Below are 114,219 nucleotides of genomic sequence, written 5' to 3'. Positions count from 1 at the left end.
AAAGATTATTGAGCAACTAAAACGTTACGGCTTATCCGAACGCTTAGTTAATTTAATTTTTGATCATTTTGGCGTCCAAACCTTAACCAAAATTACGACCAATCCCTATGTTTTAACTGACCTTGAAGATTATGAGTTGTCTTTTCAACGAGTTGATGAATTGGCCCGCCAATTTTTCCAGATTTCAGTTGATGATTCTCGTCGCCTTCAAGCGGCCATTATCGTAGCAAGTCACAATCTAACTAACCAAAGTGGTGACAGTTGGGTTCCTAAAAATCAGCTTTTAAATGCGGCCTATCGGCTTCTTAAAGGTGGCAATCCAGATCGTTTAGAAGCAGAGTTTACCAACTTAGTTGCCAATGAACGCCTAGTAACTGAGGGTGACCAGGTTTATCCAGCGGCTTTATCCCAAGCTGAATGGCAAATTGCGGATTGCCTCCGGACAATTTTAAAAGATTCAAAGGTTAAAATTCCGACTGATAAACGCCTACAAGCAAAGTTAGCGGAAGTTGAGGCGGAGCAAGATTTTGATTATGACGAAGTCCAACAAAAAGCGATTACGATGGCCCTCAAACAACCATTACTGCTATTAACCGGGGGACCCGGAACCGGGAAAACGACAATTGTTAAGGGAATTGTGAATACCTTTTTAAAACTTGATCCATCTGTTTCACCAAGTGATGTTTTACTTGTTGCACCAACTGGACGGGCAGCTAAACAAATTAGCGCGGTCACCGGGATTGAAGCTTCAACGATTCATCGTCTTTTAGGTTTAACCGCCGACATTACGGATGATGACTTAGTAAGTGCTGATTTTGAAGAACTTGATGGTAAGTTGTTGATCGTTGATGAAATGTCAATGGCGAGCTTAACCTTGTTTTCAGCCTTGATTAGTGCTGTCGGGCCAGCAACCCGGGTAGTTTTAGTTGGGGACTTTGACCAATTGCCATCAGTCGGGCCGGGCCAAGTCTTCCGGGATCTTTTAGCGGTTGAAGCCCTGCCGCAAATTCGTTTAACTCATATTCACCGTCAAGCCGCTGACTCTTCAATCATTCCCTTGGCGCAAAAGATCAATGCCGGGGAGGTCACCCCAAGTTTGTTTGCCCCAGGTGATCCCGAAAAATATGCCCACCGGCGCTTTTTTCCGGCTAAGCTAGCAGCCGTTCCGGAAATGATCACGCAAGCGATAAAACTCTATCATGAACGCCATGGCCTGTCTTTGATGGACATCCAATTATTAGCGCCAATTCATGCGGGCCTTGCGGGAACCCAGTACCTCAATGCCCACTTACAAAGAGCTTTAAACCCACCAGCAGCTACCAAACCTGAAGTGGAATTAAATCCCAACCGGATTTTTCGGGTCGGGGATAAGGTGATGCAGACCGTAAATGATCCAGACAAAAATGTCTTTAATGGCGACCTGGGGCTAATCACTTCGATTGAAGGAGTGCGGGCCAAAAACACGAGTGCGGACACCAAAATTAACCTTAAATTAGTGGTTGATTTTGATGGCACCGAGGTTGAATACACCCGGCCCCAAGACGTTGGAGCGTTACAACTAGCTTATTGTATGACGATCCATAAGGCCCAGGGGAGTCAGGCACCAGTCGTAATTTTGCCAATGGTAATGGATTATTTTCCGAACAGTTTAAAAGCCCCAACGATTATGCGGCGGAATTTACTGTATACGGCCGTAACTCGAGCGGCCCAAGCCTTGATGATGATTGGCGATCCTCGGGCCTTTGTTCGTTGTGCGGAAACGGCAACCAATTATCGGCATACCACCCTTAGTCAACGGATCACCGGGCTATTGGTTGGGGAAAAGCAACCGGTGGCTAAGTCACAAGCAAAGCCAACTGAAAAAGCGGTGATTAAAACTGAAGCACCGATCACCGCTCCTGCTGATCCAAACTTAACGACGGGAAGTGATGGTTTGCCTTTTGATAAGCAAGCAACGGCCCCGCTTAAATCCGCTGAGAAACCATTGCCAACGGAATTAACACCGGCAATGGTGCTGGAAAATCAGGTTGACCCAATGATTGGCATGGATGGGATTGTGCCCGCTGATTGTTAAGCGTCTATCAATTTTGCTCTCGACTAGATTCTGCTTGCAATTCTGGTCTGAACTTGTGATAATTAGCATGAATTGGTGTTTCAATTAATCAGAAGGATGGAAAAATGACTGAAATGAAGAATGCGGAACAAGTCCGTTTATTTGCTTTGAATTCAAATCAGCCCCTGGCCAAAAAGGTGGCTGAATTGTTAGGGATACCGCTTAGCGATTGTACGGTGAGTCACTTTGCGGATGGTGAAATCGCGGTTACGATTGATGAAAGTGTCCGTGGTTGTGAAGTCTACGTTATTCAAGCGGGCTCAGATCCAGTAAACACAAACTTAATGGAACTGCTCATCATGGTGGATGCTTTACGGCGGGCGAGTGCCAAGCAAGTTAATGTGGTGATGCCATACTATGGGTATGCACGGCAAGATCGGAAGGCCCGTTCCCGGGAACCAATTACGGCGAAGTTAGTGGCTAACCTCTTAGAAATGGATCAAATCAACCGGCTAATTACGATTGATTTGCATGCACCGCAGGTTCAGGGCTTTTTCGATATTCCAGTCGACCACTTGATGGCCGCACCAACTTTGATAAACTACTTTATTGACCATCAATTAACGAATGATATTGTGGTCGTTGCTCCTGATCATGCCGGAGTTAACATGGTGCGTCGCTTTGCTGAATTAATCGGTGGGGCCCCGATTGCGATCGTTGACAAACGGACGGAATCCCACCGTGGCCTTGAAGAAGATGAACATATACCTGATATGATTATTGGGGATGTTAAGGGCAAAACGGCAATTATTGTTGACGATATTGTCGACACTGGTAACCGCATGACATCTTCTGCCAAATTATTAAAGAAGTTTGGGGCGAAGGATATTTATGGGGTTGCCACCCATGCAGTTCTCTCAGGAAATGCGGCTCAAGAGCTCCAAGCTTGTAATGAATTAAAACAAGTAATTGTAACTAATACGATTGCGGTGCCCGAAGAAAAACGATTTGAAAAGCTTGTGCGTTTATCGGTAGCTCCCTTGATTAAGGATGCCTTAGTCCGGATTCATAACCATGAATCCATTCATGACTCGTATAAGCTGCGTAATGAACAAGATAAGTAAATCGGGTAAATTTTAAGCGCCAATTGGAGGTTGGGGAAAAAGCTCCTTGACGGCCTGGTTGGGATAAGAAGGACGAAGGTTGATTCATTAGAATCGACCTTTCGTTCACACTTATCCGCTAAGGCCGTGATTTGGAGCGAACCAGCCAACTGGTTTGGCGTTTGTGAGCCCATGCAAGGCTGAATCGGTTGGTGCGACCGTTAGGGAAGCAACTGCCATTCAGCTACTGCTTTGACCTTAGTTACTGAGTAATCTTCGGAGATGAAAGAGGGGCTGGGAAGAAACATGAGTTTCTTCCCAGCCCCTTTATTTTCTATAAGAAATTGTTAAATAAGCAGGTTTTGATAAATAAATAATTTTGAGCCATTTTTATGGAGTAACCTTTAATTAATTAAGAATTTGCCAACGCTTTGTGATGAATTTCTTTAAAAAGTTATTTAAAAAATTAAGTATCAGTAATTATAAAAAAATCTACTATAACTTTTGCAAAGAAAATGTGAATTTTTTATTGACGAAACATGTTGGGGGGTAAACTTACCGTTGAAAACAATAAATTATGTTTTTTTAAGGGAGGATTCTTTATGTACTCTAAGAACAATGTAAAGATGAATGCAGAAAAGAAAGCCGTTAAGGCACCTAAGTATGGCTTAGCTAAGCTTAGTGTTGGTGTGGCTTCTGTTCTGCTTGGTACTACTTTAGTATATGGTGGGGCAAATGCAAAGGCTGCTACTACGCCAGCTAATGCAGGAGAATTACCAACTGCTCAAACTTCATCAGCATCAACTTCCTCAGCTACGGCTTCTTCTGAAGCAGCCAAGGTAACTTCTGCTGATGTTCAATCCGCTTCTGCTACTGCTTCTGCAGCTGCTTCAAACGCTGATGCTAACAAGGCAAACGTTCAATCTGCTTCTGACGCATTGAGCGCTGCTAAGTCAGCTAACCAAGGTGTTGCTAACGTTAAGGATGCTTTAGCATCTGCTAACGCCGCAATTTCTGCTGAAAACGAAGCATTAAACTCTTCATACAAGGCTGCTGATGCTGAATCAGCTGCTGCCTTACAACTCTGCTTCTGACTACTTAGCTAGTCACGCAAACTGGCAATCAGCTTACAACAACTTCCGTGCTGAAGCTGAAACTAATGCTAAGACATTAGCATCTGCCCAAGCTAAGCAAGCTGCTGCGCAAAAGCAAGTTGATGAATTATCAGCCGCTGTTAAGGTTCAAGACAGTGTTATTGCTTCTGAAACTGCTGCTGAAAAGGCTGCTAATGACGAACTTTGGGACTACAAGCAAGCTGGTATCACTTCCGGTGCTGACTATGAAGCTGCTCAACAAGCATACGCTACTGCTCAACAAGCTGTGGCTGAAGCAACTGCTTTGAAGCAACAATACGCTGGTAAGTTAGCTGACTGGCAAAGTAAGTTAGCTGCTGCTAAGGCTGCTACGAAGGAAGCCCAAAAGGCCGTTGATTACGACAATGGGGTAACTCCTTTGAATGATGCTGACCAAGCAATCATGGATGCTAAGAAGCTCAATGATGAACTTCCTGCATTAAAGGCTAAGTACGAAGCTGCTAAGGCTAACCACGAAGCTCTTTACTTAGCTGCTCAAAAGGCGGTTGACGCTGCTAAGGCTGCTTACCAACAAGCTAAGTTGGACAACAACTTACCTTCATCTGATCAATTAGCTAACCTTGAACAAAAGGCTGCTACTACTTCTGCTAACACGGCTGCTGCTAAGACGGCACTTGACAACGCTGCTGCCGAAACTGGTGTTACCTCAGCATCCGCTGCTGTTAAGAACTTAGAAAATGGTACGGTTAATGACGACAAGACGATTGCCGCTGACCAAGCCAAGGTTGATGCTTTACAAGCTCAACTTAATGATGCCCAAAAGGATCTTGATGCTGCCAATGCAGCTCTTGCTAAGGAACCAACTAGTGAAAAGTTAGGTATTGATCAAGCTAATGCTAAGATGAAGCGTGATGCTCTTCAAAAGCAATTGACTGATGCTCAAAATACTTTGAAGGTTGCTCAACTTGTTAAGGTACGTCACAACAGCCAATTGGCTGCTAAGAAGGCTGACTTGGCGAATGCTGAAGCAAAGCCTGCTTACGTAAAGGCATTGAACAATTACAAGACTGCTAAGGCTGCTTCTGATGCCGCCGCTGCTAAGGTTGCATTAGCTAAGAAGACTTTGGCTGACTCCAAGAACGCTATGGGTGCTGTATCCAAGGCTCAAGCTAATTACGACGCTGCGGTAGCACAACAAAAGGCCCTTGAACAAAAGGCTGCTGACGCTAAGGCCGCTTACGAAGCATTGTTGGCTGAATTCAACAAGCAAAATGGCAACACTAACTCATCAGCAAACTCAAGTGCAAACAGCTCTGCTAACTCATCAGCAAACTCAAGCGCAAACAGTTCTGCTAACTCATCAGCAAACTCAAGTGCAAACAGTTCAGACGCTGCTAAGGGTGAAAATGACTCCGCAGCTACTTCAACTGCTAACACGGTAGCTGTTAAGGGTGCTAATGGTAACACGGCACAAGTTAAGTTAGCTTCTGCTAAGGCTGCAGCTTCTGCTTCAACTAAGCAAGCTACCTTGCCACAAACTGGTAACGAATCATCCGTTGCCGCTGCTGGCCTTGGTGTAGCCGCCTTGGTTGGTATGCTTGGCCTTGCCGGTGTTAACAAGCGTCGTGCCTAATTAATTGAGGTTACTTGATTAATTAGTAACGATCTTAAATAGGAAAAGGGGCTGAGAATATCCTCAGCCTCTTTCCTTATTATATAGGTAAAATTAGATTAGTTTTGTTAATCCTTACCTATATTTCGCGAGAGGACGATCAATTTTCATCCTCTCAACTACATATCAAAATTTGACTAGTGATGATTGCAGAGTAAGCGGTGAATAACGACACGTCTATTAATCATATGGCTAACCCCCTATACTGAAGACATCAAATCTCAGTTAGGGGGTTATCTTTGTATGGAAGAAAAACAAGACATTGTAGAAACAATTTTCAAAAGTAAGGCCACACCGGCTACTAAACCGCTGAAACGATCTCATCGATCGATAGAATTAAACGTTAAACATATCCGCTTGACTCTTTTTCAAGGAGTCGACTCCGAATTAGCGGCAAAAATCATTACTACGGTGCTGGACCATGTTAGTTAATTGGACTGCCCCTGATCATGTTTACCTCGTTTGTGGTAAAACTGACCTTCGGAAAGGTATCGATGGTTTAGCAATGATCGTTGCAGAAAATTATGGGCTGGATATTTACGATAATTCACTATTTTTGTTCTGTGGAACACGGAGTGATCGCTTTAAGGGATTGTACTGGGATGGTGAAGGCTTCATTTTACTCTATAAAAGGTATGAAAATGGCCACCTTCTTTGGCCGCGTCATGGTCAAGAAGCTAAGTTACTGACAAGGAGACAAATTAAGGAATTACTAGTCGGGATAAACCCGATTCCACCACGGAGCGTGAGCCCCGCTAAGACGGGAATTTTCTATTAAATCAGGGCTTTTCTTACACCAAATTTTTGATATAATGCTGGAAGATCATATTAAGGAGGTGACGCACGATGACTCCAGCAGAAAAAGAAAATCAGGAATTGAAAGCTCGGTTAAAGAAGGCTTTGGAACGAAACGAAGAACTTGAAGAAATGGTCCGTCAACTGCAACGGATGATTTTTGGAAAAAAAACTGAAAAATTCGAGACCGTTGTAAAAGGACAAGGGTCTCTATTTGATGATGAACAGTTAGCTGCCTTAGTTGATAGTGATATCGACTTGACGGAGACTGAAGTAACTGAAATTGAAGTTATTGAAAAGAAAAAGGTAGTGCGTCACCAGGAACGAAAGAATTCTCAGGGACGGGCTGCTTTTTTGGACTCTTTACCACAAGTTGAGGAGCTCACCCCGCTCGAAGATACCCAATGTCCAACTTGTCAGCACGAAATGAACAAGATTGGTAAGCGAGTAAATAGTCGTGAAGTCGAACTTATTCCACCACAACTTCGTTGTATTAACCATTGTCAGGAAACTTATAAGTGTCAAGAATGCGAGAAGAAGACTGGCGAAACGGTAATTAAAAGTAGTAAAACACCACAATTATTACTCCCCCATAGCTTAGTATCTGGTAGTATTCTGGCTGAAGTAGCTAATTATAAGTTTAATTTGGCAGTACCAATTCATCGCCAAAAGAAGATTTGGGAACGGCTGGGATTGCCAGTAAATAAATCATCACTTGTCAGAAGTGTTATTTCAGTATCAGAGACGTACCTTGAACCACTGGTTAACCTAATGACAAAGGGAATTCGTAAAGAACCGGTGGTTCATATGGATGAGACACCGATAAAAGTACTTGATGAACCAAGTCAGAGGGGCTACCTCTGGGTGATTAGAACTACCAAAGAGTTCAGTAAATATCCAATTATCCAGTTTAACTATCGTCACGGCCGGAAAGGAAAGACGGTTGAGGAGTTAGTCGGTGATGATTACCGTGGAATTATCGAATGTGACGACTATGTCGCTTATAACGAAGATAAACACGAGCAGATAAAATTTGGAGCTTGTCTCGTCCACATTCGGCGGTGGTTTATTAACATCATCAAGGACAGTAGGAAAATACTGAAAAAGTCATTAGCAATTCAAATAGTAAAGAGGATTGGTAAGATCTTTGAAATTGAACAGCAGCTGGAGTACGAAACCAAGGAGGAGAAGTTAAAGCAACGGATATTACGCTTAAAACCTGCGGTTGATGAATTCTTTGAATTCCTCAAACAGGTAGTTCACAAGACAAATAATAAGTTGCGGACCCACATTGAAAGTACCTTAAAATTGGAGCAGCGAGTATATCGGATTTTTGAAGATGGTCAAGTGCCATTAAGTAATAACGACATTGAACAATCAATTCGTTTTTCAACAATAATCCGCAAGAATAGTTTATTCGCTCAGTCAGTAGCTGGAGCTAAAGCTTGTGCGGTCTATTATTCCTTAGTTGAAACAGCTAAAGAGAATAACCTAGATGTGGTGGAGTATTTTAGATATCTATTCAAGTATCTCCCTAACCGTATTGATGAGGATCTTACGGCTTATTTGCCTTGGGCAAAACAGGTTCAAGTAGCATGCCATAAATAGCAATAAAGAACGGGCTAAGAAATTGCTTAGTCCGTTCTTTATTTTGTCAATACGTGCAGTTGTTCACCGCTTACATTGCAGATATTAGTTACAATTAGAACAGTTAAATTAAAAATTTTTCATAAGGAGTTTGACATGCTTAACCTCTTCTTTGTTTTGGCGATTGCCTCGTTTGTGTTATTCATTTTGATTTTAGTTGCCCGGGTACAATTAATTAAGCACTATCGACGAGTTACTAATGCAAGCCGGTTTACGGTCTTTCTCTCATGGCTTTTAATCATTATCTTCTTTGGTAGCCTTGGGGGAATTGTTTATGGGGTTGGTCATCCAAATGCGCTACCACATTTCTACTATAATCGCCATAAGCAAGAAACCTTGCAAACAAAACTACAACAAAAGGAGGCAAAGCAAAAGGCGAAGCAAAAAGTAGCAAAGTTGGAGAAAAAGGTCAAGTTTGCTTACACGCCGGTTAATCCAAAACTAGATGGTAATGGCGAAGCTAAGGTCAAGTTTATTCTTCCACGTCAAACTACCGTACGGGTAATTGGTGCTCACTCGGGAGTAATTTATGCTACTTTCTCCTCATCAAATAAGGTAAAAGAAATTTCTAAGGCCTTTAATAATTCTGGTGATTATTTAGTAAAGGTAACAACTAACGGAAAAACAACTAACTATAAGATGACAATTGCTGACCAATAGAATCGGGGTAAAATTAGGAAAAATGAGTTACCGGTTAATTAGGTTTAAATGCTTAATTAACCCGTTTTTTGTTGAAAGCGACTAATTTAACTTGATTAGTTTGTTATTATTAAAACGATTAATTTGTAAGGGAAAGGAATACCAATGCTTTATTTTTTAAACGATAATTTTCAAGAAAATAAGTCAGGGATCGAGCATGCTGAAATTAAGCGCTTAAATCTGTTTAAGCACTTTAACCAACCGGCTAAAATTATTACGCGTCAATATTCCAATGAGTTTCACCAAGTGATGAACAACGCTGGGGTTGATGACCATGATTTTGTAAACCTCTTTGACTACTTTCAAGAGGCAGTCCTGGTTAAACGGAAAGCAGTGACCATGAAGGATCTCCATTTAAATCCCAAGTGGAAACGAAAGGCTGATGGGATTAACTACAACTTCTATGACGGTAACCAACGGGTGATGTATGTCCGGCGCCGTGATAATGCCCAAAAGACGATTATTAACCAACAAATCTTTGATCGCTTTGGTAAGCTGGTGAAGGTGGTTTGGTATGATGTGCGGGGCTTTAAATCGGTTGAACAGTTGTATGATTGGAATAACCGGATTTCAGCCGAAAACTATTACACGCCAAGTGGCCGCTTAGCCATCGTTAAAACTAACTTTAAGAATCAACGAGATAAGGATTTAGTTAGCTATCAACTTAATTATCAAGGTCAAGATTACCATTTTAACGGCTTAGAGGAATTAACGTCATTCTTCTATGATCAAATTGTTGATGATCCAAAGATTAATAACGGTGAAAAAGTTGGTTTGATTGTTGACCGGGTCTTTGAAATCGGTTGGGCCGTTTTGCATATGCAAAAGCGAGTCTTCCGGGTTATGCAACTCCATAGTGACCAGTTAGTTGATAATGATGATATCTTGCATTCAGCATTAAACTTTAATTATGACTGGGGCCTTAATAACGCTGAAGCTTGGGACGACATTGGGGTTCTTACCCCTCATCAACAGGCTGATGTTGAAGCCCGGTGGACGAAGTCGAAGGTTTACATGGTGCCAAGTGCGATTGTGCCGGATGAAGTTTTGAATGCACCACATGTTCCATTTGAAAACCGGAAGCTTCACCAAGTAGTTGTGGTTGCCCGGCTTTCACCGGAGAAGCAACAGGATCACTTATTAAAGGTTTGGCCAAGGATTCTCAAGGCCGTTCCGGATGCTCAATTGGATCTTTGGGGTTACGCTAACGATAACTTTGATCAGACTTTGAAGCAAATCGTGAAGGATGAAGGCATTGAGAGCTCGGTCCACTTCCGCGGTTACGCTGAAAAAGTCCCTGAAATTGATAAGCAAGCGCAATTGATGGTTCTCCCAACCCGGGGAGAAGGGTTGGCGATGGCCTTAGTTGAAGCCCTTTCTTACGGCTTACCAGTGATTGCCAATGACATCAAGTACGGACCAAGTGATATCGTCGTTGATGGTCATTCTGGTTATTTGACTGAAAATGAAAATCTGGATCAATTAGCTGACCGGATTATTGATCTCTTAACGGATCAAGCAAAGCTAAAACGGTTTAGCGCTGGCGCCTATGAAGACGCTGAGCGTTATTCTGAAGCAAACATTATGAAGTGTTACCAAGCAATTATTGATGATATGGAGGCAAAATAAAAAAGATGGTTTACTTTGTCAATGAATACCTTTTTGATCGTAATTCCAGTGTGGAACATACTGAAATTAAGCGCCTCCGGTTGTTTAAAAACCATGGGATAAATGCGAAGCTTGCCCTTACAAAAGAAATGCCGAATTTAAGTTTAACTTTACCAAGGCTTGGGGTTAAACGAGAACAAGTCGTGACCCTGCATGATTTCTTTGGCAACCTTGAATCCGCAACCGAACGTCAATTACACGTTGAAGACTTACATTTACCAGCTAAATATATGGTGAGTGGGGGGAACAACTACCGGAAGGTGACCTTTGGGGACCAACTAATTTGTGAAGTCCATTTCATTGGAGGGACTTTTGGTCAAGTCGAACATGTAGATTGGTACGATGTAAGTGGCCAGTTAACGATGGTTCAACGTTATGATTCCCGGGGTTTTAAATGGCGCGAAGAATTTTACGGAACCAAGCAAAAGGAAAAGTACTACGAACGCTACTATCGACCTGACGGGACGGTTTATCTGGAATCCTACTACGTTGAATCAACAACGGGAACCCCAATTAACTCCCTTTTAGTGCTCCGTAATTACCAAGGTCAAGACTATTACTTTGATGACTATGACCAATTAACGGCTTTCTTCTTGGATGAATTAAACCGCCAAGCCGATGGTCAGGAGGCCTTTATTGCTGATCGACCAGGTTCGACGGTACATCCATTGTTCTTAATGAAGTCTAAGGCTAAGCTCTTCTTGTGGATGGCTACGGATCACGTTGCTCATGGTCAAAATCCAATCAGTGCACCATTCCTCGGAATCTACAGTGAAGCCTTAGCGAAGCAAAACCTTAGTCGGTGGACGGGGATTATCGTGCCAACGGCTACCCAAACGGCAATGTTGCGGGAACGCTTAGGTAAAAAGGTTCATCTTTATACCATCAATCCGGCGGTCGAAGCCCAAGTGTCTGAGAATGAAATTCACCGCGAACCAGGTTTGATCGTTTCCGTTGGGCGGACCGATGATGATAAGGGGACCCCAACTCTAATTCAAGCCTTCCAGAAGGTTCATCAAGCATTACCGTTGGTTCGACTCCGGATTTACGGTTATGGTGGTGACCATGATGCCTATCAAAAGCAAATTAATGACCTCGGTTTAACGGGAATTGTTAGCCTCGAAGACTATACTTTAGACGTTAATCAAGTCTATGACCGGGCGGAGCTAATGTTAGATGCCAGCGACAATGATAATTATCCATTGGCAATGGCCGAAGCTTTGGCTCACGGAGTTCCAGTCCTAACCTATGACTACCCGTATGGCCCCCACGAATTAATCCAAGATGGGGTTAACGGCCGCCTGGTTGCTAACGGTGATCAAAATGCCCTTACTGATGCGATCATCGCTTTGATGAAAGATGACGATCAGCGGGCAAAATTAAGTGCAGGTGCTCGGGCAACGACTGGAATTGATGGGGAAGCTGCTTGGAAAGAATGGCAAACGGCCTTAGATTAAAATAATAAAGATTTATTAAGTTGCTTCCAAAAAACTGTCACACACGAAAGAAATTGCTACAATAAACTTAAATTTAAAGTGAGGTGGCAGGATGGTTAACTTATATTTTCATACTAATGATCCGTCAAAGCGGAAGGCTGTTAATTGGTTAACGAGTCGCGGAATTAAAGTTGAACAGCGGAATTTAGAAAAACAGCCGCTGACTAAAACCGAAGTTCGTCAGTTGCTGGCCCTGTCGCTTAATGGTACCGATGATCTCATTTCAATGCGGTCACGGGATACTAAGGCGCTAAAGCTCGATACGCAAAACATCACAATTGATGAGTTAGCAGCCGCAATTGAAGTTTCACCACGAATTCTAAAGAATCCGGTTATTTTTGATTCAACCAAGTTGGTGACTGGCTTTGACCGGGAGAAAATGGGTATTTTTATTCCGAAAAAGCAACGACGTTTGGAGTTATCAAGGCTTTTAGCTAAACTAACCCCTAGTCCGCAACCAAATGGCCAGGTGGTCTTATAGCGTTAAGTAATTTGTAAAAGTATAACAAAGGCGGGAAGAAATTGATTTCTTCCCGCCTTTGTTGCATTAATTTTCTTTTTTCGTTAACGGCACTTCCCAAATTGGATAAGCAATTGTGTCAAAGGTTAAATCGACAAACCGATTTCCCATTTCTTCACCATCCATTTGGCCAAATTCTAGGGAGGTAGTGGAGTAACGTAGTTGTTTGGCATGATAACGGTGAGCAAACCGCGAATGAGCTAATTTTCCGCGGGCAAATCGCCAGAGTTGAATTAAGGTCAGCACCCAGTTCTTCCGTTCAGCCACGACTAGCTCAAGGTTTGGATCGTATAAACTCGTGTCCGGAGCAATCTTAAAGCCACCTCCGATGAAGGGATGGTTGCTAACGATCACGATATAGGACTTCCGGTAAAAATCCCGGTGATGCTGATTCTCGACCATTAACTCAAAGGGTTCTTGATTGTATAAAGCCCCAATGGCATTCGCAAGGTATGAAAGATGTCCCAAGTGGAAATGATTCAGCTTTTTCTTTTGCTTGGAATTATTGGTGCGGCTAACAATCGAGGCATCAAAGCCAATTCCAATGTTATTAAAGAAAAAGCCTTCTTCGTTCTTAATGGCTTCAAAATAATGCCCAATACTAATTAAAGTGGCTTGTTTAGCCGCTAAAATTTGATCAAGCGCAGCTAATGGATCGAGATTAATTCCATAACCTCGGGCAAAATCATTGCCAGTCCCACAAGCAATATAGGCGATTGGTAGGGGATGCTTGCGATTAGCTTCACTCTTCATCAAACCATTTAAGACCTGGTGAAGGGTCCCGTCTCCGCCGATTACCAAGACAATCTCGTCTGAACTACCAGCAAAGCGGTCAGCAAGTTTTCGTCCTAGATAAGTTGCATGATCAGCCGCTTTGGTAATCTGAAAGGTATAATTAATTTTCAATTGATCGAGCCGAGCTTTAACTTTTTGCCAAGCAACTTTGGCATTTCCACCGCCTGCTATTTCATTGATGATAATTGAAAAATGCATTCAGCAATTCCTCCATAATAATAAACGGGACTAGGGTCCGCCCCCAGCCCCGCTTTTTATCAACCACAAAATTAGAACGTGGTTAACTTAAAGTCTGGACTTTGCTTTTCGTAATCGAGTGCTTTTTCGTCCAGTAGTTCAACATATTCGATATTATACTCAGTGTGTTGTTCAACCATTTGCCGAGCAGCGGCTTCGGAATCAGCTTCGACGTAGATAGATTTCGTATTTTCCCGCCGGGGGGTCATTGTTTGATCTGGTTGGAAGTAGATTTTAAAAGTCATTTCAACGCTCCTCATTATTTTATTTTGCCAAATACTAATCTATTCTAGCACACTTCGGCAGGGAAGTCGTCCCAAATCCGAATAACTATGTTATCCTAAAGATAAAGAAACGAAAGGGGCGAGATAAATGTCCTTAATTATAACGGTAATTATTGCTTTTCTCTTAGTAGCATTCGGATACCAAATTTTCCACCGGATGCTCGTAAAACGAGCCACCCTGATGTTACAAAAAGAAGCCAAACAAGCAACGGATGCCATGGTAATTCCAATTTTAGAATCGTTAGTGGGTAATCAGGCGCCAACCGATTCGCAAATTATTGCTGATGTTTGGGGGAAAGGAGTCTTGGTATTTGAATATATTATTGATTTAAATCAGCTCACTGCTCAGCAAAAGGAAGGGCTTACCAAAGAAGCAGTTGCCAAACAATTAATTGATTCAACCGTTGAGTACCAAATTACCGACTGGTGGACCTATGAACAGGATTTACACATTGAAGTTGCTCAATTATCAAATGAAGCCACTAAAGAGTACGTTAAGGATATCGAAAAAGTGGACCGGCATTAAGCCTAAAAAGCGAGAAATTTCAGCGTTATTTGGGGCGAAGCATAAGTTTTCTACATTCGATTAAAAAGAGCAGGAAGTAAGCGAAAAGCTTCCTGCTTTTTTTATTTCAAAACTAAATTAGTGAGCTAGTTAAGCAGTTGTTTCAATTAGAATTTAATGTAGATAAACAATATACAATGATAGGCGAACTCGGTATAATAAAAAAGATTGACTAATTAATAAACATTTTTGAAAAAATGGGACAAATGGAGGAAGAAAGTGTGAAACGACAGAAGCAATTTGGGGTCTATTTGGCAGTCATTGCTCTCCTAATCTTCCCGCTGGGGATGGAAATGTGGGTGCAACGTTACCCGATTAATATTCAAGTCGTGTTGGGACTCCAAATCTTATTAGGGGCATTAGTGGGACTATTCGTTCCCGGGTTAATGCTTTCTTGGCTCTTGATTGGGTTGACATCAATTGGGATTGCAATTCTTTTATTTGGTTATTTGTTAATTCCCATCCCGGCTAAGTTATTATTGCTAGTTGCTTTTCCATTAATAGCATCGTTAACGACCGTTTTACGTTCAAAACTTATTGAATATCGGTAAATTGCGGCCGCGAAAAAAGAAATTAATCAATATTTAACGGAGCGGGATCCGATCGTTGATCTCCGAACTCAGAATGCGGCCCAAAGAACTTATCACATTTCCCAATCCCTGTTAGAAGAGGGAAAATTTGTGACTAGTCTAGATGTAACGGCCATTCACTGGGAACACCATCGGCAATATGAGCAATTTCACCTTCGTGAACACAATGATTTTTTAAAAACCATTTCCCAAGACTTAAAACAACATCGCCTGCCAAGTGAACAGTTCTTCTATTTAGATGATGCCACCTTTCTAATCTTTTCCTATAATTTAACACCATCACAGATTGAAACGCTCTCATCTTTGACGCGGCAACGCCTTGATAAACTCGCCCCCGAAAACCCAAAGGGGATTAAAATTGGCCGGACGCGGCTAACCCCAGTAACTGCCACTAAATATAACTTTGGACGGTTACTAAATCATCTGGTGCGGAAGTTGGAAACGGATATTTTGATTGAATATTTAGTGGAGGAAAACGATGATTAACGGATTTATGTGGCTTGCCATTGCAATCACAGTGATCTTCTTTCTTGCTTTTTTAGTCCTCTTTGTTTGTGACTGGATTATCTACTTTTTAGTTGAGCATACCGTGATTGAATCAAAGGAGGACGGTACAAGTGATCGTTAAAATTGTCTTAATGTTTACTTTGATCACGATCTGGATTGGCCTCTTAGTGGCATTAATTAATTTGTTTGGGGCAACTAAATTTTGGCTTGGTCACGCCACAAAGCGGACCCAGATGAAGCCCCTTAAACGCTATCCAACAGTCACGATCGTGGTGCCAGCACATAATGAAGCGTTGGTAATTGGCCAAACGGTGCAGGCAATTTTGGATATGGCATATCCAAGTGACAAGTTGGAATTATTACTATATGCAGATAACTGTACGGATAATACGGCAAAAGAAATGTTAAAGGTCGTTTCCAAACCGGAATACGCAAAACAAACCATTAAGGTTATTCAGCGAAAGGGGACTGGTGGCAAAGCCGGAGTCTTAAACGATGCTTTAAAGATTGCAAAAGGTGAGTACATTGCGGTTTATGATGCTGATGCGATGCCGGAAGAACACGCCTTGTATTTCTTAATGCGGAAAATTCAAGAGGATCCTAAGAATTATGTGGCAGCGTATGGACGGAATAAAACGCGAAATGCGCAACAGAATTTCTTAACCCGGTGTATTAATCAAGAAATTATGGTAACCCAGCGGATCCGCCATATTGCTTTATGGAACCTATTTGGCATTGGCTACATTCCGGGGACTAACTTTGTGATTTTGACTAGTGCGATGAAAGCAATGGGTGGTTGGCAAAACGGGGCCTTAACTGAAGATACGGACCTTTCTTTTAAATTAATGATCCAAGGCAAACAAATCGCCCTTGCTTATCAGTCTGAGGCCTTCCAACAAGAACCAGAACATTTGAAGGATTACTATTATCAACGGTTGCGGTGGGCGAAGGGAAATTATCAAGTTGTCTTTATGAACTTTAAGCATCTCTTTGATCGCTCACACTGGCGGGTTAAGCTGGAAGAAGTATACTTTATTAGTAACTTTTTTTGGTTTAATTTAGCAGTTATCCTTTCTGACATCCTGTTTTTGATTAACGTTGGGGTTGGGGTATTAAGCATGATTGTTCCGGGTCAAGGGCTAGTAGTTCCCTTCACCTTTGGGACCAATGCCTTATTGCTATATCAAGTGTTATTGATTAATTGGGTCTTAATGATCCTTTTGTCGATCTTACAGGTTAACCTCAGTTTGGCAACTCAATTTGGCCAAACTAATCCGCAACAATTGTGGCTGGCCTTGGCTGCGTACTTTACGTATGGTCAAATTTTCATCGCTGTTTCGGTGCATGCCTTTTGTTCACTAATGGTTGACCGCATAACAGGACGAAAAGCCCATTGGGTGAAGACAAAACGGTTTGCAGATTGACGGAGGAAAATTATGAAGTTAAACCGATTTTTTTGGCTATTGATCGGCGTAATAACGGTGGCCTATGTTGCCATTCTTTCTTACGTCCGATTAGATAATAATCACCAGCTACAAAATAATGTTTACCAATAATGGCATCGTCACTATGTGGTTGAATTACCTCATCAACAAATTATCGTAAACTCAAAAGCTGGGAATGGCCGGACCATGGTTGCTCTTTCTGAAGGGCAAGGGTATGGGATGTTACTTACTTTAATGGCTGCTGAACACGGTTGGGCCAACCGAACAGAGTTTCAAAAGTATGTTAACTATTACCTTGCCAATCGGGATGTTCACCACGGCCAAAAGACTGCTTTGATGGCTTGGCGGCAATTTTATAATTCCAAGGGGAAACTCATAAAAAGTAATCATAATTCCGCAACTGATGGGGATTTACTCATTGCCCAAGCGCTTTTTCGGGCTGATCAGCGATGGCCGGGTCATCACTATGGCCAGTTAGGAAAAGAAATTTTAACGGCGGTTCTCCGGGATGAGTATAATCCCCAGACGAAGGTGCTAACTGTCGGTAATTGGGTGACCAAGAAGAGTCGTGATTGGAATTTGTTACGGACTTCAGACGTCATGCCAGAAGCCTTTGATGAGTTTTACCGGGCTACAGGAAATCATCAGTGGTTAGAAATTAAGCAAGTGATGTTAAAACGCTTAAATCAATTAAGTCATCAAAACAAGACCGGACTAGTTCCGGATTTTGCTTATATTACAGGCAATAGTGCTGTCCCAGCACAGCCAAATACGGTTGAAGGACCAAATGATGGTAACTATGCTGGAAATGCTTGTCGGGTACCGATGTTATTAGCGCATAGTCATGATTCCCTTGCCAGGGATACAGAGAAACGGCTCTTAAAGTTTTTCGAAAAGCAGCCCCGGGTTACGGCAGGATACCGACTTAATGGACAAGCGTTAAATCACTATCAAAGTAACAGTATCAGCGCCCCAGTATTTGCGGCTGTATCGGCTAATCGAAATGCTGGTTATGATTCTCTTTTCGTCCGGGAACGGGCAATCATTGAGCGTCCGCTACCAACGAATAGTTACTATGCAGCTACTTTAACAGCCCTTGTCGTTTTAGATCAATAGAGCGATATACAGCATGGGGATGGGAAAAGCTCCCGGATCATGGTTTGGGGTAAACTGGAGATAAAAAAAGCGGGTGAGCAGAAACGCGTTTCTGCTCACCCGCTTTGTCATCTCCGAATGTTACTCAGTAACTAAGGTCAAAAAGCACGGCCTTAGTGGATAAGTGCGAACGAAAGGCCGATTCTAATGAATCAACCTTCGTTCTTCTTATCCCAACTAGGCCGTCAAGGAGCTTTTTTCCCAACCTCGCTTTAGGTTTTAATCGCGACTAACTAAACATTACCGTTCCCTCAGGAGCTTCAAATGGATCATCTTTATTAATATGATCGTAAAATAGCACGCCCTTGAGGTGATCAATTTCGTGTTGGCAGACAATTGCTGGATAATGCTTTAGCCGAACCTTATGTTCATTACCATCAACATCCGTATATTTGAGAGTAATCCGGTCATGACGCGGAACGTAGCCAGGAATATCTTCGTCAACGGAAAGGCAACCTTCCCCCTCGGTCAGGGCTCCATATTGGACGGATTCACTGACAATTACGGGGTTAATGATAACGTCTTTAAATAATGGCTTGCCACCTTCTTCTTCCGGTGGGACGAGGACAGAAGCCATCTGCTTTGAAACCCCAACTTGCGGGGCGGCTAAACCTACCCCAGCTCGCAAACCATACTTCTTGCAAAGCTCAGGATCTTGACTAACTTCAAGATATTCCATTAATTTCCGCGCTAATTCCCGATCTTCGTCTGAAAGGGGAAATTCAACCTTAGCAGCCCGCTTACGAAGGACCGGGTTGCCATCACGCGTAATATCCTTCATTAAAAACAAAAAAATCCCTCCAATTTAAACGCTAATCTTACTTATGCTAGTGTAACACACCTTAATTAACTTCGGAAAGGGATCTCATCGTTTGGAAAAGTCAATCATTTAAGTCACCAAATTAGAAGCATCTCAGAAATGATGGTAAAATGTTCCCAATAATTTATTTTAAGAGGAATATAGATGATGAACGCAAATTACAGTTACCCCCTTGATCCAAGTTGGTCAGTTAAAGAAGTTGAAACCGTAATGTCAATGTTTCGGGTTGTTGAAGATGCTTACGAGGTTGGGATTCCTGCACCTAAAATTTTGGAAGTTTATCAAGCCTTTAAAAAAGTTATCCCGGCTAAAAGTGAAGAAAAACGTCTTAGCAAGGCTTTTGCGCGGGTGAGTGGTTATGAACTTTATGAAGTTGTGAAAGTGGCAACTCAAAAGCAAAGCGGTCAGGTTAAATTAGGGGTAGAATGATGGAAAAATTAGACAAAAATTTACAGGACTTGATGTGGCAAGCACGCGAGCGAACCCTCCGGCAGATGCAGACCTCATTTGAGGTGGATCAAAAAACCCAATTTAATGATTTGGTAACTACAGTCGATAAGGACAATGAACGTTTTATTGATCAAGCTTTGAAAAAAATTGATCCAACATCGCAAATTATTAGCGAAGAGGGTTTTGGGGACCAAGTAAGTTCGCTCAAAGGCCGGGTTTACATAGTTGACCCAATTGATGGAACCCTTAATTTTGTTAAGCAAAAGACTAATTTTGCGATTATGTTGGCTTGCTATGAAGATGGTCAGCCGAAACTTGGTTACATTATGGACGTCATGAATAAGCGCCTTTATCATGGGGGACCCGAACTTGGTGTTTGGTGTAATGATACGCAATTAACGGCACCCCAAAATTTGAGCTTACGGGATTCTTTAATCGACATTAACCATGGGATCTTATTGTCAAGTAAGTATAATTTGCAAACGGTTCTTAAACATGCCAGCGGCTTACGCTTATACGGGAGTGCGGGCATTGAAATGATTAATGTTTTGGAAGGGCGGCTTGGAATGTATCTTTCCTACTTAAAGCCTTGGGACTTAGCTGCCGGACGAGTTTTGGCGGAAACTCTCGGTCTGGTTGTCAAATCAATTGACAAACCGTCCTTAGATGTGCTATCATCCAACTTTGTATTAGTAGCGACGAAGCAAGTGGCGACTGACGTTTTCACCCTTGTTAATTAGCCGGCTTACTGTGACAATTTCCGTCACAGTTTTTTTATGAAAAATTTTGATTCCATAAGAAGAAAGGAAGATTAGAATTGACATCGCGCGACGATATTCGAAACATTGCGATCATTGCCCACGTTGACCACGGTAAGACGACCTTAGTTAACGAAATGTTAAAGCAATCTGATACTTTGCCAGAACACTTTGATATCCAAGATCGGGCTATGGATACCAACGCTATTGAACGTGAACGGGGGATTACGATTCTCTCAAAGAACACGGCGGTTAAGTACGGTAAGTACCAAATTAATATTCTAGATACCCCAGGTCACGCCGATTTCGGTGGTGAAGTTGAACGGGTTATGAAGATGGTTGACGGGGTGCTTTTGGTTGTCGATGCCTTTGAAGGAACGATGCCACAAACCCGGTTTGTTTTGAAAAAAGCATTGGAACAACACCTTGTGCCAATTGTTGTGATTAACAAAGTTGACCGGAAGGGCGCTCGTCCAGAAGAAGTTGTGGATGAAGTCTTAGACCTTTTCATTGAGTTAGGGGCTGACGAAGACCAACTTGATTTCCCAGTGGTATATGCTTCAGCAATGAACGGAACTTCAAGTTACGACTCCGATATTGCAAGCCAAGAACACACGATGAAGCCACTCTTTGATACCATTATCAAGACGATTCCTGCACCGATTGACAACTCAGATGAACCACTCCAATTCCAAGTTGCAATTCTTGATTACAACGATTTCGTTGGCCGGATCGGGATTGGTCGGGTCTTCCGTGGCCGGATCAAGGTTGGGGATCAAGTTACCTTAATGAAGCTTGATGGCTCCCAAAAGAGCTTCCGGGTTACAAAGCTCTTCGGGTTCTTCGGTTTAAAGCGGGAAGAAATCCAAGAAGCCCAAGCTGGTGATTTAATTGCCGTTTCTGGGATGGAAGATATCAACGTTGGGGAAACCGTTACCGATCCTAACCATCCAGAAGCCTTAACCCCGCTGCGGATTGATCCACCGACGTTGCAAATGACTTTCCGGACTAATGACTCACCATTTGCTGGTCGAGAAGGTGAATTCGTTACATCACGGCAGCTTGAAAACCGGTTACGTTCCGAATTGCATACTGACGTTTCACTCCGGGTGGATGACACGGATGATCCAGGTGCATGGACGGTTTCTGGTCGTGGTGAATTACACCTTTCCATCTTGATTGAAACTTTACGGCGGGAAGGTTATGAATTAGCGGTTTCTCGGCCACAAGTTATCTACCGGGAAATTGACGGGGTTGAATGTGAACCATTTGAAGAAGTTCAAGTTGATACTCCTGACGAATACACTGGTTCCGTAATTGACTCCCTTAACAAGCGGAAGGGTGAAATGCAAAACATGGAACAAACGGATAATGGTCAAACTCGTTTGACTTACCTTGTTCCATCACGGGGCTTAATTGGTTACTCAACGGAATTTATGTCCTTAACCCGTGGTTATGGGATTTTGAACCACACCTTTGAAAAGTATGCTCCAGTTATTCGAAACTGGAACCCAGGTCGGCAAAAGGGGACCTTGGTTTCCATGAATGCTGGGAAGGCAACGACTTACGCCATGATGGGAATCGAATCCCGGGGGACCTTGTTAATTGATCCAGGGACGGAAGTTTATGAAGGAATGATCGTTGGTGAAAACAGCCGGGAAAACGATATTACGGTTAACATCACCAAGGGTAAGAACTTGACGAACGTCCGGGCTGCTGGTTCTGATGAAATGGCGCGGATTAAGACGCCAACCCACTTGTCATTGGAAGAATCACTTGAATTCTTGAACGATGATGAATACTGTGAAATTACACCGCAAAATATTCGGTTACGGAAGCAGATTCTGAATACCAATGCCCGGGAAAAGGCTGCTAAGCGGCGTAAGCAAGCACAAAACAAGTAAGTGTGCGTTGAAAAGAGGTTGGGAAAAAAGCTCCTTGACGGCCTGGTTGGGATAAGAAGAACGAAGGTTGATTCATTAGAATCAGCCTTTCGTTCGCACTTATCCGCTAAGGCCGTGCTTTTGGACCTTAGTTACTGAGTAACATTCGGAGATGCAAAGGAGGCCTGGAAGAAACGTGCGTTTCTTCCAGGCCTTTTTTTATCATTATCGTTTAAAATTTAGCTAATTAATCTTGCTTAGTATCAGAAGAATAAGGCTTGCGTTATAATGTTAAACAGATAATTTTATCAAGGGCTAACAAATTAGTTAACGGGAATTCGAGGAAGTTATGTGGAAAATTCGGAAGAAAATTAGAATGCTTGATCTGTGGCTTTTTTTGCCATACATCATTTTATGTGGAATTGGAATCGTAATGGTTTATTCCGCCAGTGCCGCAATTCGCATGCAAACTGGGGGATCGCCAACTGCTTATTTAATTAAACAGGCAATTTACGTAATCATGGGGCTCATCATTACCCTTTTTATTTACAATATGAATATTGAAAAATTACGCTACCCCAAGCTGGTGAAGTACGGCTGTTGGGGGGTAATTGGGCTATTAGTTTTGGTCCGACTAATCGGGCAAGCGGTTAATGGTGCTCGGGGTTGGTTAGATTTAGGTTTTTTTAGTATTCAACCTGCCGAAGTTGCCAAGTTTTACTTGATTATTTATTTGGCGCATCATTTTGCATCGATGGAAAATTATCCTAATCCAGATTATAAAATTAAGTATGTGCGCCCGGCATTAGTTGTTGTTGGAATTTTGGGTTTGATTTTGATTCAGCCAGATACTGGGGGGATGGCAATTAACGGAGTCATCGCCCTCGTAATGTTTTTGGCTAGTGGTTCAACTTGGAAACGCAGTTCCTTAATTTTAACTTCAATTGTGATTTTGGTAATGCTTGGCTTGCCCCTTGGCTCAAGTTGGCTTGTTGACCATGCGGGAAATAGTTATCGGGTTGCTAGGTTTGTGGCTTACTTAAATCCATTTGGAACGAAAAATGGGGCCGGTAGCCAACTGGTTAATTCCTATTATGCGATTAGTAACGGCGGGTTAACCGGGGTTGGTCTAGGAAATAGTATTCAAAAGATGGGGTATTTACCAGAACCGAATACCGACTTTATCCTAGCAGTAATTGCCGAAGAACTTGGTTTTGTGATGGTTGTGATTATTTTAGGCTTAATCGCCGTCATTGTTTGTCGTGCAATTTATCTGGGAGCGAAAACTAATCACGTTTATGAAGGACTCCTTTGTTATGGGGTTGCCACTTTCTTTTGTATTGAAACGGTCTTTAATATCGGTGGGGTATCAGGCTTATTACCAATTACTGGGGTGACCTTACCATTCATCTCTTATGGTGGTTCAAGTATGGTCGTCTTAAGTGCTTCGCTAGGTTTAGTTTTAAACGTTGCTCGTCGAATTCACGAACGAGAAATTCAAGGGGAAGGGGCGACGATGAATGTTTAAAATTAAAGAACGGCAGAGTTTAGTTGTTTCGATTGCGAGTCGGCGAGTTATTCGCGTGCTGAGGCACTATGGCCGTATTCAATATGTTTCAAAAAAAATGCGGTATGTTATCATGTACGTCGATGCAGACCGTGTAGCAAGTGTTTTACCAGAAATTAAAAAGTTACGTAATGTAACCAAAGTCGTGTTTTCTCACTGGCGCGAACTTGATCCCGAAGTGGTGGATCTAAAGTCGACCGGATTATATAAAACACAAGATGAGGATGATTAAAGAATGCGAGTAGTTTCAGGTGAGTTTCGGGGGCGAAAGTTAAGTGCCGTTCCGGGGATGGCAACGCGACCAACCACCGATAAAGTTAAGGAAGCTTTGTTTAATATTATTGGTCCCTACTTTGATGGGGGCGTGAGCTTAGATTTATTTGCGGGTAGCGGTGGTCTGAGTATTGAAGGGGTTAGCCGGGGCATTGACCGGGCGGTCCTGATTGACCGGCAATATGCGGCAATCAAGACAATTAAAAAGAACGTTGCAGCCACCAAACGGCCGGAAAAGTTTCAAATTTTTAAGCAGGATGCTACCAAGGCGCTGCACCTTTTACAAAATCAAAATGAACATTTTGACTTGGTTTACCTCGATCCCCCGTATGCAAAACAAAAAATTGTTGAAAACCTGTCTTTGATGGTCGAACTTGGTTTATTAAACCCAGGGGCGGTGATTGTCGCCGAAACAAATCAAGAAGCAAACCTACCAGTTGATTTACCTGGCTTTGAAATGGTGCGCCGGCAAGATTATGGCATCACGGTTTTGAACATTTATCACTTTACAGGAAGGAAGAACGATTAATGAAAGTAGCAATTTTTCCAGGAACTTTTGATCCTTTGACCCTTGGCCACCTCGATCTAATTAAGCGGGGGAGTGCTTTATTTGATCAGTTAGCTGTTGCGGTGATGACTAATACGGCCAAGGATCCGCTCTTCAGTGTTGAAGAACGGGTAGCCCAAGTTAAGAAGGCAACAAGTGGTTTTGATAATGTTTCGGTGATTACAGCAACCGGTCTGACAGTTAATCTGATGAACAAAATTGGCGCTGATTACTTGTTACGGGGGTTACGGAATACTAATGACTTCCAGTACGAACGCGATATTGCGGCGATGAACCAATTTTTGGATGATCAAGTTGAAACGGTATTTTTGTTAGCCGATCCTAAGTATCAACACCTTTCAAGTAGTCTCTTGAAAGAAGTGGCCCGTTTTGGTGGTGATATTGATCCTTACTTACCATCAAATATTTCGGCCGACTTAGCTAAGCGGATGCAAAAACGGGAAGAAGAACGGATTAGCCTGCGTAACCAAAACCAAAAATAGGATGGCGATTGAATGAGTAAAAAACAGGATCAACGGATTTTGCGCCGGATTTTCGGAGTAATTGTGGCAATCCTATTTATTGGCTGGGCGCTGTTCTGGCCATTAAATAGCTACATCGAGAGTCCGGGATCAGCTGATGATCTCAAAGCCTATGTAAAGGTCCAAGGACATCCTGATAAACAAAAGGGTAGTTTTATGATTACTTCGGTTTATCTTCAACAAGCGCGACCGGCAACGTGGGTGTGGGCAAAGTTTAATCCGCATGCAACGATCGAATCAGCTGCGGAAGTGACTGGTGGACAATCAAATAAGACCTACAACAAAGTTCAAGATTTTTATATGCAAAGCGCAATTAATGAAGCAATTGCGGTTGCTTATAAAGCAGCCCACCAGGAATACACGAAAAAATATTTAGGAATCTATGTTCTTTCAGTGCAAAAGAATTCTAAATTCCGCCATCAGATTAAAGTGGGTGATACGATTACGGCTGTCAATGGTCATCACTTTAACAATGCTAGTGGGTATCAACAATACATTGCACACCAGAAGGTTGGGAGTCAACTTACAGTCACTTACCTTCACAATGGAAAAGTGGCCCAAGCAAAACAAAGGTTAGTGAAACTTGCAACTGGCAAAACTGGGATTGGCATCATCTTGACTGATAATGTTAAGGTTGATACCAAGATCAAGGCTTCAATCACCCCTGGGCAAATCGGTGGACCCTCTGGTGGTTTGATGTTTGCCCTCCAGGTATACAATCAACTAATCCAGACAAATTTACGGCACGGGTTAAAGATTGCGGGGACGGGAACGATCAATGCCAAGGGCCAAGTTGGTGAAATCGGTGGAATTGATAAAAAGGTGATCGCTGCTCATAAAGCCGGAGCAAAGATTTTCTTTGCCCCGTACGTTAAACCAACTAAAGAACTTCTTAAGTATGAAGAAGGTCATCAAACAAATTATCAAATGGCCAAAGCAACCGCTAAAAAATATGCGCCAGGGATGAAAGTTGTCCCGGTTCAAACCTTTAATGATGCGGTTAAGTATTTAAAAAATTATCATGAATAAAGAACTTAACAGTGAGGCTGGGGAAAAAGCTCCTTGACGGCCTCACTGTTTTTGTATTTCCAACCTCTGATTTAAGATATTGGCAGTACTTTTATCAAATACCTAGAAATTTTGATGTCAGCCCTTTAGCTTACTGCAAGCAAAAAAATTAAAAAATTGCGAATGCTACTAATTTTGCGGCATTTTTTACGTATATATATATTAGGGGGTGAAAAAAATGGAACAGTTACTTGCTAAGTTACGTGAGCTTTGGGAAATGCATCGAAAGGAAGTGATCATTGGGATCATAAGTATCATCTTTGGGGGCTATTATTGGTACCAGCATCAGGGGATGAATACAAATTTGGCAACTAATAATGCCGTTAACCAAACTAGTCAGGTTAAGTCGACAGCTAGTTCAGCAACGCCCGCTGGAAAGGTTACGGTTGACATAAAAGGAGCGGTTAACAAACCCGGAGTTTATACTTTACCTAAAACGTCGCGGGTTCAAGAAGCCGTTACGGCGGCTGGTGGTCAGACTAGTCAAGCGGATATGCGTCAGGTGAACTTGGCTAAAGAATTGATGGATCAACAGGTAGTTTATATTCCGGTCCAGGGAGAACAACTGTCGGGAGTGACAACGGCTTCTGCGACTGGTTTGGATGGTTCAACTGATAGTTCGGGGAGTCAGCCAAAAATTAATTTAAATCAAGCCACCAAAGATGATTTGCTGAAGATAAGTGGGATTGGCGATAAAAAAGCCGATAAAATCATTGAATATCGCCAAAGCCATGGACAGTTTAAAACGATTGATGAGTTAAAAAATGTCGATGGGTTTGGCGAAAAAACCGTCGCAAAATTAAAAGAGCAACTTGCGGTTTAATCTGGTGTCCCCTTCAAACTTTGCTATACTAGAACTATTATTGAAAATTGAATGGGGGTATTATTGTGCAGAAAAGAATTGATTGGGATCAGTACTTTATGATTCAGGCAGCTTTGTTGGCTTCGCGGTCAACGTGTAAGCGTCTATCTGTCGGGGCCGTCTTGGTCCGTGATAAGCGGATTATCGGTAGTGGTTATAATGGCTCTGTATCTGGCGACGTCCATTGTATTGATGAAGATTGTTGCCTGCGGGATGGCCATTGTGTGCGGACGATCCATGCGGAAATGAATGCCATTTTACAATGTGCTCGATTTGGGACATCAACGGATGGGGCAGTGGTTTATGTAACTGATTTTCCGTGCTTACAATGTACTAAGAGCTTACTTCAAGCGGGAATTACCCAAATTAATTATTTGCGAAATTATCATAATGATGAATACGCAATGCGTTTAATTACCATGAAGGGGGTTAAACTCCACCAGATTAAACTTGATCCAGATATTTTGGATGAGGTCAATTTAGACCAATATATTCATCCAAAGGATTAGCTTACGGTTCAAATTTGGACTTTTTTTGCGGCGGTAGGGGTTTCGTTACTAGCGGCAGTTAGCCTTGCTCATCAATGGTGGGCAATTTTTGCCCTCGGCTACTTTCTGTGGCGCTTACTAACTTGGCGTTCGAAAAGCGGTCGGTGGCTAGTGGTGGTTTGTTGCATTCTAATGGGTGGACGGTGCTGGTTACAGATTCAGCATCAGCAAAAACAAACTCTAGCAACTGAGAAAACCGGGACCTACCAAGTCACTGTCTTACCTGATCAGTGGCGAGTTAATGGTAATTTTGCCCAGGCAACGGGAAAGTATCAAAATCAAAAAGTCCTGGTTCAGTTATTCCTAACCAGTCAGCAACAGCAACGTGAATTAATGGCAGTTACCCAACCGGTTTGCTTGCAAATTCATGGTAAAATTAGTCCCTTACTACCAGCGACTAATCAAAATCAATTTGATTATCGTTTTTACAAACAACAATTAGGGATTTATAACCAAATTAAGGGTCAGGGAAGTTTGCGCCTATTGCCAGGGCAGACTTTACTTGACCAGCTCCATTGCTTGCGAGCTCGGATAAGTCACCGTTTTACTAATTTCCCGCAACCCCTGGCAAGTTATTGTCAACGTCTCCTTTTAGGACAAAGTGATCCAGAGTTAGCAACCACAATTGGGGCAGCGCGTGAACTCGGGGTGATCCATCTTTTCTGTTTATCAGGTTTACACGCCTTCGTTTTTGTCGGATTACTTGAATTTGTTCTGCGTCAACTTCACTTGACCCAAGAAACAATTACGTTGGTTGCTATTTTGGCCTTACCGTTTCTTTGGATCCTGGGAGGTGGGGCGGTAAGTTTAACCCGGGCGATTCTGATGCTAGAACTCCAATTAATTGCGAAAGCTTTGGGAAAGAATCAACAGGTAGCATGGAATGCCAGCTTAATTATTCATTCTTTGATTATGCCTGGAGTGCTCCTATCGTTGGGGGGTCAGCTATCTTATTTATTAGCCTTAGCAATCGGGCGCTGTCGGATCACCCATCCGGGTTTACGGGCAATTGCCATTCAGTTGGTAGGCTTACCAGCATTACTCGTTTCCGCATACCAATTTCATTTTTTAACGGTCCTTTTAAATTGGCTATTAATCCCACTATTTGGTAGTTTTATTTTACCGGCTGTTATCGTGACCGCTGGATTTGGTCAGAGCCTGCCAATCTTAATTTCAATTACTAACCAACTCTTGTTAATCTTTCAAAATACTTTAATTCAAATTGCGACTTGGCCGGGAAATGTTTACTTTGGTAAAATTAGCCCGCTAATTGCAGTCGGCTTAACTGTGATGGCGTTAGTTTTGATTGAAAAGGAGTCTCATTTTAGACGGTATTGGTCACTATTAGGATCGGTGTACCTCATTTGTTTTTGTTTTATCCATTTCCCCCTTAGTGGTGAGGTAACCTTTGTCGATATTGGGCAAGGAGATTGTGCAATTATTCGTACACCGTTTAATCGCCAGGTAATTATGATTGATACTGGTGGCCAATTGACTTTTCGCCAACCAGCTTGGGCAAAGCGAATAAATATGAATGACCGGGCGACCAGTACCAGCATTAATTACTTAAAAAGTAAAGGAATTCACCGGATTGATTATCTATGCTTAAGCCATAGTGATGCTGATCACATTGGTTTTACTAGTACGGTTATGAAAAATTTACAAGTTAAAACAATCTTAGTGCCAGCGGGAATGGAGAAAATGCCAAAATTTACCAAACGGTTACCAAAGAAAGTAGCGGTAGTCCCGGTAACAGACCAGCAACATTTGGAAGGGTTCCCGCTATTGATTTTGCATCCATTTAAAACAGGACAGGGTAAAAATGAAGACTCGATGGTTTTATGGGGAGAACTGGGGGGTAAAAAATTTATCTTTAGCGGTGATCTTGATCGAGCTGGTGAACGTGCTGTTATCAAAAAATATCCACCAGTCCAAGCGGATATCGTAAAATTAGGTCACCATGGGAGTAAAACAGCAAGTGATCCTCAATATTTAAGTCACCTTCACCCCCAACTGGCAATCATTTCAGCGGGTCGCCAAAATCGGTATGGCCACCCAAATCAAGAAACGATTCAAACTTTAAAGCGAATTGGATGTCCCTTTATGTCGACGCAGAATCGGGGGATGATTACTTACCAATATTGGGGAAAACGAGGAAGCATAATCACAAAATTAAAGGGAAGTGAATTAAAATGGATGTTGCCACTCTACGCACGCAATTAAAAACAGTTCCACCAGCTCCAGTCTATTTAGTTTTAGGGACCCAACAGGTCTTAATTGATCAAGCAAGAGAAGCTTTTTTAAAGCTGATTCCAGCCGAAGAACAAGTCATGAATGTTGGCTCCTATGATTTAGAAGAAACCAGCCTAGCCGATGCGATTGACGATGCGGAATCAAGTCCTTTTTTTGGAGAACGGCGCTTGGTAATTTTAAATAAGCCAACTTTTTTAACCGGTGGAAATAGTCGTGGGAAAATTAAACAGAATCCAGATTTACTTCAAGATTATTTAAAGACTCCTCAGCCATCAACGGTTTTAGTCATTTTAGCCCCATATGAGAAACTAGACGGTCGCAAGGGAGTAGTTAAGGCATTAAAGAAGCAAGCGGTTGAAGTCAGCGCTGCACCACTAACTGAAAAAGAGGCCCGGCAATTAATTCAAAGTCAAGTCCAAACGGCTGGGTACCGATTCGAAGATGAAGCCTTAGATGAACTGATTCGCCGGACAAATGCCGATTATGGGCGTATGATGGCTTGGTTACCACAATTAAAATTACTTGATATTGATACTAAAACCATTAAGTTAACCAGCGTTAAAGGTCTGGTTACTCAATCTTTAGATGAGAATGTTTTTGACCTAGTAACTGCGGTTTTAAAACGTCAACAAGAACATTCGCTGGATTTGTACCGGCAATTGATTGCTGCCCAACAACAACCACTTCAAATTAATGCGGTTTTAGTTAGTCAATTTCGGTTGCTCTTGCAAGTTAAAATTTTAGCGGCCCGGGGGTTGAGTCAAGCAACTTTAGCTAAGCAACTGCGAGTTCACCCCTACCGGGTAAAATTAGCGCTGCAAACGGTTCGAAACTTTAGCCTTGCGCGCCTCGCGCAAGCATTTTTAGGGTTAATTCAAATTGAAAAAGCTCTGAAGACCACTAGTCGGTCACCAGAGCTACTATTTCAATTATTTTTACTTAAGTATCAAGCTAATTGATTATTTGTCTTGAAAACTTTGAGGAAGATAAGGTTGGGAAAAAAGCTTCTTCCTAGCCTCATCCTCTTCTTTTTTATGTACAAAAAAACTGGTGTTTGTCACTTGACTAACACCAGTTTTATTTTAATTACTTAGCAAGACGTGCAGCGAGGCGTGACTTGTCACGAGCTGCCTTATTAGCCTTGATTAAGCCCTTAGAGTGGGCCCGGTCGATAGCGGAGACTGCTTGCTTGTAAAGATCTTCTACGTTGTCGGCCCCGGCTAACTTAGCCTTGTCGAACTTCTTAATAGCAGTCCGCATAGCGCTCATTTGAGAAGCATTCCGTGCAGCTGCCTTTTCGTTAACGCGGACGCGTTCGATTGCTGACTTGATAATTGGCATTTTAATTTCACCTCCGGACCTTTTGGTATCGGTTGACCAGAATTTTTCAACATTTGTCATTATACAGAATCATTAGCTTCATTGCAATAGTTGATCCATAATGAAAAAAAGAAAACTTGCAATTAATGCCAGAATTTAGTATATTATCAACGGTCGCTAATGACCAGCCTATTTCTCAGTTTAACGATCCTCACCGGCGTTTTACTTAGAATTAGGGGTTTAAAAATGAAAGGTGGGAAAATAGTTATGGCTATTTCAAAGGAAAAGAAGAACGAAATCATCAAGCAATACGCTACGCACGAAGGAGACACTGGTTCTACTCAAGTTCAAGTTGCTGTTTTAACTGCTGATATTAACGAACTTAACGAACACATCCGGACGCACAAGCATGATTACCACTCACAACGTGGTTTGATGAAGAAGATTGGTCACCGGCGTAACCTTCTGGCTTACCTTCGGCGGACTGACTTACCTGCTTACCGTGAATTGATCAAGAGCCTTGGTCTTCGTCGGTAATTTCCTTAAGAGGTCGAGAGTAAACCTTCTCAACAGTTTAAAAAGGATAAGGAGAGAGGGGTGAGATTCATAAGAATCGTGCTTGGAGCGATTAGCGGCAGTTGCCATTCAGCTACTGTTTCGTTTGAACTTATGCTCTAAGTCCATGGCTTTCGACCGTAACTTCTGAGTAATATTCAGAGATATGAGAAAGACTAGGAAGAATTCATGTTTCTTCCTAGTCTTTTTTCTTTTTTCAAGGTGAAAACTAAGATTATTGACAAACCTTTGAATTGCTAAGCGTGGGTGTGGTAAGATGTTACTAATTAATATTCTGTATGAAATATCGGTTAGCTTACCCAACCATTATCAGTTAACCAAGACAGTTGAATCAATTTAAAGGAGACTTTTTAGCGTGAGTAAAATTAATGTAATTCCCTTTGGGGGCGTGCGCGAAAACGGTAAGAATATGTATGCCGTTGAAATTAATGAGCAAATATTTATTTTAGATTGTGGTCTAAAATATCCTGAAAACGAATTGATGGGGATTGATGTTGTTATTCCCGATTGGTCATATCTTAAGGAACATGCGGATCGTATCGCGGGAGTTTTCTTAACCCATGGCCACGCTGATGCAATTGGAGCCTTGCCTTACTTCTTAATGGATTTCAAAGTTCCGGTTTTTGGAAGTAAGTTAACAATTGAATTGGCTAAGTTAGCAGTTAAGCAACATAAACAAGTTAAGAAGTTTAATGATTTTCATGAAGTTGATCCGGCAACGGAAATAGACTTCCAAGACGTAACGGTTAGCTTCTTTAGTACCACGCATACCTTACCAAATACCTTAGGGGTTGTTTTGCATACCGATGAGGGTGAAATTGTTTACACGGGTGATTTTAAGTTTGATCAAACTGCTCGTGATGGTTACCGGACGGACCTTGCAAGATTAGCTCAAATTGGTCAAAATGGCGTTTTACTGTTATTGAGTGATTCGGCAGGGGCAGCATTAACCGATGCTTCGACCCGAGAAAAGGATATTGCTGCCTACATTAAAGATGTTTTTGAAAACCATAATGGTCGGATCGTTGTTGGAAGTGTTGCATCAAATATTATGCGGGTTCAACAAATTTTTGATGCCGCAGAAGCTAGTGGGCGGAAGGTTGTTCTCTCTGGTGGACAAGATCTGGAGCAAATCATTAGTACGGCAATGAATTTAGGCAAGTTGCACTTTGATGCTAAACTCCTAATTTCAATGGAAGAAACGGAAGATTTAGAACCAAGTCAAGTCGTGATCCTTGAGACTGGTAAAATGGGCGCCCCAATTAAAGCTTTACAAGAGATTGCCAATGGCGATGATCCAAAAGTTCAACTCGGCGAAGGCGACTTGGTATTTGTTGCTACGACTCCTTCATATGCGATGGAAGCAGTGGTCCAAAAAGTTACTGACATGCTTTACCGGACTGGCGCAGAAGTGAAGTTTATTGCTCAAGATCTTAATCCATCGGGGCATGGAAACCAAAATGACGAACAATTAATGCTTAACTTCATGCACCCAACTTTCTTTATGCCAATTCAAGGAGAATATCGCCTTCTTGATCAACATGCCATTTTGGCAGAAGAAGTTGGTATTCCTCGCGAAAACATTTTCTTAACGAATAAGGGGGATGTATTGACCTACCAAGATGGGACTTTCCACCTTGGTGATCGAATTGAAGTCGGTAACACCATGATCGATGGAATTGGGGTCGGTGATATCGGGAATATTGTGCTTCGTGATCGGCGGGTTCTTTCAGAAGATGGGATTTTTGTCGTGGTGGCAACAATTGATCGGAAGAAGAAGCAAATTGTTACCCGGCCACAAATTACTTCCCGCGGTTTTGTCTTTGTGAAGACAAATCGGCAATTAATGAAGCAAAGTGCAGAATTAGTTGAACAAATTATCCAGGAGGACCTTGACCAAAAAGAATTTGATTGGAGTCATTTAAAGCAAAATGTGCGCGACAAATTAAATCGGTTCTTGTTTAATCAGACCAAGCGTCATCCGGTAATTTTGCCGGTCATTATGGAAATTAACCAACATCCAAAGCGGAAAAACAAGCCAAAGAAGCAAACCGCTACTCCCAAAACTAAAGAAGGTGGCAAGGCAAAACGTCAAAGTAACCGGCCATCACGTGGGCGAGGAAAAAAGCGGAAGCGGCAAGAAACAGCAAAACAGACTGATGAAAAATAATTCTTAAGATCGGGGCTAGGAAGAAACGGAGTTCTTCCTGGCCTCTTCTTTTAACAAATTAAGGAGAGAAAATGACAGATAAGCAAAATGAGCAGTTAAATCAGGCCCAGCAGGCGCTGAAGGCGGGTGAAACGGAAAAAGCCTTAAAGAAGCTAGCAACTTTGAATGATGAAGTTGATGCTTATGAGGTTAACTTAGCATACGTAAAGGCTTTAACACAGGCAGAAAACTATACTCAAGCCTTAGTAATTGCGAATGAACGACGTTTTGAGTACCAAAATTCAGCTACCGGGGTAGAATTATTAATTAATCTTGAATTGAAAAATGGTAACTTTATCAATGCCCGATTATTGGTTGAATCTTTGCCAGAAATTTCAAAAAATAGATTTCAAAAAAATATTCATTTATCTGAACATCAAGCCTTAGTTTCAATGCCGCAGACTTTAAGAACTCGTCAACAACATTTCTTTCATTTAGGTGATGGGGGATTTATAAAGCAACAGCGTAATTTTAACGACGCTGTTCAACTACCGCTAGACCTGTATTTACAAGGAAGTCAGTTTGTTTTAAGGGATCCATTTGTCAAACCAATTATCAAGAGTAGCTTAGTTCAAGTATTGGTTAAATTGAAAATCAACAAGGAATTTAAGCTCTTATGGTTGGATAACCAAGAATACCCAATTATTCCGGCCCAATTTGCAACCATCGAAACTCATGCAACTGTTGAGCACGTTTACCACGTTCTCCAACATAAATATGAAAATAATGATCCGATAACTTATCATATGCGGTTGCAACAATTTAATCTCCAAGTTGCCTTACTTTATCCGTTCATTAATAAAGCCATTATTGATCCGCAAAAGTGGGTAGCTATCATGGGGACTCCCCGTCAAGGCGGAGAAGCGCCAATCGTGCAAGAAATGCGAAATTGGCAGGAACGTTTAAACCAAATTTTGTTTCAAATGGGAATCTAGCAATTTGATTCCGAAAAAGTTAGTCAAATCCGTTTACAAATCAAGGGTGAACTGATATTATGATTAAGAATTCTGGTTAACTAATTTTCTTCTTTGAATTAGCGATCAGAAGTAGTACAATAAGATATAAGGGTGTGTCTAGTCATTTTTTAAATGGATAGGCATGATACTTGTAATTTACTCAGGAGGGTTTCATAAATGGCAGAAAAAGAACATTATGAACGTACTAAACCACACGTTAACATTGGTACTATTGGCCACGTTGACCACGGTAAGACTACTTTAACTGCAGCTATTACTAAGGTATTGGCTGAAAAGGGCTTGGCTAAGGCAGAAGATTACTCTGATATCGATGCTGCTCCAGAAGAAAAGGAACGTGGTATCACTATCAACACTGCCCACGTTGAATACGAAACTGAAAAGCGTCACTACGCTCACATCGACGCCCCAGGTCACGCTGACTACGTTAAGAACATGATCACTGGTGCTGCTCAAATGGATGGTGCTATCTTGGTTGTTGCCGCAACTGATGGTCCTATGCCACAAACCCGTGAACACATCCTTCTTGCTCGTCAAGTTGGTGTTCAATACATTGTTGTCTTCTTGAACAAGACTGACCTTGTTGACGATGATGAATTGGTTGACTTAGTTGAAATGGAAGTTCGTGACCTCTTGTCCGAATACGACTTCCCTGGTGACGATATTCCAGTTATTCGTGGGTCCGCTTTAAAGGCCCTCGAAGGTGACGAAGAACAAGAAAAGGTTATCCTTCACTTGCTCGACGTTGTTGACGAATACATCCCAACTCCACAACGTCCTACTGACAAGCCATTCATGATGCCAGTTGAAGACGTCTTCACGATTACTGGTCGTGGGACTGTTGCTTCTGGTCGTATCGATCGTGGTACTGTTAAGATCGGTGACGAAGTTGAAATCGTTGGTTTGAAGGATGAAATCCTTAAGTCAACCGTTACTGGTGTTGAAATGTTCCACAAGACGCTTGACCTTGGTGAAGCTGGGGACAACGTTGGGGTATTGCTTCGTGGTATCTCACATGACCAAATCGAACGTGGTCAAGTTTTGGCTGCTCCAGGTTCCATCCAAACTCACAAGGAATTCAAGGGTGAAGTCTACGTTATGACCAAGGAAGAAGGGGGTCGTCACACTCCATTCTTCTCAAACTACCGTCCACAATTCTACTTCCACACGACTGACGTTACTGGGACTATCGAATTACCAGATGGTGTAGAAATGGTTATGCCAGGGGACAACGTAACCTTTACTGTTGCCCTTCAAAAGCCAGTTGCCATTGAAAAGGGTCTTAAGTTCACTATTCGTGAAGGTGGACACACTGTTGGTGCCGGTGTGGTATCAGAAGTGCTTGACTAATTTTATTGGTTAAAATGAAAAGAGGTTGAGGAAACTCAACCTCTTTTTTACTTTTTTCGTAGCTGTTTGAAATTCTTTTTACAAAAGGATAAAAGAATTGTTTTGGGATGAGAATCCAGTTTAAACAGTTGAAATCTAAGCATAGCTAGGGTAAACTTAATAAGTATGTAAGGTTGGCCAAGCCAGCCAAAACTGAATAGTTATTGGAGGAAATGAAATGTCAGCAAAATGGGAACGCGAAAGCGATGCCAGCAAAGGGACATTAACGTTCGAAATTGATACTGAAACGGTTAAGAAGGGAATTGACCAAGCATTCAAGAAGACGCAAAAGCGGATCACGGTACCTGGTTTCCGGAAGGGGCATGTTCCACGGACCATCTTCAACCAAATGTATGGTGAAGAAGCCCTTTACCAAGATGCTTTGAACGCGGTCTTACCAGATGCATATGAAGCAGCAATTAAGGAAACTGAAATTGAACCCGTTGCCCAACCAGAAATCAACGTTGAAAGTATGGAAAAGGATCAACCTTGGAAGCTTACTGCTACGGTTTACGTTAAGCCTGAAGTTACGCTTGGTGACTACAAAGGAATGTCAGTTCCAAAGCAAGATACGAGCGTTAGCGATGCTGATGTTGACAGTGAACTTGAAAAGAAGCGTCAACAACAAGCAGAACTTGTTTTGAAGGAAGATGCACCGGCTGAAAATGGTGACACGGTTGTTATTGACTACGTTGGAACGATTGATGGTGAAAAGTTTGATGGTGGTTCTGCCGACAACTACTCACTTGAACTTGGTTCTGGTAGCTTCATTCCAGGTTTTGAAGATCAATTGGTTGGCCACAAGGCTGATGAAAAGGTTGACGTTAAGGTTACCTTCCCAGAAGATTACCATGCTAAGGAATTAGCTGGTAAGGAAGCTAACTTTGCGGTAACGATCCACGAAGTAAAGGAAAAGCAATTACCAGAAATGGACGACGAATTTGCTAAGGATGTTGACGAAGATGTTGACACTTTAGCTGATTTAAAGGAAAAGACGAAGAAGCAACTTCAAGAACAAAAGGAAACGGCTGCTAAAGCTGCAATTGAAGATGCTGCTATTGAGGCTGCGGTTAACAACGCTACGACGGAAGATATTCCACAAGCCATGCTTGATGATGACACTAACCGTCAAATGCAACAATACTTGGCTGGGATGCAACAACAAGGGATTAACCCTCAAATGTACTTCCAAATCACTGGGACTTCTGAAGATGACCTTAAGAAGCAATTTGCTGACGGGGCTGAAAAGCGGGTTAAGACTAACTTGGTACTTGAAGCCATCGTTAAGGATGCTAATTTAACGGCTTCTGATGAAGAAATTGATGCCGAAGCCAGTGACTTAGCAGAAGAATACGGGATGGACAAGGACGCCGTTTTGAAGGCTCTTTCTAAGGACATGCTTGCCCACGATGTTGAAATCAAGAAGGCTGTTGACTTGATTGCTGATTCAGCAAAGCAAGATTTGCCTGCAAAGTCTGACGAAGAAGACAAGTAATCTCCAAGAGAGATGAGATGAAAAGAGTTCCGGCAACTTGTCGGGCTCTTTTTCTTTACCTTTGAAAAAGAATCCGTCATAATTGGCAAAGAAAATTGAAAACAAATCAATTATTCGAATTTTGCAGTTGAATTTGCTATTATTAAAAAGCATGATTACAAGGGAATCTTTTGCCTAAGTTAAAAGGTTTAAAGGTGCCCAATAAGGAGGCAATTACTGAATGTTTGAAGATACGGATACTGAACAAAACGTTCACTGCTCCTTTTGTGGAAAGTCACAAGATGAGGTAAAAAAGATTGTTGCGGGTCCTGGCGTTTATATTTGTAACGAATGCGTTGAACTCTGCCAACAAATTATTGATCAGGAATTAGCGGATGAAGCAAGTACGCAGGGGACTTTTAAGGTTCCAACACCCGCAGAAATTATGGCGGAACTTGACGATTATGTAATTGGTCAAAAAGAAGCTAAAAAAACACTTTCGGTTGCGGTCTATAATCACTATAAGCGAGTTAATGCAATGACTACTGGCGATAATAATGATACCGAACTCCAAAAGAGTAACATTGCGGTAATCGGACCGACCGGGTCAGGGAAGACTTATTTAGCCCAATCATTAGCTCGAATTTTAAATGTACCGTTTGCAATTGCCGACGCCACGACCTTAACAGAAGCTGGTTATGTTGGTGAAGACGTTGAAAACATTATCCTTAAACTCGTGCAAGCTGCTGATTACGATGTTGAACGGGCCGAAAAAGGGATTATCTACATCGACGAAATTGATAAAATCGCAAAAAAAAGTGAAAATGTTTCCATTACCCGTGATGTATCTGGAGAAGGGGTTCAACAAGCCCTTTTGAAGATTTTAGAAGGTACGATTGCTAATGTTCCGCCACAGGGTGGTCGGAAACATCCGCAACAGGAATTTATCCAAGTTGATACTAGCAATATTCTTTTTATCGTTGGTGGTGCTTTTGATGGCATTGAAAGTATTGTAAAGGAACGGTTAGGGGATAAGACGATTGGTTTTGGTACCGATTCACGGGAAATCAACGATGTCACAGATAAAAATATTTTGCAACATGTGATTCCTGAAGATCTGCTGAAGTTCGGTTTGATTCCAGAATTTATTGGCCGGCTTCCGGTTTTAACGGCTTTGGAAAAGCTTGACGAAGCTGATTTAGTTCGGATCTTAACCGAACCGAAGAATGCTCTGGTTAAGCAATATCAAGAATTAATCCGGCTTGACGGAAGTGAACTTGAATTTACCGCACCAGCCCTTAAAGAAATGGCTAGATTGGCGATTGCTCGCAATACCGGTGCGCGGGGCTTACGATCAATTATTGAAGATGTAATGCGAGACGTGATGTTTGATTTACCAAGCCGGCAAGATGTGGCCAAAGTTGTGATTACAAAGGCAAGTGTAACTAATCACGAAGAACCAAAATACGTGATGACAGACCAACAAGCTTCATAGGGGGCATCCATGGAAGTAAATCAAGTTGAACTGACGATCAGCGCGGTTGAAGAGGAACAATACCCGACTGGAAACCAACCAGAGATTGCCTTGGTCGGCCGCTCCAATGTTGGAAAGTCATCCTTGACAAATGTCTTAATTAATCGAAAAAATTTTGCTCATACTTCGAGCCAACCCGGAAAAACACAAACGCTTAACTTTTACCATGTTGAAGATCAACTATATTTTGTTGATGTTCCAGGTTATGGTTACGCCAAGGTTTCGAAAAAGCAGCGGGAAAAATTTGGTAAGATGATTGAGCATTACCTCTCCAGTCGTCCCCAATTAAAAGGCGTTATTGAATTAGTAGATGGGCGGCATGAACCAACAGATGATGATGTTGCGATGTATCAATGGTTAACGTATTATCATGTGCCAACCTTAGTGGTTGCGACGAAGGTTGATAAAGTAAAGCCAAGTCAATTCAATCGCATTGAAAAGCAAGTGCGCCAAGTATTTTCAATGACTAAAATAGCGCCATTCCAACTTTTTTCAGCCCAAACCAAACTAGGTAAAGAAGCGGTGTGGAATTGGATTAGCCAACAGACGGGGGTAAAGTAAATGGACTTTAATGACTACCAAGAGGCGGCCAAAAGAACCTTATATGGGAATGAACAAGTTTTAACTAATTGTGCACTTGGTTTAGCTGGCGAAAGCGGCCAAGTTGTTGATTTAGTTAAAAGTTATACTTTTAAAGGAAAACCGTTGGATCGAGAACAATTAATTCATGAGATGGGGGATGTTTTATGGTACCTCTCTCAAGTTGCCGAATGGGCGAATATTCCGTTTGAGGAAGTTGCGAAGAAGAATATCGAAACGTTAAACAAACGGTACCCCAATGGTTTTGATCGGCGTAAGTAAAAATTAGACGGTTGGAAAAAAGAAGGCCACCAATTTAAGGTCCAGGTTAACCTTATTGGTGGCCGTTCGTAGTTTTATTTTCAACCGCTATTACATAGGGGGTTATGTTAATTAACCCTTTTTAGTAGTCTTTTTATCATCATTTGATTTATTTTTCTGATCTTCTGGTTTTTCCTTTGTTGGTTTCTTAGGATCGATCGCAAAGTTATCAAATAGGCGGTCGAGTGTGTCTTGACGACGGGTTACTAATCCCATTTTTTTCACCTCGGTATTAAATTTACCTGTTATTGTAACATAGAAAGATTGCCTGCCCAAATAAACGGCAAAGGTTAGGATCTGTAATCAGTGATGGTAAAAGATAGTACAATAGAGAGGTTGAAAGGAGCGGCAAAATGGCAAGTGAGTACTTAGAACATAAGCTTACCCTCCTTCCGGATGCTCCTGGTTGTTATTTAATGAAGAATGCAGCTGGGCACATAATTTACGTGGGGAAGGCTAAAAATCTAAAAAACCGGGTCCGTTCGTACTTTAAGAGTAGTCACACAGGTAAAGTAGCAAAAATGGTTGAAGAAGTGGCGGATTTTGAAACCATCGTTACTTCGACGAATAAGGAGTCTTTCTTATTAGAAATTACCTTAATTCAGAAGCACCAACCTTACTTTAATATTAAGTTAAAACGAGGGACTGGCTATCCTTATATTAAGATCACCAAAGAGCGCGACCCACAAATCAAAATTACCGGTCAGATTAAAAATGATGGGGCCGATTACTTCGGCCCCTATCCGAATGTTTACGCAGCAGAAGAAACGGTTCATTTTATTCAAAAGGTTTATCCACTACGTCGGTGTAATGGTTACCAAGGACGACCGTGTCTGTATTATCACCTTGGTCAATGCCTTGGCGCGTGCTTTAAAGCTGTTCCGCCTAGTGTTTATGAAGCACAAATCAAAAGAATTAAGTCTTTTTTGAATGGTAATACCGGCCAAATCAAAGCTGAATTAACCCGGAAAATGAATCAAGCGGCCGCAAGTCTTGAATTTGAACGGGCTGCTGAATTACGCGACCAACTTCACTATATTGAAGTTACCGTCGAAAAACAAAAGATTATTTCTAACGATAAGACCCCCCGGGATGTAATTAACTACTATTTTGATAAGGGGTGGCTGTCGCTACAAATCTTTTTTATTCGGCAAGCGCGTTTGATGAAGCGTGAAAAGCGGCTTTTTCCAGTCGTTGATAGTGCATCTGAAGAACTTACTTCTTTTATTCTGCAATTTTATCAACGTAAGAATAATATTCTTCCTAAGGAACTCTTATTACCTAAGGGGCTCCCAAATAAGGAATTAGCCGCCATTTTGGGTATTCCGGTCCGGACCCCGCAACGAGGAGAAAAGGTTCATTTATTAGAAATGGCCGAAGAAAATGCGCGGTTATCCTTAAATGAGAAATTCCGGCTCTTGGAAATGGATAAGCAAAAGACAACTGGGGCGATGACTGAAATTACGAATGCTCTTGGCTTACCAACTGCTCATAAAATTGAAGCTTTTGATCACTCTCATATCCAAGGGGCTGATCCGGTTTCAGCAATGGTAGTCTTTGTCGATGGTGAACCGGCAAAGAAACTGTATCGGAAGTATAAATTAACCACGGTGATTAATCACGCTGATGAAATTGCAAGCACCAAAGAAGTTATTCGGCGACGGTATTCACGACTTTTAAAAGAAGGTAAGCCGTTGCCGGATATGATCATGATGGATGGTGGCGCAATCCAAATGGATGCGGTTAAGGATGTTCTAGAAAATGAATTAGGCCTCCAGATTCCAGTTGTTGGGATGGTTAAGAATGATAAGCACCGGACGGCTGATCTTTTATTTGGACCAAATGACGAACACGTTGATTTGAATCCCCGGAGTCAAGGATTTTACTTAGTTCAGCGAATTCAAGACGAAGTTCACCGGTTTGCAATTACCTTCCATCGCCGGGTTCATACTAAGCATTCTCTGAGTTCGCGCTTAGATGAAATTAAGGGGGTTGGTCCGCGGACCAGAACTAAGTTGCTAAAAGCGTTTGGTTCGATTGATAAAATTGCGGAAGCTTCAGTCGATGAAATCCATGCCTTAGGGATCAATGAAAAAACAGCGCAGTTAATTAAGGTATCTTTACAAAAACGAGCGGCTGTTAACCGGGGAAGTAGTCACGACTGATTTTGACGGGCTTTCGCTTTTCCAATATAATAAAAATTAACGCTAAAAGAACGGAGTAAGAAAATGACAACCTTTGTGGATCAAATTAAGATTGAAGCCCATGCCGGAAAAGGCGGTAACGGCATGGTTGCCTTCCGGCGGGAAAAATACGTACCAAATGGTGGTCCTGCCGGTGGTGATGGAGGCCGTGGTGGTAGCATTGTTTTAAAAGTTGACGAAGGCCTGCGGACCCTAATGGACTTTCGCTACCATCGGATTTTTAAAGCGCAAAACGGGCAAAATGGAATGAGTAAGCAGATGACTGGAGCAGCAGCTGAGGATACCGTAATCGCAGTTCCCCAAGGGACGACGGTTCGTGATCTTGATACTGGTCAGATTATCGGTGATTTAGTAGAAAAGGGACAAACCTTGGTGGTCGCTAAGGGTGGTCGCGGTGGTCGCGGTAATATGCGGTTTGCTTCGGCTAAGAATCCGGCACCGGAAATTGCGGAAAACGGTGAGCCAGGAGAAGATCGCTACCTTGAATTAGAGTTAAAGATGTTAGCTGATGTCGGTTTGGTTGGTTTTCCTTCCGTTGGAAAGTCGACTTTATTATCGGTCGTAACTGGCGCTAAGCCTAAGATTGCGGCTTATGAGTTTACAACCTTGGTCCCAAATTTAGGGATGGTAATGTTACCAGATGGTCGTGATTTTGCGATGGCTGATATGCCCGGTTTAATAGATGGGGCGTCCAAGGGGGTTGGCCTCGGGTTACAATTTTTGCGGCATATCGAACGGACAAGGGTTCTATTACATCTTGTTGATATGGGAAGTCAAGATCCTGAACAAGCGATTGAACGCTATCATGCCATTAACCATGAATTAGCAAATTATGATCCTGAATTGTTAAAGCGTCCCCAAATTGTGGTTGCCACGAAGATGGATCTTCCAGAAGCAAAAGCAAATTTAGCCCATTTTAAAGCGGCCTTAGCAAAAAAAAGGCAGGAACCAGAAATCTTTGAAATCTCCGCCGTGACTCATCAAGGGGTTCAAGAATTAATGCAAAAGACGGCTAACTTGTTAGATGCAACACCTGCTTTTGATAGCTTGAGCCACGATGAAGCAGAAACTGTTAACTACGAAATCAAGGCGCCGGATGAAGGTCCAGCCTTTGAAATTAGTCGGGATCCAGATGGGACTTGGGTTCTTAGTGGGGCTAAGTTGGAAAAGCTATTTAAGATGACCGATTTAACGCACGAAGAAAGTCAACTTCGCTTTGCCCGGCAGCTACGGCATATGGGGGTTGATGAAGCATTACGGGCGAAGGGAATCAAGGATGGCGATCTTGTCCGAATTGAAGACTTTGCCTTTGAATTTATTCAGTAAAGAGGAAGCATGAATGCAGATTGAATTTTTAGGAACTGGGGCTGGTTCCCCAAGTAAACAACGTAATGTTTCAAGTTTAGCCTTGAAATTATTGGAGGAACGAAAAGCCGTCTGGCTATTTGATGTGGGCGAAGCGACACAACATCAGATTTTACGGACGACCATTCGCCCACGGAAAATTGAAAAAATCTTTATTACTCACCTACACGGGGATCATATTTTTGGCTTACCGGGGTTATTAAGTTCGCGTTCCTTCCAAGGAGGTACGGAACCATTAACAATTTATGGACCAAAGGGAATTAAAGAATATGTTCAAGTTGCCTTACGAGTGAGTGAATCCCGTCTTTCGTATCCCATTAAATTTGTTGAATTAACTGATGATGGCGAAATTTTTCACGATAAAACCTTTACCGTTTTTGCTAAGAAATTAGATCATAAAATTGCTTGTTTTGGTTATCGGATCGTGGAACATGATCATCCAGGAGAACTGTTAGTTGATAAACTTCAGGCGGCGGGCATTCCGGCAGGTCCAATTTATGGCCAATTAAAGGCCGGAAAAGTAGTTACGCTTCCAGATGGCCGCCAATTTGACGGGAAAGACTTTATTGGGGCTCCGCAAAAAGGGCGGGTAGTTGCAATCTTGGGTGATACCCGAAAAACCAAAGTAGTGCTGGAATTAGCCGATCATGCCGACGTTTTAGTTCATGAGAGCACCTTTGCTAAAAACGAAGCTAAACTAGCCCGGAATTATTATCATTCAACTAACGCTCAGGCAGCGACAATTGCTAAGCAAGCGCACGTTGGTCAGTTATTGTTAAATCATATTTCAGCCCGGTACGTTGGCAAAGCAACAGCACAGTTGGCTTATCAAGTTCGGGATATTTTTCCAGCAACCCGTGTGGTAAAGGATTTTGAAGAGATTGAAATTCCATTGAAGTAAAAGGAAGTGACCAAAGATGATGCGGCGATTAAAGTCATTGCGTTCACTCAAGAATAAGGTAGTATTAATTGCTGGTGGTTCTGGTGGAATTGGGAAAGCAATCGCTTTTGAAGCTGCCCGGCGTGGGGCAATTGTGATTGTGTGTGCGAAAAAAGGGACGCGCTTAAAGCAAATTGCTAGTCGGTGTATGATATTATCTGGCCGACCAGCCTTCTCATTCGCGCTTGATTTAACTGATCCAGATGAAATTGATCACGTTTTGGATCTGGTCCGGCATGAAGTTGGTGAAATTGATGTCTTAATCAATGCTGCTGGAGCTGGTGAGCTGGTTGAAGTAACAAAGCAACCGCGGTCTTCAATGGCTGAGATGGTCAACATTAATTTACTAGCAGCGATGTATTTAAGCCGTTCAGTTGCTAAGCAAATGATGGATCAAGGATATGGGGCAATTATTAACATTGCTTCTTTAGGAGGCAAGATCCCGATTCCGGGAAGTGCGGTTTACTCAGCTTCAAAAGCAGGACTAATTCATTTTAGTAATATTTTACGGATGGAAGTTGCTGATTATGGAGTGCAGGTCTTAACGGTTAATCCGGGGCCGGTTAAAACTTCCTTTTATGATTCTGCCGATCCAAGTCATCGCTTCGTAGCACATTTTCCCGCTTGGATGTTTATTACACCGGAAACGCTAGCAAAACAAATTTGGGATAGTGTTGGTTATAAACGGCGGGAAATTAATGTCCCAGCTTACACGGCACAACTTTCGTGGTTATATCAAATGGTTCCAGGACTAGGTGATTGGGCCATTAAAAAGTTCTTTGATTATCAGCAAAATAAACAAAATCTATAGTTTTGAATTGATGGGGTGATGATTTGTTACGGGCAAACTATGAGTGGCAACAATTGGCGAATGATCAAGAAAAATTGGTCTCACAGATTGCAGATCAGTGTGATTTGCCGCCGCTGTTAGCCAATCTTTTAGTACATCGGGGATGTGAATCAATTGCTGATGCCCAAGAATTTTTGAAGCCCCAAATTCAATCAATTCTGCCACCAGATCAACTTCATGATATGGATAAAGCGGTCGATCGAATCGTAACCGCCATTGAAAATAATGAATTAATTACGGTCTATGGAGACTACGATGCGGATGGAATAACTAGTACAGCTTTAATGTTTGAAACGCTAGAAACGATTGGGGCCAATGTAAATTATTACGTCCCTAATCGTTTCAAGGATGGATATGGACCAAATCAAGCGGCTTACCAACAGCTAATTGAAGCGGGAACCCAATTGATTTTGACGGTTGATAATGGAGTTTCTGGTAAAGAAGCAATTGATTTTGCTAATGATCAGGGGGTCGATGTTGTAATTACTGACCACCATAGTTTACCGGCGGAATTACCAGTCGCCAAAGCGATCGTCCATCCGAAATATCCTGGTGATGAGTACCAAGGTGGTGATCTTTCAGGCGTTGGAGTTGCCTTTAAGCTGGCATGGGCTTTGCTTGAAGAATTTCCAACTGAACTTTTGGATTTGGTAGCGATTGGTGAGATTGCTGATGTTGTTTCGGTTGCTGGTGAAAATCGGGCGCTAATTACGATGGGCATTCAACAACTAAGACAAGGGGTTCGAGTTGGGCTTCATGAACTAATTAGCTTAACTAACGCCGATGAAGCGCATTTGACCGAAGAAGATATTGGTTTTCAGATTGCTCCACGGTTAAATGCTTTGGGACGCCTGAAAGATGCTAACCAGGGGGTTGAATTACTAACAACTCTTGATGAAAATCAAGGAAGGCAATTGGCTAAGGCAGTGGATAATTGCAATCAGGAACGCCAAAAATTAGTGCAAACGGTAACTGAGGCGGCAATGGTTGAAGCTAAAAAGCCAGAGAATGTTGATCGTCCGGTACTCTTAATTATTGGTCATGACTGGCATCAAGGAATTTTAGGAATCGTTGCTAGTCACATTCTGCAGACAACGGGTAAGCCAACAATTGTTGCGAGTGTTAACCAAGGGGAAACAGTAGCGAAAGCTTCAGGAAGAAGTCGGGATGGCTTTGATCTGTTTGCGGCTTTAGATCAACATCGGGACCTCATGACTGCTTTTGGGGGGCATCCGCTTGCTTGTGGCTTATCATTTGAAGTTGATCAAGCTGATACATTACGTTCAGTGCTAGCAAGGGCAACTGACCAGCAAAAATTTGACGGCGAGAAAAAGCCAAGTTTGACGATTGCTGGTCAATTAGAACAAAAGGAATTAACCCTTGAATTTTATCGTCAATTGCAACGGTTAGGTCCGTTTGGCCCTGGAAATGAATTGCCCACCTTTTTGCTTAAGACAGCTAAAATTGGCGATCTACAAACCATGGGGCAAAAGCAACAGCACTTAAAGTTTACCGTTACTGGTGCCCAAGGCAAAGTTGCTGTATTGGCTTTTAATAACGCGGGGCTATTATCATCGTTGCAGGGAAGCACGCCTGATTTAGCAGTTCAAGTTGGGGTAAATCGGTGGCGTGGTCAAACTAAGCTTCAATTAATGCTTCAAGATTTAAAAATAACTGGTCCGACAATCGAGGATGCCCGCGTAACGCGATTGATTGCCCCAATGTTTAAGCAAAAAGCGGTTTATGTTACCTTTAATCAACAGCTCCGGGATAACTTGACCGGGAATGTAGCTGGTCAAGTTGTTAGTGGTCGAACGGCGCAAACAATGGATCTAACTGATCAAAAGGTTGTCATTGTTGACTGTCCACCGGATTTACCAACGTTGGTTAAGATCCTCCAAAATTGTCAACGAGTTGCAAGAATTCGCTTAATGTTTTTCTCGCGGACCCCATTACATCAGCGGGGGATGCCGGGGCGCCAACAGTTTGTTGCCTTATATCAAACAATTCGCCAACAAAAGATTAATCTCAATCGAATGGGACAACAGTTAGCAAATTATCTTCAGGTTGATAATGAGCAGTTAATTTTTATGATTCATGTGTTTTTGGAGCTTAGATTTGTTACAATAAAGGACGGTGTTTTGGCACCGGTTAAAGAGATTGCGCGGGCAGATTTAAAACAAACAATGAGTTACCGGCAACGAATGGCCCAATTAACGGTTGAACAGACCTTATTACGTTCAACAAGTGATCAATTAGTAGCATGGGTCAAGCAAAACCTTAACTCGCACTAAAGGAGAAACTTATGTCATTAGACTTACACAAGTATGTTGAAAGTATTCCGGATTATCCTGAAAAAGGTGTGATTTTTCGGGATATCTTACCATTAATGGCGGATGGTAAAGCATTTAAGCAAGCCACGGATGAGATTGTCGCTTACGCTCGTGATAAGCACGTGGATATGGTCGTTGGGCCAGAAGCACGTGGTTTTATTGTCGGCTGTCCGGTCGCTTACGAACTCGGAGTCGGGTTTGCACCGGCACGGAAAAAGGGAAAATTACCACGTCAAGCAGTAAGTGCAAGCTATGATCTTGAATATGGTTCAGCAACGCTTCAAATGGAATATGATGCAATTAAGCCTGGCCAACGGGTTTTAGTTGTTGATGACCTCTTAGCAACGGGTGGTACGATTGGCGCCACGATCGAAATGGTTGAAAAAATGGGCGGCGTTGTAGTTGGAACGGCCTTTCTGATTGAATTAAAAGCGTTAAATGGACGGAAAAAGCTCGCTAATTATGATGTTAAGGCTTTAATGGAATACTAATAATAAATTTTATCCTAAAAAAGCACCATTAATTCAGGCTAATATATCAAGAAAGATTATTTAGCCATTAAATTAGTGGTGCTTTTACTAATCACACGTTATAATTTAGAAGGTTTTACCAGTGAAGTCGTTTGCTGGTAGCTGATTAAAGTCATAGGTTTCGATTTCGTTTATATTTTGAGTATAGTAATGAGCAGCTTGACCAATCATTAAGTTTAGCGGCTCATCAGTTAGCTCTTGTATAATAATAATTGGTTTGTTGGCATTATAGGCATAACCAACTTCAAAGGCCGTTCCTGAGTCCATGTTAGCGTGGACGTAATCAGCAACAACCAGCCTGATCAATTTCGGCAACATCTTTCTTGAAGATTTGCTTTGCCCAGGCAGGACTTCCTTCTGGGGCTGAGCTTTGACTATTTTCATCAGAGAGCCGTGGGCTGAAGTAACTAGTAACGGTTTGATTATTTGTTAAGGCCTTTTCAACTTTCTCAATCCGAGAAATTTGTTTAGTAGAAAAGAAAGGGCCAGCAAGGTAAATTTTCATATAAATTCCTCCTAATCGTTGTATATCTATTGTAACGATTTTTAGAAATAGGAAAATAATTTTTTGGAAAAGGTGGCAAAATGATATTTCTTGCAATTTTTGGGATTTTAATGCTGATTTTAAGTGCGTTTTATCTAGTTAATTCCTGGCAACAATATGGTCAGTGGAAATGGGCAACTTTTCTAGTCATCATTAGTTTGGCAATGACCGTTGTTGGTGGATATGGAATGTATGAGAACCACCAAAATGAGGCAAACAATAAAACGACAAGTCAAACGGCGGCTAAGACCTCAACTTCAGCTATCTCGCTTAGTGGGGCCGCAAATCAAATGAATGCTAACCAAGAAACAAAAGAAAATGCTATTCTTGGTCAATTGCAGAAGGCCTACGGAAAATTAGGGACAGTTGGATTCGATAGCCAAAGTAAAACTTACCAGATTAAACCAGCTTCGGGGGATGAAGCGAAAGCCCTTCAAGCTGTGCTTGATGATAATAGTCAAGCAAATCAAATTGGTTGGCCAAAGTTGACGAAGTCTTTGGACGAAACTTCGAGTCAGCTGCAGAAGATTTTAGGTGATGGTTATTCATTGTCACTCATCCAACCAAACAGTGATCAGCCAATGTATACCGTTAAGGATGGCCAAGAAACATATAGTGCTGTTAAATAAGAAAAGATAGTGATCGAGGTGAAATTTAATTCATTTCGGTCGCTATCTTTGTATGGAAAATAATTACTAGAATTCTCGTTGCTGCTCGCGGGGGCCTTGATCAGTTGCTTGGCTATTCTCACTAGAAGCATGGCCAAAAAGTAACTGCCACCCGATAGCGGTAGCTAGAATAAAGACAATGATAAGTAATGGTAACATTATAATCACCTCAAAATATCAATATCTATAAGTAATTATTGAACGCAAAAATAAAAAATGCAATTCTTTACTTTAATTAGATTTTAATCTTAACAAATTATTTACTTTTTCAATTGAAAAATAATCATAATTTTGAAAACGATTGCAGAAAAAGGTGGTCAAAAGGTTTTACTTAAGTTATACTGGGTTTGTAGAATTTTTGAAAGGGGTTACATTCTTATGAACTTAACGACAGCAGAACTAGCAAAATACATGGACCACACGATGCTTAAGCCAGAGGCAACGGAAGCGATGATTGATCAAACCATTAAAGAAGCAATTGATTACAACACGGCTTCAGTTTGTGTTAATCCGTATTGGGTTAAAAAGGTTAGCCAAGGATTGGCGGGAACAACGGTTAATCCTTGTGCCGTTATTGGTTTTCCTTTGGGGGCCAACGCAACTACAATTAAAGTCGCCGAAACAAACCAAGTGATTGATGATGGGGCGAAGGAAGTCGACATGGTCATTAATATTGGGGAACTTAAGGCTGGTCATGATGATGTGGTCGAAGCAGATATTAAGGCGGTAGCCGATGCAGTTCATGCTAAAGGAGCTTTACTCAAGGTAATCATTGAAAACTGCCTTTTAACTGATGATGAAAAAATCCGGGCTTGCCAACTAACCGTTAAAGGTGGCGCCGACTATGTAAAGACTTCAACTGGTTTCTCCAAGTGGGGAGCAAAGGTTGAAGATGTTAAGTTAATGCGGAAGACGGTTGGCCCTGACTTCAAGATCAAAGCCGCTGGTGGAATCCATAGTTTAGCAGAAGCCAAGGCAATGATCGCAGCTGGAGCAAACCGTCTTGGGGTTTCTGCTTCTGTTCAAATTCTTGAAGAAGCAAAAGCAGCTGAATAGTAGGGGGCTAAGATTATGACTTACAAACGAGTTTTTGCAATTGTCTTGGATTCGGTTGGAGCTGGTGAAGCGCCAGATAGTAAGGCTTTTGGCGATGACGGTGCAGATACGCTTGGTCACGTGGGTCATTTTTATGAAGGTAAATTAGCTTTACCCAACCTTGCTTCCTTAGGCTTAAGTAATTTACATGCGACCCCCATTGAAGGAATTCCAGTTGCGGAACCTGCTAAGGGTGCTTTTGGCCGAATGCAAGAAATTTCCGCCGGTAAAGATAGTATGGATGGTCACTGGGAAATGATGGGGTTACCAGTAAAACAACCATTGTCAACTTTCCCAAACGGCTTCCCAGACTCAATTATTGATAAGATTGCCGAATTCTCCGGTCGGAAAGTTATTGTTAACAAACCATATTCTGGGACGGAAGTTATTAAGGATTATGGGGAACGACAAATGAAAACTGGGGAACTAATTGTCTACACTTCTGGAGACTCAGTTTTACAGATTGCTGCGCATGAAGATGTAATCCCGGTCAAAGAACTTTATCGGATTTGTGAATATGCCCGGACCCTTGTTAACGGCCCTGAGTATACCGTTGGTCGGATTATTGCTCGGCCATACGTTGGACCTGACAAGGATCACTTTGTTCGGACGGCAAACCGCCGGGACTTTTCGCTTGAGCCAACCGGTAAAACAGACATGGACTTTTTGAAAGAAGCTGGCTTTGATGTAATTGGAATCGGAAAAATTAACGACATTTTTTCCGGTCACGGAATTACGAAGGGTTACCACAACGAAAGTAACATGGATGGGATGGACCATGTTGATGAAGTGATGAAGTCTGATTTTACTGGGTTCTGCTTCACTAACTTAGTTGACTTCGATGCGAAGTATGGTCACCGGCGGAACCCAGAAGGCTTCGGAAAGGCTTTGATGGACTTTGATAAGCGATTAGGAGCGGTCTTAGCAAACCTTAAAGACGATGATTTGCTCTTGATTACAGCTGACCATGGGAATGATCCATGTTTCCGGGGAACTGATCACACGCGGGAATTAGTGCCATTAATGGCTTATTCACCAACAATGAAGCAAACAAACTTCTCCCTTGGTCAACGGGCAACTTATGCTGATCTTGGAGCAACGATCCTGGATAACTTTAATGTTGAAGGCAATGGTGTCGGGACTAGTTTTTTAACTGAAATTGCAAATTAGAGTGGAGGAAATAACAATGAGTACGCATATTGAAGCAAAACCAGGTGAATACGCTGAAACAGTTCTTTTACCAGGAGATCCTTTGCGAGCAAAGTACATTGCTGAAACCTTTCTAGAAGATGTTAAGCAAGTGAACCGCGTGCGGAATGCCTTTGGCTATACCGGTACTTATAAGGGTCACCGGATCTCGGTTCAGGGATCTGGAATGGGGATTCCTTCAATGTCGATTTACATCAATGAGTTAGTTCGTGAATATGGGGTTAAGACTATTATTCGAGTTGGCTCTTGTGGGGGGATGGCCCCTGATGTTCACGTTCGAGACGTGCTTCTAGCTTCTGGTTCGACCACTGATTCAGCCGTCACGGCAAATACTTTTGGCCCAGGGATTCACTACGCTCCGTTAGCTGACTTTGAATTACTAGATTCTGCTTATCATGTTGCAAAGGATCTGGATATCAACGTTAAGGTTGGTGACATTTTCGCTGCCGATCGGTTCTATAACGATGAGATTGATATGCAAAAGCTAGCTGATTACGGAATCTTAGGGACGGAAATGGAATCAGCCGGGTTATACTTACTTGGTGCAAAGTTACACTTCAAAGCTCTTTCGGTATTAACGGTTAGTGATTTAATTTTTGGGGATGAAAAGGCAACTGCCGAAGAACGGGAACGGACCTTTAATGATATGATCAAAATCTCGCTTGAAACGGCAATTCAACAATAGATAGCAGAATTAACTTAAATCAAACAAGAGGTTGGGAAAAAAGCTCCTTGACGGCCTGGTTGGGATAAGAAGGACGAAAGTTGATTCATTAGAATCGGCTTTTCGTTCGCACTTATCCGCTAAGGCCGTGCTTTTTGACCTTAGTTACTGAGTAACATTCGGAGATGCAAAGAGAGGCCGGGAAGAAACATGCGTTTCTTCCCGGCCTCTTGTTAATTAAAAAGTAACTTTTAAACTAAATAAAATTTTTGTAATAATTATAAAACAACTTACACCATATTATGTTATAATAAAATTTAAGAGAAAGCGTTTTAAAAATTATACTTTGAGTCACTAACCAGGTTTCAAATGAGACGAGTGGGAATCGAACCCACAACCTTTGGTTTAGAAGACCAATGCTCTATCCAATTGAGCTATCGTCCCAGACTACTTTAGTATATTATAAAACTACCAATTGTCAAATCAAAATGTTAATTTTTGAAGAATGGAGGTTGATGTTCTTGACGATCAAAAAGACTGATCCACGTGTTTTAAAGACTCGGAATAATTTACGACGAGCATTAGTATTTTTAATGCAACAGGAACCTTTGGAGTCGATTAGTGTTCAAAAGATCACTCAGACGGCACATATAACGCGAGGAACTTTCTATCTTCATTATAAAGATAAACAAGATTTCATCGAAACAGCATTACAAGACTTCATTAATGAGTTTTTCGATAGTGTAATGTATATTCCCGAGAATTCGATTAAGCCGGTTAAAGTCTTTTCACTTAAGTGTGCCTTTGCTTATATTGAACAAAATGCAGATATCTTTACGGTTTTATTAGGTGAATCATTCGGTAACCGTTTCCATCAAGCGATGTATGAGCGTCTCCGTAAAGAAATGCTTCAATATGCTAAGACCGTTGCCATTCCTGGAAAACAAGTTGAAGTTCCTATTGAAATGCAAATTGATTTTGTGGCCTCGGCTGTTTTAGGTCTAATCGGTAGATGGCTCGAAAGGGGCTTAGTCTACACTTCAAGGTATATGACGATTAACGTTTCAAAAATGCTAGCTCGTGACGTTGAAGTTGATGATTTGGTAGGTAACTTTTTTAGTGACCAACTCCAAATTGAACTTGGGGTCCAACCAGCTTAAAATTATAGAAGAGAGGCTAGGAAGAAACTCGTTTTTTCCAGCCTCATTTCCTACGATTAGTTAAGCGAAAAGTTATTGAAAATTAGCGGACACTAAACAAGCCTGATCTAAATAAGAATTTAAAAATCAGGAAAAAATGGTATATTAAAGAAGAGGGTTAATCCTCAACTAAGTAAACCATGATGCTTGATAATGGCTAAGAGGCATTTCAGGGTCTTATCCATCCAAGCTACCATTGCGACCTTATTCAGTTTTGGATAAGGTCGTTTTTCTTTCTTACCTCTGAATCTTACTCAGCAACCACGGTTAAAACAGTAGCTGCATGGCGGTTGTTTCCCTGGCGGGCGCACCCGACTGATTCGGCTCTGCATGGGTTCACAAACGTCAAACCAGTTGGCTGATTCGCTCCGAAACACGGCCTTAATGAGCAGATAAGTACGAACGAAAGGTTGATGCTAATGAATCAACCTTCGTTCTGCTTATCCCAACAGGCCGTCCAGGAACTTTTTCATTCTCTTTTCATTTTATTCTTGACGGACTAAGGGATCCTTGGTAAAATTTCATTGTTGTATTTGTGAACCAAACAACTACAACCGCACAGCGGTAAGTTTTAAAGCCATTGCTGCTTATCCTGGCGAGTCTAAGAATCAAGGAGGTGCACAAAATGTACGCAATTATTGTTACTGGTGGCAAGCAATACAAGGTAGAAGCAGGTAAGAGCATCTACGTTGAAAAGCTTGACGCCCAAGCAGGTGATAAGGTTTCTTTCGACAAGGTAGTTTTCGTTGGTGGTGACGACGTTAAGGTTGGTAAGCCATTTGTTGACGGTGCTACGGTTGAAGGAACGGTTGACAAGCAAGGCAAGGAAAAGAAGGTTGTTACTTTCAAGTACAAGCCAAAGAAGCACACCCACAACAAGAAGGGGCATCGTCAACCATACACTAAGGTTACGATTGATGCTATCAACGCTTAATTTGGAGTGGTGTAGATGATCAAGGCTAAATTTTATCTTGGCAAAGATCAAAAAATTACGCGCTTTAAATTAACGGGACATGCTGATTATTCTTCGGGTCCAGATATTGTGTGTGCAGCAGTGTCGGCTTTGGCAATCAATACGGTTAATAGTTTGGATCGTTTTACCAAAACGCCACATGTTGTTTCTAACTCGGATACAGGAGGATATTTAGTAGTGGATCAGTTAGGAGCTGATCCACAATCACAACTGTTATTATTATCGCTACAAAATGGTCTGATGGACATTGCTGCGCGAGATAATAATCAATATATTGAAGTCAAAATATTCAATAATTAAAAATTGCTGGAGGTGAAAGTTATGCTTATGGAAATGGATCTTCAATTCTTCTCCCACCACAAGGGGGGTGGTTCCACTGCTAACGGTCGGAACTCTGCTGGTCGTCGGCTTGGTACTAAGGCTGCTGACGGTTCTGTAGTTACGGCAGGTTCTATTATCTACCGTCAACGTGGTACTCACATCAACCCTGGTGAAAATGTTGGCCGGGGTGGAGACGACACCTTGTTTGCAAAGGTTGATGGCGTTGTTAAGTTTGAACGTTGGGGCCGGAACAAGCGGAAGGTTTCTGTTTACCCAGTTGCTGAATAATAAAAAAGCAGGAAAGGAGGAGCACTCTTTTCCTGCTTTTTTGTTGTTAAGCCAAGGCTTAAGCTTGCTAAGTAACCGTAAAAATGATAAACTGTTACTGTTAATAGATTCGGAAGGGAGTGAGCAGGGATGCTCGCTCTTTTTATTGCAATAAAACTGGAGGTGAATTATTTTGAGTAGTGTGATTGATACCGTTACCGAGCTAGTCAAACCAATTTTAGCTGAGCATCAATTTGAACTTTATGATGTAGAATTTGAAAAAGAAGGTCCTAGTTGGTATTTGCGTGTCTACATTGATAAAAAAGGTGGCATTACCATCGAAGACTGTGCAACGGTTAGTGATCAATTGAGTACGGCTTTGGATAGTTGCGATCCTGATCCAATTCCCCAAGCTTACTTTTTGGAAGTTTCATCACCGGGTGCGGAACGGCCCCTTCGCAATGAAAAGGATTATGAACGGGCAGTGGATGACTACATCCATGTTTCGCTTTATCAAGCAATTAAAGGTAAGAAAGTTTATGAAGGGACGTTAACAGATCTATCCGCAGATTCATTAACTTTAGATTATCTTGATAAGACACGTCATAAGACGATTGTTATTCCGCGTGATAAAGTTGCAAAGGCGCGGTTGGCAATTAAATTTTAGTAGAAACTCGTTAATCGGTTAGATTTAGGAGATAAAAATGGCAGCTAAGAAAAAGAATAACAGCTACCAAGAATTATTGGCAGCAATGGATGTATTAGAGCGGGAAAAAGGAATCAAAAAAGACGTTATTATTGACGCTTTAACTGATGCTTTAGCAAACGCTTATAAGAAAAACTATGACGATAACAATGCACGAGTGGAAGTGGTCATTGATGATCAAACTGGGGCTTTTAAGGTTTACGCATTTAAGAAGGTCGTAGAAGAGGTTAGTAATCCAATCGAAGAAATCAGCCTTCGCGATGCATTGATGGTTAGCCATGGATATGAACTAGGCGATGATTTACGCCAAGAAGTTACGCCAGCTAATTTTGGTCGGATCGCTGCTCAAACCGCAAAGAATGTGGTTTTACAAAAGCTTCGTGAAGAAGAACGGCGGATCGTTTATGATAAATACAAGCGGCTTCAAGATGACTTAGTTGATGGAGAAGTAGCCCGTGAAGACAAGCGTTATATTTACATTAACCTTGGTGGTGGTGTTGAAGCGGCAATGAACAAGCATGATCAAATGCCAAATGAGCACTACCGGGTCCACGATCATGTGCAAGTGTATGTTACCCGAGTACTTGAAGAAACTAAGGGACCCCAGGTCTTCGTTAGTCGGACAGCACCGGATCTGCTCAAGCGTTTGTTTGAAAAAGAAGTTCCTGAAATTAGCCAAGGAATTGTAGAAATTAAAGGGATCGTTCGGGAAGCTGGTGATCGGGCTAAGGTGGCTGTCTTCTCTCGGGATAGTAATGTCGATCCCGTTGGAACTTGTGTTGGGCCACGGGGTTCACGGATCCAAGCGATTGTAAATCAACTTGGCGGCGAAAACATTGATATCGTTAAGTATGAAGAAGATCCTGAATTATTCATTCAGAATGCCCTTAATCCTGCTGAAGTTAAAGAGGTATTGTTTGACGAAAACAATGGTGAAGTGGAAGAATTAGAACAAACGGATGAAAATGGTGAGGCTCGGCAACGAGTTCATCATGGATGCACGGTAATTGTGCCAGATAATCAACTTTCCCTTGCAATTGGGAAGCGTGGTCAAAATGTCCGGTTGGCAGCGCAGTTAACTGGCTACAGTTTGGATATTAAGCCGTTATCAGAATTGGATAATTTAACCACTGATGATGAATCTGATGAAGCAGTTGAAAAATTTGAAGAGTAACTAAATAAAGCAGCGGGGTGAAAAAATGAAAAAGAAAAAAATACCGATGCGTAAAGACATTGTTACTGGTGAAATGATGCCAAAACGGCAATTAATCCGGGTGGTAAAAAATAAAGAAGGCGAAGTTTCGCTTGATCCAACCGGAAAGAAGCCGGGACGTGGGGCTTATGTTGGGATCGATGTTGCAATTGCCAAAAAAGCAAAGCAAAACAAAACTTTCGATAAGGTTTTCGGAGTTACGATTGATCCAAGTCTTTATGATGAACTAATTCAATTTGCCGATCACCAAGCTGCCCGGCAAAAGTTATTTGGGAATGAATAATCAACAACGAATTCTCAACCTCTTAGGACTTGCTCGCCGCGCTAGTCAATTAACGACTGGTGAAGGTGCAGTGATTAAGAGTCTCCGGGCACAGCAAATCAAATTAATTTTTTTGGCTAGTGATGCCGGAAATGCGACGAAAAAGAAAGTCACTGATAAAGCAAACTTTTATCGGGTACCGGTTTGTCAGCAATTTAGCCAACAAGAGCTAAGTATTGCGATTGGCCAAAAGCGAACCGTGATCGGAATTAAGCAGGTTGGGTTTGCAAACCAGTTTCAAAAATTATTGAAGATTGAGTAAGGAGAGTGAACCTATGGCTAAAGAACGAATTTATGAATTAGCAAAGGAACTCAAAATGCCTAGTAAGGCCCTCGTTAAGTTGGCCAATGAAAATGGAGTAGCAGTTAAGAGCCACATGTCTTCTGTCACCCCTGAACAAGCGGCAAAATTACGGAGTTTGAGTGGTAATCAGCAATCAGCTTCTACAGCAAATGGGAAGGTTGTTTCACAACCAAAGCCAAAGGATCAGCCAAAACATGAACAACAAGCAGAGACTGATCACCATAAGCATCATGATGCTAAATCAGAAAAGCAACATCCTAACAAGCCACAACCAAAGTCAGCGTCAGTAAAGGCAAGAAAAGAAAAGGCAAATCAGCCAAACCACAACGAAACCAAGAAGAAAAACAAGGATAAGGGTGGTAACCGTTTCAACAATAAGAACGGGAAGAAAAATAAGAAAGGCAAGCGTAATCGCCAAAACCAGCGTATGAAGAATCTTCAACCTAAGCAACCAACCCAACGAAAGGATAAGCCATTACCAGAAGTGCTTGAATATACGGACGGGATGAATGCGCAAGACTTAGCAAAGGTTCTTCACCGGCCTGCTGCTGAAATCGTTAAGAAGCTCTTTATGCTTGGGGTAATGGTTAATCAAAACCAATCCTTGGAAAAAGACACTATTGAAATTTTAGCGGCTGATTACGGTATCGAAGCAAAGGAAAAGGTTCAAGAAGATATTACCGATTTGGATCGCTTCTTTGATGTCGATAATGAGGACGAAAGTCACTTGGTTTCCCGGCCACCAGTTGTTACGGTAATGGGGCACGTTGACCATGGGAAGACGACTCTGCTTGATAATATCCGGCACTCTCATATTACGGCGCAAGAAGCAGGGGGGATTACCCAGGCAATCGGGGCTTACCAAGTTAAGTACAATGATCAAGTAATTACTTTCCTTGATACGCCAGGTCACGCTGCCTTCTCTGAAATGCGGGCTCGGGGAGCTAATATCACCGATATTACTGTCCTTGTGGTAGCGGCTGACGATGGGGTAATGCCACAGACAATTGAAGCCATTAACCACGCTAAGGCTGCTAAGACGCCGATTATTGTGGCAGTTAACAAGGTTGATAAGCCAGGTGCCAACCCTGATCATGTAACGGAACAATTAACCGAATATGGCTTAATTCCAGAAGACTGGGGTGGGGACACCATCTTTGTTAAGATTTCCGCTAAATTTGGAAAGAACATTGACGAATTACTTAACATGATCCTCTTACAAGCCGAAGTAATGGAATTAAAGGCCAATCCAAATCGGCGAGCGGTCGGTTCTGTTGTTGAAGCCCGGCTTGACCAAGGACGGGGTCCAGTAGCAACGCTCCTGGTTCAACAAGGAACGCTTCACGTTGGTGACCCAATCGTGGTAGGTAACACCTTTGGTCGGGTACGGACGATGACTAACGAAAATGGTCGGCGGATCAAAGAAGCTACGCCATCGACACCAGTTGAAATTACTGGGTTAAACGCAGTGCCAGAAGCTGGGGACCGGTTTGCCGTCTTTGAAGATGAAAAGACGGCTCGGGCTGCTGGTGAAGAACGGGCAAAGCGGGCACAAGAAGAAGAGCGGGCCCGGACTTCTCACGTTACCCTTGATAACTTGTTTGCAACGATGAAGAAGGGACAAATGAAGTCCTTACCAGTTATTATCAAGGCTGACGTTCAAGGTTCGGTTGAAGCCCTAGCCCAAAGTTTACAAAAAATTAAGGTTGATGGTGTTCGGGTTGATATTATTCACAAGGCTGTTGGAGCGATTAACGAATCCGACGTTACCTTAGCAGAAGCTTCAAATGCCGTTATTATTGGTTTTAATGTGCGGCCAACACCGAATGCAAAGAATGAAGCGGAAACTAACAAGATTGATATTCGGCTCCACCGAGTAATCTACAAGGCCATTGAAGAAGTTGAAGATGCCATGAAGGGGATGCTTGAACCAGTTTACGAAGAAGAAACGATTGGTCAAGTTGAAGTTCGGCAGATTTACAAGGCTTCAAAGATTGGTACGATTGCTGGGGGAATGGTTACTTCCGGAAAGATCACTCGGAATGCTAAGGTTCGCCTTGTTCGCGATGGTGTTGTGATCTACGATGGTGAGCTTGGTAGTTTGAAGCGGTTTAAAGATGATGTCAAGGAAGTTAAAGCTGGTTATGAATGTGGCTTGACCATCCAAAATTACAATGATATTAAGGAAATGGATGTTATCGAAGCATATCAAATGAAGGAAATTCCAGTTAAGTAACTTCAACCCAGAAAAGGAGTTAATATGCCAAATAAACGTTACCGGGCAGAACGGCTAGCCCAATTGATTCAACGGGAAGTTGACGATATCCTGTTGAAACGGGTCCGGGATCCGCGCGTCCAAGACGTAACGATCACTGGGGTTGACGTAACGGGTGACTTACAGCAAGCAACGATTTACTATAGTCTGCTGTCTGACAAGGCATCTGTTAACGAAAAGGCTCAAGCCGGTCTAGATAAAGCGACGGGACTAATCCGGAGTGAACTTGGTCCACGCTTAAATATTTTTAAAGTTCCACAAATTCGATTCGAAAAGGACGCTTCAATTGCGTACGGAAATCGGATTGATGAATTGTTGCGGGAACTTCATCAGAAAAATGAACTTTAATTTGGCCTTGGTTAAATTAAAGGTTTGAGATAAAGCCACTAATTACCCTCGTAAACAGAGTTCTTCTGCTAACATACCCGCAATGGGTTAAAAGGTGATTAGTGGTTTTCTTAGTATCTGTAAGTAAAGGGTGAAAGGATAGGAACATGGACGGTATTATTCCACTATATAAGGAACGCGGTATGACAAGTTTTGATGCTGTTAGCCGATTACGGCGCATTTTACATGAAAAAAAGATTGGGCATTCAGGTACCCTTGATCCAGAAGTGGCTGGCGTTTTACCGATTTGTGTTGGCAAAGCAACTAAATTAGTGGATTTATTGATGGCGTCGGGGAAAGAATATGCTGGTGAATTGCTGATTGGCAAGGCGACTGAAACTGAGGATTTAACAGGAAAGGTTATTGAAGAAGCTCCGGTTGAGGCCGAAATCGAGCGGCAAACAATTGAAGCGGCCATGGCTAAGTTAACGGGAAAAATTATCCAAATTCCCCCGATGTATTCAGCAGTGAAGGTTAATGGGCGCCGGTTATATGAGTATGCCCGGGCTGGCGAAACTGTTGACCGGCCAAAACGGCAGGTAGTGATTAATCGCTTTGAATTGACGGCATCAACCTACAATCGAACTACAAAGACCCAACGAGTACGGTTTATTGTTGATTGCACCAAAGGAACTTACGTCCGAACTTTAGTAGTTGATTTAGCAAAGTTATTAGGTTATCCAGGAACAATGGCTTCTTTAACCCGGTTAAAGAGCGGAGGCTTTGAACTTGATCAAACGTTAAGCTTAGACGACATTCAAGATCAAATGAGTGCCCAATTATTAAACTTATATCCTCTCGAGTATGCTGTCCGGGATTTTCCAACTTACGAATTGTCAAAGCAAGAATGGCAACTTGTAAAGAATGGTGGATGGCTAAAGCGACAAATCTTTACTGACCCCCAAGCTAAAATTGCTGTATACTACGAAGGGCGATTGCGTGCCTTGTACAAGTTAGTTGGGGAAAATTATAAACCTGATAAAATGATTGATTTAAGTGAGGAAAAGTAACATGGAAGTATTTCACATCCATCATCCCCTAAGGCCCCACCAATTACCAGCTGGTCCGGTCGTGTTGGCAATGGGTTTTTTTGATGGTGTCCACCGGGGTCATCAAGCAGTGATTAACCGTGCAAAAGAAGAGGCAACTAAACGGCAAGTTCCGTTAGCGGTTTTAACTTATGATAAGTTGCCGGGAATTATTTATTCGGCTTTTCCCCAAGGCATTCATTACTTAACAACTAATGAGCGTAAATTAGAATTGTTGGCTTCCTTGGGAGTTGACCGGGTTTATTTGGTTGATTTTACTGCTAAGTTAGGTAGTTTATCACCGCAAGCTTTTGTTGATGAATATCTGGTCCCAATGGGGGCAGTTGCGGTGGTAGCCGGCTTTGATCACACCTATGGCCCAAAAGATAAGGCAACGATGACCCGATTACCGGAATATGCGGCTGGTCGCTTTGACGTGATTGAAGTCCCGAAGTTAAGTGAAACTAATGAAAAGGTTAGTTCAACTCGGATTCGGCATTTAATTGACGAAGGTAACGTTGAATATGCGAATAAGTTGCTGGGTTACCTTTATCAAACTTCAGGAATTGTGGTCCATGGTTTTGCCCGGGGCCGAACGTTAGGCTTTCCAACCGCAAATGTAAATTGGAATGCGCTTGAGCGAATTCCGGCAGTTGGGGTATATGCCGTTCGCTTCTATGTTGATGGTAAATGGTATGGTGGCATGGCCAGTGTTGGTTATAACGTCACCTTTGGAGATGATAATCAAAAGACCATTGAGGTTTATTTGTTTGATTTTCATGCTAATATTTACGGTGAACACGTTAAGGTTGAATGGGTGAAACGGCTTCGGGGAGAGGTTAAGTTCAGTGGGGTTGATGAATTAATCGCTCAGCTCAAGGCTGATGAACAAGCAAGTCGTAAAATTTTAACGCTTTAAGTTAACGAACGTCTAGCTAGGAAAGAATTTTCCGCTAGGCGTTTTTTTAATTAGTTTTCATAAGATGTTCGGAGATCAATCAAATTTTCATTAAAGTTTAGAAAATATTAAATAAACCACCATATAGAATTAAATGTTGCCACCGTAAAACTATCAAATCCTTCCAGTAAGATGATTAACAATCTTAATTGAGACGGGAGGAAATAACTATGTGCGGTTTTGCAGGACTTCTTTCTAGCCAATCATTAAGTCAGCCTAAAAATGAGTTTGCAACTGTTAAAACAATGAATAACATGTTAGTTCACCGGGGGCCAGATGATGCGGGTTATTTTCAAGATGAGTACATTACAATGGGGTTTCGGCGGTTAAGTATTATCGATTTAACTGCGAAGGGCCATCAGCCAATGCCGTATTTAAACGACCGTTACCTGTTAACTTTTAATGGTGAAATCTATAACTATTTGGAGTTGAAAAAGGAGTTAAAAACTGAAGGGTATCAATTCCAAGGTGATTCAGATTCAGAAGTCCTCTTAGCTGCTTATGCGAAATATGGAGTGACGGTTCCTCAACATTTACGCGGCATGTTTGCCTTTGTAATTTGGGATACTGAGGAAAAGGTCCTCTTTGCGGCGCGCGATCATTTCGGAATTAAGCCTCTTTATTTTGCGACAGAAAATGATCAATTCTATTATGCTTCGGAGCAAAAGGCTTTATATCCAATTTTAAGGGAACACCAATTTAATCATGTAGCTTTACAAGATTACATGACTTTTCAATATGTACCAGAGCCGGAAACCTTAGCTACTTCAATTCATGCTTTGGAACCAGGGCACTATTTAATTAAACGGCTTGGTGAAAAGCCCCGGGTACAACGGTACTTTAATGCAACTTTTGCTCCTGTTCAAGCAAGGGAAGACGTTTTGGTTAAGCGATTACGTAAAGTTTTAATCGATTCAGTTAAACTTCATCTTCGTTCAGATGTACCAGTTGGGGCTTTCCTTTCTGGAGGAATTGATTCGTCGATTATCGCTGCGATCGCTAATCAATATCATCCTAACTTAAAGACTTTCTCCGTTGGATTTGAACGCCCCGGGTATAGTGAATTGTCCCTTGCAGCCGAGACTGCCGATCACTTAGGAGTAGAAAATTACCAACTTACGATTACCCCAGAGGAGTTTATGACTACCTTCCCATATTTTGTTTGGGCAATGGATGATCCTTTAGCCGATCCAGCAGCGGTTCCCCAATTTTTCTTAGCCCGATTAACCCGCCAGCACGTTACCGTGGCACTTACGGGTGAGGGAGCGGATGAATTATTTGCTGGTTATCCGATTTATCACGAACCCCAATCATTGCGAATCTTTCAAAAGACGCAAATTATTAATGGCGCTCTCCATTGGATTGCAACGCTAATGCCAGCTGGCATGCGGGGAAAATCATTCTTACTTCGGGGGACCACCCCCTTGGAGAAACGATATGTAGGGGATGCTTTTATCTTCGATGAAGCGCAAAAAGCCCAGTTTTTGAAAAATTATGATCCTCGTCATCCAGCACCACAAGCAGTTGCTAAGTACTATCGAGAAGTTGCGACAGCCGATCCCTTAACGAAAATGCAGTCAATTGACTTGCATAGCTGGTTAAACGGCGACCTCCTTCGCAATGCCGATCGGACTTCAATGGCCTTTAGTTTAGAACTGCGGACTCCTTTTCTTGATCGCAAAGTGTTCCAGGTTGCAAGTCAAATTCCAAGTGAAATGCGGATCCAAAATAAGACTGCGAAAGCAATTCTTCGTAAGGCTGCCGAAGGACTTGTTCCAGTAGCAGTTTTAAAGCGTCCCAAACTTGGCTTTCCAGTTCCAATTCGGCATTGGCTAAAGGACGAAATGTATGATTGGGCCCGGCAAATTATTATCACTTCACCAACCGATCAATTTTTTCGTAAAGCATATTTTCTGAAATTATTAGCGAATCATCGTCGGGGAAAGGCGGATTATTCCCGGCAGCTTTGGACAGTGCTAACTTTTATGACTTGGTATCAACAGTATGTTTTAACGGCAAGTGAAAAGGAGCGTTGGTAATATGAGACCGATTATCATCCAAAAATTTGGAGGAACTTCCCTCCAAAAATCAGATTTACGGCAAGCCGCGATTCAACACGTTAAAGCGATGGTTGCCAAACAAAAAGCAGTTGTGATGGTGGTTTCAGCACTGGGCCGGTTAGGTGATCCATACGCAACCGATTCACTCTTAGAATTGGTTCATGGTCAAACCGGAAAATTGAATTTTCAAGAATTAGATCAATTAACCAGCCTTGGAGAAACGATTTCGATGTTGGTAATGGTTAATGAACTTCGCCAGCAAGGACTAGATGCAGTTGGCCTAAGTGGCGGCCAAGCAGGGATTCAAACAACGACCGATTACCAAGCCGCACGGATTACCCATGTTGACCCTCGTCCAATTAACCGGGCTTTGGCAAATCACGAGGTGGTGGTAGTCGCTGGCTTTCAGGGCCAAACGGCAATCGGAAAGGTAACCACCTTAGGTCGCGGGGGGTCTGATACCACTGCCGTGGCGCTTGGAGTTGCGCTCAAAGCTGACCAGGTCATTTTATATAAAAATGTTGCTGGAGTTATGCATACTGATCCAACCGGGCCAACTTCAGCCCGGGTAATTTCTTGGCTATCTTATCCAGCGATGATTCAATTGGCGCGGAAAGGTGCCCAGGTGGTCTGTGAACGAGCGGTTTTACTTGCAGCTGAGGCGAACTTACCAATTTGGGTTCAAGCTACGGATCAATTTGATGAAACCGTGGGAACCTTAATCAGTTCGGTGATGATATCTAAGAAACGGCGGGTGATTTAAATGTTAGCAAAGCAATTAATAATGCCTTTAAAATATTGTCGCTTGGATCCGGTTAACTTTACTGATTTTGAAGTAACTGAATTAACCCAGGATACCCGAAAAGTACGTCCGGGAGCGGTTTTTGTGGCAATTAAAGGGAGTCGGATTGATGGCCATCGACTTATCGGTCAAGCAATTGCAAAGGGAGCACGGCTAATTGTTGCTCAAGAAATGGTTGAGGCAAATGTTCCGGTAGTATATGTTCATGACACTCACCGTGCCCTTGCTGAATTAGCGGCTAATTTTTACGGACAACCGAGTCGCCGTTTACAAGTGATTGGGGTAACCGGTACGAATGGTAAGACAACCGTAACGCATCTGATTGAAAAAATTTTTCGGGATCAAGACCAATTAACCGGTTTAATTGGGACATTGTATCAAAAAATAGGTCAGCAAACTTTTCCAACCGTCAATACGACGCCAGATGCACTGACTATTCAACGTCGGCTACGGGAAATGGTAGATGAGAAGGTTCAAACCGTTGCCATGGAAGTTTCTTCGATTGCCCTTGTTCAAGAACGGGTGCGGACGATTGATTTTAAGGTTGCCGTTTTCACAAATTTTTCTGAAGATCACTTAGCATACCACCATACAATGGCACAATATAAATTGGCTAAAAGTCTTTTATTTAGCCAATTAGGTCCTGATAAGGTGGCGGTAATTAACCAAGATGATCCAGTAGGTCGTGAATTTGCGGCTTATACTCCCGCCCAAGTTTTAACTTACGGACTAGCACCAACTGCCGATTTTCGTGCGGAACAGCTCCATTTAAGTATGCATGGGGTAGAATTTAAATTAGTTGCCTTTAACCAAACTTATGCTGTAACGGTCCCCTTAGTTGGCCAATTCAATGTCTATAATTGTTTAGCCGCAATTGCGACCGCCTTCGCTTCGGGGATTGCGATTCAAGACGCAATTAATTCCCTCAAGAATGCTCATGGGGTAAAAGGGCGGTTCCAGTTAGTACCAACGACAACGGGAATTACCGTAATTGTTGACTACGCTCATACCCCTGACGGCCTTAAAAAGGTAATGGAAACCTTAAACCAATTTGCGCAACGTAAAGTCTATTGTGTGATTGGCTGTGGTGGTGATCGGGATGCCCCCAAACGACCAATGATGGCTCAGATTGCAACTACCAATAGTAGCCAGACCATTTTCACTATGGATAATCCCCGAAACGAAGATCCCCACCAGATTATGGCTGCAATGCTAAAGGGGGTCAGCAATAATCAACGCCAACCATTAGTAATTTATGACCGGGAACAAGCAATTCAAAAAGCAATTCGCCTTGCTCAGCCAGGAGATGTAGTCTTGATCGCTGGTAAGGGCCATGAAACTTACCAACAAATCGGCCAAACCAAGTATCACTTTGATGATTTTGAGATTGCCTCAGCGGCATTAAAAACCAAATTGCCAACTTTAACGGGAATTGCAAAGTAGCAATAAATTAGCCAGAGCAAATTCAGCAATGAACTTAGCCCTGGCTTTTATTTTTTGATGATGCTTTAGAGTTTTGATTTACTATTAGTGACGGCTTGCCCGGTGGCTACCGTTGTCATGCATTTTATGAACTTGACGTTTAAAGTGCTGTTGGGGACTAGTTACAAGGTGAAAATGACGAAGCTTGCCAGGAAAGGGTTTCCCAGTAAAGCGAATACCACTCCAGGATTGCATCACCCGGGTCATTTCTTCAAGATCAGCCAGTTGTTTAGGATTATTTTCCTTAATAGTTGCTGCTTTAATATCACCTTGGAGACGTTGCAAAAGGTTGAGATGGTAATTTAAAAGTTCTTGAGTCAAGGGAGCGTTTCGATATTGATTAAAGAGTTTTTGAATTAAGAGCATTGCTTCTTTGGCTGAGTGGGGTTGAATAAAACGTTGTGATTTTTTTACCATAAATTTTTCTCCAAAAGGTTTTGACTTTTATTGACTTTTACTATTTTGGTTGGTATATTATTAATTGTATTTAGCACTTAGCAACTGGAAGTGCTAAAAGGAAGTGATGACATGCTAACACAACGTCAAGAGTTGATCCTCCAGGCGATTGTACGTCAGTTTACCGTATCTGGTCAACCAGTTGGATCAAAGTTACTAGCACAGGAACTGCCAATTAAGGTTAGTTCAGCTACGATTCGAAATGAAATGGTAGTTTTAGAGCACGAAGGACTTGTTAAAAAAGAGCATTCTTCCTCTGGACGAGTCCCTTCTAAAAAGGGCTATCGTTATTATGTCGATTATTTACTTGATCCGACAGCAATTTCCGAAAATGATTCGGCAATGATTCATAATTCCTTGGGGACTGAGTTTCAAAAAATTGATGAGATTGTTTCCCATTCTGCGGAAATTCTCTCAAACTTGACCTCTTACACGGCCTTTACCTTAAAACCTGAACAGCAAAACGTTAAATTAAGTGGTTTTCGTTTGGTTCCGTTGGGGAATGCTCGGGTTTTGGCTATTTTGGTTACGGATAGTGGTGAGGTTGAAAGTCAAGCTTTTACAATTCCAAAGCAAGTTGAGCCTGAAGCAGTTGAAGCAGTGATTCGTTTAATCAATGACCAACTCGTTGGTTTACCCTTAACAGAGGTCATTAAACGATTGCAAGAAGATATCCCAGTTCAAATAACTGATTATTTACAACAACCAGAAGGCTTTTTAAGAATTTTTGATAGTATTGTTAATCAAGCTTCGGGGGAGCGTTTCTACGTTGGTGGTCGGTTTAACCTATTGGGAATCGATACGCATCAAGATGCAAAGGCCATGAAGGCTGTTTATGAATTACTTGATCAAAGTGACCGGCTCTCTTCAATTATTGATACTGATACAAGTGGAAATGGAATCACCGTTAAAATCGGTTCTGAAATTGCAAAGGATAAGTTGTTAGATAATTATTCTTTGATTACGGCTAAGTATCAAGTTGATCAATTTGGCGAAGGCATCGTTGCTGTCCTCGGACCAACCACGATGTCGTATTCCCGCACGATTGGGTTAGTCGATGCTTTTCGGCACGAACTTGCAAAACGGTTACTAAACTACTATCATCATTATTATGATTCTTAGGAGGGATTAAATGGCAAAGAAAGAAAAATCGACAAAACCAGTCGAAGAAAAACAAGATCAAGCGACGGACCAAGTTAAGGCTAAGTCAGATCAAGCAAAAACGAAGCCAACCGCCGATGATCAAGTGACGATTTTAAAAGCACAAATTGAAAAGTTGCAGGCTGACGTAAGTACAAAGGATGATCAGTACCTACGGGCAGAAGCAGAAATTCAAAACATGACCAAGCGTTTTAATAAGGAACGGGAAAGCTTACTCAAGTATGACGGGCAAGATTTGGTTAAAGGCATTTTGCCGGTTTTGGATAATTTAAAGCGGGCCCTCCAAATTGAAGTTTCCGATGATGCCGGAAAACAATTAAAGAAGGGCATTCAAATGGTCCACGATCATTTGGAACAAGCGTTGAAGGAACATGGGGTTACTGAAATCGAAGCTTTGAACAAGCCTTTCGATCCCCAAACCTCCCAAGCGGTTCAGACGGTACCGGTTGAGGATGGTCAAAAGCCGGAAACGGTTGTTAAGGTTTTGCAAGCTGGCTATATGCTAAAGGACCGGGTAATGCGGCCGGCAATGGTCATTGTTGCACAATAAATAAAAAATAAAGAAGGTAAAAAAATGGCAAGTAATAAGATTATTGGTATCGACCTTGGTACTACTAACTCTGCCGTTGCCGTCATGGAAGGTAACGAACCAAAGATTATCACCAACCCTGAAGGGGGACGGACTACTCCATCTGTGGTTTCATTTAAGAACGGCGAAGTTCAAGTTGGAGAAGTGGCAAAACGGCAAGCAATAACTAACCCTAACACGGTTAAGTCCATTAAGAGTCACATGGGGGAAGCTGGTTACACAGTTGACATTGAAGGTAAAAAGTACACCCCACAAGAAATCTCAGCAATGATTTTGCAATACATCAAGAAGTATGCTGAAGATTATATTGGTGATACGGTTACGCAAGCGGTGATTACCGTTCCGGCCTACTTCAATGACGCTCAACGGCAAGCTACTAAGGATGCCGGGAAGATTGCTGGGTTAGATGTTAAGCGAATCATCAACGAACCAACTGCTTCTTCTCTCGCTTACGGGCTTGATAAGCAAGACAAGGATGAAAAGATTTTAGTTTATGACCTTGGTGGGGGAACTTTTGATGTTTCCATCCTTGAACTTGGGGATGGGGTCTTCCAAGTTCTTTCCACGAACGGTGATACTCACCTTGGTGGGGATGACTTCGATCAAAAGATCATGGATTGGTTAGTTGACGACTTCAAGGCTGAAAATGGTATTGATCTTTCTCAAAATAAAATGGCGCTTCAACGGTTGAAGGACGCTGCTGAAAAGGCAAAGAAGGACCTTTCTGGGGTTCAAGAAGCTCAAATCAGCTTACCATTTATTACTTCTGGTGAAAATGGCCCATTACACTTGGAAAAGACTTTGACCCGGGCACAATTCAACCAACTTACGAATGACTTGGTTGAACGGACGAAGCAACCAGTTTTGAACGCCATGAAGGATGCAGACCTTTCATTTAGTGATATTGATGAAGTTATCCTTAATGGTGGTTCAACCCGGATTCCAGCCGTTCAAGAAATGGTTAAGGAATTAACTGGTAAGGAACCTAACCACTCCATTAACCCAGATGAAGCCGTTGCCCTTGGGGCTGCTGTGCAAGGTGGGGTCTTAACAGGTGATGTTAAGGATGTTGTTTTACTTGACGTTACACCACTTTCCCTTGGGATTGAAACTATGGGTGGCGTTTTCACGAAGTTGATTGATCGGAACACGACGATTCCAACTTCAAAGAGTCAAATTTTCTCAACGGCCGCCGATAATCAACCAGCAGTTGATATTCATGTTCTTCAAGGTGAGCGGCCAATGGCAGCCGATAACAAGACGCTTGGTAACTTCCAATTAACGGATATTCCACCTGCACCACGTGGGGTTCCTCAAATCAAGGTTACCTTCGATATTGATAAGAACGGGATTGTTAATGTTTCTGCCGAAGATCAAGGAACCCACAAGAAGCAAAACATTACTATCAAGTCTAACTCTGGTTTATCGGATGAAGAAATCGAACGGATGAAGAAGGATGCCGAAGCTAACGCCGAAGCTGATAAGAAGAAGAAGGAAGAAGCAGATGTTCGCAACGAAACCGATCAGCTACTCTTCCAAACTGATAAGACCTTAAAAGAACTTGATGGTAAGGTATCAGCAGACGAAATTCAAAAAGCTAAGGATGCTAAGGAAGCTCTTCAAAAGGCTAAGGATGCAAACGACATCGAAGCAATGAAGACGAAGAAGGACGATTTGAATAAGATTATCCAAGACTTGACGGTTAAGTTATACCAACAAGCACAACAACAAAATGGTGGTGCTCAAGGTAACCCAACTTCTGGTAATGACAACCAAAAGGGTAACGATGACGGTAAGACCGTGGACGGTGACTTTGAAGAAGTTAACCCAGACGACAAGAAATAGTTAAATTGCTTAGGAGGTTGAGTTTTGCCCAACCTCTTTTGTGAATTAAAAGCGGGGAAAAAGAATGGCAGAAAAAGACTACTATGATATTTTAGGGGTCAAAAAGGACGCTTCTGAAGCTGAAATTAAACGAGCTTACCGGAAATTAGCAGCAAAGTACCACCCGGATGTTAACCATGAACCGGGGGCTGAGCAAAAGTTTAAGGATATTAACGAAGCCTACGAAACTTTAAGTGATTCGCAAAAGCGGGCCCAATATGATCAATTTGGTTCCGCTGGTCCCCAAGGAGGTTTTGGTGGTCAAGGCTTTGGTAACCAAGGGTTCGGCGGGGCCCAAGGATTCAGTGATTTTTCTGATCTGTTTGGAGATCTCTTTGGTGGTGCTGGTCGGCGGCGGGATCCCCGGGCGCCTCAACAAGGTCGAGATTTGCAATATACGATGACCCTTGATTTTATGGAAGCCATTAAGGGTAAGCAAACCACCATTAAGTATACGCGGGATACCCAATGTGATGTATGTCACGGGACTGGTGCTAAGCCTGGGAAGAGTCCAGTAACTTGTCACCAATGTGGTGGACAAGGCTTCATCTTGCATCAGCGTCAGACGATGATGGGAATGATGCAGTCGCAAGAAGTTTGTCCAACTTGCCATGGGACGGGTCAAGAAGTTCGTCCAGATGATCAATGTACAAAGTGTCATGGCCAAGGTCATGTTAGCGAACGTCATGAATTGAAGGTTAAAGTCCCAGCTGGGGTTGATGATGGTCAACAATTGCGATTACAAGGTCAAGGTGAGGTTGGCCAAAACGGTGGCCCATACGGTGACCTTTATATCCTCTTCCGAGTTACCCCAAGTCGTGACTTCCGTCGGGATGGGACGACAATCTATGTCGACCAAGATATTTCCTTTACCCAAGCAGCCCTTGGGGACAAGATTAAAGTTAAAACGGTCCATGGCGATGTTGACTTAAAAATTCCTGCTGGAACTGAGTCGGAAACTAATTTCCGTCTTCGCGGCAAGGGAGTCCCATTTATTAATGGCAAAGGAACTGGGGATGAACACGTAACGATTCACGTTAAGACCCCTAAAAACCTTAATAAGCGGCAAAAGGAAGCTTTAATGGCCTTTGCGGCTGCTTCTGGTGAACACGTCAAAGGCTATAAAGGCGGCTTTTTCGATAAGTTGCGGGATGCCTTTGATGAAAAATGAGTTAAGGCTGAGTTGAGACGAAAAGTTTCACTCAGCTTTTTCTATTCCATAGCAATCTTTGGTATACTAGATAATTAGATAGTTTAATTGAAAGTGAGCGGAGAAAATGGATTTAGCAGCAATGAAAGAACGGCAATCTCGGATCCGAAATTTTTCGATCGTCGCCCATATTGATCACGGGAAGTCAACTTTAGCGGATCGAATATTGGAAATGACGGATACAATTAGTAAGCGGGAAATGAAAAACCAAATTCTTGATGATATGCCGCTAGAGCGGGAACGAGGAATTACCATTAAGTTAAATGCGGTTGCTTTAACCTATCATGCCAAAGATGGGCAAGATTATATTTTCCATTTAATTGATACCCCAGGCCACGTGGACTTTTCATATGAAGTTTCGCGGTCTTTAGCTGCTTGTGAAGGCGCTGTTTTGGTGGTTGATGCTACTCAAGGGGTCGAAGCCCAAACTTTAGCCAATGTTTATTTAGCCCTCGATAATGATCTATCAATTTTACCAGTCATTAACAAGGTAGATTTACCTTCTGCTGATCCGGCAGGAACTCGGGAACAAATTGAAGATGAAATCGGGCTTGAAACTGATAAGGCAGTTGATATTAGTGCCAAAACTGGTTTGGGTGTCGATCAAGTACTTGAAAAAATCGTCAAGGATGTGCCAGCCCCAACTGGCGACTTAACGGCCCCATTAAAAGCCTTAATCTTTGACTCTAAATACGATGATTATCGTGGAGTGGTCCTTTCAATTCGGATCTTTGAAGGAACGGTAAAAAAAGGTGACCGAATAAAGCTTATGAACAGCGGTTCCGAGTATGAAGTGGCCGAAGTCGGGATTAATTCGCCTAAGCCGCTTGAGCGAGATGTTCTGATGGCTGGTGATGTTGGCTATATTACAGCGGCAATTAAAGATATTAAGGATACCCAAGTCGGGGATACTGTGACATCAGCAACACACCCAACGGAAGAAGCCTTAGCTGGTTACCGACAAATGACACCAATGGTGTATGCTGGGCTTTATCCAACCGATAATGCAAAGTTTAATGATTTGCGGGAGGCCTTAGAGAAGCTTCAACTGAATGACGCTGCTTTGACTTTTGAACCTGAATCCTCACAAGCACTTGGCTTTGGTTTCCGATGTGGGTTCCTCGGATTGCTACACATGGATGTGGTTCAGGAACGACTTGAACGGGAATTTGATCTCGACCTAATTACGACTGCACCATCCGTAACCTATCATGTGGATCTTCATGATGGCACAACGAAAGAAGTAGAGAATCCAGCTGAAATGCCTGATGTTTCTGCAATTAAGGACATCAAAGAACCCTTTGTAAAAGCATCGATTATGGTACCAAATGATTACGTTGGGCCAGTTATGGAACTTTGCCAACGCAAGCGGGGCCAATTCGATACGATGGAATACCTGAGTGATACGCGAGTTAATGTGATCTATCATATTCCACTGGCTGAAATTATTTACGATTTTTTTGATAAGTTAAAGTCTAGTACTCATGGATATGCTTCCTTAGATTATGAAATTGATGACTATCGGATCAGCGACTTGGTAAAGATTGATATCCTTTTGAATGGGGAACGGGTTGATGCTTTAAGTTTTATTACGCACCGAGATTTCTCTGCGGAACGAGGAAGGGAAATTGCGGTTAAGCTGAAACAAATTATTCCGCGGCAAAACTTTGAGATTCCAATTCAAGCCGCAATTGGCTCGAAAATTATTGCCCGGACTACCATTAAGGCTTATCGGAAAGATGTTACTGCGCGCATTCATACTGGTGACCCTGACCGGCGGGCCAAGTTACTGGAAAAGCAAAAACGGGGGAAGAAACGGATGAAGGCGGTCGGAAAGGTTGAAATCCCCCAAAAAGCCTTCATGGCCGTCCTGCAAACCGATGAAGAAATTGAGGGAAAATAAACGTTGATATAACGGCATTTAGCTAAAATGCATATTTTGGATTTATGCAAATTCATGGTGATTTTCCCACAATTTTCCCACATCACTCCAAAATGTGGGAAAATTACAGGTCATTTGCGATCTGATCAAATAGCGAAGCAGTTGCCTTTTTACTTGCGGTAGTTAAGTGAACGTAGGTATCAAGGGTGGTACTAATTCGACTATGGCCTAAACGTACTTGGACCTCTTTAGGCTTCGCGCCAGCTTCAAGTAATAAAGTTGCGTGGGTATGTCGCAACGAGTGAAAGTTAAACGGGAAACCAAGCTCCCTTTGAATCTTGTCAGCCCAGTATTTAATGACAAACGGAGTAATTGGTTTACCGTTTTCTTTTGTACATACGAAATTTGAATCGAAGTAGGCTTGACCATATTTAATCCGATTTTTAGCTTGGTTAAGCTTTTGCTTTTTGAGGATATTGATCAAATCATCGCCAATTTCAATTGTCCGGTAACTGGCTGAGGTTTTAAGTTTACCTAATCTAATGTCATGAGCAGCATATTGTTTCATTTGTTGCTTAACTTGGATTGATTTACCTGACAAATCAACTTGTGACCACTCCAGACCGCAAACCTCACCCCGGCGCATACCGGTAAAGAAGGCGATCATCATGGGGATGTAAAAAGGATGATCTTCACCAACGATCGTAGTGATTTGTTTGAATTGACCAAGTGTAATAATTTTTAGGTCGTCCCGGGTCTTTTTAGGGGCTTGATACCGGGGAAGTTTAACGTATAGGGCAGGTGAAGTGGTTATGACTTTCCAAGGGTGGACAGCTTGATTACAGCCACTTTTAAGCACGGTTAAAATGATCTCGACAGTATGCTTAGCCAAGGGTTTACCTGAGGTTGTATAATCAGGCGATTCAGCAATTTCATCAATGGTTTTTTGTAAAATTGCTGGCGTGAGCTTCTTCATTTCATAGCTCCCCAGTTTGGGATAAATGTATTTTGTAAGGATATTACGGTAATTCAGTTGGGTATTTTGCGATAAGTTTTTTTCGACGTAATTTTCAAACCAGAATTCAAAGTAATCGTGAACTGATATCTTTGATTCATTATTAAATGATCCGGTGTCTTCGTACTTGCTGATTACTCTACGCATTGTTCGTAATGCTTCGGCGTAGGTTTTACCACCATAGCGCTCAACTTGATGGCGTTTGCCGTCTTGCTTAGCTAAATCTATGCGGTAGTACCAACTATTACCTTTTTTTCTAACTGTTCCTTTCATGATTAGCTTCCTTCCTATTTAGTTGGTATGTATTAGTTAAATATTCGATATTCGAATTTTTAATAAAACGTAAGTTCCTGGATGGTTATTTTTAAACCCAGCCTTCACAGCTGGGCTTTTATTTTAAGCTGATAGCTCTTTTACAACGGTGTTTCTTTCAGTGTACTTAACAGGTTTAATACCGTTCTGACTAAATAATGAGATAATATCGGGATTAACATTTATTTTTTGCTTATTTTTGTCTAAGTCGTTGATAAAAACATAATAGTTTGTGGGGTTATCTCTAATCATCCTAGTTTGGGTTATATCAGTCAGAATAGCTTTCGCAATGACCGTGTCATTATTACTTAATGATAAAGTTTTTATTAGGCGAGTTGGTATCTCTTTAAATCCAGAAATCAAGAAGTCGAATTTATGAGTTAAACCACTATTTCCCATGAATGAGACACCCTGGGTTGCCCGGATGTTATTTGTTTCGAAAAATAGTTTCATATCGTCGATAAATAACTTAGAGATATTGGGAGAAGCCAACATGAACATGTCATTTACGAAAAGAATAGCCTGTAAAAGACGGTGTTTTGCTTCTGGAAATTTATCTGATTCTACGGTAATCGTTAATTCATCATCTACAACATCAATACCATAATTTTTAACTTGTTTATTTAAAATGATTTTTCGATTTTTAGAACGATTAATAGATATACCGTGCTCTTCAAGTCCGTTAATAGTCCAACCGTCATCAGTTAATCGAATTCTTCCATCACTTTCTTCGATGGCATAGATTGCGATTTCGTCGTTAAAGCTATCCGTAAAGGGTAGATCTATTTGAACGATATTATCCTTGATATTTTCAAAGGATATTTGTTTTTTATACCACTTAATATAGACATCACTTAATTCTTTTGCGTTCATATTTTCTCATCCCTTTCACGAATGTTTACATATGAAAGAAACTTTTCTACTCCTTCTGATAATTCAGAACTCTCATCAAAAGGAAATTGCTTCAAATCGTACGCGTAACTTTCAATGTGATCATTATGCTTTTTATAAATATGAATGTGATTTTTGCCAACAACGGTTCCGTCTTCGTTATGATGTTTAGTGCCATTTATGCATAATCTAACCAGATGTACATCATTTTTAACAAAGCGAAGGTGTATAGAATATTTGACTTGAATATTACCACGATATACGTGGAATTTATACTCAATGCCATGCCTTTTGCCAACTAAAGATGCTTCTTTTTTGTATTTTCCTAATTGTGGGATATCAATTGTGGTTGGCTTCAAAAAGTTCTTTAGTTCTTGTATTAATTCTTTAACTGCGCTGTCAGATAAATTATTAGTATCTATGATATTCACGTCCTTCCCGGTTAGCTCACTAGGCTGGGCTTTTAATATCCTTCATTGATGGCATTCTGATATTCTTTTTGTGGGTCGCCACCTTGTTGATAGATATGCTGATCCTGAAGTTCGCCAGATGTTTTCATATCATCAGGTGTTGAATAAAGTGCATCTTTTACAGACATTCCATGATCTATCTTATATGCTGCCATGGTTTCTCCATACGTATTAATAAAGTCGTGAATATCACCGTTAAAATTATTAATATCACTTGAGTTATTCGCAGGTGCTTGAGAATCTGTTGGAGTGCTAGTTTGGTTTTGCTGAGTAGTTTGTTGTTGGCTATTAGCTGATCCACTCAGTTTTTGACTAGACGTAGAACTCGAAGAATTAGAACTGACCTTCTTATGCTTGGCCTTATGTTTCACCACTTTATGACTTGATGATGAGCTTGAAGAACTAGATGATGAATTAGTCGAAGTCGACTCGCAAGCCGTTAATGATAAGCTCAATAAAACAGCAGCACTTAATAAACCTAATTTTTTCATTTTCTCCTCCCAAGTAGCTTTTAACGTCAATCACGCTTGGACGTTTATGTTCCTTTCCCCGCTTTCACAAAAATTTTTATTGTTACCTTTATACTTTTTAACTCCCCAGTATCTGCATCAACGTATATTCCAAGTCAGCTGAGAAACCGAAGTGTTCCAAGAATTTAACAGGATTAACCTCGGCAGGCGTTAAGTTGTATGTGGCTAAATAGTCTTTAAGAGTCTTTTTAAGGACTGCAGCATTCGCATTTGATTCCATAACGGTACGGACACGATCGTTTGTGAAGTAATCACCGTAGCAGATTGATTCGTGATCCAGATCCAAGTGAGCTAACTCATGGAGTACCACTTCATTTTCCCGTTCCTCGGGCAATCCGTTAGCAATGAAGATGACGGATTGTTGTTTTACATAGGTTACAAAACCGTCAGTATTATCAAGGTTAGCGTAGGCAACTTTAATGCCACGCTTTTTTAATTTAAGTTCAAGAGACAGGTCCATCGGAATCACCTAGTCTTGGAATAAACTCCGAAGAACGTCCTTAGCAACTTTGCGGTCATGATCAGAAAGGGGCTTACCAGAGAACGAATGGGCCCGATCAAGCGCTTCTTCCAAATCTTCGTCCGTGTAGTTACTATTGCCTTTTTCAGGACGACCAAGTAGGTAGTCGGTGGTGACGTTGAAAACCTCAGCTAGTTTGATGATTGCGCTACTTGCAGGCTCAGCTTTATTATTTTCCCAAGCCGTAATTGTTTGCTGAGAAACATGTACAAGCTTTCCTAAATCGGTTTGAGACATGCGAGAAGCTTTTCTTAAATCTTTAATTTTTGATCCTATATTCATTTTTAAAGCTCCATTTCTAATAAATGTTCTATATAAATTATAAGGTTTACTTGTTATTAACAAAAGAAGTTTAAAAAATATATCAAAAAAAACAGTATTTAAGATTGACTTATAAAGTTAACTTGATATAATGATATGCGTAAGGTTGATTAAGGCCTTATAGAAAGGAGAAGCGCTCGTTGTCAAGGCAACAAAAAAGAGCCCAGCGAGAAGCTGAGCGGCGTGAAACGATTCGGTTCTGGCTAGAAATCATTACCTTTATCGTTTTGATAGCCGATCATCTAATGGCTTGGCTCTAAACTAAAGCAAGGGGAGATAAACTCCCTGAACTTTAGTGTACCTTATGATAACGGGTAAAACAATATGAAGAAAGAAACAAGAGATAAAGTTGAATTTTGGGTAGTGTTCGGGATTTTTATTCTGGTACTACTTAAGGCTTTTGGGATTTAGGTGGTGATTTAATGGCCGTTGATTTGAAGATTCTGCGAATCAAAAAAGGGTTAAGTCAACAGGAAATGAGTAAGCAAATCGGTATTTCACAAGCTACTATTTCTAGTTGGGAACAAGGTCAATCGATTCCAAGTGGAAAAAATATTAAAAAATTAGCGTCTTTTTTTGGAGTAAATGCAGACGTTATTTTTAATGCGATTTTTTACAATTAAATTTGATAAAAAGGAGATTTTTGAGGGAATTTATCAAAAATGATAGTAAAGGAGATTTATAAATGAATGAAACAAAGATTATGACTTTTGAAAATAAGCAAGTAATGGACAGCCGGGATATATCAAAAATGGTTAATAAACATCATCAGCATCTGATGCGTGATATTCGCCATTACATCAAAGTTTTAAAGGAGAGTCCAAAATTGGACGCACGTGCTTTCTTCATCGAAAGTACCTATACATCAAGACAAGGGAAAGAGCTTCCCTGCTTCTTATGTACTAAGCAAGGGTGCGAAATGATCGCTAACAAGCTTACTGGTGATAAAGGTATTCAATTCACCGCTCGTTATGTAACCTTGTTTAACCAATACCAGGAAGAACGCAAGGAATTGACCACGCATATGACGCCGGAAGAGTTAGCAGCGAAGAACCGGGAACTGGATATCAAAGAAAACTACGTCAAAGAAATGCATAGCCAGAACCTGAACAAGGCGCATGAGCTGCGCAACCAGGACGTCAAGTTATTCTTAGCATTGGGCAAGGTTGCCGATAGCTACCATGAACGCCAGATGGCCACAGAGTTTCGGAATGAAGCGATCCATCAGATGAATGCCTTGCCAGTTGGTGGGCGCCGGGAATACTCAGCCAGTGAAATTGGCAGGCTCTTGGGAGTTTCACCAATTACGATCGGTAAGTGGGGTAATAAGCTCCATATTAAACAAGATCATAATTTGTCATATCGAGATCGTTACGGCGCTTGGCGGTACTTTCCGGAAGCCTTGCAGATCTTCCAGGACAATGCACTGGAAATCCAGAACGATTTTGCGGACAACTTGGACGATTTCTAGGAGGTGTAGGGGATGGAAGTTAAAGTTATCATTGCAGCTGAAAATGCTGACAAATTAAAAGAGACACTAGCAAAACTAGAGCCCCTTCAAAAATATGGCGACATTAAAGTTGAATGCACATTGCTAGATAGTCCACGTTACGACGTACTAACTGGCAAGATCGATCGTCCTAGTGTTTAGTCAGTTTGGGAGATAAAAATGTCACCATTACACATTATTCAAATAACAATTATTGCTATCACCGCTGCCTATTTCATTGCTGATATCTGGTCACAAGGTGAAACTGAAGTTTTTGTAATTCCTTACTACATTGTCCAAATTATTTTGATTTATTGGATGTTTAAGTTGGATCCGGCAATTAATTTTTAGAACCAAGAATGTCTGAAATGAGTAATGAGACGATCAATTTCAGCTTGGTCTTCAAATATTGAATTGGATAAATGATTTAAGCATTTACGAATTAACTCACGGTAAGAAATATGATTTTGCAGAACGGTATTTGAAAGATTCTCAAAATCCATTTTAATTTGTGAGTCTTTAAAAATTGCAAACGAATCTGCAGCGACACCAATTACTTCGGTTTGGATTTCACCATCGCTTTTTGGCCCATAATATTCAAGCTTTCCACGAGCACTATTCAATCGATGAATTAGGGAACGCTTAAATGCAATTTGTCGTTTTAAGTTATCAATTCGTAATTCTAAAGTTCTCACTTTGCGATTGTAATGGTTGTTAATCAAGAAGCCGATAGTCGGAACAAATAAAGCAACAAAAGCAATGATAAATGATAGATCCAATAGTTTCACCTCCTTTCGGTAGGAGATGAATTAATTATAGCAATAAAGAGAGAGGTGCAGAAGTTGGAAAAACGAAATACGATGAAAAGCTTTCGGCATTTTGAAAGCCCGTACTACCGAAACCCCAAACCGAAAGTTAAACCAATTAAGCAGATTGGATTCAAAAAGGACCAACCTGCAAAACAGATTAGTCCTAAAGACTAGTGTTCAGTTCTTACACCTTTAAACTTGGTTCCGTCTTGCTTGACGTCCATAAACTTGCCGGTTGCTGAGTCACGCTTAACGTACTTACCAGTTTTAGGGTTTAAAACTTGAGAACGTCCACGAACAGCTCCAATACGGCGACCATTCTTTGGTGGATTTGTAGCCATAAATTCACCTCCTTAAATCTAGGCAGTGAATCCATTTTATATCTATATATAGACACAATCAAGGAGACGATAACAATATGCTGTGGTTGAGTGTTGAAAATGAACTAACTCGACAAGGTAAGTCAGTTTACTGGTTAGGCAAACAGACTGGTATTCCGACTAATACTTTGTACCAGTACAAAAATGATGGTGTTGAGCCAACTTTTTCAAAGGTATGTAAGATCGCTGATGCGCTTGGCGTCAGCTTAGATGAGCTACGGGATAAGAAAGGAAGCAGTTAAGAATGACATTGAAGTATACAGCCTTATTGTGTCTGGCCTTTATCGCTGGGTACATGCTCGGATTTATCAAATAGGAGGGAGATCCAATGGAACGAAAAATTGAAAGTCCAATGTTAACGACATCGGAAGCCGCTAAGTATATGCGAATCGATGTTAATACGCTTTCCGCGTTGTTGGATATGGGAGAAATCCCAGTCCTAAACTTGGGATCGAAAAAGATATATCGGCCAGTGCTCGATGAATTTATTGTTAAGAACATGACCAATGCAAGTGATACAAGCTTGAAAAAACTAGTTGAGAACTACAAAAATCAAAAAAAATTAAAACCAGGAGAAAGAAGGATAGAGATATGAGTTTGTTTAAAGCATTTATGTATACCACGCTAGGCGCACTGATGGCTTGGTGTTGGGACTTTGGCCATAACTTCTGGTGGGGAGCTCTAGGCTTCCTTTGGTGCCTGCTGATGGCCACCGATGTAATTGAGTTTTGCTTTCCGAAAAAGAGGGACTGGAAATGATGAAGAAATTGAAGCCATTAATGCTAATGCTGTCAGGGTACGCCTTGACTAAATTGCCCGAAAACAACGGGTGGTGGAACTTATTGGCCTTAATTGGCCTGGTTTACGTGGTTGACCAGTTACTCGGTGACTGGTTCATCAAGTATTTCTTAGATTTTGACAACAAAAAAGTGTCTAAGTAGCGGCAACTACTTAGGCACCATGAATAAGCAAAATTCGAGGTAATTATAACATGAATAAACAACTTTATGACTTTTTAAAGCGACAACGACAAAAAGAAATTGACGAAGCAAATAAGTTGCTCATGGTTAATCGTATTGAAGACTACGACCGTACATTGGAACGGCGATTGAGTGATTGCTATGGCTTTATTGATGGCTTTAGCGATTTGATGAATAAAGCCGCTGGAATCCGGGCTTAGGAGGCAAACAAAATGAATCAAATGCAAACACAACAAAACTTTGACGATGCGGTGGTTAGCTTAGTTAATAAGTTAGTTGAAGAACAACAATCACAAGGCTTGGCGCTACCCACTAATTACAACGTCCAGAATGCCATGAAGGCGGCTTATCTTAAGCTCCAAAATGTTAAGGACCGGCAAGGACGTCCAGCTTTAACCGTATGTTCTAAGAACTCAATTGTCTACGCTCTGATGGATATGGCAGTGCAAGGGCTTAGCCCCGCTAAAAACCAGTGCTACTTTATTGTTTACGGCACTGAATTACAGATGCAGCGGTCCTACTTCGGGACTATCGCCGCATTAAAGCGGTTAGATCGAGTTAAGGATATTGATGCTCAAGTGGTTCATGAGGGCGATGAATTTGAAGTTGGTGCTGATAGAGTGGGCCACCTAGTAGTTGAGCGATTTAACCCGAAGTTTGAAAACCTGGATAAGCCATTAGTCGGAGCCTTCGCGTTTATCGAATTAACTGATGGCCGAGTTGATTATACGGTTATGACTAAGAAGCAAATTGATACCTCTTGGTCGCAATCCCGTCAACATGGCGTTCAACAGAAGTTTGGTGACGAGATGGCAAAGCGGACAGTGCTTAATCGGGCGGCTAAGATGTTCATCAATACCTCGGATGATTCCGATATGTTAGCAGGGGCTACTAATTCCACAACGGCAAATGAATTTGAAGATCGGACTCGTAAGGAAGTCAACGCTGAAGAAAAGGGCACCCCAGCGGCACTCTTAGCCGGTATGAAGCACCACCAAGAAGAAACTAAGCAGGAAATCAAACCTGAAGAAAAGAAGAGCACTCCAGAAGCTCCTGAGAAGCCCGTAGAGGACGAGAAAGAAGCGACGGAACAATCTAACGAAAACCCATACGGAAGCCAACTGCCGTTCCCAGAGCCTGGTCAAAATGAACCTAACGAGGTAGCGGAAGGTCAAACTTCGATTGACGACTATCTGAATGCGATGGACAAGGAAATGGAGGCACAGGCAGATGCCAACTAAATTAACTCCTGAAAATTACTATTCCCATGATACCGATTGGGAATACATGAGTTTCTCGTTGTTTAAGGACTTCCAGCGGTGTGAAGCAGCGGCTTTAGCAAAGTTGAAGGGTGATTGGACGCCAGAACTAGATGCTAAGCCATTGCTAGTTGGGAACTATGTCCACTCCTACTTTGAAAGTAAAGAAGCCCACGAAAAATTCATCAAAGACCACAAGAGCAAGATAATGTCGACACGTGGCAAGACGAAAGGCCAATTGAAGGCTGATTACAAATTTGCCGATGTAATGATTAAAGCGCTCGATGATAGCGAGTTATTCAATTATGTTTATAAGCCCGGTCAGAAGGAAGTGATCGTAACTGGAAAGCTGTTTGGCTATGACTGGAAGGGTAAGATTGACAGCTTGGTACTCGATCAGAACTACTTCTGTGATCTTAAAACCGTTGATGATCTTCATAAGAAGCACTGGCAAGAAGATTCCCGGTCCTGGGATAACTTCATTGAAGATCGGGGTTACTACATGCAGATGGCGATTTACCGGGAGCTAATTAAGCAAACTTTTGGTAAGGACTGCAATCCATACATGTTTGCGGTATCAAAGCAGGCAATTCCCGATAAGTTGGCCATTGACTTCACAGGAGAAAGTGAAGCGGTAAGGATGCAAGCTGCTTTAGAAGAGATTGAAGCCAGCCAAGAACGATACTGGAATATTATGATGGGCGAAATTAAGCCTGAACCGTGTGGGCGATGTGAATACTGCCGGTCCCACAAGGTATTAGATGAATTTGTCCACGCAACTGATATTGAGGTGTACTAATGAAGATTCGGAAGGTAAGAAACAGTTTTGTGACCATTGTCGATCAGAAACTAACGCGTGATGATCGGCTAAGTTGGAAGGCTCGTGGTATCTTCTATTATCTTTGGTCGCAAGCGGATAACTGGGACTTTAATGCCACTGAAGTATCTAGGCATGCAACAGATGGCCGAAAGTCTCTAGATACCGGCTTAGATGAGCTAGAAAGGTTTGGCTATCTTAAGCGAGAGCGAAAACGCAACAAATTAGGGCAATTAACCACCTCTGATTGGCAGTTATCTGATTTGCCAGTTGAAGCGTGGATTAAAGATCGAGCAAAGCCTATTCCCGAAAATCGGAAACTGGATCAGCCTATTTCCGGTTTTCCAAATTTGGATAACCCTAATTTGGAAAATGGCGAACAAAGTAAACATCAAGAGAAGATAACATCAAAGGAAGATAACATCAAACTAAACAACAATAACAATTTATATCTATATTTACATGAATTACGGCTACAGCCGAGCGACGGACAAATGAAACGATTTTTGAAAATTAGTGATGGAATTTCTGAAGACTTAATTAAATATTCGATTGAGCTCACTGATATGTACGCTGATAAACCGTCATTAAAGTATGCTGGGGCAATTATTAAGCAATGGAAGCGACTTGGGATTAAATCATTACAAGAGGCCAAACGGCGAGAAATGATCATGAACGATGACGATCAGGGCGATCTGAATGGAGTTCAGATTCCAATTTTTAAGCTAATGGATCAATGAGGTGAATCGAAATGACGATTGAAGAAGCAAAAGCAAAATTGAGCCAAGCCTACCATCTGATTGAAGAAGTAGATGGCATAAGCGTAAATGAATTGGATGGCAGTTTGGAAGGCTTTAATTATGTCTTCGACTTTAATTATGTCTTCGGTGATATAGATAACGCCATGCTTGCTTTAGATGCGGCTGATGATGATATTGAATTGCTACACGAAAGGAGGACTAATCATGAACGGGATTGATGATTTTGAGAAAGCCATAGATAAGGCAATGGACGACTTAGAAGACATGATCGGGGCACTGAAAGACGGTGGCGTACTAGATGGCTATCTGGATGATATTGAGTATGAAAAAGAGTGTCTTAGTGATGCTTATAGCTACTTAGATGACGCTCGCTCCTGCTTGAAAGACTTACACAACGCTTCCGACAAGGATTATGAAAAGGGGGGATACTAATGTATCATTCGCTTGCGCCAATTCAGGTATACCTTTTTAAAGCTGATGAAGAACCCCAAGTGCCTTTAGATTATCGGTTTAATGAATTTTCACTTTGGCTCACCAATGGCGGTGGCGAGATTATTGATGTCAAATATCAAGAAACATCAATTTTGGCAGTCTGTGTCTTCCCGGGTGGTGATGTGGCAGACTACCGCTGGGAAGATAAAGAAGCGATCAAAGAGCATCTAAGCGAGGTTAAGGAAGACCCTAAGGAGCGTGAGAAGAAAGTGGATTTTGAAGCCTTAAGTCGGGAGTTACCTTTTGGGTACAAAGCGGAAGGACGCTATGGGGAAAAAGATTTAGATCAAATTTACCTCTACAAAGATGACTACTACCTTGGTGCGATAAGAAAAGAAGATGATATATGGCGATTTAATGTAAAATCGTCAGAAGCCTTCATCAAGACCGAAGAGATGGCCGGATTAATTGCAGCACTCAAGGTAATCAAGGACTACATGGAGGAAAATTAATGGCTAAAGAAAAAATTACTATTAGTGGCGATAAGATTAAAGTAATCATCATGGACGTTTTAGAAACGCTTGATAAGTATAAAGGGACTGAAATAATTACGGTTGCTTCGGCACTGTATACCCTGGTTCTTTTGATGGCCAAGGACACTGATACCGATTTTGAAGGTTTAAACGAATCCGCACTAGATGCGGCTAAGCAAGTCCTAAAGCTAACGGGATTGGATAAGTAAGTGCAGAAACGATATCACTTAAGATTTGACTTAAAACCCGTCCAGCAAGCCCGGCCACGTGCTAGGCGGACTAAGTTTGGAGTGCAACTATATGACCCGATCAAAGTTAAGAAGTTCAAGCAAGAGTTAGGATTGCTAGCTAAGCAGCAGTGGCACCAAGAACCGCTAGAAGGGGCATTAAGGGTCACAATTAACTTCTATCGGGACGTACAGAAGTCAATTAGCAAAAAAGAACGTGGTTTACGGCTTTCTGGGGCGCATAGACCAACGGTAAAGCCGGACATAGATAATTATATTAAATCGGCTTTGGACGGCTTAAATGGCGTTATATGGATTGATGATAACCAAATTATAAGTTTGCACTCGGACAAATTTTACAGCGAGAAGCCTTACATCGATTTGATAATCGAGAAACTGGAGGAGAATGATGACAATTGAAGAAGCAGATCAAGCCTTGCTCAAAGGCAGTCCGGTCAAGATTAAGGGCGATGGTGGCGTGTGGATAATCCAAGCTACCAACGCTTTAAATCAGACAGCAGAATTGGTCAATCAGACTAAGCAATATCAAGTAGAAGAAGCGCTCAAAAATCTAAGCTTCTGGCTCGGAGGTGAACACGGTGAACCTAAATAAGCACGGGGAATTGTCAGTGCCCTTAAATCGCTTGACAGAAAAGTATGGCCGGATGTGGTACCGGTTAGCTCCAGACGGCAGAGATAGTCGGCCGATTGATCCCGACTTAGCCGAGATCTGGCTAATTACTGGGGGACAACCACCAAAGCAGTGGGCGTCAAGTTCAGCAATGCCACCAATCACCCCACAGATGGTTAATGCTTTGCGCCAAGCGATTAACGATATTCCAAGCATGACTAAGATTCAGAAGCGAACAGGCTTGACGGAAAAACAAATCTTAGCGATCTTCTATCGCTTCCCGGAGCTGGAGAATAAATTCCAGTATAACCAGAACTTATATCCGAAGGTGGTAATTGGTGATCAACAAGCCAACCGGATTTACAACTTTAATTACATCTCCGAAGCGGCAAGGTGGCTTAATGTTGACCGCAACGTAATTGTCAATCTTCTCAAGTATCGACATGGTGGCGGATTGATTAAGCGGCGCTACCGAGTAAAGCGAAAGTTATGGTATGGTTTAGATGGAGGATTCGATTGAAAAATAAAATTATAATTGTCGGGTTTTGTATAGTATGTATGTTAATTGCGACCTTTGTCGATGATCCCCACCTTAAGTATGCGGCAGTGGTATGCTTGCTATTAATGTTTATCACAACAGGGTGGTAAATAAAAAAAGAAGCCCAAATCGGACTTCCTTCGCACACACAAGATTAATTATAACATGCAGGGGGATAACGATGGGGTTAGTTACTGAATATGATCCTAAAGGCGTCATCCGAGATGTAAAGACTTTCTTTCTAGAAGACAGTTTCGAGCACCCCGTCAGTTACGCCAAGATTGTCCGGCACACCAATCAAATTATCGGGTTAAATTCGATGAGTGATGATGTAACGGGGGTGCATGGCTCAAGTAAGGATGATGCAGCCGAAATGCGCATGCTAAGTAATGATGTTTACTTTCGTGCCAGTAAGGCAATCAATCGGGTCGTAGCCAATTGTAGTAGTCGGGTTAGTACCGAGATCTTAAAGCTCCGCTTTCTAAATCACCAGACAATATACCAGGTAAAAGCTAGGCTATATCTGGATTCAAATGACGCTTACTATCGGGCGGAGCGCTATGCTTGCTACGAGTTTGCCGAAGGGATTGAAGCGGCCAAGATCACTCTTAAGATTGCTGATGATATCATCCCCGACTTCTTGGGGCAAAATCGGAAAGCGAGCGGAAACTTCCCGACATAATTCGGACGAAAAGCGGAAGCAAACCGGAAGCAAATTCCTTTAAAATGGTATTGTGGAAATAATAAAAATGTTTGACTTTATTTTTAATGCGCAGCCAATTATGTATTAAAATTAACTTAGCAGCTATTTCAGCGAGAGCTGTGGGTATTTTGTCTTTCATTTGGTACTAGTGGGAAGCAATTGGCCCGGCTTGAGGTTCGACCCCTCAACTAGTAATTACCGTGCTTCTTTTTTTCTTTTCAACCTTTGGGCACGGCCGCTATGTTCCACAGGTCGTGGGTGCGTTTTCCTTCATGGCGCACAAAAGTGTGGGTTCGAATCCCACCTACTAGCTTTGCTGGGAACTTTTGTAGGAGGTGTAAATCCTACACTTTAAATGCAACATACCCAGCGTACATAACTGGCGCAATCCAAAAGAAGGATGTGATATTTCCTTCTTTTTCGTATCAACTAGCGCTGGTTATCTAGTGCATGCACTACCTAAAAAAATTCAATTAAAGGAGCTGAGAAGTCCCCTCAATCCGATTTTTGACAACATTGCATGCGCTTATCTCGTAAGCCTCAAATGGTGGGGATGACTACGTGTTTTGATACTCTCCGTAATGATTTGCGTTTAATTTGATAAATGTATTAAGCCATTTGGTTCGCTGCCAACTTACGAGATTGCTGATATCTATTTGTGTTGCTTTCTGATTTTTAGGATTTAGATATCAGCGTACCGCAACTCTGGTGGCTGAGAGGTCACCATTTACCTTGATAGTTCAAAGAAGAATACTGGTCTCCAAAACCAGTGATGATAGTGCAAGTCTATCTCAAGGCGTTGCCTTTGGGCAATTCATTTTATTTTTACCTCAGCTCAGTCAATTTGACTGGGCTTTTATAGTATTATTATGGCGAGGTGAAGATTAAATGAGTAATAATGATGAATTAACAAGTACTGTTCATTTTCACATTTCAGGTAACGGATTCGATCCTAAAAATGGATATAATTTAAAATATTTAATAGCTTCTTTGAATTCTGTTCAAAATATTATTGAAAAAACATATACTTTTGTTTCGGAAAAGGAAAGATTCACTAATGCTGACGAATCAAATTTGCAAATCAAGATAACTGATATTAAGCCGGGATCGTTTCAAGCTGACTTACAAATATTAATGGGATCAATTATCCTTCCTGTTACAGACATGCTACAGTTAAGTAATCCCAAACAATTATGGACTTTAGCTACACAATGTTATAACTATGTTCACGATTTACTTAAAGCAAAGAGTAAGGGTGAAAGAATAAAAGTGGAAACTAATAATAGTGAAAGAACTGTGAATATTATCAATGAAGGTAGTGGTACTGTGAACGTATACCCTGCAGCAGTTCCAGAATTATCTAGAAAATTAAGTAGTAATTTTAATCAATTGAATAGCTTAGTGGCAAACGGTGGTCCCGTTAGTGATATTTCAATTGTAGATACGTCAAGTAAAGATAATAATATTCAAGTAAATGAAGAAAGCAGTAGGTACTTTGTAAAACAAACTTTACTTAATGATGAAATTCAAGTTGTAAATGGGGTTATTTACAAAATAGATGCCACTAAATTTACAGGAAACATATTTATTAAGGAAGGCAATGATCTTATTGGACCTGGTAAATATAAATTCAGTTTTATCGATAAAGATGAACTAACAATTGATGATATGAAGCGTGTTTTAATGACAGAGTCAAAGTTTAGATGTTTAGCAAAAACAAGAATTGATCCATCTAACTTAAAAGAAGATGTCATAGAACTTAAAATAATCAAAATAGAAAATTATGAAGCGGCATAATTCGATTAAGTCAGTTTAACGGGGCTGACTTTTTAATTACGTTAAAGCATTGATATATCAATAAAAGCAAACAAAAAAGACCGTCAAATCAAGGATTGACGGGCAAAAATAAATAAAATATTTTCCTAAATCAGCTTGATTATACATATAATAGTATGTATAATATATATGTAAATTAAGGAAGGGAGGTGAAGAGAGTATGCCAATGAAGCCGAATAAAATGGTAAGGTTGCTGAAAAAGCATGGTGCAATTGAGCTTCCTAAATCGGGTGGGCATCGGAGATTTCAAAATCCAAAAACTGGAATGATTACTGAAGTCCCAATGCATACTGGAGAATTAAAAAAGGGAACCCAAGAGGCAATCTTAAGAGAATTCGGTTTGAAGTGACTGGTAGCAAAGCAAGCCAACCACTTGCTTTGGTGTACTCTCAAGAATTATGGATCAACGAGTTGTATATCCAGTTATTGCCAAGGAATATAACGATGAGGACGGTCACTACTTTGTGGTTACAACTCCCAATATTCCTGGTGTTGTTACGCAAGGTGATACATTAGATCAAGCAGCGTTCAATGCTGAAGACGCTATCGCAACTATGATTGCGGATCAAAAAGAATATCCTAAGCCACAAGATCCGAAGGGCTGGGAGCTAGAGGATGATGAGCGGGTTGTTTATGTATCTGTGAATATGACACAATGGAAAAAGAAATATGGCAGGGTTGTTCGAAAGAGCATTACTATTCCTGGTTACTTAGCAGACTGGGCAAAAGAAAATGATGTTAATGTTTCTCGTGTTGCATCAGACGCTTTAAGAGGACTACAAGAAGCATAATAACAACTAAGGCGATGGCTTAACGGTCATCGCCTTTTTGTATGGAATAGATCATTAACAAATAACGGGGTGATTTTTAATGGCTAAGGTTCAAATTACATTTGATAGTGAGAATATTAGTAAGCCACCACATGTAAAAGTTGATGGGAAGCCAGTAGAGCTTTTGCATAATATTAGTTTTGACTGGAATACTAGAACTATTGAGAAAGATACGATAGCAGGTTTTGTAATCAGTCGTTGGAATGAGAATCAGAACTTGATTACTGAGGAAGCATATACATCGGAATTTTTAGGTAAAGACTTTCAATAGCAGAATTACATAGAAAGGGGGATGCTTAATGCCTATCACTAAGCTATCGATGGCCAGTGGCAAGCCATCAGTCATACCGTATGGTGATAAGCCTAAGCGTGAGTATGACCGAGCTTACAACCAAAGACGGCAAACAACTGAGACTGACTATGTTAAGTTCTATCACTCAGCTGCATGGCTCCATAAGCGGCGTGAGATTCTTGAACGTGATTATGGTTTATGTCAGCGGTGTGGCAAGGATGCCAACCTAGTTGACCATATCATCCCCAGTAAGGACGATTGGGAAGATCGCTTGGATAGCGACAACCTTGAGTGTCTTTGTCGTGAGTGTCATAAGATTAAGACCAAGCGGGAATGGTACAAACATCATAAGAGTAAGGAGCGTTACATGGAGATTAACTTAGTCTGTGGCTTGCCTGGTGCTGGTAAGTCAACATATGTTAAGCGTCACATGACAGACCATGATCTGATCTATGATTACGATGACTTGATGCAGGCCTTGACTGGTTTGTCAAGCCGCCATCGGAATCATGATGTGCATGACTATGTGATGCTGTTCTTGGATCAAATGTTACGAAAGCTAAAGGCTGAACAGTCCTTCAATAACGTTTGGATTATTCGTACTTTACCTGATCATCGAATCGATAGCTTGCTTGCTAACTATCATCACATCAATCACATCTTAATCGATACTGATGCAAGTGTTTGTGAAGCACGAATTGCAAAGCGGAAGCAAAAGATTCAATTTCAAAAGATCCTAAATGACTACCAGGCCGCTGACTGGGGTGGGTATCGGCGAGTTAAAAACTGTTGATACCCCCTTCCTTTTTATCGGGGCCTAGTTTTTTAACGCTCTTGAACGCACACCGACTTTTTTGCATGGAAAATTCCAACAATTTTATTTTTTGCCGCCGGATAAAAAAAGCCCCGAGCCGTTGATGGTTCGGGGTTTTGCTTACCCAGAGTTTACCACAGGAGGTGCAAAATGGGAAGAAAACAAAAGCTTTTGCGTGAATCTACCGGCCACCTACGTGTGGTTGAACAGCAAGCAAAATATCAGGCTGAATTCTTGGCCACCGATGGTCTGGACAAACTCCAACCAACCCCGCCAGCCTATTTAGACCGCGATGCTAAGGCGGAGTATAAGCGGATCTTCAAAGGTCTTGGTAAGCTTCCAATTCGCGATTTAGATCACGCTGAATTAGAAAATTATTGTACCTGGTACTCGATCTATAAGCAGTCAACCCGTGACTTGCAAGAAGAACGGGATCCTGAAGCACGCGAAGGAATTATCCGAACGTTAGATAAGGCCACGAAAAACATCAAGGCCCTGGCCTCGGACCTGGGGCTCAATGTTAACAGCCGGCTACAGATTAACATGCCAAAGGATGACAAAAGTGAAAAGCAGTCATTAAAGGAAAGGTTTGGTTAGATGGATTACGCAAAGGAATACGCTGAGAAGGTCGTCAATGGTGACCGGATCGCGGGCCAAAAAGTAATCCTTGCTGCCAAACGATACCTAAACGATCTGCAAAAGCAAGCTGATGATGATTTTCCGTATTTTTACGATCAGGAGCGGGCCAACAAGGTCATCTCCTTTATGGAGCTATTGCCCGACCCCAAAACGATGCGGGCTTATCCACTAGCTGATTTCCAGCGCTTTATCATCGCCAATCTCTACGGATGGTGGCGTAAGGACGACCCCAGCAAGCGACGTTTCCGCAAGGGGATGTTATCAATGGCCCGGAAAAATGGGAAGTCGATCTTAATTTCCGGCGTAGCCTTGTACGAGTTTTTGTTTGGCAAGTCGCCAGAATTTTCGCGGCAAATCTTTTGTACTGCCAACGACCGTAAGCAAGCCAATATCGTATTTACGATGATCAAAAAACGGCTGAACGCACTGCGGGCCTTTGATCAAGGCACCAAAAAGGGTACTAAAATCACTCGCGATGAAATTAGCAATCTTGATGACTACTCTTATGTTAGGTCGCTGTCACGCGATACCGGGACGGTCGACGGGTTTGAACCACACGTGGGGATCCTAGATGAGTACGCGGCCTCACGGACGATCGAAATGATGGAACTGCTAGAATCTGGTCAGGCCTTGCTGGATAACTCGTTGATCTTGATCATCTCAACAGCTGGGTTTGACCTCAATGCACCAATGCACACAATCGAGTATCCGTATGCAACTAAAATTTTAAATGGCAAGGTTGAGGATGATACTTACTTTGCCTACATTGCCGAGCAAGATTCCTTGGTTGAGGTTGACGATCGTGAGATGTGGATTAAGTCCAACCCAATCTTGTCAGTGCCAGCCCTACATGACCAGGTCTATGGGTACCTTGATAAACGCTGGACGGAGGCCAAGCAAAAAGGGACCAAAAACTCAGTGCTGGTCAAAAATTACAACATGTGGCGCCAAGCCGAAGAAGATAGCTATATGGATATTGATGCCTGGAATCGGGCTGAGGTAGGACCGGAAAACATTGATGGCCAACGAGTATGGATTGGTATTGACGTGGGGAAGTCCTCTGACTTGTTTGCCATCAGTTGGCTGGTCCCCAAAGACGGCTATTGGTATGCCGACGCTTATGCTTTTGTGGCCACCAAGTATGGCCTAGACGCTAAGATCAAGGCTGACCGGCTAGACTATCGACGCTTACAGGCAATGGGCCAGTGCGAGATCAGCAAGTTGGAGTCTGGGGTGATCGATGTCGAGCGGGTCTATGCCTGGCTAGATGATTTTGTGACTAGCCATAGCCTCGATGTACAAGCTATTTGCTTTGACCCGGCGCAATACGGGCCGCTAATGACACAAATCGAAAAAGGCCACCCGGAATGGGAACAAATCTCGATTCGGCAAGGGACCTTGTCATTATCGATGCCAACCAAGCAATTCCGCGATGACGTGCTTGATAAACGAGTGCGGCACTCTGGCAATGAGGTATTGACCGGTGCGATGGCTAATGCAGTCTTGCAATCGGACAACAACGGGGTCCGGATTAACAAAAATAAGTACTCCAACAAGATTGATGCGGCGGATGCGTTGCTTGATGCTTATGCAGTTTGCTTCCGCGAGGACCTGGATAACTATTTGACTGATGATGATGTGCTATCTGATGATTTTGGCTTTTAGGGGGTGATCCGATGCTCAAAAAATTTATCCGCTTTTGGCAACTCAACGAACCAATCATTCTGTTTATTTTAGCCAGTGCTTGCTTAGCTTGCGCCGGCTTTTTGTTTAGCCTCGCGGCGGGGCTGCTGGTGATCTCACTAATGCTATTTGTGTTGGCCTTTGTGTCGGCAGAAAGGGGGTGACGTAAATGCTATTTAAAATGCCCGAAAAACGGGACTGGGCAACAGATTTAATCGATGCTGGTGTGCTACCCGGTTATTCCAATTTGGGTGCGTATGTAGGGATTGGGGCTCTACGTAATTCCGACGTGTTAGCTGCGATCTCACATGTGGCCAGCAACGTGGCCCGCTTTCCGATTGTCGCCTTGGATGACGAGAAAAACGAAGTCAAACAGCTTAAAAATCTGGATTACCTGCTCAACAAACACCCCAACGCCACGATGTCAGCTTATCACTGGCGCTTTATTATGACGGTTAATGCGATTTTAACAGGGGATGGATTTTCGCGGATTATCCGCGACCCAACTAATAATGCACCGCTTGAGCTGCAGTATTTTCCAACTTCGCAAGTAATGGTCGATGATTCTAATCTCAATGATATTCGGTACCGCTTTACGGTCATCAATCGTGGCCAAGATTCGCGGACGATTGAGGAACCATTGGAAAATGTGGTCCACTTTATGTTTTTTACCCATGATGGGGTCCGTGGCCGCTCCCCATTACTCTCGCTGGGGGATGAGATTGGCTTGCAAGATGATGGGATCCGGACCCTGCGCCGCTTTTTTAAGTCTGGTTTTAAGGGCGGAATTTTAACGACCAAATCAGCCAAGCTAAACAAAGAATCGCGCCGGAAGATCCGGGAGGATTTTGAATATGCTCAACAAGGTGGGAATGCTGGTAGCCCGATTATTTTGGACTCGACCACGGACTATAAGCCGATTGAGGTTGATACCAATGTCCTACAGCTGATCAACTCTAACAACTACTCAACGGCGCAGATTGCCAAGGCTTTGCACGTGCCGGCTTACAAGCTTGCCGTCAACAGCCCTAACCAATCAATCAAGCAACTTAACGAGGATTTTATCCGGTCTGATCTACCGTACTATTTCCGGCCGATCACATCTAATTTGGAGTTGACTATGCTGACGGATCGCCAGCGGCACCATTACCATTTAGATTTTGACACCCGTAACGAGACTGGGTATACGCCGGCTGACGTCAACACCTTGGTCAATGATGGCACGATCACGCCAAACGAGGGTCGGGTGCTAATGGGGTTGCCTAAAGCAGATAACGGGGACTTGGATCGCTTCCAGTCCTCACTCAATACGGTATTCCTCGATCAAAAAGAGGCTTATCAAGCCAGCAAAGCCGCGAAAGGAGGTGAGAAGCATGACAAATCCGGAATTGGAGCGCCGGACCCTAACGGCGCAGATGGAACTGCGTGATGGCGCGGAAGATGGTGGTACTCCCACAATTACCGGCTACGCGTTGAAATTTAACAAGCCCTCAGAAGTACTAGGTGGGTTTGTTGCTTTCCGCGAAATTATTAAACCGGGGGCGTTGGCAACAGCCGACATGACCAACGTTGTGGCCACGATCAACCATGATCAAAATCAAGTTTTGGGTCGGTCGGGGATTAACTTAGACCTGGCAGTTGATGAGATTGGCTTACGTTTTACGGTCCAACCGACTGATACGAGCTTTGCCAAGGACTTAATTGCTAATATGCAAGCCGGGGTGATTAATCAATGCTCATTTGCGTTTACGATCCCGGCTAACGATGAGGCCCAAGACTGGGAAGAATCGGACGAAGATGGTGTTGATTACGTGCGGTCGATTAACCAGATTGACCATCTGTATGATGTCTCGATCGTCACCACCCCAGCTTATCCATCAACGGAAGCCCAAGTTGGTGAGCGGTCACTGGCCATGGTTAAGGAGAGTCGGCGAGCTCTACACCAAGCCGAGGTTGACACAGAAATTAAGCAGATGCGGCGGGAATTAGACCGCCAAGAGTTACTCAAGTCACTATGATGGAGGACAATTATGTACAAGGAAAAAATTAAGGAACTGCTTGCGGAACTTGAAGGCAAGCGGGCATTAGTTAATGACAAAACCCAAGAAATGCGGAAGTTGCTCGTTGAAGGGGCCAGCGATGATGACTTGGCTAAGGCCAAGCAATTGCGCTCGGACAAGGAACAGCTGGAAACGGAAATCCGGGAAAAGGAAGACCTGTTAGCGACCTACCGCTCAGTCTTAAATGGAACGCCAGCCCCGGAACCTGGGCCAACGCCAGCAGACCCAACGTTAGCTGAAGAACAGCGCGCGTTTAACGCCTATCTGCACCGCGACGCTGCGGCAGCGGGAGTTAATAGTACGGCAGCAGCCGTCACGATCCCCCAATCGATCCAGTACAATCCGGAAACAGAAGTTAAGTCAGTAACTGACTTGGCGGCCCTGGTAACGCAATTCCAAGCCACGACGGCCTCTGGTACGTACCCGATCACCAAGAAGGCTACCGCGCGGATGAATACGGTCCAAGAGCTGGAACAAAACCCAGACCTGGCCAAGCCAACCTTTACCAATGTTGAATGGAAGGTTGACACTTACCGGGGCGCAATCCCGCTGTCACAAGAAGCGATCGACGACTCGGCAATCGATTTAACGGGCCTGGTAGCACAAAATGCTCAAGAACAAAAGGTCAACACGACCAACTGGGCAATTGCGACGGTGCTTAAGAGCTTTACCGCTAAGGCTGTGGCGGGAGAATCCGTTGATGACCTCAAGCACATCATCAACGTTGACTTGGATCCGGCCTACAACAAGGTAATCATCGCCTCGCAATCGTTCTACCAATACCTCGACACGCTCAAGGACAAGAACGGTCAATACTTATTGCACGCGCCGATTACTGATGGCTCGCCAACGATGCTGTTAGGGTGCCAAGTAATCACGGTGGAAGACGAATTACTGGGTGCCAAGGGCGAAGCACATGCCTTTGTTGGTGACTTGGCCCGGGCGGTCTTGTTTGCTAACCGTAAGGATATCCAAGTCCAATGGGCAAACAACGACATTTATGGTCAATACCTGCAAGCCGTTGTCCGCTTCGGCACTAAGGCCGCTGATACCAATGCCGGTTACTTTGTGACCTACACGCCAGCGGAAAAATAGTAGCGTCCGGCACTAGCCCGGACGTAAAGCCAACATCTGCCAATACCGTTGAGGAGATCAAGGCGTACCTAGATGCGCACCAGATCACTTATCCATCTAGTGCCTTAAAGGCTGACCTCTTAGCCTTAGTAGGTGGTGATAGAGCATGATGCTGACAGATGATGAGCTCGCAAACCTTAAGCGCTACTGCAAGATTGACCATAATTTTGACGACGAAGTGCTCAAGATGATTATCGAGTCAGTCGAGGTTGAGCTGGTCCGGGCGATCAGTTATACTGCGACGCCAGCTGATTTTGCCGCTGAGCCGCGATTTAAGATTGCCTTGATGAAGCAAGTCAAGGAAGAGTACTATTTCCGGGGCTTAACGGCAGACAGTCGGCGAAAGGAATTAGCCTTGGGAGTCGATAACATCATTAGTCAATTAAGGAGTGAGATGAGAGATGGAGACGACCTACATGACGGAACGGATCACCCTGTGCTCAGTAGCAACGGGGATTGATCCAGTTACCCACCGCCCGCTTAAACAGCGACTGGTGGAAGAATTTACGGTGTGGGCTGAGGTCGCCCGGCTCCCAATCCGCGAAATGATTGCTAACGGATCCAAAATTGGCTTTGTTAAAGAGTCGCCCGTATTCAGGATCGCCTATCAGACCCCGAAAGAGATCCAACCCAACTGGCTGATCAAGTGGCGGGGAAAACAGTACGCAATTACGGGGATGGACCCCGATTACCGGACCAAAGATACGATGACGATTTTGACTCAGGAGGTGACAGCTGATGAGCGTAACAGTAACGGGAGACAAGGAAATGCTGGCTTACCTGGCTAGGCTTGATAAGTCCGTTGATGCCAAGAGTCGCAAAGCTGTCCGTGACGGAGCGGGAATCTTTGAGGACCACTTGGTGGACAATACCCCAGTCTATCCGGGTAAAGATCACTCGGGGATGACACCACTGGCTAAACATGTCGTAACGGGGAACCTTCGGACGGCAACGGGCGAAGTTGAACAAAACGTCGGTTATGACAAGGAAAAAGGGTATATTGCGCACTTTCCCAACTCGGGAACCAGCAAGCAAGACCCACAGCATTTTATCGAGGATACGCAAATCGAGGTTACGGATACAATCATTGCGAAATTTATTGAGGATCTCCAACTATGATATTGCCGGAAATCAAAGTGGCCGACCTATTAACGGCCGACCAGAAATTAGTTGCGATGATGGCCGAGTTACGGTCCATGCCGTTAGACTTTACGCCCATTTACACTTATACGCCAGACGATTCCTTAGTTAAGGCTGAGGCGGCGCCTTGGATTCGGGTTACCCCGATTCCGGGCGATAGAAGCTTGGCTAGTGATGATGAACGGGCGTTTGAGTATCCCCGGGTTCAAGTTGATTTTTGGCTCCGGGAAGAAAACATGGACCGACTGGCCGAAATACAAGAACAAATTTACCAAACCCTCAAAGTAGGTGGCTTTTACCGTTACTACCAAGACCGGTACTCGGATCCGGACTTGGACGGTTGTTTAATGGTCACCGCCAACTTTGAGGGATTTTTAAAACGAAAGGATTGATGAAAAGTGGCAGAACCAAACCAAAAGCTCGCTAAATTTGGGGCTTCCAATTTTGAGTACGGCGTTGTCGGTGACGATGACAAGGTCAAAGAAACTCGGAAGATCCACGGCTTAAGCGAAGTCAAGATGGACATTACTAGTGAACTGAAGACCTTACCAGCCGATGATGGCCCGTACCTGGTTTTATCTGGCGGGATCACCGAAGCTAAGCAAACGATCAGCTTATATGATGTTGATACCAAGATGAAGCAAGACCTTTACGGGATCCAAGTCGAAGCTGGGGTGGAAAAGTACTCCAAGAACATGGTGCCAAACTATGTGGCGACCCTCTTTAAGACTAAATTATCCAACGGTAAGAACGTTTGGGTGGGGGCCTTAAAGGGAATGTTCTCACTGCCGGGAATTGATACCCAAACCCAAGATGGGGCACCAGACCCGAAGGCGGATGAAATCGAAGGTAATTTTGTACCGCGTGGTGATTCCGATTCTGGCGATATTATTCTGATTGGCCGGGAAGACAACGAAGAATTTAACTTTGAAAAATTCCACGACATGGTTTTCCCTAAGCCAACAGCTGGTGGCGCCGGTTAGTTAGCTAAGCTGACAGAGACGAGTGATGTGAGACGAGGAGGATATTATGTATCAATTACACGTAAAAACGAAAACAAAAGAATTGGTCTTAACCCGCGAAGAAGCGCCAGCCTTAGAAAATTTATTGGACGCGTTGAAGGTCCAACGAATTGATATCCAGCGTAATGAATCCGACAGCGAGAAGCTACAAAAAGACTGGATGAATGCCCTGGTTGATTTTGCGCTCCGGTTTTGGGGTAGCAATGGATTAACCAAGAAGGACGTACTGGCAGGGGTGTCAGCAGTGGACGGCTATAACGAAATTATGGCGGCAGTGGTAGCCACCTTAGGCTACGACGACAATGACGATGATGAGGGTGACGACCCAAAAGAATAACGGTCGCGATGGTCGATGATGCCATTGCTGATCTTGAGGAACTGATCAAAAACCAGCTCCAAAATGGTTACAAATGGCAAGAGGTGGCCCGGTTGACCTTAGCGGATATTAAGCTGATGAGCGAAGTGTTCGAGGAAAAGCAGACCACCATCGATAAAGCGTTCCCATTCCTGTTTTAAGTGAGAGGAGGTAAAGAATGGCAACTGGATCAATGGGCCACATCGCCGGGACGGTTAGCTTAAACATTAACCCATTTACGGCCAGCAACAACGTTTTAAAGGCGCAAATCAAAGCCACCTCGGCCGCGCTGAGGGCACAATCGAGTGTAGTTGATGGCTATGGCAAGAGCATTAACGGTATGCGGGCCCGCTATGCCACGATGACCACCCAGCTTAGAAACTACACAGCCCAATTAGAGCGTTACAAGGCCTTAGCTAATGATGCGACCCGCTCTGATCGGCAACGGGCCAACGCGGCCACCCAAGCTAACAAGGCCGCCGCCGAAATTAACCGGCTCCGGAGCCAGATGGCCAGTCTTAACCGCACAATTGAATTGCAAGCCAATAAGTGGACGCAGGCGTCAGCCAAAGCAAATGGTTACGCCAAGACCTTAACAACGGTTGGCAATAAGGTAAGCGGGGTTGGTAAGTCGATGACTACCAGTCTGACGGGGCCAATGGCATTAGGATTAGGCTACGCGGCTAAGCAATATGCTGATTTTGACGACCAGATGAACAAGACCAAGAATATTATCCGGACTTCGGGGGAATCAGCGTCTGAGACCCAAGCCTCATACAACAAGATGATCAAAGATGCCCGGAAATATTCGGATCGGTACGGGGTCAGCCAAAACAAAATCGCGGCCGGCTATGAAGACCTGGTCAAGCGGGGTTACACCTCTAAAGCTGCGATCGGGGTCATGGATTCCGAACTTAAGGCATCGGTGGCCACGGGGGATGATTTTAACGACGTGATCAAGGTCTCGTCGTCAGTGATGGAATCCTTTGGCTTGACGACCACCAAGACCGGGAAACAAATTAAGAGCGCGGCTGAAATGCAACGGCGATCCAATCGGACCTTGAATCTCTTGTCATACGCAGCCGATGCAACCTCGACCGACTTCCAGAGCCTCGGGATTGGGATGTCTTACGTGGGCTCAACGGCGCACCAAGCAGGCTTCTCACTCAAAGAAACGGCGGTCTCAATGGGGGTCTTGTCTAACAACGGTCTTGAAGCTGACAAAGCCGGGACTGGGTTACGGCAAGTCATTAATTCGTTGGTTAAGCCGACTAAAGGGGGCGCGGCGGCCCTCGATAAGTTAGGGTTGAGTGCCAAAGACTTTGTCGATAAATCTGGCAAGATGAAGTCGATACCTACCATTTTTGGGAAGATTAATAAGGCAATGAAGCTTAAAGGTATCGATAGAAATGAGCGGGGCAAGATCTTTAAAGCCCTGTTTGGCACGACTGGTCAGCAAGCTGGGGCGATCTTAACCGAGAACTACAAGCGGGTTAAAGAGCTGACCGGCGAAGCTGAACGAGCCACCAAAACTGATTACATTGGTGATCTGGCAAAGAAAAACATGACCTCAGCCAAAGCTCAAATCGCGATTGCCAAAGAATCGTTGACTAATGCGGGGATGGATATTGCCAAGAACCTTTTGCCGGTAGTCACGCCACTAATTAAGGACGTGGGTGCGTTGGCGCGCTCCTTTGGGAAGCTGCCACAACCAGTTCAGAGTGTGATTGCAAAGTTTCTGTTGGTTACTGCGGCGGCAGGTCCCTTGCTGGTCATGCTGGGCAAAATGACTTCCGGGGTCGGTAAAGTGATTGCTACCTTTGGGGCGGCGCAAGCAATGATTGGTCGCTTTCAGACGGCCTCCAAACTCGGTGCAACTGGGTTGGATCTGCTCAAGCAAGGATTATCCAAGACGGCATTTGCAGCAGCAAGCACGGCGACGGCCACTGGTGGAGCAACCACCGCGATTGCAGGAGCTGGCGAAGCCGCTACTGCTACGGCCGCTGCCGGTACTGCGGCTAGTCTGTCACTTGGGACGATTGCTTTAGCGGCCGGTGGGGCTACATTGGCGATTGGCGCCGGGATTGCGGTGTGGGAGCTGTGGGGTAAAAAAATGTTAGCGGCCTCGCAACGCTCATCACGCTGGGGCTCGGACGTGGGCTCGGCGGCTGATCATGCTCTTTCTAAAATGCAGAGCACCTCAAGAGGGATTGAAGAAGCCTTAACCAATATGGATACGGCCTCGCATACCACCGCTAAGAGTATGTCCTCAGCGTTTGATACCGAATTTGCCCAAATGGAAAAGTCAGCCCGCGATCATTTTGCCAAAATCAAAGAGGGCGAAAAAGATCTGGATCCGACAACGGCTAAGGCGGTTGATAAGCAAGCCAATAAGGAGATTGATCAGTATAACGACTACCTCAAAGATGCTGATACGGCCAAAAAGAATGCCCAAAAGATCTTAAGCACGACCAACGGTACGGTCGCAGATCTATCGGCCAGCCAACGAACGATGCTTAGGAATAACCAGCAAGCGATGTTACAGGACGAAATGAAGATCCTTAACATCACTGGAAGTGCCCAAAAGAAGGCGATTGCGGCGTTAAATGGTGATATTAAGCATATGTCGGCCAGCCAACGAGAAAGCCGGGAAACGGACCTACGGCAGTCAATGGCTCAGATGAAGCAGCACTACTTATCCCAAGAAAAAGCGCTTAAAGAGCATTATGGGAAAAATAGTGCTGAGTACAAGGCAGGGCATAAGGCTAATGCCAAGGCGCTGAACGACTATACTGCCAAAGCCTCGGCCGAGTATATTAAGCTGGCTAAGGCTAACGGGGAATCGACCAAGCAAATCAAGGCAGATCTTGAAGCTGCCGGGCTGGACTACAAAAAGGGAAGTAAGCAGTTAGCCCAAGAAGCCAAGAATGCGAAGGATGCCCTTAAAGGGGTTACGATTGACACTCAAAATATGACTGGCAAGACCAAGAAGGCTGCTAATGCCTGGAATAAGCTGGTCTTTGACCCTAAGACCGGGAAAGTTAAGACCAATGCCCAAGATGAAATTGCTAAGGCGGTAAAGTCAAAAGACAAATGGAATCAGATCAAACTGCTGGAAAAGCAAGGGAAGCTCTCAACGAATGCTAAACAAATGGTTGCGGCGGCCTTAGTCGAAAGCGGCAAATGGGATTCCATGTCGTGGAAGGAACAGAAGCTATGGCTTAAAGACGGCTTTTCTGAAACGATTGTCAAAGCCTTGGAAGATTCCGGAACATGGAATAATCTCGATTTGCAAACCAAAGAGGCAATCGTCAAGGCCAAGGGCAAGAAAGAAATGGTGGATATCTTAGTCCAATCCGGTGCCTGGAACACCCTAACGTTGAAACAGCAGGAAGCCTTAGTCGCAACTAAGGGGACGGCTGGTGTAATGGACGCCCTAGATCAGATGGGACGTTGGAATACCTTAACGCCAAAGCAACAAGAAGCGATCGTCAACGCCAAGGGTGGACCTGCCCTGGCCAACTTGCTGACGCAATACGGCTTGTGGGAAGGGCTTCCGCAATCCGTACTTAAGCAGATGATCGCAGAGGATAAAGCTAGTGGTAATGCCGCGGCGGCTAAGAATGCCATCAAACGGTACAATGCTGCTAACCCTAACCACAAGTATTTCCGAGCGGAAGATAGAGCCAGTGGAAATGGAAAAAAGGCAATCGGAGTCATCCAAAAGTGGAACTCACTGAAAGCCAACGTCCACAAATTTATTACTGAGTATGTAACCAAGCATAAAAAAGGCCATGCACGCGGGACCAACTACCACGAAGGTGGGCCAATGATGGTCAACGACCAAAAGGGGCCGGTTTTCCGGGAGTTGGTCCAATTCCCAGGTCAACAACCATTTATCCCGTACGGGCGCAATGTCATCATGAATGCCCCAGCTGGGACAAAGGTTTTGCGGGCCAGCCGTACGGCCAAACTTTTTACAGGTTTGCCGCAGTTTGCCAATGGGACCAGTGATGCGGTCTCAATTCTCAACAATCTGCCGCGTGAGCTTAAGGCCGCACCGGTTACGACCAATACGACGACTGTAACTAACGTCAACGGCTCGGCTAAAGGGGATGCTTATATGGCCCAGATGGTTGGCTTCCTGTCACAAATGGCAGATCAGATGGGCCAAATGGTCGGTCTTAATGCGGCTCAAATCGGGGCCATTAAAGCGGCCGCGATGGACAAAAACACCTTGTATACCAAGATGGGGACCGATCAAATTTACTTCGATGCGCAACAACTGTAAGGAGGTGATCGCCGAATGCGTAATCTCTTATACCTCAAACATGACGGTGACCCAGAGCTTGCTAGTAATCAGATCACCGAACAACTGACCTTTTTGGGGCTAACTGAGGCCCCCAGTATCGTGCATAACTACCGCGAGGAGACAATGCACGATGGCCAAATCTGGAATTACTCGCGCTATGGCCAAACCACGGTGACCGCTAAATTTTTATTGCAGTACACAGATCACGTGGACTTTAAATTGGCTAAGCACGCGATCTACCGAGCTTTAATGCAAAAGGGGATCTACCGACTACGGACGGCGACCGAACCCAACGTAGTACGCTACTGCCGGGTCAACAATTTTATGATTGAGCCTGAGGCCGGCACTAGCAACTACGTAACTTTTGACGTACCGTTTGATAATCCGCGCGGGCTTAAGTACAGCAAGCTCTACTCTGACCAGATGGATGAGGACCAACTCCGGGAGTTTGGTCTTAATTTTGGGGATGAGTACCAACTGAGTTACCATTTTGCCAGTCAAACGAGCTTTAAGGTACTTAACGCCTCGGATATTACGGTGGACCCGTATGGGCAAGATCACGCCCTTAAGATCACCATGCGTCATAATGGTGGAGCGTTTGGGCTCAAAAACACGACGACCGGCACGGCCTGGAATTATAAGCAGTCATTGGGGAGCGGCGACAAGTTGGTTTTAGATGGTATTCGGACGCTTAAAAATAACCAACCTGATAGTGCTAGTACGGACTATCAGTGGCTGACATTGGCGCCAGGTTGGAATCACATTGAGGTCACGGGAGCCAGCGACCTTGACGTGACGTTCTCGTTTCCGTTTATGTACTTAGGTTAGGAGGTGAAGCTGATGCAACAATTGGTACTGATGACACCCCATAAGTCTAAGGTCAAGGAACCCTTAGACCGGGTGATTATCTGGGAAACACTCCACATGCAATGGGAGAAAAACTCAACCTATCAGATCAGCTTTACTGCCTACAACGCCCGTGATGCTGACCTCTACGAAATGATTAGTGTCGAGTCATCACTCTGGCTCAACGGCCAAGAGTGGATCGTGAAAAAATGCGATGAAACTAAGCAGAATGGCGGGGTGGCCACCAAGGAAGTAACTGCTTGGCACGTGTATAACCAAGTCGTGCAAGTTTATCAGTATGACAAGGTTGACGATAACTATGGTGCCAAGGCAGATAACAGCAACGAGGACACGGCGGCGCAAGCCAAAGAGTACTCAATCCAAGACCTGCTTGATTACTACTTTAAGGGTAACGAGCTAGGTTTTACCTACGAGGTCCATGGTAACTTTTCTAAGCGTAAGCTGATGGACGTTGGGGGCGGCTCGGGTAAGGATTGCTTATCTAAAATTGCAGAAACGTGGACGGACGCAATTATTTACCCCGATAACCGTAAAATCCAGATCTACTCAGCGGCCGAATTTTTTAAGGATCGTGGTCGTCGCCTTGACTATCAGCATAACGTGTCGATGGTTAAGGATGGCAACGACTCCAGCGATATTATTAACATCATCAAGTGTGTTGGTGGTAAGCATACGGTTGAGCATACCGTCTATACCGGGACCGGGGGCACCAATGCCGCCGGGCCAACTGAGCCGGTCAATGGTGACTGGACGCCGGTGATCCAATATGTGGCCTCGCTGTACGGAATGAAGCTAACGGGCGCGCAGCTTAATTTAGTGCGAGCACAAATCAATACTGAATCGAGCGGTCGCGAAGGCGTTACCGGTGGAGATGATGGACTAGCGGATGGTCCGGCCAAGGGATTGCTACAGTTTAAACAGCGGACTTTTGACTACTATTCTCGGCCACCATATACCAATGTCTACAAGGGGTTTGACTCTTTAGCTGCGTTTTTTAACATCCCAAATATCCTAGGCCAGATCAATGGCTACACCGGCTACTCGCCCCACGGCGCACCGTTGCACCCTCACGAGCAATTGGTTATTAACCCGCCTAATCCGTGGGGTTGGCCATTTCCGAGTGTTGGCGAAGGAAGCTTTCTGACGGCGCAAAAATTTGGCTTTACGGGTGGAGGACGGACCAACGGGTTTCACGACGGGCTTGACTTTGGCTCGATTGACCACCCAGGCACCGATGTCCACGCAATTCACGGCGGCGTTGTCCAAACAATCGGCTATATGCGGGGGCTGGAGAATTACGTGACGATTGTCTCTAACGACTACATGGTGGTCTATCAAGAGGCCTTTTACAGCCAGTCCGATATTACCGTTAAAGTAGGGCAACAAGTAAAAACGGGGGACGTGATTGGTCATCGCAATACCTCGCACCTGCATATCGGCATTACCAAGGAAAAAGACATCAATAAAGCGGTCGGCAGTGCTTTTAGCGATAACGGGACTTGGCTGGACCCGCTGACGATTATCAAATCCGGAAGTACCTCAGATGCAGTCGGGTCGGACACCTCAACCGCCTCGAGCGAAGAATATTATTTCCAGCCATTTATCTATCGTGATGAGAAATCAATCAAAGAATGGGGACCTTATCCTGGGCCAGAGTGGACAGATGAAAGCTACACCAACGCCGACGAGATGCGGAAGGACGCCCCACTGCACCTGAAGCCTAATCCATCATTGGCGATTGAGGTTGAGCTCGCTGCCGATCAGTATATGGATCCATATTTTGGCGGGGAAGTTATTAGGCTGGCCCGACCAGGAGACGGTTTTGTAGCGAATTTGAACGTCGTATCGTGGGACTGGTATCCCTGGGCCAAAAAACTGAGCTTGTCGCTCAACAGTACGACCCGGACCATCATTGATTATCAAAATCAACGGGCCCGGAAGGTGGAAAACGCCTTGCAGGCGCAAATCGATCAACTTAAAGGGCTTAGCCACAAGATTGGTCAGCAGTCACAAGCCTTAACGCAGGTGCTGGAAAACAAATCCGAAACGGATAAAGCCTTGGAAGCGACAAACCAAGATGTTGATTGGCTCACGAATGGCAAGGTTAATTTGGTGACTAGCCTATCTGGCGGGAGTATCGATTCTGCTACTTATAACGGATCACCGATTTATGACCTCACGACATCGCCGCTCAGTAGCAACTTTTTTACGGTTAGTGGGGGATCGTCTATCTCGATGCAACTGAGCGCAAATCTGACTGATGGGTCAGCGCGGGCTTATGTAGAGTTTTGGGCTGGCGATACCAAGTTGGGACAATCAGCGACGGTCTATGCCTTTGCTCGTGACGGCTGGCAGGTAATGGCACGATCAAATTTGACAGTGCCAGCAAATGCTACTACTGGGCGGATGGTAATTAGCGGCGATAGTGGCGGGAAGATCAGCCGGGCCCAAGTTAATCGTGGATATAAAGTTACAGATTGGAGTGAGTTAAGGTAATGCAGTTACAAAGGATTGAGCTTAAAAAGCTCGGGACAACTGAGCGGATTTTACGTTCAGACACCCAGGGGAATTTTGACAAGTTGGAAAATGCGGTCAACTCAAATGCTAGCGCCACGGAAGCGCTGACCAAGCGAATCGCGGCGCTGGAGGACATGCTGTTTGGCCAACACCCACAAGAGGTCAAAATGGCCGAAAACTCAACCCCACCGGTAAATGGCGGGGCGATGTTAGTCAACTTAACTAATGAGGAGGACAAGTGATGGTATCACAAAACAACGATGGAAATTACTATGAAATTGCGGTCGATACCGCCAAGGAAGGCGCCGAAGTATGGAGCTTAAACGACTGGTTTAAGGCACGGGTCGGCGATGATGGCACACCACTAGTCATGCGGTTTTACACGCAGGGCCAGCTCAACAGCTTTGACGGCCACCAAAAGCCGATCATCCAAGGTAATGTTGGAGCGTATAGTTTTGACGACCAAAAGCAAATCGTCATGGCAGCCGATGCCAAGGTAGTGAGCTGGACGGGTGACCCAAGCGATATGCTACCGGGTGGCCGGGCTCGCTTCCGCTTCCCACAGCAAATGTTTCCGACTGAAGGGGCATTTTACGGCTTCGTGGGGTATGTGGACGAATCCAATGGCCGGCGTTTGACGGGGGTCAATGTATGGTTCCGCGTGCTCGGCGGTGTAGCCCAAATGGGGAAGGCGTGCGAATACTATATCAGCGACCTGGATATTGCCCTGGCTAACGCCAAGGAAAAGATGCGGCAAGCTGACATTGACTTTAAGGCGGCGACGGATTCCGCCTTGCAAGACTTGCGGACTAAGTACCAGCAAGAGGCACAAGCCAACCAAGATGCTTCGGAAACAACCCGTGCGGGTTTGCTTAAGCTCGCTGATTCGGTCGGGGCAATCCAAGCCCAGATTGACGCAGGCAATGTAGTTACTTTAGCTCGGTATAATCGTGATTATGGAAGTATTTCAGAATCAATCAACAAAAAGTTGGCAAACATTAGTTCAATTCCAGAAGCATACGCTTCTTTAAGCGATATTGAGTCTAAATATCCATCAGGAAAAGAAGGTATCTTTGTAACCGTTGATACAGGACATAAGTGGATATATATTAATGGCGAATGGAAGGACTGTGGAGTATATCAAGCAGCTGGGGTTGATCCAAACGTTATATTGGAACTGGCTAATACCGATCACGATAATTTACTTCCTAATCCAGCTTTTAAATCTTTAGATGGTTGGAACATCACAACAACAGACAGCTCTACTAAACCAGATTATTCAATCTTAGAAAATGATTTTGAAAATTCGAACGTCATGCTTATCAATGGATATGGTAGCTTCTCAGATGAAAGTTCATGGACCAATGTTATAAGCGATCCGGTTGCTGTCAAAGGCGGCAAAATTATTACTTTTAGTGCAATGTATAATTCTAAAGACCCATTGATTGATGGAGGATAGCCGAACATTAACATTGAACTAGATGCTTTAGATGCAAATAAAGCAATTTTGAATAAAAGTTATATTTATAGTTCACCAGATTTAGATGATGATTTACATTTTCGTTCAAAAACAATTAAATTACCAAGTGAAGCTAATTATGTACAGATGAAACTACAAATTAACGGTCAAGGTTCTTTCAAGGTAGCGTATCCCAAGGTCAACTATGGTTTACAATTTGTTCAAAACTCGATAGGACAATTACAAGCGGCAACCCAGCACGAAAATCTACTGTTTGACAATCCAGTTAAAAATTGGCAGATGGTTTGGTACACAGATAGCAAGATGTATCTTGATCAATTCGGAGCTGTTAAAGTCATTTCTGGTAGAAAGAGTTCTTCATTTTTGCAATCAAAACTTTTTCGGCAACGTCCAGGTGACAATTTGTCGATTAAATTAGAAATCCAAGCCGAGGACAATGTAAAACTGCAAGTTTTTGAATATAACGATGATTTAAAGCAGCAAAATGAACAAATCTTTATTGTCGAAAAAAATAATAAATTATCAGATCAATTTTTTGAAAATATAAATCTAGGTAATGCAACAACAATTGTTCAAATAGCTTTGTCAGCAGCTCCTAATCGAAGCTTTACGATTGCAAAAGTTATTGCAAAAAATGGTACTAATTTTAGCGAAAAATATGAAAATTCGATAAAGGCGTTGGTTAATCGCGATAACTTAATCAAAAATCCTAGTTTAACTTCATTAAGTGGCTGGAATTTATACGCAACAAAAAAAGCTGTCTATCCAGATTATCATTTCTACAACGATCCAAATTCTAAAGATAATAACGTCATTGAGATCAACGGTTACGGTGACGCTACTAAAGAGGACTCATATGTTCATTTAAAGAGCGATCCGGTTTCTGTTAAGGGTGGTAAATTACTGAGTTTTGGTTCGTTGCACAATTGTCGGATTAATGAAGGAACAAATCAACGGCCAACTGCGTCGATTAAGTTGTCTATTATGGATAATAATGGTAGTGAAATTAGAGCTGCGTTTATTTACTATATTCCTGATACGGATGATGATTTGCATCTTCGCCAAAGCACTATTCTACTTCCTGACAACGCATCATTTGTATCTTTAGATTTTATGATGTCTGGTCAAGGAACATTCAAGGTATCGGAGCCTCAAGTAAACTACGGACCAAGTCTCAATCCAAAAATAAATAGTCAAGTGATTCGCAATATTAAAAATGGAGATTTGCTTGCAGATAATCCAGTTAGCAACTGGCAACCTATCTGGTTTACAGGTCAGAAAAAGTATGCTGATGATGAATCAACATTTTTAACAACACTAGATGGTACTGCTGTTCCATTACAATCGGAATATATTCCTGTCTTTCCTGGAGATACATTTGATGCTCAGGCATTGATTAAAACATCTGGTCACGTCTACCTGTCGTTCAATGAGTATGATCAGAATTTAAAACAATTATCGGTAACAAAAATCGATGCTAATCAAAGTGACGATTACAAAACACAATGTTTCCGCAACTTAACAGCTAGCTCCGGAACTGCCTATATAGCTATATCTTTTGCTGTAATCGGTGCTAAGAGTAGCTACAATCTTAAGAAAGTTAAGTTGATTAAAACCTCTTCTTTGAATGATAATGCTTCTGAAAATGTTTCAACAAACAATTTATTAGTTCCTAAATTTTCGATTACTAACGATTTAAGTAGTTTAAGTGATGGCTGGGAAAAGTCGTCATTCACATACGAAGAAAATGGTCGTTCTATTAAGGGCTATCTACAAGTTGGAATTCAAGGATTCTCTTCTCGCGAGTGGCGAAAAAAGAATTACAAAGTAAAATTATATGAAGATGCTGATTGTACCAAAAAGCTAAAAATTGCTTTTAAACCATCTTGGGTTCCAGATTCTCATTTTAATCTAAAAGCTAACTTCATTGATGCCACCCAAGCACATAATTTAGTCAACGCTAAATTGTTCGCAAACGCTACTGCAGTTACCCCCATCGCTAATGAGACGACTCGCAAGGGATTATCAAAGAGCACACAACTTGGTCAAATGGCGGGCTTTCCAATTGAGTTATACATTAACGGCACCTATATGGGTCTATACACTCTTAACACGAAAAAAGATGATAAATCTTTCGGTATGGATAGTAATAACAAGGCTCATGAGGCAATCGAGGTAAATGCTGAGACGGATATGTTTAACCAAGGTCAAACGATTGATCAAAAGGAATTTGCTACAATTCTGCAAAAGCAAGCAGATACTAATGTTAAAGCTGGGTTTGACCGTTTTGTTGCCTTCCTAAACGATGCGACTGATGATGATATCAAAGCTCATCTACAAGACTATGTTGACGTTAAGTCAGCGATGAATACTTGGTTATTTGGTATTTTGTCACAAGAAAGTGATATTTGGGGGCGCTCAATGTTGCTATTAACGTATGATGGTGGTCAACACTGGTTTGTGACAGCTTACGATCTTGATGCAACATGGGGGCTTAGCTGGGATGGTAAGTCACTTGATGGTAATGCTGAGTGGTTTAAGTTTGAAAATATTGACAGTGAAATGCACAAGACTGGAGCTTGGTATAACAAACTTTGGACAAGGATCTACGATAACTTCAAACCAGAATTGAAAAATCAGTATCAATACTTACGAAGCAACGCTTGGTCAACGCAGGCGTTAATTAATGCCTATAGAACCTATATTGATGCAATTCCAGATTCAGTTTATGAAAAAGATCATAAGCGATACCCTGATATTCCATCCCTTTCAACTAATAACTTTGCACAAATTCAAGGTAAAATCATTGAACGTTGTACCAACATGGACGCATGGATAGATAAGTTAGCTTAAAGATTATCTGTAGTCGCCTAAGAAATACACAGTATATAAAAAGCCTCACTCAAAGGAGCGTGGCTTTTTTGTACATAATCTTTTGTGGTTGGCGGACGGAGAAAGGGGGAGATTATGATGGATCCACATCATTTTTTAGGGCTTAATTGGGGCGAGTGGGTATCGGTCACGACATTGCTAGGCTTGCTGGCAACGCTACTATATAGCCTGCTGAGCAAGACGGCGCGGGACTCAACCAAAGATGACTTTGCGCGTATTAACGATGTCATGCTAGGTGTCAAGACTACAATGGCCGAACTCAATGCCACAATCCGGCAATTGCGCGATGACATGGATGAGCGCAAAAAGACGGAAGACCGCATGCACAAGGCGATCGACGACCACGAAAAGCGCTTAGTACGCTTGGAAACACAAGAGGAGGAAGAACGACGATGACAAATGCCAAGAAGAAATTTTTGAACGCTGATGGGACCCTAAATAAGACGGTGATCGCGAGCTTTTGCACCCTATTGATCGTGCTGGTGCAGCAAATCATGATGGCGTGTGGCTTTAGCTACGGCCACTGGGACCAGGTAGCGGGTATCATCAACACGATTCTGGCGGTAGCTTCGGTTGCCGGCTTTGTCGAGGGCGATGGCTCAGTACAGGCACCAAAGGGGGAAGAAAATGAAACGAAATAAGCATAAGTTAGGGAAAAAGATTGCGGTTGCTACGGCGGCCGCTTTTTTGTTGGCTCCAGTTGCTTTGGGGCCAGTTGAGGCACAAGCGGCTAAAGGCGACTATGGGGTTGACTGGTCAATCTACCAAGGTGCCTATGGTAAGTGGGGCTACGATCACGATAAGTTTTCCATTAGTCAAATTGGTGGTACCAATACTGGCTGGGACCTGTACGATCAATGGACTTACGGGAGCCAGGTTAAATCTACCATTGCCATGGGCCGACGAGCGCATACGTACATTTGGTGGGAAAATGTAACCAATAACGCCCAAGCCGATCATGTACTTAATTACTTTTTACCCAAAATCCAGACGCCGAAGGGTAGTATTGTGGCCCTTGACGTTGAGCGGGGAGCTCAAAATACAGCCGTACTTGATCGCGCTTTGCAACGTATTAAGGCCGCGGGTTACACTCCCGTAATCTATGGGTACAAAGGGTACTTGACCAGTACCGTTGACCTGCATTACTTGGCCAAGAAATATGTACTGTACCTGGCCGAATACCCGTCAATGTCAGTAACGCCAACACCTAACTATAACTTCTTCCCGTCGTTCGAGAACATCGGGATTTTCCAATTTACGTCGACCTATGTAGCCGGTGGACTTGATGGTGATATTGACCTTACTGGCATCACGGATAATGGTTACAAGAACGGAAACCCAATGAAACCAGAAACTCACACGCCGGCGGTTGACGCTGGGAAGAAACTACACCAAGATACTCACAACTACACGGTCAAGGCCGGTGATAGTTGGTGGTCGATCGCTAATAAGTATGGTATGGATATGACGGCCTTAGCTACCCTTAACGGTAAGACTATCAGCACGGTTATCCATCCGGGCGATGTACTACGCGTTGCTGATAAGGGTCAAGGCTATGGTGGGATGAACTTCGGTGTTGATGCTAGTTTTGACTTTGACGGTGCCTTTACCACGGTGGTATCTGGCGGGACAGTACCAACTACGCCGACGTCAGCACCTGATAGTGGTCAATCAGTTTGGCGGAAGCCAACTGGCACTTACTTAGTTAAGGCTGGCGATACCTTATCCGGGATTGCTTCCCAATTTGGCACGACCTGGCAAAGTCTAGCCGCCATCAATGGATTGGGGAATCCAAACGTAATCTTCCCTGGTCAAGTGCTTAAGGTAACGGGTCAAGCTTCAACGCAAAATACTTACTACGTCCAAAATGGCGATACTTTATCGGGGATTGCAAGCAAGTTTGGCACGACTTATCAAGAGTTGGCTAAGATTAACGGGATTGCCAATCCAAATATCATCGGGGTTGGTCAAAAGATTATCTTGCCTTCTGGCGGTGGAGTTAATGCTTACACGGTCAAAAGCGGTGATACCTTATCCGGGATTGCTTCTCGATTTGGCACGACCTGGCAAGCCTTAGCAAGCAAAAATCACATTACAGATCCGAATATGATTTTCCCTGGCCAAACGATTCAAATTTAAATTAATAGTAATTTAAATATCAGCAATAAGGCGTATGATAAAATTAGTAGTCTTTGTGATACAATATTTTCCAAAACAAATAGACTTTAATTATTTGTCATCCTAAATATGTAAAACTCCCCACATTTTTCCCACGACATACCAAACTAAATACAGTTAATTAAACAAACAATAAAGCGGGAAAATAAGGAGAGTTCTAATAAAAACGTGATGTTAATAGAGTTTCAAAGCAAATTAAAGGAGATCAAACAAAAATGAATAATTTTGACCTGTACAAAGCCTTCATGGCCGTCCTGCAAACCGATGAAGAAATTGAGGGAAAATAGGATGACGCGAATTGAACGAATTCAAAAACGACTGCCTGACCTGTATATTGATGCTTTTTTGGTAACCAATCAAGAAAATCTTTTTTACCTAACCGGTTTTCCGCTAATCG

Annotated in this window: 129 protein-coding genes, 1 tRNA gene, 3 pseudogenes and 1 other annotated feature (2 of these 134 cut by a window edge); of the genes and pseudogenes, 116 read left to right on the top strand and 17 right to left on the bottom strand. The window is 42.8% G+C overall.

Annotation, left to right across the window (positions count from 1 at the left end):
• From GTO83_RS07165 to GTO83_RS07115, 11 genes are all read left to right on the top strand, one after another.
• Positions 1–2,074, top strand: the 3' portion of a protein-coding gene (locus tag GTO83_RS07165; protein WP_180870047.1) for an ATP-dependent RecD-like DNA helicase. It extends 515 nt beyond the left edge of the window; only the last 2,074 of its 2,589 coding nucleotides appear in the window; its start codon lies off the left edge, out of view; it ends in the stop codon at positions 2,072–2,074.
• A gap of 104 nt (positions 2,075–2,178) precedes the next feature.
• Positions 2,179–3,177 carry a ribose-phosphate pyrophosphokinase gene (locus GTO83_RS07160; RefSeq protein ID WP_180870046.1) on the top strand — a complete coding sequence of 333 codons (999 nt, stop codon included), beginning with the start codon at positions 2,179–2,181 and terminating at the stop codon, positions 3,175–3,177.
• A 581-nt stretch (positions 3,178–3,758) separates the two neighbouring features.
• Positions 3,759–4,250 (top strand): YSIRK-type signal peptide-containing protein, encoded by a 492-nt coding sequence (locus tag GTO83_RS07155; protein ID WP_180870044.1) that lies wholly within the window; start codon positions 3,759–3,761, stop codon positions 4,248–4,250.
• On the top strand, positions 4,213–5,883 hold the full coding sequence (locus tag GTO83_RS07150) for an LPXTG cell wall anchor domain-containing protein (protein WP_180870042.1): 1,671 nt from the start codon (positions 4,213–4,215) through the stop codon (positions 5,881–5,883). Before GTO83_RS07155 ends, GTO83_RS07150 begins: the two co-directional genes overlap by 38 nt.
• Positions 5,884–6,165: 282 nt before the next feature.
• The gene (locus GTO83_RS07145; protein WP_056994980.1) at positions 6,166–6,354 is read left to right on the top strand and encodes a hypothetical protein; all 189 of its coding nucleotides are present in this window, start codon (positions 6,166–6,168) and stop codon (positions 6,352–6,354) included.
• Entirely contained in the window at positions 6,344–6,700 is a 357-nt protein-coding gene (gene tnpB, locus GTO83_RS07140) for an IS66 family insertion sequence element accessory protein TnpB (protein ID WP_180869620.1), read from the top strand. Before GTO83_RS07145 ends, tnpB begins: the two co-directional genes overlap by 11 nt.
• A 68-nt stretch (positions 6,701–6,768) precedes the next feature.
• A complete protein-coding gene (locus GTO83_RS07135) occupies positions 6,769–8,325 on the top strand; it encodes an IS66 family transposase (protein ID WP_180869618.1) in 1,557 nt (518 codons plus the stop codon).
• 135 nt (positions 8,326–8,460) lie between these two features.
• Positions 8,461–9,024, top strand: a complete 564-nt coding sequence (locus tag GTO83_RS07130; protein ID WP_180870040.1) for a hypothetical protein — start codon at positions 8,461–8,463, stop codon at positions 9,022–9,024.
• A 144-nt stretch (positions 9,025–9,168) separates the two neighbouring features.
• On the top strand, positions 9,169–10,692 hold the full coding sequence (locus tag GTO83_RS07125) for a glycosyltransferase (RefSeq protein WP_180870039.1): 1,524 nt from the start codon (positions 9,169–9,171) through the stop codon (positions 10,690–10,692).
• Between the two features lie 5 nt (positions 10,693–10,697).
• Positions 10,698–12,188 carry an accessory Sec system glycosyltransferase Asp1 gene (gene asp1 / locus GTO83_RS07120; protein WP_180870037.1) on the top strand — a complete coding sequence of 497 codons (1,491 nt, stop codon included), beginning with the start codon at positions 10,698–10,700 and terminating at the stop codon, positions 12,186–12,188.
• A 91-nt stretch (positions 12,189–12,279) separates the two neighbouring features.
• Positions 12,280–12,708 (top strand): ArsC/Spx/MgsR family protein, encoded by a 429-nt coding sequence (locus tag GTO83_RS07115; protein WP_180870036.1) that lies wholly within the window; start codon positions 12,280–12,282, stop codon positions 12,706–12,708.
• Positions 12,709–12,774: 66 nt separating this feature from the next.
• Here GTO83_RS07115 and GTO83_RS07110 read toward each other — a convergent pair whose 3' ends face one another.
• Positions 12,775–13,740, bottom strand: a complete 966-nt coding sequence (locus tag GTO83_RS07110; RefSeq protein ID WP_180870034.1) for a diacylglycerol kinase family protein — start codon at positions 13,738–13,740, stop codon at positions 12,775–12,777.
• 71 nt (positions 13,741–13,811) lie between these two features.
• Entirely contained in the window at positions 13,812–14,024 is a 213-nt protein-coding gene (locus GTO83_RS07105; protein WP_180870032.1) for a DNA-directed RNA polymerase subunit epsilon, read from the bottom strand.
• A 127-nt stretch (positions 14,025–14,151) separates the two neighbouring features.
• On the opposite strand from GTO83_RS07105, the gene GTO83_RS07100 reads away from it, so the two are divergent.
• The 6 genes from GTO83_RS07100 (at position 14,152) to GTO83_RS07075 (ending at position 18,286) form a co-directional block, all read left to right on the top strand.
• Complete coding sequence (locus GTO83_RS07100) at positions 14,152–14,589, top strand: hypothetical protein (protein ID WP_180870030.1); 438 nt, start codon at positions 14,152–14,154, stop codon at positions 14,587–14,589.
• 260 nt (positions 14,590–14,849) lie between these two features.
• The gene (locus GTO83_RS07095; protein WP_180870029.1) at positions 14,850–15,179 is read left to right on the top strand and encodes a hypothetical protein; all 330 of its coding nucleotides are present in this window, start codon (positions 14,850–14,852) and stop codon (positions 15,177–15,179) included.
• Between the two features lie 129 nt (positions 15,180–15,308).
• Positions 15,309–15,704 (top strand): hypothetical protein, encoded by a 396-nt coding sequence (locus GTO83_RS07090; RefSeq protein WP_180870027.1) that lies wholly within the window; start codon positions 15,309–15,311, stop codon positions 15,702–15,704.
• Positions 15,697–15,846, top strand: coding sequence for a hypothetical protein (locus GTO83_RS07085; protein ID WP_180870025.1), 150 nt, complete (start codon positions 15,697–15,699; stop codon positions 15,844–15,846). The genes GTO83_RS07090 and GTO83_RS07085 overlap by 8 nt, the downstream gene beginning before the upstream one ends.
• On the top strand, positions 15,836–17,149 hold the full coding sequence (locus tag GTO83_RS07080; RefSeq protein WP_370524246.1) for a glycosyltransferase: 1,314 nt from the start codon (positions 15,836–15,838) through the stop codon (positions 17,147–17,149). Before GTO83_RS07085 ends, GTO83_RS07080 begins: the two co-directional genes overlap by 11 nt.
• 147 nt (positions 17,150–17,296) lie before the next feature.
• The gene (locus GTO83_RS07075; RefSeq protein ID WP_255463109.1) at positions 17,297–18,286 is read left to right on the top strand and encodes a glycosyl hydrolase family 8; all 990 of its coding nucleotides are present in this window, start codon (positions 17,297–17,299) and stop codon (positions 18,284–18,286) included.
• 268 nt (positions 18,287–18,554) lie between these two features.
• Here GTO83_RS07075 and def read toward each other — a convergent pair whose 3' ends face one another.
• Positions 18,555–19,115 carry a peptide deformylase gene (def, locus tag GTO83_RS07070; protein WP_180870024.1) on the bottom strand — a complete coding sequence of 187 codons (561 nt, stop codon included), beginning with the start codon at positions 19,113–19,115 and terminating at the stop codon, positions 18,555–18,557.
• A 174-nt stretch (positions 19,116–19,289) separates the two neighbouring features.
• On the opposite strand from def, the gene GTO83_RS07065 reads away from it, so the two are divergent.
• The 12 genes from GTO83_RS07065 to holA all read left to right on the top strand — a co-directional run bounded on the left by GTO83_RS07065 (position 19,290) and on the right by holA (position 30,855).
• Positions 19,290–19,574, top strand: a complete 285-nt coding sequence (locus GTO83_RS07065) for a UPF0223 family protein (RefSeq protein WP_370524244.1) — start codon at positions 19,290–19,292, stop codon at positions 19,572–19,574.
• Entirely contained in the window at positions 19,571–20,335 is a 765-nt protein-coding gene (locus GTO83_RS07060) for an inositol monophosphatase family protein (protein ID WP_180870022.1), read from the top strand. Before GTO83_RS07065 ends, GTO83_RS07060 begins: the two co-directional genes overlap by 4 nt.
• Before the next feature lie 77 nt (positions 20,336–20,412).
• Positions 20,413–22,257: a translational GTPase TypA gene (gene typA / locus GTO83_RS07055; RefSeq protein WP_180870020.1), complete on the top strand. Its 1,845-nt coding sequence runs from the start codon at positions 20,413–20,415 to the stop codon at positions 22,255–22,257.
• Positions 22,258–22,585: 328 nt separating this feature from the next.
• Positions 22,586–23,764 carry an FtsW/RodA/SpoVE family cell cycle protein gene (locus tag GTO83_RS07050; protein ID WP_180870018.1) on the top strand — a complete coding sequence of 393 codons (1,179 nt, stop codon included), beginning with the start codon at positions 22,586–22,588 and terminating at the stop codon, positions 23,762–23,764.
• The gene (locus GTO83_RS07045; RefSeq protein WP_180870017.1) at positions 23,757–24,035 is read left to right on the top strand and encodes a YlbG family protein; all 279 of its coding nucleotides are present in this window, start codon (positions 23,757–23,759) and stop codon (positions 24,033–24,035) included. The genes GTO83_RS07050 and GTO83_RS07045 overlap by 8 nt, the downstream gene beginning before the upstream one ends.
• Positions 24,036–24,038: 3 nt before the next feature.
• Positions 24,039–24,605: a 16S rRNA (guanine(966)-N(2))-methyltransferase RsmD gene (gene rsmD, locus GTO83_RS07040; protein ID WP_180870015.1), complete on the top strand. Its 567-nt coding sequence runs from the start codon at positions 24,039–24,041 to the stop codon at positions 24,603–24,605.
• Positions 24,605–25,126 carry a pantetheine-phosphate adenylyltransferase gene (gene coaD / locus GTO83_RS07035; protein ID WP_180870013.1) on the top strand — a complete coding sequence of 174 codons (522 nt, stop codon included), beginning with the start codon at positions 24,605–24,607 and terminating at the stop codon, positions 25,124–25,126. The genes rsmD and coaD overlap by 1 nt, the downstream gene beginning before the upstream one ends.
• Before the next feature lie 12 nt (positions 25,127–25,138).
• Positions 25,139–26,194 (top strand): SepM family pheromone-processing serine protease, encoded by a 1,056-nt coding sequence (locus tag GTO83_RS07030; protein WP_180870012.1) that lies wholly within the window; start codon positions 25,139–25,141, stop codon positions 26,192–26,194.
• Positions 26,195–26,411: 217 nt separating this feature from the next.
• Positions 26,412–27,056: a helix-hairpin-helix domain-containing protein gene (locus GTO83_RS07025; RefSeq protein ID WP_180870010.1), complete on the top strand. Its 645-nt coding sequence runs from the start codon at positions 26,412–26,414 to the stop codon at positions 27,054–27,056.
• Between the two features lie 65 nt (positions 27,057–27,121).
• Complete coding sequence (locus GTO83_RS07020) at positions 27,122–27,604, top strand: ComE operon protein 2 (RefSeq protein ID WP_180870008.1); 483 nt, start codon at positions 27,122–27,124, stop codon at positions 27,602–27,604.
• A gap of 12 nt (positions 27,605–27,616) precedes the next feature.
• Positions 27,617–29,866 (top strand): DNA internalization-related competence protein ComEC/Rec2, encoded by a 2,250-nt coding sequence (locus tag GTO83_RS07015; RefSeq protein WP_255463196.1) that lies wholly within the window; start codon positions 27,617–27,619, stop codon positions 29,864–29,866.
• Positions 29,836–30,855 carry a DNA polymerase III subunit delta gene (gene holA, locus GTO83_RS07010; protein ID WP_180870005.1) on the top strand — a complete coding sequence of 340 codons (1,020 nt, stop codon included), beginning with the start codon at positions 29,836–29,838 and terminating at the stop codon, positions 30,853–30,855. Before GTO83_RS07015 ends, holA begins: the two co-directional genes overlap by 31 nt.
• Before the next feature lie 127 nt (positions 30,856–30,982).
• Here the strand turns inward: holA and rpsT are convergent, their stop codons facing one another.
• Positions 30,983–31,237 (bottom strand): 30S ribosomal protein S20, encoded by a 255-nt coding sequence (rpsT, locus tag GTO83_RS07005; protein WP_180870004.1) that lies wholly within the window; start codon positions 31,235–31,237, stop codon positions 30,983–30,985.
• Between the two features lie 246 nt (positions 31,238–31,483).
• Here rpsT and rpsO point away from each other — a divergent pair, with 246 nt between their 5' ends.
• The 8 genes from rpsO to GTO83_RS06965 all read left to right on the top strand — a co-directional run bounded on the left by rpsO (position 31,484) and on the right by GTO83_RS06965 (position 40,233).
• Positions 31,484–31,753 carry a 30S ribosomal protein S15 gene (rpsO, locus tag GTO83_RS07000; protein WP_019205880.1) on the top strand — a complete coding sequence of 90 codons (270 nt, stop codon included), beginning with the start codon at positions 31,484–31,486 and terminating at the stop codon, positions 31,751–31,753.
• Between the two features lie 394 nt (positions 31,754–32,147).
• A complete protein-coding gene (locus tag GTO83_RS06995; RefSeq protein ID WP_180870003.1) occupies positions 32,148–33,962 on the top strand; it encodes a ribonuclease J in 1,815 nt (604 codons plus the stop codon).
• A gap of 71 nt (positions 33,963–34,033) precedes the next feature.
• Entirely contained in the window at positions 34,034–34,936 is a 903-nt protein-coding gene (locus GTO83_RS06990) for a hypothetical protein (RefSeq protein WP_180870001.1), read from the top strand.
• Positions 34,937–35,134: 198 nt separating this feature from the next.
• Positions 35,135–36,325, top strand: a complete 1,191-nt coding sequence (gene tuf, locus GTO83_RS06985; RefSeq protein WP_180870000.1) for an elongation factor Tu — start codon at positions 35,135–35,137, stop codon at positions 36,323–36,325.
• 217 nt (positions 36,326–36,542) lie between these two features.
• A complete protein-coding gene (tig, locus tag GTO83_RS06980) occupies positions 36,543–37,859 on the top strand; it encodes a trigger factor (RefSeq protein ID WP_180869998.1) in 1,317 nt (438 codons plus the stop codon).
• 220 nt (positions 37,860–38,079) lie between these two features.
• The gene (clpX, locus tag GTO83_RS06975; RefSeq protein WP_180869996.1) at positions 38,080–39,333 is read left to right on the top strand and encodes an ATP-dependent Clp protease ATP-binding subunit ClpX; all 1,254 of its coding nucleotides are present in this window, start codon (positions 38,080–38,082) and stop codon (positions 39,331–39,333) included.
• A 9-nt stretch (positions 39,334–39,342) separates the two neighbouring features.
• Positions 39,343–39,933: a ribosome biogenesis GTP-binding protein YihA/YsxC gene (yihA, locus tag GTO83_RS06970; protein ID WP_180869994.1), complete on the top strand. Its 591-nt coding sequence runs from the start codon at positions 39,343–39,345 to the stop codon at positions 39,931–39,933.
• Positions 39,934–40,233 carry a nucleoside triphosphate pyrophosphohydrolase family protein gene (locus GTO83_RS06965; protein ID WP_180869992.1) on the top strand — a complete coding sequence of 100 codons (300 nt, stop codon included), beginning with the start codon at positions 39,934–39,936 and terminating at the stop codon, positions 40,231–40,233.
• A 111-nt stretch (positions 40,234–40,344) separates the two neighbouring features.
• Here GTO83_RS06965 and GTO83_RS06960 read toward each other — a convergent pair whose 3' ends face one another.
• On the bottom strand, positions 40,345–40,488 hold the full coding sequence (locus tag GTO83_RS06960) for an SPJ_0845 family protein (protein ID WP_180869990.1): 144 nt from the start codon (positions 40,486–40,488) through the stop codon (positions 40,345–40,347).
• A gap of 137 nt (positions 40,489–40,625) precedes the next feature.
• On the opposite strand from GTO83_RS06960, the gene uvrC reads away from it, so the two are divergent.
• From uvrC to GTO83_RS06930, 6 genes are all read left to right on the top strand, one after another.
• Entirely contained in the window at positions 40,626–42,437 is a 1,812-nt protein-coding gene (uvrC, locus tag GTO83_RS06955; RefSeq protein ID WP_180869989.1) for an excinuclease ABC subunit UvrC, read from the top strand.
• A 63-nt stretch (positions 42,438–42,500) separates the two neighbouring features.
• Positions 42,501–43,802, top strand: a complete 1,302-nt coding sequence (obgE, locus tag GTO83_RS06950) for a GTPase ObgE (protein ID WP_180869987.1) — start codon at positions 42,501–42,503, stop codon at positions 43,800–43,802.
• Positions 43,803–43,815: 13 nt separating this feature from the next.
• Complete coding sequence (gene rnz / locus GTO83_RS06945) at positions 43,816–44,742, top strand: ribonuclease Z (RefSeq protein WP_180869985.1); 927 nt, start codon at positions 43,816–43,818, stop codon at positions 44,740–44,742.
• Positions 44,743–44,758: 16 nt separating this feature from the next.
• On the top strand, positions 44,759–45,592 hold the full coding sequence (locus GTO83_RS06940) for an SDR family oxidoreductase (protein ID WP_180869983.1): 834 nt from the start codon (positions 44,759–44,761) through the stop codon (positions 45,590–45,592).
• Positions 45,593–45,615: 23 nt separating this feature from the next.
• A complete protein-coding gene (recJ, locus tag GTO83_RS06935) occupies positions 45,616–47,925 on the top strand; it encodes a single-stranded-DNA-specific exonuclease RecJ (protein WP_180869976.1) in 2,310 nt (769 codons plus the stop codon).
• A gap of 11 nt (positions 47,926–47,936) precedes the next feature.
• The gene (locus tag GTO83_RS06930) at positions 47,937–48,455 is read left to right on the top strand and encodes an adenine phosphoribosyltransferase (protein ID WP_180869974.1); all 519 of its coding nucleotides are present in this window, start codon (positions 47,937–47,939) and stop codon (positions 48,453–48,455) included.
• A 105-nt stretch (positions 48,456–48,560) separates the two neighbouring features.
• Here the strand turns inward: GTO83_RS06930 and GTO83_RS06925 are convergent.
• Positions 48,561–48,999 (bottom strand): annotated as a pseudogene (locus GTO83_RS06925) (nucleoside 2-deoxyribosyltransferase).
• Positions 49,000–49,079: 80 nt separating this feature from the next.
• Between GTO83_RS06925 and GTO83_RS06920 the strand changes: the two are divergent.
• Positions 49,080–49,667, top strand: a complete 588-nt coding sequence (locus tag GTO83_RS06920) for a DUF308 domain-containing protein (RefSeq protein ID WP_180869972.1) — start codon at positions 49,080–49,082, stop codon at positions 49,665–49,667.
• A 66-nt stretch (positions 49,668–49,733) separates the two neighbouring features.
• Here GTO83_RS06920 and GTO83_RS10975 read toward each other — a convergent pair whose 3' ends face one another.
• Positions 49,734–49,865, bottom strand: coding sequence for a hypothetical protein (locus tag GTO83_RS10975; RefSeq protein WP_255463107.1), 132 nt, complete (start codon positions 49,863–49,865; stop codon positions 49,734–49,736).
• Positions 49,866–50,084: 219 nt separating this feature from the next.
• On the opposite strand from GTO83_RS10975, the gene deoC reads away from it, so the two are divergent.
• Genes deoC through deoD form a run of 3 tightly spaced genes read left to right on the top strand, consistent with a single transcriptional unit; the run spans position 50,085 to position 52,695 of the window.
• On the top strand, positions 50,085–50,762 hold the full coding sequence (gene deoC / locus GTO83_RS06915) for a deoxyribose-phosphate aldolase (protein WP_180869971.1): 678 nt from the start codon (positions 50,085–50,087) through the stop codon (positions 50,760–50,762).
• Between the two features lie 15 nt (positions 50,763–50,777).
• Entirely contained in the window at positions 50,778–51,971 is a 1,194-nt protein-coding gene (locus GTO83_RS06910; RefSeq protein ID WP_180869969.1) for a phosphopentomutase, read from the top strand.
• A 16-nt stretch (positions 51,972–51,987) separates the two neighbouring features.
• Complete coding sequence (gene deoD, locus GTO83_RS06905) at positions 51,988–52,695, top strand: purine-nucleoside phosphorylase (protein WP_180869967.1); 708 nt, start codon at positions 51,988–51,990, stop codon at positions 52,693–52,695.
• 349 nt (positions 52,696–53,044) lie between these two features.
• On the opposite strand, the gene GTO83_RS06900 is transcribed toward deoD, so the two are convergent.
• Positions 53,045–53,118: transfer RNA gene (locus GTO83_RS06900), tRNA-Arg, on the bottom strand.
• A 77-nt stretch (positions 53,119–53,195) separates the two neighbouring features.
• On the opposite strand from GTO83_RS06900, the gene GTO83_RS06895 reads away from it, so the two are divergent.
• The 16 genes and pseudogenes from GTO83_RS06895 to GTO83_RS06825 all read left to right on the top strand — a co-directional run bounded on the left by GTO83_RS06895 (position 53,196) and on the right by GTO83_RS06825 (position 66,932).
• Positions 53,196–53,834, top strand: a complete 639-nt coding sequence (locus GTO83_RS06895; RefSeq protein ID WP_180869965.1) for a TetR/AcrR family transcriptional regulator — start codon at positions 53,196–53,198, stop codon at positions 53,832–53,834.
• A 581-nt stretch (positions 53,835–54,415) separates the two neighbouring features.
• Positions 54,416–54,486 (top strand) — a sequence feature (ribosomal protein L21 leader region).
• A gap of 12 nt (positions 54,487–54,498) precedes the next feature.
• Positions 54,499–54,807 (top strand): 50S ribosomal protein L21, encoded by a 309-nt coding sequence (gene rplU / locus GTO83_RS06890; protein ID WP_180869963.1) that lies wholly within the window; start codon positions 54,499–54,501, stop codon positions 54,805–54,807.
• 15 nt (positions 54,808–54,822) lie between these two features.
• A complete protein-coding gene (locus GTO83_RS06885) occupies positions 54,823–55,146 on the top strand; it encodes a ribosomal-processing cysteine protease Prp (RefSeq protein WP_180869961.1) in 324 nt (107 codons plus the stop codon).
• Positions 55,147–55,173: 27 nt separating this feature from the next.
• Positions 55,174–55,455: a 50S ribosomal protein L27 gene (gene rpmA, locus GTO83_RS06880; RefSeq protein ID WP_180872153.1), complete on the top strand. Its 282-nt coding sequence runs from the start codon at positions 55,174–55,176 to the stop codon at positions 55,453–55,455.
• A gap of 172 nt (positions 55,456–55,627) precedes the next feature.
• Positions 55,628–56,101 carry a ribosome maturation factor RimP gene (rimP, locus tag GTO83_RS06875; RefSeq protein WP_180869959.1) on the top strand — a complete coding sequence of 158 codons (474 nt, stop codon included), beginning with the start codon at positions 55,628–55,630 and terminating at the stop codon, positions 56,099–56,101.
• Between the two features lie 37 nt (positions 56,102–56,138).
• Entirely contained in the window at positions 56,139–57,314 is a 1,176-nt protein-coding gene (gene nusA / locus GTO83_RS06870) for a transcription termination factor NusA (protein ID WP_180869957.1), read from the top strand.
• A gap of 25 nt (positions 57,315–57,339) precedes the next feature.
• Positions 57,340–57,636: an RNase P modulator RnpM gene (gene rnpM / locus GTO83_RS06865; RefSeq protein ID WP_180869955.1), complete on the top strand. Its 297-nt coding sequence runs from the start codon at positions 57,340–57,342 to the stop codon at positions 57,634–57,636.
• On the top strand, positions 57,629–57,937 hold the full coding sequence (locus GTO83_RS06860; protein WP_180869953.1) for a ribosomal L7Ae/L30e/S12e/Gadd45 family protein: 309 nt from the start codon (positions 57,629–57,631) through the stop codon (positions 57,935–57,937). Before rnpM ends, GTO83_RS06860 begins: the two co-directional genes overlap by 8 nt.
• 13 nt (positions 57,938–57,950) lie before the next feature.
• Positions 57,951–58,104: pseudogene (locus GTO83_RS11095) on the top strand (translation initiation factor IF-2 N-terminal domain-containing protein); the annotation flags it as partial.
• A gap of 218 nt (positions 58,105–58,322) precedes the next feature.
• A pseudogene (gene infB, locus GTO83_RS06855) lies at positions 58,323–60,215 on the top strand (translation initiation factor IF-2); the annotation flags it as partial.
• 24 nt (positions 60,216–60,239) lie between these two features.
• Positions 60,240–60,602, top strand: a complete 363-nt coding sequence (gene rbfA / locus GTO83_RS06850; RefSeq protein ID WP_180869949.1) for a 30S ribosome-binding factor RbfA — start codon at positions 60,240–60,242, stop codon at positions 60,600–60,602.
• 146 nt (positions 60,603–60,748) lie between these two features.
• Positions 60,749–61,651 carry a tRNA pseudouridine(55) synthase TruB gene (truB, locus tag GTO83_RS06845; protein WP_180869947.1) on the top strand — a complete coding sequence of 301 codons (903 nt, stop codon included), beginning with the start codon at positions 60,749–60,751 and terminating at the stop codon, positions 61,649–61,651.
• A 1-nt stretch (position 61,652) separates the two neighbouring features.
• The gene (ribF, locus tag GTO83_RS06840) at positions 61,653–62,588 is read left to right on the top strand and encodes a riboflavin biosynthesis protein RibF (RefSeq protein WP_180869945.1); all 936 of its coding nucleotides are present in this window, start codon (positions 61,653–61,655) and stop codon (positions 62,586–62,588) included.
• Positions 62,589–62,797: 209 nt separating this feature from the next.
• Complete coding sequence (asnB, locus tag GTO83_RS06835) at positions 62,798–64,666, top strand: asparagine synthase (glutamine-hydrolyzing) (RefSeq protein WP_180869943.1); 1,869 nt, start codon at positions 62,798–62,800, stop codon at positions 64,664–64,666.
• 1 nt (position 64,667) lies between these two features.
• Positions 64,668–65,450 (top strand): hypothetical protein, encoded by a 783-nt coding sequence (locus GTO83_RS06830; RefSeq protein WP_180869941.1) that lies wholly within the window; start codon positions 64,668–64,670, stop codon positions 65,448–65,450.
• The gene (locus GTO83_RS06825) at positions 65,451–66,932 is read left to right on the top strand and encodes a UDP-N-acetylmuramoyl-L-alanyl-D-glutamate--2,6-diaminopimelate ligase (protein ID WP_180869939.1); all 1,482 of its coding nucleotides are present in this window, start codon (positions 65,451–65,453) and stop codon (positions 66,930–66,932) included.
• Positions 66,933–67,016: 84 nt separating this feature from the next.
• Here the strand turns inward: GTO83_RS06825 and GTO83_RS06820 are convergent, their stop codons facing one another.
• On the bottom strand, positions 67,017–67,388 hold the full coding sequence (locus GTO83_RS06820; RefSeq protein WP_180869937.1) for a hypothetical protein: 372 nt from the start codon (positions 67,386–67,388) through the stop codon (positions 67,017–67,019).
• Positions 67,389–67,499: 111 nt separating this feature from the next.
• Between GTO83_RS06820 and hrcA the strand changes: the two genes are divergently transcribed.
• The 5 genes from hrcA (at position 67,500) to lepA (ending at position 74,174) form a co-directional block, all read left to right on the top strand.
• Positions 67,500–68,549: a heat-inducible transcriptional repressor HrcA gene (gene hrcA, locus GTO83_RS06815; protein ID WP_180869935.1), complete on the top strand. Its 1,050-nt coding sequence runs from the start codon at positions 67,500–67,502 to the stop codon at positions 68,547–68,549.
• Positions 68,550–68,559: 10 nt separating this feature from the next.
• Positions 68,560–69,138 (top strand): nucleotide exchange factor GrpE, encoded by a 579-nt coding sequence (gene grpE, locus GTO83_RS06810; RefSeq protein WP_180869933.1) that lies wholly within the window; start codon positions 68,560–68,562, stop codon positions 69,136–69,138.
• Positions 69,139–69,162: 24 nt separating this feature from the next.
• Positions 69,163–71,022 carry a molecular chaperone DnaK gene (dnaK, locus tag GTO83_RS06805; RefSeq protein ID WP_180869931.1) on the top strand — a complete coding sequence of 620 codons (1,860 nt, stop codon included), beginning with the start codon at positions 69,163–69,165 and terminating at the stop codon, positions 71,020–71,022.
• 64 nt (positions 71,023–71,086) lie between these two features.
• The gene (gene dnaJ / locus GTO83_RS06800; RefSeq protein WP_180869929.1) at positions 71,087–72,232 is read left to right on the top strand and encodes a molecular chaperone DnaJ; all 1,146 of its coding nucleotides are present in this window, start codon (positions 71,087–71,089) and stop codon (positions 72,230–72,232) included.
• A gap of 106 nt (positions 72,233–72,338) precedes the next feature.
• Positions 72,339–74,174 (top strand): translation elongation factor 4, encoded by a 1,836-nt coding sequence (gene lepA, locus GTO83_RS06795; RefSeq protein ID WP_180869928.1) that lies wholly within the window; start codon positions 72,339–72,341, stop codon positions 74,172–74,174.
• Between the two features lie 103 nt (positions 74,175–74,277).
• On the opposite strand, the gene GTO83_RS06790 is transcribed toward lepA, so the two are convergent.
• The 6 genes from GTO83_RS06790 to GTO83_RS06765 form a co-directional block, all read right to left on the bottom strand.
• Positions 74,278–75,441 (bottom strand): tyrosine-type recombinase/integrase, encoded by a 1,164-nt coding sequence (locus tag GTO83_RS06790; protein WP_180869926.1) that lies wholly within the window; start codon positions 75,439–75,441, stop codon positions 74,278–74,280.
• A gap of 123 nt (positions 75,442–75,564) precedes the next feature.
• Positions 75,565–76,353 carry a DUF1828 domain-containing protein gene (locus GTO83_RS06785; protein WP_180869924.1) on the bottom strand — a complete coding sequence of 263 codons (789 nt, stop codon included), beginning with the start codon at positions 76,351–76,353 and terminating at the stop codon, positions 75,565–75,567.
• Positions 76,350–76,802 carry a hypothetical protein gene (locus GTO83_RS06780; protein ID WP_255463106.1) on the bottom strand — a complete coding sequence of 151 codons (453 nt, stop codon included), beginning with the start codon at positions 76,800–76,802 and terminating at the stop codon, positions 76,350–76,352. The genes GTO83_RS06785 and GTO83_RS06780 overlap by 4 nt, the downstream gene beginning before the upstream one ends.
• Positions 76,803–76,834: 32 nt before the next feature.
• Positions 76,835–77,332 (bottom strand): hypothetical protein, encoded by a 498-nt coding sequence (locus GTO83_RS06775; protein WP_180869923.1) that lies wholly within the window; start codon positions 77,330–77,332, stop codon positions 76,835–76,837.
• 97 nt (positions 77,333–77,429) lie between these two features.
• Entirely contained in the window at positions 77,430–77,831 is a 402-nt protein-coding gene (locus GTO83_RS06770) for an ImmA/IrrE family metallo-endopeptidase (RefSeq protein ID WP_180869921.1), read from the bottom strand.
• 9 nt (positions 77,832–77,840) lie between these two features.
• Positions 77,841–78,173, bottom strand: coding sequence for a helix-turn-helix domain-containing protein (locus tag GTO83_RS06765; protein ID WP_180869919.1), 333 nt, complete (start codon positions 78,171–78,173; stop codon positions 77,841–77,843).
• Positions 78,174–78,634: 461 nt separating this feature from the next.
• Between GTO83_RS06765 and GTO83_RS06760 the strand changes: the two genes are divergently transcribed.
• The 4 genes from GTO83_RS06760 to GTO83_RS06745 all read left to right on the top strand — a co-directional run bounded on the left by GTO83_RS06760 (position 78,635) and on the right by GTO83_RS06745 (position 80,052).
• Positions 78,635–78,835, top strand: a complete 201-nt coding sequence (locus tag GTO83_RS06760) for a helix-turn-helix transcriptional regulator (RefSeq protein WP_180869917.1) — start codon at positions 78,635–78,637, stop codon at positions 78,833–78,835.
• A 62-nt stretch (positions 78,836–78,897) separates the two neighbouring features.
• Complete coding sequence (locus tag GTO83_RS06755; protein WP_180869915.1) at positions 78,898–79,683, top strand: Rha family transcriptional regulator; 786 nt, start codon at positions 78,898–78,900, stop codon at positions 79,681–79,683.
• Between the two features lie 12 nt (positions 79,684–79,695).
• Positions 79,696–79,863, top strand: a complete 168-nt coding sequence (locus tag GTO83_RS06750; protein ID WP_180869914.1) for a hypothetical protein — start codon at positions 79,696–79,698, stop codon at positions 79,861–79,863.
• An 18-nt stretch (positions 79,864–79,881) separates the two neighbouring features.
• Entirely contained in the window at positions 79,882–80,052 is a 171-nt protein-coding gene (locus tag GTO83_RS06745; protein WP_180869912.1) for a hypothetical protein, read from the top strand.
• Here the strand turns inward: GTO83_RS06745 and GTO83_RS06740 are convergent.
• Positions 80,049–80,480, bottom strand: a complete 432-nt coding sequence (locus tag GTO83_RS06740) for a hypothetical protein (protein ID WP_180869910.1) — start codon at positions 80,478–80,480, stop codon at positions 80,049–80,051. The genes GTO83_RS06745 and GTO83_RS06740 overlap by 4 nt on opposite strands.
• 200 nt (positions 80,481–80,680) lie before the next feature.
• Positions 80,681–80,851 carry a hypothetical protein gene (locus tag GTO83_RS06735; protein WP_180869908.1) on the bottom strand — a complete coding sequence of 57 codons (171 nt, stop codon included), beginning with the start codon at positions 80,849–80,851 and terminating at the stop codon, positions 80,681–80,683.
• Positions 80,852–80,928: 77 nt separating this feature from the next.
• On the opposite strand from GTO83_RS06735, the gene GTO83_RS06730 reads away from it, so the two are divergent.
• From GTO83_RS06730 to GTO83_RS06515, 44 genes are all read left to right on the top strand, one after another.
• Complete coding sequence (locus tag GTO83_RS06730) at positions 80,929–81,132, top strand: helix-turn-helix domain-containing protein (protein ID WP_180869906.1); 204 nt, start codon at positions 80,929–80,931, stop codon at positions 81,130–81,132.
• An 86-nt stretch (positions 81,133–81,218) separates the two neighbouring features.
• The gene (locus GTO83_RS06725) at positions 81,219–81,485 is read left to right on the top strand and encodes a helix-turn-helix domain-containing protein (protein WP_180869904.1); all 267 of its coding nucleotides are present in this window, start codon (positions 81,219–81,221) and stop codon (positions 81,483–81,485) included.
• 160 nt (positions 81,486–81,645) lie between these two features.
• Positions 81,646–81,831: a hypothetical protein gene (locus tag GTO83_RS06720; protein ID WP_180869902.1), complete on the top strand. Its 186-nt coding sequence runs from the start codon at positions 81,646–81,648 to the stop codon at positions 81,829–81,831.
• A gap of 50 nt (positions 81,832–81,881) precedes the next feature.
• Entirely contained in the window at positions 81,882–82,070 is a 189-nt protein-coding gene (locus GTO83_RS06715) for a hypothetical protein (RefSeq protein WP_180869901.1), read from the top strand.
• A 12-nt stretch (positions 82,071–82,082) separates the two neighbouring features.
• The gene (locus GTO83_RS06710) at positions 82,083–83,111 is read left to right on the top strand and encodes a recombinase RecT (protein WP_255463105.1); all 1,029 of its coding nucleotides are present in this window, start codon (positions 82,083–82,085) and stop codon (positions 83,109–83,111) included.
• Complete coding sequence (locus tag GTO83_RS06705; protein ID WP_180869899.1) at positions 83,101–83,928, top strand: PD-(D/E)XK nuclease-like domain-containing protein; 828 nt, start codon at positions 83,101–83,103, stop codon at positions 83,926–83,928. Before GTO83_RS06710 ends, GTO83_RS06705 begins: the two co-directional genes overlap by 11 nt.
• Positions 83,928–84,686 carry a DnaD domain protein gene (locus tag GTO83_RS06700; RefSeq protein ID WP_180869897.1) on the top strand — a complete coding sequence of 253 codons (759 nt, stop codon included), beginning with the start codon at positions 83,928–83,930 and terminating at the stop codon, positions 84,684–84,686. Before GTO83_RS06705 ends, GTO83_RS06700 begins: the two co-directional genes overlap by 1 nt.
• An 11-nt stretch (positions 84,687–84,697) precedes the next feature.
• Positions 84,698–84,925: a hypothetical protein gene (locus tag GTO83_RS06695; RefSeq protein ID WP_180869895.1), complete on the top strand. Its 228-nt coding sequence runs from the start codon at positions 84,698–84,700 to the stop codon at positions 84,923–84,925.
• Positions 84,912–85,139 carry a hypothetical protein gene (locus tag GTO83_RS06690; RefSeq protein ID WP_180869893.1) on the top strand — a complete coding sequence of 76 codons (228 nt, stop codon included), beginning with the start codon at positions 84,912–84,914 and terminating at the stop codon, positions 85,137–85,139. The genes GTO83_RS06695 and GTO83_RS06690 overlap by 14 nt, the downstream gene beginning before the upstream one ends.
• Positions 85,139–85,651: a hypothetical protein gene (locus tag GTO83_RS06685; RefSeq protein ID WP_180869891.1), complete on the top strand. Its 513-nt coding sequence runs from the start codon at positions 85,139–85,141 to the stop codon at positions 85,649–85,651. Before GTO83_RS06690 ends, GTO83_RS06685 begins: the two co-directional genes overlap by 1 nt.
• Positions 85,651–85,881 (top strand): hypothetical protein, encoded by a 231-nt coding sequence (locus GTO83_RS06680; protein ID WP_180869889.1) that lies wholly within the window; start codon positions 85,651–85,653, stop codon positions 85,879–85,881. The genes GTO83_RS06685 and GTO83_RS06680 overlap by 1 nt, the downstream gene beginning before the upstream one ends.
• The gene (locus GTO83_RS06675; protein WP_180869887.1) at positions 85,882–86,319 is read left to right on the top strand and encodes a RusA family crossover junction endodeoxyribonuclease; all 438 of its coding nucleotides are present in this window, start codon (positions 85,882–85,884) and stop codon (positions 86,317–86,319) included. It begins immediately after the preceding gene.
• Positions 86,309–86,512: a hypothetical protein gene (locus tag GTO83_RS06670; protein WP_180869885.1), complete on the top strand. Its 204-nt coding sequence runs from the start codon at positions 86,309–86,311 to the stop codon at positions 86,510–86,512. The genes GTO83_RS06675 and GTO83_RS06670 overlap by 11 nt, the downstream gene beginning before the upstream one ends.
• Positions 86,499–87,050 (top strand): hypothetical protein, encoded by a 552-nt coding sequence (locus GTO83_RS06665; RefSeq protein WP_180869883.1) that lies wholly within the window; start codon positions 86,499–86,501, stop codon positions 87,048–87,050. Before GTO83_RS06670 ends, GTO83_RS06665 begins: the two co-directional genes overlap by 14 nt.
• Positions 87,051–87,249: 199 nt before the next feature.
• Positions 87,250–87,750 carry a hypothetical protein gene (locus GTO83_RS06660; RefSeq protein ID WP_180869882.1) on the top strand — a complete coding sequence of 167 codons (501 nt, stop codon included), beginning with the start codon at positions 87,250–87,252 and terminating at the stop codon, positions 87,748–87,750.
• Positions 87,751–88,659: 909 nt separating this feature from the next.
• Positions 88,660–89,568 (top strand): hypothetical protein, encoded by a 909-nt coding sequence (locus GTO83_RS06655; protein ID WP_180869880.1) that lies wholly within the window; start codon positions 88,660–88,662, stop codon positions 89,566–89,568.
• Positions 89,569–89,767: 199 nt separating this feature from the next.
• Entirely contained in the window at positions 89,768–89,956 is a 189-nt protein-coding gene (locus GTO83_RS06650) for a type II toxin-antitoxin system HicA family toxin (RefSeq protein WP_180869878.1), read from the top strand.
• Between the two features lie 49 nt (positions 89,957–90,005).
• Positions 90,006–90,398, top strand: a complete 393-nt coding sequence (locus GTO83_RS06645; RefSeq protein ID WP_180869876.1) for a type II toxin-antitoxin system HicB family antitoxin — start codon at positions 90,006–90,008, stop codon at positions 90,396–90,398.
• A gap of 79 nt (positions 90,399–90,477) precedes the next feature.
• The gene (locus tag GTO83_RS06640) at positions 90,478–90,708 is read left to right on the top strand and encodes a hypothetical protein (protein WP_180869875.1); all 231 of its coding nucleotides are present in this window, start codon (positions 90,478–90,480) and stop codon (positions 90,706–90,708) included.
• Between the two features lie 28 nt (positions 90,709–90,736).
• A complete protein-coding gene (locus GTO83_RS06635; RefSeq protein ID WP_180869873.1) occupies positions 90,737–91,522 on the top strand; it encodes an HNH endonuclease in 786 nt (261 codons plus the stop codon).
• A gap of 171 nt (positions 91,523–91,693) precedes the next feature.
• Positions 91,694–92,140, top strand: a complete 447-nt coding sequence (locus GTO83_RS06630) for a P27 family phage terminase small subunit (RefSeq protein WP_180869871.1) — start codon at positions 91,694–91,696, stop codon at positions 92,138–92,140.
• Positions 92,141–93,847 (top strand): terminase large subunit, encoded by a 1,707-nt coding sequence (locus GTO83_RS06625; RefSeq protein WP_180869870.1) that lies wholly within the window; start codon positions 92,141–92,143, stop codon positions 93,845–93,847.
• An 11-nt stretch (positions 93,848–93,858) separates the two neighbouring features.
• Positions 93,859–94,029 (top strand): DUF1056 family protein, encoded by a 171-nt coding sequence (locus GTO83_RS06620; protein ID WP_180869868.1) that lies wholly within the window; start codon positions 93,859–93,861, stop codon positions 94,027–94,029.
• Between the two features lie 5 nt (positions 94,030–94,034).
• On the top strand, positions 94,035–95,294 hold the full coding sequence (locus GTO83_RS06615) for a phage portal protein (protein ID WP_180869866.1): 1,260 nt from the start codon (positions 94,035–94,037) through the stop codon (positions 95,292–95,294).
• Entirely contained in the window at positions 95,239–95,883 is a 645-nt protein-coding gene (locus GTO83_RS06610; protein WP_180869865.1) for an HK97 family phage prohead protease, read from the top strand. Before GTO83_RS06615 ends, GTO83_RS06610 begins: the two co-directional genes overlap by 56 nt.
• A 12-nt stretch (positions 95,884–95,895) precedes the next feature.
• Entirely contained in the window at positions 95,896–97,020 is a 1,125-nt protein-coding gene (locus tag GTO83_RS06605; RefSeq protein WP_180869863.1) for a phage major capsid protein, read from the top strand.
• A complete protein-coding gene (locus tag GTO83_RS06600; protein WP_370524349.1) occupies positions 97,017–97,169 on the top strand; it encodes a HeH/LEM domain-containing protein in 153 nt (50 codons plus the stop codon). Before GTO83_RS06605 ends, GTO83_RS06600 begins: the two co-directional genes overlap by 4 nt.
• The gene (locus tag GTO83_RS06595; protein ID WP_180869861.1) at positions 97,166–97,519 is read left to right on the top strand and encodes a head-tail connector protein; all 354 of its coding nucleotides are present in this window, start codon (positions 97,166–97,168) and stop codon (positions 97,517–97,519) included. The genes GTO83_RS06600 and GTO83_RS06595 overlap by 4 nt, the downstream gene beginning before the upstream one ends.
• On the top strand, positions 97,476–97,847 hold the full coding sequence (locus tag GTO83_RS06590; RefSeq protein WP_255463104.1) for a head-tail adaptor protein: 372 nt from the start codon (positions 97,476–97,478) through the stop codon (positions 97,845–97,847). The genes GTO83_RS06595 and GTO83_RS06590 overlap by 44 nt, the downstream gene beginning before the upstream one ends.
• Positions 97,798–98,178 (top strand): HK97-gp10 family putative phage morphogenesis protein, encoded by a 381-nt coding sequence (locus tag GTO83_RS06585; RefSeq protein ID WP_180869857.1) that lies wholly within the window; start codon positions 97,798–97,800, stop codon positions 98,176–98,178. The genes GTO83_RS06590 and GTO83_RS06585 overlap by 50 nt, the downstream gene beginning before the upstream one ends.
• Positions 98,175–98,591, top strand: a complete 417-nt coding sequence (locus tag GTO83_RS06580; protein ID WP_180869855.1) for a hypothetical protein — start codon at positions 98,175–98,177, stop codon at positions 98,589–98,591. Before GTO83_RS06585 ends, GTO83_RS06580 begins: the two co-directional genes overlap by 4 nt.
• Positions 98,592–98,597: 6 nt before the next feature.
• On the top strand, positions 98,598–99,182 hold the full coding sequence (locus GTO83_RS06575; protein ID WP_180869853.1) for a major tail protein: 585 nt from the start codon (positions 98,598–98,600) through the stop codon (positions 99,180–99,182).
• 46 nt (positions 99,183–99,228) lie between these two features.
• Positions 99,229–99,558: a phage tail assembly chaperone G gene (gpG, locus tag GTO83_RS06570; protein WP_180869852.1), complete on the top strand. Its 330-nt coding sequence runs from the start codon at positions 99,229–99,231 to the stop codon at positions 99,556–99,558.
• A gap of 8 nt (positions 99,559–99,566) precedes the next feature.
• The gene (locus tag GTO83_RS06565) at positions 99,567–99,737 is read left to right on the top strand and encodes a hypothetical protein (protein ID WP_180869850.1); all 171 of its coding nucleotides are present in this window, start codon (positions 99,567–99,569) and stop codon (positions 99,735–99,737) included.
• A gap of 17 nt (positions 99,738–99,754) precedes the next feature.
• Positions 99,755–103,867 (top strand): phage tail tape measure protein, encoded by a 4,113-nt coding sequence (locus tag GTO83_RS06560; protein ID WP_180869848.1) that lies wholly within the window; start codon positions 99,755–99,757, stop codon positions 103,865–103,867.
• A 15-nt stretch (positions 103,868–103,882) separates the two neighbouring features.
• Complete coding sequence (locus GTO83_RS06555; RefSeq protein ID WP_180869846.1) at positions 103,883–104,716, top strand: phage tail domain-containing protein; 834 nt, start codon at positions 103,883–103,885, stop codon at positions 104,714–104,716.
• A 12-nt stretch (positions 104,717–104,728) separates the two neighbouring features.
• Positions 104,729–107,251, top strand: a complete 2,523-nt coding sequence (locus GTO83_RS06550; protein WP_255463103.1) for a phage tail protein — start codon at positions 104,729–104,731, stop codon at positions 107,249–107,251.
• Positions 107,251–107,514, top strand: coding sequence for a hypothetical protein (locus GTO83_RS06545; RefSeq protein WP_180869844.1), 264 nt, complete (start codon positions 107,251–107,253; stop codon positions 107,512–107,514). Before GTO83_RS06550 ends, GTO83_RS06545 begins: the two co-directional genes overlap by 1 nt.
• Positions 107,514–108,731, top strand: coding sequence for a hypothetical protein (locus GTO83_RS06540; RefSeq protein WP_180869843.1), 1,218 nt, complete (start codon positions 107,514–107,516; stop codon positions 108,729–108,731). The genes GTO83_RS06545 and GTO83_RS06540 overlap by 1 nt, the downstream gene beginning before the upstream one ends.
• Before the next feature lie 48 nt (positions 108,732–108,779).
• A complete protein-coding gene (locus GTO83_RS06535) occupies positions 108,780–111,605 on the top strand; it encodes a CotH kinase family protein (RefSeq protein ID WP_180869841.1) in 2,826 nt (941 codons plus the stop codon).
• 114 nt (positions 111,606–111,719) lie between these two features.
• The gene (locus GTO83_RS06530) at positions 111,720–112,040 is read left to right on the top strand and encodes a hypothetical protein (RefSeq protein ID WP_180869839.1); all 321 of its coding nucleotides are present in this window, start codon (positions 111,720–111,722) and stop codon (positions 112,038–112,040) included.
• A complete protein-coding gene (locus tag GTO83_RS06525) occupies positions 112,037–112,285 on the top strand; it encodes a hypothetical protein (RefSeq protein WP_255463102.1) in 249 nt (82 codons plus the stop codon). Before GTO83_RS06530 ends, GTO83_RS06525 begins: the two co-directional genes overlap by 4 nt.
• A complete protein-coding gene (locus tag GTO83_RS06520; protein WP_180869838.1) occupies positions 112,272–113,783 on the top strand; it encodes a LysM peptidoglycan-binding domain-containing protein in 1,512 nt (503 codons plus the stop codon). Before GTO83_RS06525 ends, GTO83_RS06520 begins: the two co-directional genes overlap by 14 nt.
• Before the next feature lie 327 nt (positions 113,784–114,110).
• Positions 114,111–114,219: the 5' end (the start) of a Xaa-Pro peptidase family protein gene (locus GTO83_RS06515; RefSeq protein ID WP_180869837.1), read on the top strand. It continues 962 nt past the right edge of the window; only the first 109 of its 1,071 coding nucleotides appear in the window; the start codon lies at positions 114,111–114,113; its stop codon lies beyond the right edge, outside the window.

Source organism: Lactobacillus sp. 3B(2020) (assembly GCF_013487845.1).
Taxonomy (GTDB): Bacteria; Bacillota; Bacilli; order Lactobacillales; family Lactobacillaceae; genus Limosilactobacillus; species Limosilactobacillus alvi.
The sequence above is the reverse complement of the archived record's forward strand: the minus strand, read 5'-3'. Positions and strand labels throughout refer to the sequence as shown.

Excerpts from the sequence above, each read along its gene's own strand:
- GTO83_RS07160 (WP_180870046.1), top strand. The coding sequence starts at position 2,179 with ATGACTGAAATGAAGAATGCGGAACAAGTCCGTTTATTTGCTTTGAAT.
- GTO83_RS07155 (WP_180870044.1), top strand. The coding sequence starts at position 3,759 with ATGTACTCTAAGAACAATGTAAAGATGAATGCAGAAAAGAAAGCCGTT.
- GTO83_RS07150 (WP_180870042.1), top strand. The coding sequence starts at position 4,213 with ATGCTGAATCAGCTGCTGCCTTACAACTCTGCTTCTGACTACTTAGCT.
- GTO83_RS07145 (WP_056994980.1), top strand. The coding sequence starts at position 6,166 with ATGGAAGAAAAACAAGACATTGTAGAAACAATTTTCAAAAGTAAGGCC.
- tnpB (WP_180869620.1), top strand. The coding sequence starts at position 6,344 with ATGTTAGTTAATTGGACTGCCCCTGATCATGTTTACCTCGTTTGTGGT.
- GTO83_RS07135 (WP_180869618.1), top strand. The coding sequence starts at position 6,769 with ATGACTCCAGCAGAAAAAGAAAATCAGGAATTGAAAGCTCGGTTAAAG.
- GTO83_RS07130 (WP_180870040.1), top strand. The coding sequence starts at position 8,461 with ATGCTTAACCTCTTCTTTGTTTTGGCGATTGCCTCGTTTGTGTTATTC.
- GTO83_RS07125 (WP_180870039.1), top strand. The coding sequence starts at position 9,169 with ATGCTTTATTTTTTAAACGATAATTTTCAAGAAAATAAGTCAGGGATC.
- asp1 (WP_180870037.1), top strand. The coding sequence starts at position 10,698 with ATGGTTTACTTTGTCAATGAATACCTTTTTGATCGTAATTCCAGTGTG.
- GTO83_RS07115 (WP_180870036.1), top strand. The coding sequence starts at position 12,280 with ATGGTTAACTTATATTTTCATACTAATGATCCGTCAAAGCGGAAGGCT.
- GTO83_RS07110 (WP_180870034.1), bottom strand. The coding sequence starts at position 13,740 with ATGCATTTTTCAATTATCATCAATGAAATAGCAGGCGGTGGAAATGCC.
- GTO83_RS07105 (WP_180870032.1), bottom strand. The coding sequence starts at position 14,024 with ATGACTTTTAAAATCTACTTCCAACCAGATCAAACAATGACCCCCCGG.
- GTO83_RS07100 (WP_180870030.1), top strand. The coding sequence starts at position 14,152 with ATGTCCTTAATTATAACGGTAATTATTGCTTTTCTCTTAGTAGCATTC.
- GTO83_RS07085 (WP_180870025.1), top strand. The coding sequence starts at position 15,697 with ATGATTAACGGATTTATGTGGCTTGCCATTGCAATCACAGTGATCTTC.
- GTO83_RS07065 (WP_370524244.1), top strand. The coding sequence starts at position 19,290 with ATGATGAACGCAAATTACAGTTACCCCCTTGATCCAAGTTGGTCAGTT.
- GTO83_RS07060 (WP_180870022.1), top strand. The coding sequence starts at position 19,571 with ATGATGGAAAAATTAGACAAAAATTTACAGGACTTGATGTGGCAAGCA.
- GTO83_RS07050 (WP_180870018.1), top strand. The coding sequence starts at position 22,586 with ATGTGGAAAATTCGGAAGAAAATTAGAATGCTTGATCTGTGGCTTTTT.
- GTO83_RS07045 (WP_180870017.1), top strand. The coding sequence starts at position 23,757 with ATGTTTAAAATTAAAGAACGGCAGAGTTTAGTTGTTTCGATTGCGAGT.
- rsmD (WP_180870015.1), top strand. The coding sequence starts at position 24,039 with ATGCGAGTAGTTTCAGGTGAGTTTCGGGGGCGAAAGTTAAGTGCCGTT.
- coaD (WP_180870013.1), top strand. The coding sequence starts at position 24,605 with ATGAAAGTAGCAATTTTTCCAGGAACTTTTGATCCTTTGACCCTTGGC.
- GTO83_RS07030 (WP_180870012.1), top strand. The coding sequence starts at position 25,139 with ATGAGTAAAAAACAGGATCAACGGATTTTGCGCCGGATTTTCGGAGTA.
- GTO83_RS07025 (WP_180870010.1), top strand. The coding sequence starts at position 26,412 with ATGGAACAGTTACTTGCTAAGTTACGTGAGCTTTGGGAAATGCATCGA.
- holA (WP_180870005.1), top strand. The coding sequence starts at position 29,836 with ATGGATGTTGCCACTCTACGCACGCAATTAAAAACAGTTCCACCAGCT.
- rpsT (WP_180870004.1), bottom strand. The coding sequence starts at position 31,237 with ATGCCAATTATCAAGTCAGCAATCGAACGCGTCCGCGTTAACGAAAAG.
- rpsO (WP_019205880.1), top strand. The coding sequence starts at position 31,484 with ATGGCTATTTCAAAGGAAAAGAAGAACGAAATCATCAAGCAATACGCT.
- GTO83_RS06990 (WP_180870001.1), top strand. The coding sequence starts at position 34,034 with ATGACAGATAAGCAAAATGAGCAGTTAAATCAGGCCCAGCAGGCGCTG.
- tuf (WP_180870000.1), top strand. The coding sequence starts at position 35,135 with ATGGCAGAAAAAGAACATTATGAACGTACTAAACCACACGTTAACATT.
- tig (WP_180869998.1), top strand. The coding sequence starts at position 36,543 with ATGTCAGCAAAATGGGAACGCGAAAGCGATGCCAGCAAAGGGACATTA.
- clpX (WP_180869996.1), top strand. The coding sequence starts at position 38,080 with ATGTTTGAAGATACGGATACTGAACAAAACGTTCACTGCTCCTTTTGT.
- yihA (WP_180869994.1), top strand. The coding sequence starts at position 39,343 with ATGGAAGTAAATCAAGTTGAACTGACGATCAGCGCGGTTGAAGAGGAA.
- GTO83_RS06965 (WP_180869992.1), top strand. The coding sequence starts at position 39,934 with ATGGACTTTAATGACTACCAAGAGGCGGCCAAAAGAACCTTATATGGG.
- GTO83_RS06960 (WP_180869990.1), bottom strand. The coding sequence starts at position 40,488 with ATGGGATTAGTAACCCGTCGTCAAGACACACTCGACCGCCTATTTGAT.
- uvrC (WP_180869989.1), top strand. The coding sequence starts at position 40,626 with ATGGCAAGTGAGTACTTAGAACATAAGCTTACCCTCCTTCCGGATGCT.
- obgE (WP_180869987.1), top strand. The coding sequence starts at position 42,501 with ATGACAACCTTTGTGGATCAAATTAAGATTGAAGCCCATGCCGGAAAA.
- rnz (WP_180869985.1), top strand. The coding sequence starts at position 43,816 with ATGCAGATTGAATTTTTAGGAACTGGGGCTGGTTCCCCAAGTAAACAA.
- GTO83_RS06940 (WP_180869983.1), top strand. The coding sequence starts at position 44,759 with ATGATGCGGCGATTAAAGTCATTGCGTTCACTCAAGAATAAGGTAGTA.
- GTO83_RS06930 (WP_180869974.1), top strand. The coding sequence starts at position 47,937 with ATGTCATTAGACTTACACAAGTATGTTGAAAGTATTCCGGATTATCCT.
- GTO83_RS06920 (WP_180869972.1), top strand. The coding sequence starts at position 49,080 with ATGATATTTCTTGCAATTTTTGGGATTTTAATGCTGATTTTAAGTGCG.
- GTO83_RS10975 (WP_255463107.1), bottom strand. The coding sequence starts at position 49,865 with ATGTTACCATTACTTATCATTGTCTTTATTCTAGCTACCGCTATCGGG.
- deoC (WP_180869971.1), top strand. The coding sequence starts at position 50,085 with ATGAACTTAACGACAGCAGAACTAGCAAAATACATGGACCACACGATG.
- GTO83_RS06910 (WP_180869969.1), top strand. The coding sequence starts at position 50,778 with ATGACTTACAAACGAGTTTTTGCAATTGTCTTGGATTCGGTTGGAGCT.
- deoD (WP_180869967.1), top strand. The coding sequence starts at position 51,988 with ATGAGTACGCATATTGAAGCAAAACCAGGTGAATACGCTGAAACAGTT.
- rplU (WP_180869963.1), top strand. The coding sequence starts at position 54,499 with ATGTACGCAATTATTGTTACTGGTGGCAAGCAATACAAGGTAGAAGCA.
- GTO83_RS06885 (WP_180869961.1), top strand. The coding sequence starts at position 54,823 with ATGATCAAGGCTAAATTTTATCTTGGCAAAGATCAAAAAATTACGCGC.
- rpmA (WP_180872153.1), top strand. The coding sequence starts at position 55,174 with ATGGAAATGGATCTTCAATTCTTCTCCCACCACAAGGGGGGTGGTTCC.
- nusA (WP_180869957.1), top strand. The coding sequence starts at position 56,139 with ATGGCAGCTAAGAAAAAGAATAACAGCTACCAAGAATTATTGGCAGCA.
- rnpM (WP_180869955.1), top strand. The coding sequence starts at position 57,340 with ATGAAAAAGAAAAAAATACCGATGCGTAAAGACATTGTTACTGGTGAA.
- GTO83_RS06860 (WP_180869953.1), top strand. The coding sequence starts at position 57,629 with ATGAATAATCAACAACGAATTCTCAACCTCTTAGGACTTGCTCGCCGC.
- rbfA (WP_180869949.1), top strand. The coding sequence starts at position 60,240 with ATGCCAAATAAACGTTACCGGGCAGAACGGCTAGCCCAATTGATTCAA.
- truB (WP_180869947.1), top strand. The coding sequence starts at position 60,749 with ATGGACGGTATTATTCCACTATATAAGGAACGCGGTATGACAAGTTTT.
- ribF (WP_180869945.1), top strand. The coding sequence starts at position 61,653 with ATGGAAGTATTTCACATCCATCATCCCCTAAGGCCCCACCAATTACCA.
- asnB (WP_180869943.1), top strand. The coding sequence starts at position 62,798 with ATGTGCGGTTTTGCAGGACTTCTTTCTAGCCAATCATTAAGTCAGCCT.
- GTO83_RS06830 (WP_180869941.1), top strand. The coding sequence starts at position 64,668 with ATGAGACCGATTATCATCCAAAAATTTGGAGGAACTTCCCTCCAAAAA.
- GTO83_RS06825 (WP_180869939.1), top strand. The coding sequence starts at position 65,451 with ATGTTAGCAAAGCAATTAATAATGCCTTTAAAATATTGTCGCTTGGAT.
- GTO83_RS06820 (WP_180869937.1), bottom strand. The coding sequence starts at position 67,388 with ATGGTAAAAAAATCACAACGTTTTATTCAACCCCACTCAGCCAAAGAA.
- hrcA (WP_180869935.1), top strand. The coding sequence starts at position 67,500 with ATGCTAACACAACGTCAAGAGTTGATCCTCCAGGCGATTGTACGTCAG.
- grpE (WP_180869933.1), top strand. The coding sequence starts at position 68,560 with ATGGCAAAGAAAGAAAAATCGACAAAACCAGTCGAAGAAAAACAAGAT.
- dnaK (WP_180869931.1), top strand. The coding sequence starts at position 69,163 with ATGGCAAGTAATAAGATTATTGGTATCGACCTTGGTACTACTAACTCT.
- dnaJ (WP_180869929.1), top strand. The coding sequence starts at position 71,087 with ATGGCAGAAAAAGACTACTATGATATTTTAGGGGTCAAAAAGGACGCT.
- lepA (WP_180869928.1), top strand. The coding sequence starts at position 72,339 with ATGGATTTAGCAGCAATGAAAGAACGGCAATCTCGGATCCGAAATTTT.
- GTO83_RS06790 (WP_180869926.1), bottom strand. The coding sequence starts at position 75,441 with ATGAAAGGAACAGTTAGAAAAAAAGGTAATAGTTGGTACTACCGCATA.
- GTO83_RS06785 (WP_180869924.1), bottom strand. The coding sequence starts at position 76,353 with ATGAACGCAAAAGAATTAAGTGATGTCTATATTAAGTGGTATAAAAAA.
- GTO83_RS06775 (WP_180869923.1), bottom strand. The coding sequence starts at position 77,332 with ATGAAAAAATTAGGTTTATTAAGTGCTGCTGTTTTATTGAGCTTATCA.
- GTO83_RS06770 (WP_180869921.1), bottom strand. The coding sequence starts at position 77,831 with ATGGACCTGTCTCTTGAACTTAAATTAAAAAAGCGTGGCATTAAAGTT.
- GTO83_RS06765 (WP_180869919.1), bottom strand. The coding sequence starts at position 78,173 with ATGAATATAGGATCAAAAATTAAAGATTTAAGAAAAGCTTCTCGCATG.
- GTO83_RS06760 (WP_180869917.1), top strand. The coding sequence starts at position 78,635 with ATGGCCGTTGATTTGAAGATTCTGCGAATCAAAAAAGGGTTAAGTCAA.
- GTO83_RS06755 (WP_180869915.1), top strand. The coding sequence starts at position 78,898 with ATGAATGAAACAAAGATTATGACTTTTGAAAATAAGCAAGTAATGGAC.
- GTO83_RS06750 (WP_180869914.1), top strand. The coding sequence starts at position 79,696 with ATGGAAGTTAAAGTTATCATTGCAGCTGAAAATGCTGACAAATTAAAA.
- GTO83_RS06745 (WP_180869912.1), top strand. The coding sequence starts at position 79,882 with ATGTCACCATTACACATTATTCAAATAACAATTATTGCTATCACCGCT.
- GTO83_RS06735 (WP_180869908.1), bottom strand. The coding sequence starts at position 80,851 with ATGGCTACAAATCCACCAAAGAATGGTCGCCGTATTGGAGCTGTTCGT.
- GTO83_RS06730 (WP_180869906.1), top strand. The coding sequence starts at position 80,929 with ATGCTGTGGTTGAGTGTTGAAAATGAACTAACTCGACAAGGTAAGTCA.
- GTO83_RS06725 (WP_180869904.1), top strand. The coding sequence starts at position 81,219 with ATGGAACGAAAAATTGAAAGTCCAATGTTAACGACATCGGAAGCCGCT.
- GTO83_RS06720 (WP_180869902.1), top strand. The coding sequence starts at position 81,646 with ATGATGAAGAAATTGAAGCCATTAATGCTAATGCTGTCAGGGTACGCC.
- GTO83_RS06715 (WP_180869901.1), top strand. The coding sequence starts at position 81,882 with ATGAATAAACAACTTTATGACTTTTTAAAGCGACAACGACAAAAAGAA.
- GTO83_RS06710 (WP_255463105.1), top strand. The coding sequence starts at position 82,083 with ATGAATCAAATGCAAACACAACAAAACTTTGACGATGCGGTGGTTAGC.
- GTO83_RS06705 (WP_180869899.1), top strand. The coding sequence starts at position 83,101 with ATGCCAACTAAATTAACTCCTGAAAATTACTATTCCCATGATACCGAT.
- GTO83_RS06700 (WP_180869897.1), top strand. The coding sequence starts at position 83,928 with ATGAAGATTCGGAAGGTAAGAAACAGTTTTGTGACCATTGTCGATCAG.
- GTO83_RS06695 (WP_180869895.1), top strand. The coding sequence starts at position 84,698 with ATGACGATTGAAGAAGCAAAAGCAAAATTGAGCCAAGCCTACCATCTG.
- GTO83_RS06690 (WP_180869893.1), top strand. The coding sequence starts at position 84,912 with ATGAACGGGATTGATGATTTTGAGAAAGCCATAGATAAGGCAATGGAC.
- GTO83_RS06685 (WP_180869891.1), top strand. The coding sequence starts at position 85,139 with ATGTATCATTCGCTTGCGCCAATTCAGGTATACCTTTTTAAAGCTGAT.
- GTO83_RS06680 (WP_180869889.1), top strand. The coding sequence starts at position 85,651 with ATGGCTAAAGAAAAAATTACTATTAGTGGCGATAAGATTAAAGTAATC.
- GTO83_RS06670 (WP_180869885.1), top strand. The coding sequence starts at position 86,309 with ATGACAATTGAAGAAGCAGATCAAGCCTTGCTCAAAGGCAGTCCGGTC.
- GTO83_RS06660 (WP_180869882.1), top strand. The coding sequence starts at position 87,250 with ATGGGGTTAGTTACTGAATATGATCCTAAAGGCGTCATCCGAGATGTA.
- GTO83_RS06655 (WP_180869880.1), top strand. The coding sequence starts at position 88,660 with ATGAGTAATAATGATGAATTAACAAGTACTGTTCATTTTCACATTTCA.
- GTO83_RS06650 (WP_180869878.1), top strand. The coding sequence starts at position 89,768 with ATGCCAATGAAGCCGAATAAAATGGTAAGGTTGCTGAAAAAGCATGGT.
- GTO83_RS06645 (WP_180869876.1), top strand. The coding sequence starts at position 90,006 with ATGGATCAACGAGTTGTATATCCAGTTATTGCCAAGGAATATAACGAT.
- GTO83_RS06640 (WP_180869875.1), top strand. The coding sequence starts at position 90,478 with ATGGCTAAGGTTCAAATTACATTTGATAGTGAGAATATTAGTAAGCCA.
- GTO83_RS06635 (WP_180869873.1), top strand. The coding sequence starts at position 90,737 with ATGCCTATCACTAAGCTATCGATGGCCAGTGGCAAGCCATCAGTCATA.
- GTO83_RS06630 (WP_180869871.1), top strand. The coding sequence starts at position 91,694 with ATGGGAAGAAAACAAAAGCTTTTGCGTGAATCTACCGGCCACCTACGT.
- GTO83_RS06625 (WP_180869870.1), top strand. The coding sequence starts at position 92,141 with ATGGATTACGCAAAGGAATACGCTGAGAAGGTCGTCAATGGTGACCGG.
- GTO83_RS06620 (WP_180869868.1), top strand. The coding sequence starts at position 93,859 with ATGCTCAAAAAATTTATCCGCTTTTGGCAACTCAACGAACCAATCATT.
- GTO83_RS06615 (WP_180869866.1), top strand. The coding sequence starts at position 94,035 with ATGCTATTTAAAATGCCCGAAAAACGGGACTGGGCAACAGATTTAATC.
- GTO83_RS06610 (WP_180869865.1), top strand. The coding sequence starts at position 95,239 with ATGACAAATCCGGAATTGGAGCGCCGGACCCTAACGGCGCAGATGGAA.
- GTO83_RS06605 (WP_180869863.1), top strand. The coding sequence starts at position 95,896 with ATGTACAAGGAAAAAATTAAGGAACTGCTTGCGGAACTTGAAGGCAAG.
- GTO83_RS06595 (WP_180869861.1), top strand. The coding sequence starts at position 97,166 with ATGATGCTGACAGATGATGAGCTCGCAAACCTTAAGCGCTACTGCAAG.
- GTO83_RS06590 (WP_255463104.1), top strand. The coding sequence starts at position 97,476 with ATGACGGAACGGATCACCCTGTGCTCAGTAGCAACGGGGATTGATCCA.
- GTO83_RS06585 (WP_180869857.1), top strand. The coding sequence starts at position 97,798 with ATGAGCGTAACAGTAACGGGAGACAAGGAAATGCTGGCTTACCTGGCT.
- GTO83_RS06580 (WP_180869855.1), top strand. The coding sequence starts at position 98,175 with ATGATATTGCCGGAAATCAAAGTGGCCGACCTATTAACGGCCGACCAG.
- gpG (WP_180869852.1), top strand. The coding sequence starts at position 99,229 with ATGTATCAATTACACGTAAAAACGAAAACAAAAGAATTGGTCTTAACC.
- GTO83_RS06565 (WP_180869850.1), top strand. The coding sequence starts at position 99,567 with ATGGTCGATGATGCCATTGCTGATCTTGAGGAACTGATCAAAAACCAG.
- GTO83_RS06560 (WP_180869848.1), top strand. The coding sequence starts at position 99,755 with ATGGCAACTGGATCAATGGGCCACATCGCCGGGACGGTTAGCTTAAAC.
- GTO83_RS06555 (WP_180869846.1), top strand. The coding sequence starts at position 103,883 with ATGCGTAATCTCTTATACCTCAAACATGACGGTGACCCAGAGCTTGCT.
- GTO83_RS06550 (WP_255463103.1), top strand. The coding sequence starts at position 104,729 with ATGCAACAATTGGTACTGATGACACCCCATAAGTCTAAGGTCAAGGAA.
- GTO83_RS06545 (WP_180869844.1), top strand. The coding sequence starts at position 107,251 with ATGCAGTTACAAAGGATTGAGCTTAAAAAGCTCGGGACAACTGAGCGG.
- GTO83_RS06540 (WP_180869843.1), top strand. The coding sequence starts at position 107,514 with ATGGTATCACAAAACAACGATGGAAATTACTATGAAATTGCGGTCGAT.
- GTO83_RS06530 (WP_180869839.1), top strand. The coding sequence starts at position 111,720 with ATGATGGATCCACATCATTTTTTAGGGCTTAATTGGGGCGAGTGGGTA.
- GTO83_RS06525 (WP_255463102.1), top strand. The coding sequence starts at position 112,037 with ATGACAAATGCCAAGAAGAAATTTTTGAACGCTGATGGGACCCTAAAT.
- GTO83_RS06520 (WP_180869838.1), top strand. The coding sequence starts at position 112,272 with ATGAAACGAAATAAGCATAAGTTAGGGAAAAAGATTGCGGTTGCTACG.